The sequence below is a fragment of the Acinetobacter sp. NBRC 100985 genome (assembly GCF_000241225.1).
Classification (GTDB): Bacteria; Pseudomonadota; Gammaproteobacteria; order Pseudomonadales; family Moraxellaceae; genus Acinetobacter; species Acinetobacter venetianus.
The window spans coordinates 1-86779 of the sequence record NZ_BAEB01000013.1; the positions used below are offsets into that span (position 1 = coordinate 1).

Sequence of the window (86779 nt, forward strand, 5' to 3'; positions counted from 1 at the left end):
GATTATAACCTTTTGAAAATATACACTTTAATTGTGTTTTCGACTTTGTGGATTCACTCTAAATTCTAAAATTTGAAAAAACAAGAAATGATAGAATCATAGAGGAGAGTCATCATAACAAAAACAAAGAATCAATGTGAGTGAAATCGCAAGAATGAGTCTGAATGTTTATAAACTTTGTTCAGCAAAAAAACGATAAAAAATGAAGAATAAAGTTTTGTAATTGAAAGGCTTGATAAAATAAACACAAAGTGAATCTAAAGTCTAAATGAATTGATTGGAATCAAGCTGAAAAGAATGATATAAAAAGCCAATTTATGCTAACAAATGATGGCGTAATTGGCACTACATTGGTTCTTTATCATATGTTCTGCACTATTTTGGTTCATAATGTCTTTTTTGGGGACGCGCTAAAATAGAAATGTGTGAATATGGTGCATTTGCGAATATAAACATTATAGTGGACATAGGATATGGAGCTTAAAGCATTTTTTCTGTAAAGAATTTCAATGTTTTAGGTATGCTTTATAATTGTTGGTATGATAATTGCTAATTATATCCCAACAACTAACACGCACTTAACAAGTGCATATAAATTTCATTGGAGCAAATGAGCATGGCGAACAAGGTCCTTCAACTCATCAAAGAAAGTGGCGCAAAATGGGTCGATTTTCGCTTTACTGATACTAAGGGTAAAGAGCAACACGTAACTTACCCAGCTGACACGATTGATGAAGACACATTTGAAGACGGTAAAATGTTTGATGGTTCTTCAATCGCTGGTTGGAAAGGCATTGAAGCTTCTGACATGATCTTACGTCCAGATGCTGAAACAGGTTTTCTTGACCCGTTCTTTGCTGAGCCTACAGTTGTTGTAACTTGTGACGTAATCGAGCCATCTACTGGTCAAGGTTACGAGCGTGACCCACGTTCGATTGCTCGTCGTGCTGAAGAATATTTAAAATCTACAGGTATCGGTGATACTGCATTCTTTGGTCCAGAACCAGAATTCTTCGTATTTGACGAAGTAAAATGGGACATCGATATGTCTGGCGCTCGCCATACATTAATCGCTGAAGAAGCTGCTTGGTCTACTGGTAAAGATTACGAAGCTGGTAACTCTGGTCACCGTCCGCGTGTTAAAGGTGGTTATTTCCCAGTTCCTCCAGTTGATTCTCACCAAGATATGCGTGCTGAAATGTGTGCTCGTATCGAAGACATCATGGGCCCTGGCCGCGTAGAAGTACATCACCATGAAGTTGCTTCTTGCCAATTAGAAATTGGTGTGAGCTTCAATACAATGGTTCGTAAAGCTGACGAAGTACAACAGTTCAAATATGCTGTTTGGAACGTTGCTCACCAATACGGCAAAACTGCGACATTCATGCCTAAGCCAATGGTAGGTGATAACGGTTCAGGTATGCACGTTCACATGTCTATCTCTAAAGATGGCAAGAACTTGTTTGCTGGTGATGAATATGCTGGTTTATCTGAAATGGCATTATTCTTCATTGGTGGTGTGATCAAGCACGCGCGTGCATTAAATGCGATTACGAACCCATCTACGAACTCTTATAAGCGTTTGGTTCCTCACTATGAAGCGCCAATTATGCTTGCTTACTCAGCGCGTAACCGTTCTGCGTCAATCCGTATTCCATATGTTTCTAGCCCTAAAGGCAAGCGTATCGAAGCTCGTTTCCCAGATCCAATGATGAACCCATACTTAGGTTTTGCTGCATTGTTGATGGCTGGTCTTGATGGTATCCAGAACAAGATCCACCCAGGTGAAGCGGCTGACAAGAACTTGTACGATCTTCCTCCTGAAGAAGAAGCAAAAATCCCAACAGTTGCTCACAACTTGGAAATGGCGATTGAAGCACTTCAAGCTGATCATGAGTTCTTGTTAAAAGGTGGCGTGTTCACTAAAGAAATGCTTGAAGCATATATCGAACTTAAAACTGAAGATGTACGTCGTCTTAACACGACTACTCACCCAGTTGAATTCGACATGTACTATAGCTTGTAATACATTGTTATTCAGAAAAGCTCGCTTCGGCGAGCTTTTTTTATGTCATTAATAGATTGGAAGATTGTACATATTTACTGAAAAATTCATGTAAACTAAACGCGATGTTTTTAGTGAGCAACGCATGCGAAATTTACGACCAAACAGAATAAAGGGCAAAGAGATCCCAACTGAATTAAAAAAATGGTTGTATGCGTCAGGTTCATTAACACAGCAACTCACCGATCTGGGTGGTGGTGAGTTTCATGTAGAACGAATAAAAGAACATTATCAACGTCTAACTTTTACCGACAGCCAGTGGATGCGGATGCCTTATCAGCATATCGCATGGGTAAGAGAAACCAATCTTTATGGTAGTGAGTCCGAAGCTTGGGTAAAAGCCAAAAGTATTTTTCCGATTCTAAGTTTGCAAAAAAAAGCGCGTATATTTAAGCATATCGGGAACAAACCGATTGGGTGGTTCTTATTTCAGCGTACAGACCCTAAGTGTGAGCGACGTGTGATCTATCTTGCCGAGGGTTGGACTAGGCAAAGTTGTTATACGTGGCACGGTTGTAAATTCATTGTGCAAGAAACTTTCTTGCCTGCTTTTGAACAGTTTATTCGACAGCATTGACTCTAAGGATTCTTCATGGAAACAGTGCAACATATCTCTTGGCGGCAGCGTTTAGAAGCCTATTACTATTTATGTCGTTTTGATAAACCGATTGGTACAGAACTGGTTTTGTGGCCGACAATGTGGGCATTATGGATTGCTTCAAAGGGTATTCCTGATTTAAAAGTACTTATAATCATGATTTTAGGCTGTTTTTTTATGAGAGCGGCTGGTTGTGCGATTAATGATTTTGCTGACCGAAAAGTTGATGCACATGTTGAACGGACTAAAAATCGCCCTTTAGCAACAGGTGTGATCAAGGCAAGAGAAGCTGTATTCGTATTTTTGGGCTTAGTTATAGCAAGCGCATGCTTATTATTTTTCTTGCCGATTGAAACGTTTTATTGGTCATTTGGGGCGCTATTTTTAGCCTTTATTTATCCTTTTATGAAACGCTATACGCATCTGCCACAGGTGTTTTTAGGTGCGGCATTTTCGTGGTCAATCCCTATGGCTTATGCAGCAGTAGGGAAAACACCTGATTTGACATGTTGGTTATTATATTTTGGTAATTTAGCGTGGACTGTTGCCTACGATACTCAATATGCAATTACTGATCGTGAATACGATTTAAAAATTGGTGTGAAATCTACCGCAATTTTGTTTGGGCGTTTTGATATTCAAATTATAGGATTGCTGCAAATTGTTAGTTTAGGCTTAATAGGTACTGCGCTATATTTAGAAAATCTTTTGCTGCCATTTGGGTTAATCGCATTGGTATTCGTAGGATTAGATTTTATTTATCAAGCAATAAAGACCAAAGAGCGTGATCCGCAAATCTGTTTTTGGGCATTCCGTCACAATCGATGGGTTGGAATGATTATTTTTGCAGGAATTTTTTTAGAATTAATATCTTAATCTGACTGATTAGTTGAAAAGTGTCCTATACAAGGGCACTTTTTTTATGTATTAATAACAGTGCATGTAGTTTCATGCTTAAAAAAAAGACAAAGACTAAAAGGATATTTTATGAAACGGTCAAAAATTGCATTGGCAATGACGTTCTCAATTTCAGCACTGTTTTTATCAGCATGTAATGATAATGGAGATGACAATAAGCGCGCTGACTCTGACAAGACATATTTGTATGAAAGTAACTATGCTAAGGACAGTATAGATAATGCTTCTTCGATCAAAGTCATGACCTACAATATGACGAATGTTCAGGGGAAAACAGCGGAAGCTACGGCAATGGTGATATTTCCAAAAGCGATCCAACCGAAAGATGGCTATAGAGTTGTTATTTGGGAGCATGGAACGGTTGGGGTTGGTGATAGCTGTGCACCAAGTAATAATCTAATTAATCCTAGATTTAGAATCCTAGCAGATAGTTTGTTGGCAGCAGGTTATGTGATCGTTGCTCCAGATTATGAGGGTTTGGGTACATCTGGAGTTCACCCATATTTAAACTTGTCTAGTGAGGCGAAGTCTGCACTTGCTGCGGTTAAAGCTGCAAAAGATCATTATGGCACGCAGTTGAACGGTGAGTGGATGTCGATTGGCCAATCACAAGGTGGTCATGCATCATTGGGTACGGCAGAGTTTGCTAATGCGGATGTAAGTTATAAAGGGGCAGTAGCAGGCGCACCAGCATCAAGTTTAGGGACTATTATCCAAATTTATATTGATCCGCAATTTAATCTTGATACGAATGGTCAACCTAAACCTGTAAGTAAACTCGATGAGAGCTTGTTACAAGTGCGTTATGCAGTTGCAAATAACCTTCTTACACCTGCACAAGGTCAAGCAAAAATTGAAGAAATAGCAGATGGTTATGCTGAATTGTTAGCTTATGCTGCTTTAGCAAGTGCGGGGATCAAAGCAGAGCAACCAAACTATGATTTGAAAACAATCTTTACATCAGGTGCGGCTGATATTGCTGAGTTAGCTTATGGGCGTAATGGTGATGATGGGGCTTGTTTGAGTTATTCTGGTGAAGATGCTGCAAATGGTTTGCATGAGAAATTCAAAGCAGGGATCGTTGCTTACTTAGCAGATACAACACATCAACTGTCAGGATACGGTATTGATCTGACGAAGTTTAAAACAGATCCTGTGGTACAAGAGTTTTTAAAATCAACTCAGCCGGCAACAAATGCCACAGCTGAAAAGGTAATTAAAACCCCTGTATTGATGCTTCAGGGAGAGAAAGATCAAGCTGTACTCCCCGTGGTGACACAAAGTATGTTTGCCAACATGAAAGCGAAGGCTTTACAGTTCTTCCCACAAGCAGGTTATGAAAATGGTTATGAGTTGAAGATTGTTCCGAATGCGACTCATACTCAAGCAATCATTTGTGAAAATGCCAAAGCTGTAGATTTTATTCAAGCCAATATGTCTGCGGGTACAGGTATTGTACTAACTGATGCGCAAAAAGATGCGAGTCAAAGTCCGCACTGTACGGGATTATTTTAACCCCACAAAACTGTGATTTTAATTTTAAGCAAGGAGCCTCTTTATAGAGGCTCTTTTTTTGTTATATTGTTGCATTCTATTAAGGCTTAATTTGAGACAGAATCCTTTATGAGTCAGAACGCTGCTGAAAAGAGACGTATTCCTTGGTTGTTAATGAGTTTGGGTTTACTCATTCCAATTTTTATTGTGGGTATGGCATTTCTGGCTGCAAAGAGTGATGCTGAAACTAAGCGTAAATATGACCAGCAACATGCCGAAATTGCTAAAAAATTTGAACAGCAGAAAAATGCTGAGCAAGTTGCAGAAAATCAACCATAAAGACCAAATTCAGCGAATATCCATCTGTAGCTGTTTTACAGATGGAATTTGCGTATAACGTTGTACGAAATAACCTGCCTCTTTTAGCATTTGATCTCTCTGCTGGTCTTCTAGCTCTTTACCTATATGACTTGGGTCATCTAATTCAACAATCGCAATAACCTTCATCTCTCTATCTAACACTACGAAATCAGTCACTTTCCGATTGAACTTACTTCGTAACTTATAATGATCACTTGTTATGAGTGCGCTAAATGCAACCTGAGCCAATACATGATCATTAGGAAAAGCTTGTTGTAATCGTAGAAACATTTGTGATTCAAATGAGGTAATAACGGGTCGTGCGAAGAATTTTTGTTTTCTAAAGAAAGCGGGTAGGCAGCTATATAAAAGAAGTGCTGTACTGATACATCCAATAAGGATGAAAATAATTTGGCTGGATTGAAACATATTCTTATTGAGCTGTGAATAAAAAAACCCACTCATGAAGAGTGGGTTTTTAGAATCTTGGCTCTCCCACCTGGGCTCGAACCAGGGACCTGCGGATTAACAGTCCGTCGCTCTACCGACTGAGCTATGGGAGAATCTGGATATGCATTCTATGCATGAAGTAGAGGATGGTCAAGTCATTCATAAGAAAAAAATTAAATATTGATTTAATTGTACTTTTTATCATCATTTGTAGGTGTTTTAAAAAATAAAATAATTGGCATTAAAAAAGCCCTTATCAGTGATAAGGGCTTTTAGAATCTTGGCTCTCCCACCTGGGCTCGAACCAGGGACCTGCGGATTAACAGTCCGTCGCTCTACCGACTGAGCTATGGGAGAATCTGAATGCCATTATAGGGGGCTTTTGAAATCGGTCAAGTTAAAAGTGTCATGTTTTCTTCATTTTTATATCGTATGGTTTTTATTTGCTCAATTAGCTTGAAATTTAAAAAATAGCTTGAACTTTGGAAATGCTATTGCTAGATTCGAGTTAGAAAGCGTTTAGATATCTATCTAAGCAGTGTGGATTTAACCCTACTTGCCAGCACTAAAATGGCTAAATCGGAGGTCAAAATGACTATTCTCAGTATTCAATCTATCTTTTCAAATCTTTCTTATTATCAAGAAAATTATTTAGATATCATTCAAAATCCTACACAATATTATCAATCTGTTGAAAATGCCAATATACATTTCGCTGCTTTCAGTGACGAGCGACTGTATTTAGGTGATTTATTACAGCTTTGGTTTGGTGATAAGTGGACTGAACATCAATTACAAATTCTCGAAAAATCCCGAAATTTATTATCAAATAAAAACTTAGAGAATAGGGAAAATGCTTTATTCTTATTTGCATTTGAGAAGCAAGGACTTTTCAAACAAGCGCATGCTTATGCGTGGAATGTACTAGAGCAAAAGATTCAAAAAATAAGTTTGAATGAAAGTTTCCCCTTTTATTGTCATTACTTAAGTTTATCTCGTCCGCAGCGTCTTTCTTGATAATAAAAAAAGCCTGTCGAAACAGGCTTTTTACATCTTTATAAGGTATTAAGCTGTTTTTTCAGCTTCGATAGAGGCAATTGCAGCATCAACGCCTTCAATTGAATCGGCAGCTTTTTTGATACGCGCTAAAGCATCTACTAAAACTTCGTCAGCAGTTGCATAAGAAATGCGCATAAATCCACCTAAACCAAACGCATCACCAGGAACAACAGCAACGCCTGTTTCTTCAAGTAACCATTCAGAAAACTCTGTGCAAGATTTTAAACCTTTTGCACGAATAAGCGGACGAATGTTTGCATATGCGTAAAAAGCACCGTCAGCTGGTAAGCAAGAAATACCATTGATTTCATTTAAGCCATTTACCACTAAATCGTGACGACGTTTAAATGCTTCGATCATTGGCTGTAATACATCTTGCGGACCATTCAATGCAGCTTCAGCAGCGACTTGTGAAATTGAAGTCGGGTTTGAAGTTGATTGCGATTGGATTTTTTTCATTGCACCAATGATTTTTGCAGGACCAGCAGCATAACCGATACGCCAGCCTGTCATTGCATATGCTTTAGAGACACCATTGAGAACGATGGTACGGTCATATAAATCAGGTGCAACAGTTGCGATGTTGTAGAACTCATCTTCCCAACGAATTGGTTCATACATGTCATCAGAAGCAACAAAAACTTGTGGATGGCGACGCAAGACTTCTGCCAAAGCTTCGAGTTCAGCTTTGGTATAGATCATACCTGTTGGGTTTGACGGGCTGTTTAATACCACCAAGCGTGTGTTTGGTGTGATTGCCGCTTCTAATTGTTCTGGTGTGATTTTGAAGCGTTGCTCTTCGCCACATTTCACGATTACTGGTGTACCTTCAGCAATAATCACCATATCTGGATAGCTTACCCAGAATGGAGCAGGGATAATGACCTCGTCACCTTTATTTAACAAAGCAAGTGCTAAGTTAAAGAAACTTTGTTTACCACCACAAGAAACCAAAATTTGATTTGCTTGATAGTCTAAATTGTTATCGCGTTTGAGTTTCGCAATAATTGCTTTTTTTAAACTTGGAGTACCGTCTACAGCTGTGTATTTTGTAAAGCCATTATTAATCGCTTCAATTGCAGCATCTTTGATGTGTTGAGGGGTATCAAAGTCTGGTTCGCCTGCACCTAAACCAATCACGTTCTTACCAGCAGCTTTAAGCTCAGCAGCTTTGTTTGTTACTGCAAGTGTAGGGGACGGTTTGATAGCATTGACACGATCAGAGAGACGTACGTCCACGGCATTATTCCTTCTTATGGGATTAAAAATAAAAGCAAGCTATCTTAGCTTAAATAGACTTAAAAGTGGTCGAAACTTACCGTGTTTGAATAAAAAGTTACCAAATACACAGAGGTGTTTTTTACATTTTTTATTTTTATAAATACCGCAAAAATCTATTACAATAGCGACTAGAAATTTAGATTTCGAGAGAATTTCAATGAGTACCGAAAATCCTAAAGCGAAGAAAGCTTTGGTGAAATTACCATTCCCGATGCCATCTGCTCAAAATGATGCTGATGATGCAACGCATAATCAGGTTCGTCCAAAACCTGAACAATATGCTGATCGTACGTGGATGCCACCTCGTGGGACACGCCGTTCTATGGGTAAACGTTAATAAAAAAGCCAATCGATATGATTGGCTTTTTTATTACTAATGACGATTTAGAGGATGTTGTATTTCTAGTTCACCACGCCAAAGTTTAATAAAATCATATTCATCAATGTCATAGAGTTCCATCAAGGCAATAATCACGCTCACAAAAATCATTGCACCCTCAGAATTGCTCTGGAAATTGAAAATCTTACCATTCAATTTACCGAGAATATCCTTGATCTCATGTTCTCGACCCCGACCATAACGATCACGCGGATAAAGTTCTTCATTTAATACAACAAGAGCAATCGCTTTTTCAGCTGCAGATAATTGAGTTTGGTTTAATGCTTCTTCAAATGATTCATATCCATAATTGAAGTAAAAAATGACTTCATCATTAATAAATGCATGTACTGTTGCTGCTGTTAGGTTTGGAAATTGAGAAACGGCATCTTCTTCGATATATGGTCGGAATGATTCTGGGAAGATCACATTGCTGTGAATGCCTTTAAATAATGGGGCGATTTCTGAAACTTTATAGCCTGCAATACCGCACCCTAAAGCCGTCAAAAAGTATTTCATTTTTGGGTGATTTTTTGCGTAGATTTTAAAATCATCCACATAATGCTCAATTTGAGAGAGTGGCATTTGTTGGATATGTTCATTGAGTGTTGGAATCGCAAAACTTTGTCCAGCCCAACCACGACCGACACCTTTTACCGCAGCAAAATGCTGTGCTGCAACACGAGCCGCACCACTATCGTGTATGCCAGCAAGATTACTGCCAAATACAAAGACCGTATCTTCAGGGAGTTCCGTTACTATGGTTTCATCATGGTATTGGTAAGTCATTCGAATTCATATTTTAGGTTATCGTTCTACTCATGTTGCTATTGATTGGTACTAGGGTCAAGTAAAAAATATTTAATTGTTATGTTAATAATTTCAATTTGTTAAGCATAATTTTAGCTTGAAAAACTACTTGTATCATAGAGAATAAATATAGCTAACACGGAATTCACATCTTGTTGTTTAAGCTCAAACTTTCAAGTGGTGAATATATAGTCTACGCATATGAGTATTGTTATCGCAGGTGCTTCAGGTGGAATAGGACGAGCACTTTTTGAGTTGTTAAATAAGCAGGCTCAGAAGAAAGTATTTTGTATTAGCCGACAACGTCTAAGGGATTGTGATTTACAGGCTGACTTATCTGAATCAAGTCAAATCAAATTGATTCAGGAGTTTTTAAGTCATATTCAACCCACAGAGGTTTATTGTTGTGCTGGTGTTTTACATGAAAATAGCTATATGCCTGAAAAGAGCTTAAGCCAAATTCATGATGAATGGGTTTATAAGTCGTTATCACAAAACGTTATGACACATGTTCATCTAGCGCAAGCCTTAGCACCTATTTTGAACAAAAACTATGATTTAAAATGGCTATCATTATCAGCCAAAGTTGGAAGTATTGAAGATAATGCCTTAGGTGGGTGGTACAGTTATCGAATGACCAAAACAGCATTAAATATGTTTATTAAAAATTTAAGTATCGAATGGTCACGTAAATCATCTAACATTATTGTCGCAAGCGTTCATCCTGGAACGACTGATTCAGCATTATCCAAGCCATTTCAGCGCAATATTTCACCAGAAAAACTGTATAGCGCTGAACAAACAACAGAACGATTGATAACAATTATGCAGAATTTAACAGCACATCAAAATGGAAAGCTTTTAAATTGGGATGGGCAACTGTTACCGTATTAATTAAATGAAACTAATCTTGAAAAGTATCAATTCGCCCAAATTGATTTGTTAAACTATCGTTTAAATTTTATCAAAGAGTGTACTTGTGAGCGAAAATCAACCTTTCGATTTAGTGACAAATTACCAACCTGCGGGTGATCAACCACAGGCAATTGAAAAATTAGTCAAAGGAATTGACCAAGGTTTTCGTAATCAGTTGCTACTTGGGGTAACGGGGTCGGGGAAGACCTATACCATGGCAAACGTGATTGCTCAGACGCAGCGACCAACCATTATCATGGCGCACAATAAAACATTAGCTGCACAACTCTATGGTGAATTTAAAGCATTTTTCCCTAACAATGCGGTTGAGTACTTTGTAAGTTATTACGACTATTATCAACCTGAAGCCTATGTACCTTCTTCAGATACCTTCATCGAAAAAGACTCAGCGATCAATGATCACATTGATCAGATGCGACTTTCTGCAACGCGTGCGTTGTTAGAGCGTCGAGATGCCATTATCGTTGCATCAGTTTCGGCGATTTATGGCTTGGGTGATCCAAATGCCTATATGCAAATGCTGTTGCATATTGTACAAGGTGATCGAGTCAGTCGAGATGAGATCATTCGCCGTCTCGTTGAAATGCAATATACGCGTAATGAATTGGAATTCTTACGTGGTACATATCGTATTCGTGGTGAAATTATTGATATTTTCCCAGCAGAATCGGATAAGGATGCCATTCGGGTAGAGTTATTTGATGACGAAGTTGATTCAATTCGCTGGTTTGATCCATTGACGGGTAAATTAGTAAGGAAAGTTCCGCGTGTAACGATTTACCCGAAAAGTCATTATGTCACGCCGAAAGACCATTTGACTCGTGCGATTGATACCATTAAAGACGAACTCAAAGATCAACTTAAATTTTTTAAAGACAATGACAAATTGCTCGAAGCACAGCGTATTGAGCAACGTACCCGTTATGACTTAGAAATGATGCAGCAATTGGGTTATACCAATGGCATTGAAAACTATTCACGTCATTTATCTGGACGTTCGGCTGGTGAAGCGCCTCCAACCTTATTTGATTATATTCCTGAAGATGCGTTACTGATTATTGATGAATCGCATGTAACCGTTCCTCAAATTGGGGCGATGTACAAAGGTGACCGCTCGCGTAAAGAAAATTTGGTGAATTATGGATTCCGTTTACCAAGTGCATTGGATAACCGTCCAATGAAGTTTGAAGAGTGGGAACGTATTGTCCCAACAACCGTATTTGTCAGTGCAACACCTGCGCAATATGAGTTGGAAAAGTCAGAGCAAGTGGTAGAGCAGGTGGTTCGTCCAACGGGATTGATTGATCCTGAAATTGAAGTAAGGCCTGTACTGACCCAAGTCGATGATGTGCTATCAGAAATTAATATTCGTAAGCAATTAAATGAACGTGTTCTTGTGACGACGTTGACCAAACGTATGGCAGAAGATTTAACTTCATATCTTAAAGAATATGGGGTTAAGGTCGCTTACCTGCACTCGGATATTGATACGGTCGAGCGTGTCAAAATTATTCATGAGTTACGTACAGGTGTACATGATGTTTTGGTAGGGATTAACTTACTGCGTGAAGGTTTGGACATGCCAGAAGTATCTCTAGTTGCAATTTTGGATGCGGATAAAGAAGGTTTCTTGCGTTCTGAGCGGTCATTGATTCAAACGATTGGGCGTGCAGCGCGTAATGTGAAAGGTAAGGCAATTTTATATGCTGATCGCATTACAGACTCTATGCGTAAAGCGATGGATGAGACTGAGCGCCGCCGTAATAAACAAATTGAGTTTAATGAACTTCATGGAATTACACCACGCAGTGCAGTTCGCCAAACGATTAAAGAAATTGATACGGGCGAAGTGCTGACCGATGATGAAATCGATGAAAAAGTGCTTGAGCAAGCTCAGTCAATTAGTGCTGATGAACAACATTTGCTTTCTGATCCAAAGTTATTTGCAAAACATATTTCTAAGTTGGAAAAGGAAATGTTGAAAGCATCGAAAGAGCTACAATTTGAGCAAGCAGCGCGACTTCGTGATGAAATCGTGCGTTTAAAAGCACATATGTTGCAGTCTTAAATAAGTTGAGAAATCCTCAAAAGTGATACATATCGCAACAGTTTTTGTTTATAAATTAGGCTATGTTTCTAAGTTAAGTATATGACTATTTATAACAAATTTCTGCTTTGAGGATTTCTGATGCCCTTTATTAAAAATTTCCCGAAAGCGAGTTGGCGTTTAGCAAAAATTGCAGTGGGTGGAGCTGTTTTAACTGGATTGGCTGTAGCAACAATCTCTTATGCACAAGCCAAACCTTTACCAACCGTTGAGAAAGTCGAGTTAGATAAATATTTGGGTGTTTGGTACGAAGTTGCTCGCAAGCCGATGTATTTCGAACGTAAGTGTGCGTATAACGTTTCAGCAACGTATACCGTAAATGAAAATGGCAATATTGTTGTCGATAATAAATGCTATGACGTTGATGGAAATCTTCAGCAAAGTCTTGGTGAAGCATTTGTCGTGAATGCACCCTTTAATACTAAATTAAGCGTCAGTTTCCTACCTGAAGGTGTTCGTTGGATTCCTGTTGGGCGAGGGGATTACTGGATTTTAAAACTTGATGAAGATTATCAGACAGTATTAGTCGGAGAGCCGAAGCGAAAATATTTATGGGTGCTTTCACGAACACCAAATCCGAAAAAAGAAGTGATTCATGAATATCTAAATTATGCCAAGTCCCTTGGATATGAGATTAATGATATTATTTACCCTGAACATCGCTAGAAACAGCACTTTATTTTTAAACCATGCGCTTGCATGGTTTTTTATTTCTCATATAGTGGATTAATCAAGTTTTTCTTGAACCACTTTTCTATCTAGAGGTCAAAATGTTTAAGGGAATTGCGTATTCAGTTTTGGCTTCTGTGACCTTTGGTGTTCTTTATTTTTATACCCAATTTTTAGGTGCATTGGATAGTGAGCAAACCTTTGGTTGGCGTATCATTGCGACCTTGCCATTTTTAACTCTATTTATGTGGTTGAGTGGTGATTTGGTTCATATTAAAACTATTTTCCAAAGAGTATTAGCAAAGCCTAGTTTACTCCTCTTGTTAATACTAACCTCGGTTCTAACCTCTGCGCAATTATGGCTATTTTTATGGGGACCGATGCATGGTCGAGGATTGCAGGTTTCGCTTGGTTATTTTCTATTACCTCTTGTACTGGTGCTCGCTGGAAGTGTTTTATATGGAGAAAAACTTTCTAAGTTACAGTGTTTGGCTGTGTTACTCGCAGTGTTTGGTGTAGGACACGAAATGTGGCGTTTGGGGAGTATTGCGTGGGAAACGGCTTTGGTCGCAATAGGTTATGCAGCTTATTTTGTGATTCGAAAAAAATCAATACTGATAATTTGGGTGGATTTTGGTGGGATCTTATATTGATTTTACCTATTGCAATTTATTTGACACAAACAGGTATCACACCTTATTTGAAGTTTTTTGACCATCCAAGTTTAACCTTTATCGTCATGGGCTTAGGCGCATTAAGTGCAATTGGTTTGGGATGTTATCTTTTAGCAAGTCGATACTTACCACTGATTATTTTTGGTTTATTGGGATATTTAGAGCCAGTTTTATTAGCATTAGTGTCTTTGATGTTAGGAGAAAAAATAGGTGCAGAAGAGTGGCTTACTTATATACCGATTTGGTTAGCCGTCTTGGTTTTGGTGATCGAAGGGGCGATCCATCTGTATCAACAAAGACTACGTAAACAACATTTGGAATTGAATTTACAACAATATTCAAAACGGCTCAGTGATAATGAGCAAGATTAATATGAGTCTAGTTTTGAACTAAAGGCCTTTAAGCTTCGCATATAAGTAGTACATTAGGTTAATGGTGAGAAACATTAAAATACGTCCATATTCCTTAGGCAGACAGCCAACCTCACCGTTGCAGTTGAAAAAGGGCTCACCAATCCAAGAAATAGGAAAATAGACAATATTTGTGAGTAGCAGTCCAAATAATCCGATAAAGCCCATAGAGATTTCACAAGCAAGAGGAATGCTAATGAGTAATAACCATATTTTAAAATTCATTTTTACCTTGAGTTAGTTAAGTGTTGTAATGAGTTGAAATATAATTTTTATTATTATATTTCATTAGGTTGGTTTTATTCGATTGGTGATTTTAATTTTTGATCCTACTGTTTGTTGTAGTTATTAGGATCGTGTAAAGGATAACTATATTTATCAGTAGCTTCATCATCCGTATGAGTAAAAATCAACTCAAGCGGGTCATGAAAATGAATATTCACCAAAATTCACAAAAATAATTATAGGTATTTTATGAATTTATAGTCAATTAGTACAAAATCTTAGCTCGTTTAGCAGCTTTTGATTCAATCTTGATGATAATTCTATTACAATAATGGCGTTTTAAAAATTCACGCCCAGTATATATAAATTAGAGGACGTAACTGTGAGCAAAGAAACTATCGTTGCCCTACACGCAGAACACCAAGGTCGTTGGAAAAACCGTGAAGAAATCGCGGAACGTATGATTACATTAATTGGTCAATTGTACCGTGAGAAAAACATCGTGGTTTCTGTTTACGGTCGTTCTTTAATTAACCGTTCAGTAATCCAAATTTTAAAAACTCACCGTCGTACTCGCATGCTTGATGTTGAGCTTTCAGTTGTAAATACGTTCCCTATTTTAGAAGCGTTAATGAAAGTTGAAAACATTGGTTCAGCTGAAGTTGATATCGGCAAACTTGCTGTTGAATACAAGAACCAAGGTGGCGATGTTGATGCATTTGTTGCACAAGCTGTTGCTCCAATCCAAGGTAACTCAACTGCTGCTGAGCCTAAAGATGTTGTTCTTTACGGTTTTGGTCGTATCGGTCGTATCTTAGCGCGCTTAATCATCAGCCAATCTGGTTTGGGTCGTGGTTTAAGCCTTAAAGCAATCGTTGTGCGTAAATCATCTGATGGTGACTTAGCTAAGCGTGCTTCGTTATTACGTCGTGACTCTATTCACGGTACTTTTGACGGTACGATTTCTGTTGATGAAGAAAATGAAGCAATCATCGCAAATGGTCAATTCATTAAAGTAATTTATGCTTCTAGCCCAAGCGAAGTAGATTACACAGCATATGGTATTGATAAAGCACTTCTTATCGACAACACAGGTAAATGGCGTGATGTTGATGGTTTAACTCAGCATTTACAATGTGCTGGCGTTGCTCGCGTTGTGTTGACTGCACCTGGTAAGGGTGACATGAAGAACGTTGTATTTGGTGTGAACCAAGCTGACATCTTAGATGAAGACAAGATCATCTCTGCTGCAAGCTGTACAACAAATGCAATTACACCTGTATTAAAAGTTTTAGATGACAAATACAAAGTGTTAAATGGTCATGTTGAAACAGTTCATTCATTTACAAATGACCAGAACTTAATCGACAACTACCACAAAGCAGATCGCCGTGGTCGTGCTGCAACATTGAACATGGTTATTACTGAAACTGGTGCTGCAAAAGCAGTTGCAAAAGCATTACCAGCACTTAAAGGTAAGTTAACTGGTAACTCAGTACGTGTTCCAACACCAAACGTTTCTCTTGCAATTTTGAACTTAACTTTAGACAAAGAAGTTGATCGTGAAGAAGTGAACGAATACATTCGTCAAATTTCGATTAACTCTAAGTTACAAGGTCAAATTGGTTATACCAATTCAACAGAAGTTGTATCGAGCGACTTTATCGGTTCTCGTACAGCGGGTGTATTTGATGCACAAGCAACAATCACTTCTGGTAACCGTTTAACTGCTTATGTTTGGTACGATAACGAAGTTGGTTATAGCTGCCAAGTATTACGTATCGCTGAACAAATGTGTGGCGTAAGCTATGCGAAAGTTCCTGCTGAAACAAATGCATAATATTTGTTAGCAAAGCTATACAATAAAAGCCCAGTTTAAACTGGGCTTTTTTATTGACTGTACAGAATCTATGCAGATTAAAACATAAAAATCGATGAGAATAACCACAAAGGGAAATGATTTGTTAGGAATACTTCATTGTTGCAGTTTAAACGTGTGCTGGCGATTTTTGGCCTAATTATTGTTGCTAACCTGTGTGGTGTTTATATTGCCATGTGGGTATTTAAACATTTTAATATTTATATCCCACTCAAAAATCAAGATGTTGCGATTGATTTACAAGAGCCATTACAAGTTCGTGTAAAAGTGAAAGATGCATTAAATGTCGATGTGGATGGCCGCGTGGATGCAAAAATTCCAATAGATGAGCAACTGAATGTTCCGTTGACACAAGCATTAACACCACGGGTGTATTTTGATAATTTGGTGCCGATCAGCACCACAATTCCTGTCAATGAAACGATTAAGGTTAATCAAAGTCTGCCAATCGATACAAAAGTCCAAGTTAAAATTTTAGGTAAAGATGTCACTTTACCCTTGAAAGGGTCTATTCCTTTGCAACTGGATGTGCCGATTAATATCCAAGTTCCTTTAAATCAAAAAGTTCATTTAAAATTTGATGCGCCAGTTCGTACTGTTTTAAAAGAAAACTTAAATATCCCATTAAAAGCACAACTTAATGCCAATATTCCTATTCAAGGCAAATTAAATGTACCTATTACATCTGAGCTAAATGCATCGGTTGACGTAAAAAATACGCTTCCAGTTAAAATTGCTGAAGGGGAGTTGAAAATTCCACTTTCAACGATGTATTTGGATCGTGTTAAAACTCAACCTGTAGATGAGCCTGCAAAACCACGTGACGTAAAAATAGGTGAATAATGGATATCACCAAATCAATTAAAAGCTTTGTGATCAGTTTTGTCATACTCACAACGTTAGTTGCGATCTTGTTTTGGTTGTATTTGAATATACAAGCATCTTTGATTGTTTCTGCACAACAGGCGGATATCCGCCTGCCTGAATCATTGGCTACACAAATTCAGGTGGGTGATCATTTACGAGTAAAATCACAGGGTCAACTCAATACAACCTTGGATATTGATCGAACTCTACAACTTCCTTTGAAAGGTAAATATTTAGCGGATTTAAGTTTTGAAGTAGAAACACCAATTACTGTAAATATTAACTATGAAACGATGCTCAAAGTTGATCAGGTCATGCCTGTTGAAACGAGTACTGACTTAATTTACCAAAATAAATTATTACCGAAATTTCCATTAAAACTAGATGTACCCGTAAAGCTCGACATTCCATTTCAATTGAAGCGGACGTATACCGTTCCTGTAAAAATCGTATTTAGTGGCCCTGTTCATTTTGGTTTTGATGAATCAGTAAATTTACCTGTGAAACATCAGTTTAAACCGAGCTTTTATATGAATGATGCGGTGAATATGAGTAATATCTCATCTTTTAATGCCACGATGTTTAACTCAGTTCAGCAAACTAAAGCAAATTTAGATATGCAGATGGAGTTGCCATTGAAGAATGTGAAACCTTAATAGAAATAAAAATCTTTTTTAATGTTTGATACGTATTTGCTGATTATTCTATTCGAGAAATTTATTAAAATGTGGCAAAATAGTCCGCTTTTAAGATTTCAGAGGATTGGCACATGCGCTTTGTTGATGAAGCAGTCATAACCGTAGAGGCTGGCGACGGTGGCAATGGCGTAGCCAGTTTTCGCCGTGAAAAATTTGTCCCTTTTGGTGGTCCAGATGGTGGTGATGGTGGACGTGGCGGAAGTATTTATATTCAAGCCGATGATGACACTAGCACGCTCGTAGACTACCGATATACGCGTCGATTCCGCGCTGAACGTGGTAAAAATGGTTCAGGTGCGAATTGTTCTGGTCGTGGCGGTGAAGATGTCATTTTAAAAGTACCTGTAGGTACGACCATTGTTGATACAGAATCAGGCGATATTATTGGTGACTTGGTTGCTGATGGTCAACGTGTGAAAGTTGCTAATGGTGGTGATGGTGGTTTAGGAAACACACACTTTAAATCATCGACTAACCGTGCTCCACGTAAATGTACCCATGGTATCAAAGGTGAATACCGTGAAGTACGTTTAGAACTTAAAGTACTTGCTGATGTCGGCTTACTCGGTATGCCAAATGCGGGTAAATCAACATTTATTCGTGCAGTCAGTGCGGCAAAACCGAAAGTTGCTGATTATCCATTTACGACAATGGTGCCAAACTTAGGTGTGGTCGATGCTGATCGCCATCGCTCATTTGTAATGGCTGATATTCCAGGCTTGATCGAAGGTGCAGCAGAAGGAGCAGGCTTGGGTATTCGCTTCCTGAAGCATTTGGCCCGTACACGTATTCTTTTGCATATTGTTGATGTTCAACCAATTGACGGTTCTGACCCAGCACACAATGCAAGAGCAATTTTAGGTGAGTTATTAAAATTCTCTCCGACATTGGCAAAACTTCCTGTGGTTCTTGTATTAAATAAGCTTGATCAAATTCCTGAAGAGTCAAGAGAAGAGTGGTGTCAGCACATTCTTGATGAGTTGCAATGGACTGGTCCAGTATTCAAAACTTCTGGTCTTATGTCAGAAGGAACCAAGGATGTGGTTTATTACTTAATGGATCAAATCGAACAACAACGTGAACGCGAAGTTGAAGATCCAGAGTACGCAGCAGAAATTAAAGCATTCCGTGAGCAGCTTGAAGCTGAGACACGTGAACAAACCATCGCAGCAAAAGAAGCATATCGTGCAATGCGTAAAGCTCAGCGTGAAGCTGACTTTGACGATGATGAAGACTTTGATGACGATGAAGATGATGGCGGCGTAGAAAGCATCTACGTTCGTGACTAGTAAACCGAGGAAAAAATGATAGAAGTGGTCGATGGGCAACGTCAGCTCAATGCGTGTAAACGGATCGTTGTTAAAATCGGATCATCTTTACTTACTGCAAATGGGCAAGGTTTAGATCTAAATGCAATTTCGCATTGGGCGAAACAAATTGCTGATCTACACAATGCTGGACATGAGATTATTTTAGTGTCTTCAGGCGCAGTAGCAGAAGGGATGGTACGCATGAAGCTTGCGAGTCGACCCACCGATCTACCCAGTTTGCAAGCTTGTGCAGCCATCGGACAGATGGGTTTGATTCATACTTGGTCTAGTGTATTAGAGCAGCATGGTATTCAAACAGCACAAGTCTTATTGACGCACGATGATCTTGCTGATCGTCGTCGTTATCTGAACTCATGTGATGCCTTACAAAATTTGATTGACTGGCGTGTTATTCCAGTCATCAATGAAAATGATACTGTTTCTACAGATGAAATTCGATTTGGTGATAATGATACGTTAGCAGCTATGGTTGCGGGTCAAGTTCATGCAGAGCTGTTGATTATTTTAACTGATCAACAAGGTATGTTTGATTCTGATCCAAGAAGTAATCCAAATGCGAAGTTGTTCTCCGCTGTTCGTGCCTTAGATGACACTCTGTTTGAAATGGCGGGTGGTGGCGGTGTGCTTGGTCGTGGCGGTATGGTAACCAAAGTCCGTGCTGCACGATTGGCTGCAAAGTCTGGCTGTCCGACGCTAATCGCAAGCGGTGAAAGTGATAATGTTTTAGCTCGTTTAATGGCGGGTGAAATGTTAGGCACTTTATTCACCACGGATAATGATCGTGTTACAGCGCATCAGCAATGGTTGGCAGCACATCTACAAACTGCTGGTCGTTTAGTGATTGACGATGGGGCAGTTGAGGCAATTAAGCTCAAACATCGTAGTTTATTGCCTGTCGGTGTGAAAGACATTCAAGGGCATTTTGCGCGTGGTGACGTGGTTGAATGTATTGATCAGCGTGGCAGTCGTGTCGCTGTTGGTCGAGTTAATTTTAGTTCAACTTCAGCCGAGCGAATCAAAGGTTTATCTTCTGAAAAAGTCTATCAAGTTTTAGGTGAAGCACGTTCTTTAGAAATGATCCACCGCGATCATATGGCAATTTATTAGGTTGCTGAAAAGAAAAAAGCTCGCATTCAGCGAGCTTTTTTTATATTTCACTCATGTTTTCGCAAATCTTGAGTGCCTGTGGTTTTAATTTTGGTAAAGCTTTTTCTTCGCCTACCATATATGGATAATCTGCAATCGATAACATTTCTAAATCTTCTTCGCTATTGCCATAGGCATAGATAAATTGATAACCAGATAGTTGATATTGCTGCATAATTCGAAACTTTTTTTGTTCACAGCTACAATCTTCTGATCGATAAGAACCTGTTAGTAGTCCATTTTTATACTCTGTTTCAGTGCAAATTAATTCAATATTTAAATACTTGCAGATATAAGTTAAATACAGATCAATTGAGGCTGAAACTAGCACAACTTGATCCCCACGTTGTTGGTGGAGTTTTAGCTGATGCAGCAAATCAGGATCAAGTTTTTTAATTAATTTTTGCGCATATTCTTGGGCTAGTTTATCCACAAAATCTAAAGGTATATCTTTAAACATGCTTTGATATAAACGTGGTCTCATCGCATGTGCTGGATATAGCTTTAAATAATAGGCTTGAATCCAAGGCAGGATTTTCAGCCCATTTTTTACAATATGACGTTTTGAAAGGGTATAGAAAATAAACCCAGTAAAGCTGTCTTTGGGATAAAGTGTTCCATCGAAATCAAATAAAGCAAGATTTATAGTTTTATTCGTTTCGCTCTTTGCATGCATGATTCATATCTTCCATTTACACGGCTAGCAAACCAATTTGTATTGTAGTCACGGCTTAATTTAGGCCCAGAAATGACGACTTGCGGCATCACCGCATACATTGGTTCTTTATTGGTTTTATTCTGATAAAGTTTTTGTAGAGCTAAATAAGTTTGCGTATCTTCAAATTTCTTTTCCTTTTCTTTTTTCAAGTCAGAGCGAATTTGTCTTGGTGTAACGAGCACGTTGTTTTGTGCAAATGCAGCGATTAGCTCTTTTTCAGTTTGGCTTTGTGTTGCTTTGATACCGCCGTCTTTGTTGTACAGTAATAAGTCACCATCCAAACTAATTTCAGTATCCGTGAGTGCATTTAACATAGACTGAAACGCAGCATTACGGCTGGAATACATGCCTGAGTTATAATCAGCAAAACGATAGATTGCTTTGTCGTAATCTGCTGGGTATTCCATCAGGCGATGAATACCATAATATAAGCCGCCATATTGGGTATAAAGATCATTACGCAATTCAGCAATGTTTCCACTTTGGCGTTTATGTTCTTTTGCGTAGTTAATATGGACTTGCATAGAACCCAGAGTGGTAATTGGATTCATCTTTTCGCCGATGTCTTGACCAACCAGCTTAGCTGCACCTGTGAGTGCACTCACATGATAGTGCTGAGACATGTAGTCAAAAATTTCACGATAAAGTAGATCAAGTTCGCGCTCAGTTTTTACTTTACGCATTTGGCTCATGTAATTATTTTCTGGTGTTGGTTGGTTTTTGAGAACATCTTCAAAATAACCAGCAACAGTTCCCCCAATCATTTCACCTAATTTTGCTTCAAACTTTTCATTTAAGCGTGTGTTGATCTCTTGAACAGCTTTTTCACCTAAACCTGGAACTGTTGGATCAGCAACAAAGTTCGACTCTTGGTCAACCACAGCAACAATACTGCATACATTTTGTTTGGTTTTTGGAATTTTTAGTTGTTCCATAATGTCGAAGATGTCCTGTGACCAAGACTGACGACCATGAACGCGAGGTGGAATGACTTTCTGAATTTGTTCAGCTTCCATTTCAGGTTCTTTATTATTTGACCACCATGAACTATCTCCACAAGCCACTAAACTGATACAAGCAGTAAGCATGCTAAGTGTTTTGATGAATGGACGAGCAGAAGAGGGTTTGTTCATAATCTGGACAGCACCGCATAAAAAGATGAGCTGAATGGGCGAATGAAGTATACTATGTTGATCAGAATTTGTAAGAAAATATATGTATATTGGTTCATATCAACTGTCAAATAATTTGATTGTTGCTCCAATGGCAGGTGTTACTGACCGTCCATTTCGCTCGTTATGTAAATACTTTGGTGCTGGTCATGCGGTTAGTGAAATGATGACTGCGGACAAAACCTTGCGTATGAGTAAAAAGAGCCTATATCGGGCAAATTTTGATGGTGAACTTGCACCTATATCAGCACAAATAGCGGGTTCTGATCCTGAACAACTTGCTGAAGCCGCACGTTATCAAGTTGCAAATGGTGCCCAAATTGTTGATATCAATATGGGATGTCCTGCCAAGAAAGTTTGTAATAAGCTTGCAGGATCTGCGTTGTTACAAGATGAAGATTTAGTCGCTCGAATTTTAGATACGGTTGTTGCTGCTGTTGATGTCCCTGTAACGTTAAAAACGCGGTTAGGTTTTTTAAACGGACATGAAAATATTCTACGAGTCGCAAAGCGTGCAGAACAGGCAGGTATTGCCGCATTAGCTTTGCATGGTCGTACTCGTGAAGACATGTATTTAAATACCGCGCGTTACGAGTTAATCAAACAAGTTAAAGAAACGATTCATATTCCTTTAATTGCGAATGGCGATATTGATAGTCCTGAAAAAGCTAAATATGTTTTAGATTACACGGGTGCAGATGCCATTATGATTGGGCGTGCAGCACAAGGACGACCTTGGATTTTCCGAGAAATTGCACATTATTTGAAAACAGGTGAGCATTTGGCTGCACCAGATATTGCTGAAGTGAAAGATGTTTTGTTAGGCCATTTGGCTGAGTTATATCAGTTTTATGGTGAATATTCAGGATGTCGTATTGCACGTAAACATATTGCTTGGTACACCAAGGGCTTGCGTTCTAGCAATGAGTTTCGCCAAAGTATGTATAAAGTTGAGAGCACAGTCGATCAGGCTAAAGTTGTTGAGGCTTACTTTGATCAGTTGCTTGATCAAGGTCAACGTATGAGTGATGTACAAGTTGAGCAAGTTAACTTATTAGAAATTAAATAATCTATTTTTATTTATCATTAAAAAAGCCTGCAATTTTGATTGCAGGCTTTTTTCTTACTCTAAGTGAGAGGTAATTTTCTGCAAAATTTGCAGGATCACATCAAACTCACTTTGGAGTGGGGTACTTTTCCGTGTTACCAATGCCAATGTACGGCTTGGCGCATCTTCAATCGATTTCACAGCAATATCTTCATTGAAATGAATCATACTGTTTTTTAGTGCAATTTCTGGAAGTAGGGTAAAGCCTAAATCAGAAGACACCATTTCAACGAGTGTTGGAAGCGAACTTGCTTTCAAGCGGTGATCATTTTTACGTTCGCCAACAGGACATGCACTTAACGCGTGATCACGTAAACAATGACCTTCTTCAAGTAACATCAAACGCGTTAAATCAAGATCATCGAGTGAGTTTGCATTTGCTGCATTCGTGTCTTTTTTATTGTAAACAAGAAATAAATGTTCTTTGGCAATTTCTTCAACTTTCAAACTACGTGTATCAAAAGGAAGCGCAAGAACGATCATATCTAAATTACCGTGTTCAAGCTTTTCTACAATCTTTTCACTTTGTGCTTCATGTAGATGTAATTGAATTTTAGGTAACTGTTGATGAACTTCATCAAGAAGCTGAGTCAGAATAAATGGTGCAATCGTTGGAATAATCCCAAGATGCAAATCACCTGTGAGAGGTTCGCTCATCTCTCGACTCAAACGCATTAAGTCTTGAGCATCCGCAAGTAATACGCGTGCTCGAGCTACAACTTGCTCACCGAGTGGGGTTAAGCGGACGTTTTGACGATCACGTTCAACTAGGACGCCACCTAATAGACGCTCTAACTCCATAATGCCGCCCGATAACGTCGATTGGGTGACAAATGAACGGCGCGCTGCTTCAGTAAAATGTAAAGTTTCTGACAACGTAACTAAATATGATAGCTGTCTTAATGAGGGTAATGCAGCCATAGTGTCCTAGTGTGATGATCTAAAATGATGAGCAAACAAACCGCTAAGTTGTGGAATGAAATGAGCAGGAATATCATGCCCCATTCCTTGAATTAATTCAAACTTAGCACCAGAAATCGCTTTTGCAACCGCTTTCCCGTGACTCGGCGGTAATAATCGGTCTTTAGAGCCATGTACCACCAAGGTCGGTTGAATAATATTCTTGTTCAATGGTAATAATGAACCTGTACATAATATTGCTAAAAACTGTTGAAGTACACCCGCTGGATAAAAACTACGGCGATATAATTTGCGAATAGTTTGAATTGCTTCTACTTGGTTCACATAACCAGGAGAGCCAATGATGTGAAATACTTTTAAACTATGATTTACAATTGAATCTTCATCATGCGCTTCAGGCTTACCCAATAAGCTAAATAACTGCTTAGGAAACGGAGGAGGGAGTAAGGGTTGGTTATTGCTTGTAAATAACAGACCTATTTTTTCTACTTTTTCTGGATATTTTGCAGCAACGATTTGAGAAATCATCCCACCCATTGAAGCACCTAGAATATAGGTTTTTTCTAGGCCAAGCTGATCGATTAACATAGCAACATCATCTGCCATGTCATACAGTGTATAAGGTGCTCCCTCATTCGCAAGACCAAACATAAAGCGACTCATTAATTTCATGGTATTGAGCCTTTGACCTTTATGGCGAACTTTTGAAGATAAGCCGATATCACGGTTATCAAAGCGAATAACGCGAAAACCTTGATCAATTAACGATTTACAAAAGAAATCTGGCCAAAACAGCATCTGAGCACCTAAACCCATAATCAATAAGATTGTTGGATGTTCAGGATTTCCACCCATTTCTACATGTAATTCAATGCCATTACCCAAGGTAACTTTAGTTTCTTGCATAAATGGAGCATATGGTGACACGTTGAATTGTAGGGCACTGTTCATGGCATTCATTCCAAGTTGAATTATTTTTATAAACAATATTTAGAGAGTTTATTGGAAGTCATTTTACAATAAACTCTCGTATTTAAACCTTAAATTTGAGCAGGAATCAAGTCAGGTACAAGTTTGGTCAACGTTAAACGTTGTTTCCCTGCCGTTGCCCCTAACAGAACAAAACCTCTCAATGTGCCAGCAGCATCAGCCGCTTTCGCAATCATACCATCATCAAATTCTTCAGTTTCCCAGTTAACATCTACATCTAACGGTGCTGGTAGAACTGTTAATGGAGCAGCTGGTGTTTTCACTGCGACTGGCATAGCAGGGTAGTGTACAGCGGTACTTTGTCCGCTAAGTGTTTTTGCTAATGCTCGTGCTTGTTGCATGATTGGCATCACAAATGGAAGTAATGTTCCATTGACTTCAGCACAGTCACCAACTGCATAGATATCAGGTTGATTGGTTTCTAATAGCGTATTAGTAATGATGCCACGGCTAGTTTGAATATCTGCTGATTTTGCTAATGCTGTATTTGGTTGTAAACCGATGGCTGAAAGTACGATATCTGCAACTAAAGTTTGACCATTGGCCAATGTTACAGCGTAGTCTTCTCCATCATTAATTTTAGTTACTTTTTCAACTGTTGTAGAAAGGGCAAACTTAATACCTGCTTGCTCTAAGTTGGTTTGAAATGCTTCTGCAACGTGATTTGGTAATAAACGACCTAATGGTTGTGGCGCTAGATCAATGACAGTCACATCATAGTCACTATGCAATAAATCATTGGCAAATTCACAACCAATTAAACCAGCACCTAAAATAACAACGCGTTTATCTTTACGTTTTGCAAGATTTTCTCGGAAAGCACGATAGTCAATCAATGAGTTCACAACATGAATATCATCACTGCCATCACCCGCAATAGCAAGACGAATTGGGTTAGCACCTACAGCCAAAACAAGTTTTGAATAGGGTTGAGTGATTGTCTCACCATTTTTTTCTAATATTAGTTCATGGCTTTCAGCTTTGATTTCTTTTACCCACGTTTCTGCTTCGATACGCATATTTAACTGGGTTGCCATTTTTGCTGAGTCACCTAAAGCAATTTGTTCAGGCGCTTTATTTCCGGCAAAAGCATTGGATAATGTTGGTTTTGCATAATTTACCGCATCATCCGCACAGATCATAACAAGTTCTTGTTCAGGGCTGAGTTTGCGAAATTCTCTTGCAACGGTATAACCAGCCATACCTGATCCGATAATGACGATAGGATGCATGATATTCTCCAATATTTTTCCATTAATAAAACAAATGATAAGAAAAAAGACCATGATCATTATCATGGCCTTTTAGAATGATTTAGATTTCGACCATTTCAAAATCAGCTTTTGAAACGCCGCAATCTGGGCAAGTCCAATCATCAGGGATATCTTCCCATTTAGTACCTGCTGCAATGCCGTCTTGTGGCCAACCTTCTGCTTCGTCGTAAATCCACCCACAAACGATACATTGATATTTTTTCATGTGACTCTCCAAACTGATAGGTATGCTCAAGTTGCCTTTCAGTAAAACTATTCCATAATGTCGTTATGATCGCAGCAATAGAACTAACTTGTGTTGATCAGGAGTTAGATTTTTACGCAGAACGACATTTAAGTAAAGCAAATGCAAGAGTTTAATCATTTATGTAAAAAGTGATATGGCAATTTCAGCTGAAACTCTTGTTATTTGAGCAATTACTCTAATTTTTTGTAAAATAATTTTTGTTATATCTTAAAAAAATCAGTAAACGTATAGATATAGTATGAATAAAAAATAAACACTTGAAACTGTATTATCATGGGTAACTAGAATAATTAAGGAGTGTAATACATGGAAACTTTATCTTTTAATATAAAAATTTATGCCTCTAGACAGAAAGTTTGGGATGTTTTATGGACACCTGAAAGTTATCAAACTTGGACAAAATTTTTTGCTTGTAACTCGACGATGAAAACTGACTGGAAAGAAGGTGGAATAACTTATTTCTATAGTGGAGAAGGTGATGGGATGATTTCGACAATAGAAAGCTTAAATGAACCACAAGAAGTGATATTCAAACATTTGGGAATGATCAAAGACGGTAAAGAAGACCTTGAAAGCGATGAGGTTAAAGTTTGGTCAGGAGCTTTGGAAAAGTATTTATTATTCGATTTGGATGGTATTACACAACTTCATGTTGAAGTTGATATACAGCCTGAATATGCAGAATTTATAAATAAAGGCTTTGATCAAGGGCTTGCCATGGTTAAGCATTTGGCTGAAAAATAATAAAGAGTCTGTTAATTTTTGATGGAGTAAAACGAGCCTATCACGCTTGGGAATTGATAATGATTTGTTTTTTTCTCAATTGTCTAGCTGAAACGATACGAAAATCGGTTGTTATCTGCTATCCTATGCGACTTCATTTTTACTTAGCTCGAGGCAGAGATGACGCAACAAAACGCTCAATCGACTTCTGAACAAACTCTTTCCGAAAACGATTTAATCGCACAGCGTCATGCCAAATTAAAGCAAATCCAAGAGACTGCCAAACAAAACGGCAAGAGTCCTTGGCCAAATACATTTAAGCGTGAGCATTATACTGCTGACCTACAAGAACAATTTAAAGATCAAGACAAAGCACAAATCGAAGGTGCTGAAAAAGTTTATGTAAAAGTTGCTGGTCGTGTCATGTTAAACCGCGGGTCATTTATTGTGATCCAAGATATGACAGGTCGTATTCAACTTTATGTAGACCGTAAAGGTTTACCAGTAGATGTTTTAGAAACGATCAAAAGTTTAGACCTTGGTGATATTATTGCTGCTGAGGGTTATATTGGCCGTTCAGGTAAAGGTGACTTATATGTTCACCTTGAAGGCTTTGAACTTTTGACAAAGTCTCTACGTCCTTTACCAGATAAGTTTCATGGTTTAACGGATACTGAAGCGAAGTACCGTAAACGTTATTTAGATTTAATCGTAAACGAAGAAACAAGAAAGACATTTGAAATTCGTGCCCAAGTGGTTGCAGGGATTCGTGCATTTTTAAGTAATGAACGTTTCATGGAAGTTGAAACGCCCATGATGCATGTGATTCCTGGTGGTGCTTCCGCAAAACCATTTGTAACGCATCACAATGCACTAGATATGGAGCTTTACTTACGTATTGCACCTGAGCTTTATTTGAAGCGTTTAGTGGTTGGTGGTTTTGAGCGTGTTTTTGAAATTAACCGTAATTTCCGTAATGAAGGTGTTTCAACACGTCATAACCCTGAATTCACAATGATTGAATTCTACCAAGCGTATGCTGATTATAAAGATTTGATGGCATTGACTGAAAATATGCTTGAGAAACTTGCTGTAGATATCTTAGGTTCAACAGATGTACCTTATGGTGATGAAGTTTATAGCTTCAAAGGTCCATTCAAGAAAATCTCAATGTTTGATGCGATTCTTGAACATAACCCTGACTTCACACCTGAAAATGTAAATGATCGTGAGTTCTTAGCTAAGTTTACTCAAGACGTATTAAAAGAGCAGGTTAAGCCGGGCTTTGGTTTAGGTAAATTACAAACGATCGTGTTTGAAGAAACAGTTGAGACGAAACTTCGTCAACCAACATTCATTACTGAATACCCTGCTGAAACTTCACCACTTGCACGTCGTAATGATGATAATCCGCATATTACGGATCGTTTTGAATTCTTCATTGGTGGCCGTGAGTTGGCAAATGGCTTCTCGGAATTAAATGATCCAATTGATCAAGCTGAACGATTCCAAGCTCAAGTCGCAGAAAAAGATGCAGGTGACGATGAAGCAATGCATTATGATGCTGACTTTATTGAAGCACTTGAATATGGTTTACCACCAACGGCGGGTGAGGGTATTGGTATTGATCGTTTAGTGATGCTTTTTGCCAATGCACCAAGTATTCGTGATGTATTGTTATTCCCTCATATGCGTCGTAAAGACTAATTTGCCGTTGTTTAATGTTGAAAAAGCCACTTTTTAGAAGTGGCTTTTTTGTTTCTTAGGTTAAGAAATGTAATTGTTTGGTTTGAGGATTGAAATTCATGCCCAAAAAAACGATTATGTGCTCATAAATAAACTTGAGAACAGTTTGGATATGTTTCTAAAAAAATCGCTTTGCATCGCATTATTTGCTTCTTTTTCATCGACGATATTTGCGCAAGGTTTAGTGCTCAATGATGAAAATTTACGTACCGATTTAAACTGGTTAAATCAACAAGGTGTGATTCAAATCAGTACTTCGACTTGGCCTTTAAGTGGTGATGAAATCCAAAGAGCATTGTCTCAAGCACAAGTGAGCAATAACACGCAACAAAAGGTTGTGAATTCAGTGCTCAATACCTTGCAAGCGGATAACGCAACTGTGAAAGTAGGGTTACATGCTGGAACTGATCTAAAAACAGTACCTCAAGCATTTGGCGATAATCAAAAATCTCAATACCAAGCAGCAGTTGAATTCAATGCGGGTGGTGAGAATTGGGATGCTAAGATTCGTGTCAATGGTGAAAAAGATCCATTGGTTGACAATGGGCATGATGTCAATGTTGAAGGTTCATATATCGCTGGAAAACTTTGGAATCAGTGGGTTGTTGCTGGTCAAATCCCAACTTACTGGGGTCCTGGGCATGATGGTAGCTTGATTCGTGGTGATGCAAGTCGTCCTGTTTATGGTGTGACAGTTCAGCGTGCTGTACAAAATGCCTTTGAAACAAAGTGGTTGTCTTGGATTGGACCATGGCAGTACCAAGCATTTGCTGGTCAATTAGATGACTACAAAGCTGTTCCAGATACAAAGTTAATAGGTTTACGTTTAACAGCACGTCCGTTCCCAGCATTAGAGTTAGGTGCTTCTCGTGCAATTCAATGGGGTGGTGAGGGGCGTCCTGAAAGCTTAAGCTCGTTATGGGATGCATTTACGGGTACTAAGGATAACGGTGGTACAGGTAAAGCTGATCCATCAAATCAAATTGCAGGATTTGATGGTCGATTATTCTTACAGCCTTTATTTGATGTTCCTGTAAGTTTATATACTCAATTTGTAGGTGAAGATGAAGCAGGTGGATTACCTGCTAAATATATGTATCTTGGTGGTGCAGATTTTTCTTCTAGCTATAAAAATATGCCATATCAACTTTATGCTGAGTGGGCTGATACACGTACTAACGGAAAAGCTCAAGGGATTTCGTATAGCCATACCACTTATAAAGATGGTTATTATCAGCATGGTTTCCCGTTAGGACATGCGATGGGTGGTGATGGTCAGATGTATTCTGTTGGTGGTGATATTCGTTTTGATGTAATGAATCGTCTTAGCGGAAGAGTGATGTATGCAAAAGTAAGTCAGACTCAACGAGTTGAAGATAATAATGCTGCATTCCCACAAGCAGATACGATTAAAGGTTTGGATGTTACGTGGACACATTATTTAAAACCTACGATTCCATTGAAAATTAATGGTTGGGTAAGTGACTCGGATGTAAATGGCAATGATGGCGGTGTTTCTGTCGGTGTTGAAATTCCATTAGAACGTAATATGTTCCGATTCTAAGATATGAATAAAAAAGAAGCCTGAAGGCTTCTTTTTTATTGTCTTAAATCATGTGAAATAAGATGTAAATTTTATCTCATCATAAAGATGCATATCATAATTTTGCATATTTATATGAAAAAACAAGCTAAAGAAGTCCGTCTAAATTATTATAATGAATAACCTTTACTGGATTATTCATTAACTTCTAGTAAGAACCTTGATATCACGAAAAATTGGAGTTGTTATGGCACTCGTTCCTCCACACGGTCTTCCAAGTGGTGGTGTAAGACCACTTATAGATTTTATGGGTAACATGAATAAAGGAGGAAGCCTACATGACTGAAAATAGATTAACTCACCTCAAACAACTTGAGGCGGAAAGTATTCACATCATTCGTGAAGTAGCGGCTGAGTTTGAAAATCCTGTAATGCTTTACTCAATCGGTAAAGATTCTGCGGTTATGTTACATCTTGCATTAAAAGCATTCTATCCAGCAAAACTTCCATTTCCTTTATTGCATGTTGATACAGGTTGGAAGTTCAAAGACATGATTGCATTTCGTGACAACATGGCGAAAACACATGGCTTTGATTTGATCGTACATCAAAATGTTGAAGGTCGCGAAGCGGGTATTAATCCATTTGATCATGGTAGTTCAAAATATACAGATATCATGAAAACACAAGGCTTAAAGCAAGCTTTGGACAAATATCAGTTTGATGCTGCATTTGGTGGTGCGCGTCGTGATGAAGAAAAATCACGTGCTAAAGAACGTGTTTATTCATTCCGTGATAGCAAACACCGTTGGGATCCTAAAAATCAGCGTCCAGAACTTTGGAATCTTTACAACGGTAAAGTAAACAAAGGCGAAAGTATTCGTGTGTTCCCTTTGTCTAACTGGACTGAGTTAGATATTTGGCAGTATATCTATTTAGAAAATATTCAAATTGTTCCTCTTTATTTCTCAGCTGTACGTCCAGTAGTTGAGCGTAGTGGTACGTTGATCATGGTAGATGATGAACGTATGCGTTTGAAAGAGGGTGAAGTTCCACAAATGAAATCAGTACGTTTCCGTACACTTGGTTGCTATCCATTAACAGGTGCAGTTGAGTCTGAAGCGGATACATTGCCTGAAATTATCCAAGAAATGCTTTTAGCAACAAGTTCAGAGCGTCAAGGTCGAATGATTGATCATGATGAGGCTGGCTCAATGGAAAAGAAAAAGCAGGAAGGTTATTTCTAATTTCCTTAAGCGAATCCCTCTTTTAAAAGAGGGAGTTAGGGAGATGAAAACCGATTTCTAAAGAATATGTGGAGTTTTGAGCAATGTCTCATCAATCAGATCTTATTAGCCAAGACATCTTGGCGTATTTAAACCAGCATGAAAATAAAGACTTATTGCGCTTTTTAACATGCGGTAATGTAGATGATGGTAAAAGTACTTTAATTGGTCGTCTTCTTTATGATTCTAAACTGATTTATGAAGATCAGTTGCAAGCGGTTACCCGCGACAGTAAGAAGGTCGGTACCACTGGTGATGCACCTGACCTTGCTTTACTTGTAGATGGTTTACAAGCTGAACGTGAGCAAGGTATTACCATTGATGTTGCTTATCGTTATTTCTCAACTGAAAAACGTAAGTTCATTATTGCTGATACACCAGGGCATGAGCAGTACACGCGTAACATGGCAACAGGCGCATCGACTGCTGATCTTGCGATTATCTTGATTGACGCGCGTTATGGTGTCCAAACACAAACACGTCGTCATTCATTTATTGCAAGCTTGTTAGGTATTAAAAATATCGTTGTTGCGATCAATAAAATGGATTTGGTCGAGTTCTCAGAAGCGCGTTTCAATGAAATTCAAGTTGAATATGATGCATTTGTGAATCAACTTGGCGATCGTCGTCCTGAAAATATTTTATTTGTTCCAATTTCTGCACTGAATGGTGATAACGTCGTTAATCCATCAGCAAGTACGCCGTGGTACAAGGGTGAAACCTTGATGAGCATTCTTGAATCAGTGGAAATTAAGCGTGAATCGAACAAACAGGAATTCCGTTTCCCTGTTCAATATGTGAACCGTCCTAACCTTGATTTCCGTGGTTTTGCTGGAACAATTGCACTAGGCGAAATTCGTGTTGGCGATGAAATCGTTGCATTACCATCGGGCAAGAAATCAACAGTAAAAGAAATTGTTACTTTTGATGGAAATCTTGAACAAGCTGCTGCGGGTCAAGCTGTTACCTTAACGCTCAATGATGAAATTGATATTTCTCGCGGCAACGTACTTGTGCGTGCTGGTGAGCAACCTTTGATTTCACGTAGTGTGCGTGCTTCAGTGGTTTGGATGAATGAGCATCCTTTAGTAAAAGGGAAGTTGTACAACGTAAAAATTGGTACGCAAACAGTTCCTGCCAAAGTCACTGCAATTAATTTCCGTGTAAATGTTAATACACTTGAGCATACTCAGGTTGAAGAGCTTGAGCTGAATGCGATTGCTGATGTAGTGGTTGAGTTCGATGCGCCAGTGGTCTTTGACCAATATCAAGACAGTCGTTACACAGGCTCATTTATCTTTATTGATCGTTTAAGTAACGTGACTGTCGGTGCTGGTATGGTTGAAGCAGCAGTAGAATGGACTGCACACAGTAATCCTGTGACTGCGGAAGATCGTGCTGCTCGTTTAGGGCAAAAGCCTGCGGTGATTGGTGTGTCAGCATCGTTGATCGAGAAAGCTCAAGCTTTAGAAAGCTTATTGATTCAACAAGGTGTGGTTGCGATTGCGAAAGCTAATTTAACGGCTGAGCAAATTGCATTGTTACGTGAAACAGGTGTAGTGATTATTACCACAACTGTTGAAGGTACTGATACAGAAATTACGGCTGACACTGTTGAAGAAGCGGCTGAGAAAATGGTGGAATTGGTCCGTCTTTAATTGATTGAGTCAATTGAAAAAACCCGCTTAGGCGGGTTTTTTATTTTTGAATTAGACATTTTAGAATGCATTTTTAGATAATTTAAAAATATATTCTTGAATATCTTTTGGATAGTTGTGGATTAAAGCGATAAGCATTTGTTTATCTCCTTGATACAAAGCGCGTGTTGCCTCTTCATAATTCGGCATATCGCCTAACATTGCAGACATAAAGCGATCAGTGGCTTGTTTTGCCAGCATCTTATTGCTTTCAGAGTTTGGATCATCCAGTTCTTTATCGATCAGTTTGCGAATAATCGCAGAAGCACTGGCACTCTGCTGGTCTAGCCAATCCCAGTGCTTTTTCTGTAAGGTGATTTCTCGAGAAATTACCCCAAGTTTCGGGCGTCCAACTTTTTTAGTTGGTTCAGGTTCAGCATATCGCTCACGAATTTCTTGTTCAGAGCCAGTGTAATCAAAATCAATTTGCCTGCCATTTTGATCATTAAAAATCAAAATATTTTCAGTCGTTTCTTGAAGTTGTTTAATCTTTAAGATGAGTTCCATCATTTCACCACTTGCAAGATAGCGATCACCTGAAAAAGCGGTATAGGTTGTTGAACTATTCATATTTTAAAAATCTAATTTTATACGGGTAAAATAATATTATCAGGGTAAAACTATTTTTGCAAATCCTACTGTAGGATAGACGCCATTCATATTATTTTTTTTATGATGAATAGAGCAAATGAATAGATTGAAAGTTAGTAAGCGAAAGATGCAATTTTAAATTTTTATTCTGCTTTGATAGGGCTTTTATGAGACAATATCCTTTCATATTTTTTGTATTTGGACTCCCATGACTGATTATTCTCCAGAATCTTTAAGCGATATCGAAGTTTTAGACATTTTACAGTCTATGAAAAAAGATGTGCTTGATAGTGAAGCAAAAGAGATAATTCGTAATGGTGGGAAAGCTGGGCGTCAAGAATCACACAAACAAGCTTTAGTAGCGCTAAATACAAGTTTCGAAGAGAAATTTGTTGAAGCTGTGACCCTTGCTTTGGGGTTAAATGCGGGGCAGGCGAAAAAAATACGTTATAAGAAAGATCGTGTTCGTATCTTGAAAGTACGTGGTATTGATTATCTTGCGATTGATGGTGCGGAAACGGCACAAGTGTTGTCTCAAATTGCACAGGCAATTACGCGTGAAGATGCAATTGTGACAGAAGGCTTACACAATATTTTTCCATTTTGGAAAGAAGGCTGGCCGATGGTACAATTTGATAATGCCTATAAAATTTTGGCTGAAGACATTTCGATCCACTATCAAGCAACCTTAGATCAGCTCATTGCTTTATATGGTGGAAATTAATTTCTATTCAAGTTTAGAATGAAGTAAATCAAATCATTAAAATAACAAGGATGTTGGCTTTATGAATCAACAATTAGAATTACCGCAAGAGGCGTTACAGGCATTGCGATCTGGGCAGTTGATTGAGGCAATAAAAATAACTCGTGAAAAAACAGGACTTGGTTTAAAAGAGTCAAAAGATTTAGTTGATCAATATTTAAATGATCATCCTAATGAACAATCACATTTACAAGAACAGTTGGCACAACGTAGTCGAGGTGGACTTAAGTTCGCTGTGTTTATGTTCTTGTTGATTGCGATTATCGCTTGGATGATATGGAAGTAATAAAAAGCCCAATTTAATTGGGCTTTTTATTTATTCAGATGGGGGTGTTGTTTCGGTTTCTTGACTCGGTAAAATCTGAGTAACAAGCAATTGGTCAATTTTATAATGATCAATATCGACAACCTCAAATTTAAAGCCCGCATATTCTACAGCATCTGCTGGACGGGGAATTTTGCGAAGACGATACATGATAAAACCTGCGATGGTTTCATAGTTTTCATTTTCAGGGAATTCTTCGATTTCTAAAACATGTTTTACATCTTCGATAGGTGTACTACCATCAATTAGCCATGAATGATTATCACGTTTAATGATCTGTTGCTCTTCATCCATTGGTGTGACCCAGTCACCCATCACGGTAATCATGATGTCACTCAGCGTAATTACACCGACAACTAAAGCGTATTCATTGATAACAACAGCGAATTTCTCTTTAGTTGAACGGAAACGATCCAGTAACTCGGATAAAGTCAACGTATCTGGAATAATCAGAACATTGCGAATCGTTGATTCATTTAACTGGGTAAATGATTGATTATTCAAAATACGAACTAAAATATCTTTGGCATCGACATAGCCAATCACTTGATCAATATGTTCGTTACAGACTAAAAACTTTGAATAAGGATATTCGGCAAGCTTTTGACGGATGCTTTCCTCGGGTTCGGTCAAGGTAAAGAACACAACATTTTCGCGTGTTGTCATACTAGATGGAACAGTTCTTTCTTCAAGCTCAAATACATTTTCAATAAAATGATGTTCTTGTTTTTGCAGAACACCAGCTTGAGCACCTGCATCCATCACCGCTGAGATATCATCAAAGGTAATATTATCATCACGAATTGTATTAACTTTAAACAGACGAAATAACAGGTTCGCTATTGCATTAATTCCCCATGCAAGCGGCTTACAAATTTTGATAAAAACTTGAATAGGTTCAATGACACTAATAGCAATTTTTTCAGGGGCGATCATTGCCAAGCGTTTTGGCATGAGATCAGCAAATAAAATGAAGAGTGATGTTACCAATGTAAATGACAGTGCAAAACCAATGGTTTCTAGCCAAGGGCCTGCATAAAACTGTTTGATCATTTCAACGAAAAACGGGCGGAACGCAGCCTCACCGAGGATACCACCCAAGATTGCGACAGCATTTAAACCAATTTGAGATGCCGCAAAAAAATCAGCAGATTGCTCTTGTAGATCTAAAACTTTTTGAGCACGCGTTTCACCAGATTCGGCTAAAATTTTTAATTTAACTTTACGAGCGCCAGCTAATGCAATTTCTGTAAGTGATAAAAAGCCTGCCGCTGAAATCAGCAGAATAATTACTATAATATTTTGGAAGAGACTCACACATCACCTGTGGTTCATCATTATTATGAATATGTTGTAACACAAAAAAGTACGGAGGTAACTAAATCCTTACCGCAGTGTAACAATCTATTCGGAAGGGGGTAGAATTTGCTGATATTTCAACAAATTCTAAGGGTTTTTACAATTGGATATTTTAGTATTGTGAAAATTGAGAATTATTTATAAAAAACTCACGATTCTCTTCTTCGATCATTTGTCTTGCAACAAAGAGGATTAATTGTCTTAACCAACGATGTGCAGGATGATGATGTAGCAACGGACACCATGCCATTTTTAATTCAAATTCTGGAATATAAAATGGAGGATCTTTAATCACAAGTTTTGGATTCTGTGTTTGTAAGCGTGCCATTCGGGTAGGTAATGTTGCAATCAAATCAACATTTTGAGCCAACAGCGCTGGCATTTGATAATGCCGTGTAAATACAGAAATTTTACGACGCTGGCCAATACGTTCTAGTGCTTGATCAATCCAACCTAAACCTGCTTGTTTATCTGGATTTACACCAAATCCAACACCCATACCTGTTTTAGAGACCCAAATGTGTTGAGCATCTAAATAGCTTTTCAAATTTAAGTGAGTGACAGCTGGATGCTTGTCATTCAAAATACAACTAAAGCTATCACGCCAAACTAGAACTTGATGAAAACTTTGCGGAATTTCATTAAAGCGGTTAATGGCTAGGTCTACCTTGCCTTGTTCCATGTCGCGATATGACACATCACTTGGAGTGAGGAAGTCGAGTACAACATTAGGTGCTTCCGAGCGCAATGCTTTGACAAGGCGAGGCACTAAGGTAGCTTCGGCATAATCCGAAGTCATGATACGAAACACACGAGTACTGGTATAAGGTCTAAATTCGGTACGTGGTTCCAAAATCATGGAAAGGTCTGACAATGCATCACGAATACGAGGTTGTAATTCAAGTGCACGTTCAGTTGGCGTCATACCTTCTGATGAGCGAATGAGCAGGGGGTCATTAAACAAATTACGCAAGCGGCGTAAGATATTACTCATCGCGGGTTGAGTAACCCCTAATTGTTCTGCTGCGCGTGTGACATTTTTTTCCCGAAGAAGTACATCAAGATAAATTAATAAATTGAGATCAACCCGCTCCAGATTCATAAAAAAAATACCGAAAATAAAATATTTAAATTGTGTTGAATTATGACATATCTCAAGGCATTTGTATAACTTAAATCCTATTAAATAAGCCCTAAAACACCGACCAATAAAGCTATTCCGTTTTGTGCTAACTCGTTTGGTTTTGAATGCACTTAACCGTAATCTGAACAGCAGTAAACAATAAAAATAATGAGTGAGAATATGGCAAAAAGTGTCAATTTAGATCGTTAACATCGATGCTGACAAAAGAATTTACTGTTTAAAATTAATACAGAATCTTTGATGGATGATTCTGTGTTGTGATTTTATTTTTAATAATAATTTATAAGTAACAATATCTTATGGATATTTATTTTTTATATAACATCATCTTTTTATATGTATTTCAAAAAAAATACTGAAAATTACCTTAGGATATTGGATTAATCTCTTGGCAAAGACTAAGCTGTGCAACATATTGATGAAGTGCTTGAAATCTAGCCTATAAAAAAGCATGGTTTTATTGCGATCGTTCGATGCCAATCCTCAAAAGGAATATATCATGTCTACATATTTAACAGCGATTGATGCAATTCGCGAATTAAAAGCAAAATTCGGCAACACTTGGCGCGATATTAGCCCAGAAGATGCTGCTCGTATGCAAATGCAAAACCGTTTCAAAACTGGTTTAGATATTGCTAAATATACAGCTGCGATTATGCGTCGTGATATGGCTGCTTATGATGCTGACTCTAGCAAATATACTCAATCATTAGGTTGCTGGCACGGTTTCATCGCACAACAAAAAATGATTGCGAACAAAAAATACTTCGGTACTACTGAACGTCGTTATATCTACCTTTCAGGTTGGATGGTTGCTGCACTTCGTTCAGAATTTGGTCCACTTCCTGACCAATCTATGCATGAAAAAACTTCTGTTCCTGCATTAATCGAAGAAATCTATACTTTCTTACGTCAAGCTGACGCGAAAGAATTAAACGATTTATTCCGCGCTCTTAAAAAAGCTCAAGAAGCTGGTGATACTGCTAAAGCTGCTGAAATCACTGCTCAAATCGATGGTTTCCAAACTCACGTTGTGCCAATTATTGCTGACATTGACGCTGGTTTCGGTAACGAAGAAGCGACTTACTTACTTGCTAAGAAAATGATCGAAGCTGGTGCTTGTGCGCTTCAAATCGAAAACCAAGTATCTGACGCGAAACAATGTGGTCACCAAGCTGGTAAAGTAACTGTTCCGCACGAAGACTTCATCGCTAAAATCCATGCATTACGTTATGCATTCTTAGAAATGGGTCTTGACGACGGTATTATCGTTGCACGTACTGACTCTGAAGGCGCTGACTTGACTCAAAAAATCCCAGTGGTTAAAGAGCCAGGTGACATCGCTTCTCAATACATCAGCTACTTAGACACAGTTGAAATTGACATTGCTGATGCTCAAGAAGACGAAATCTTGATCAAACGTAATGGTAAATTACACCGTCCTAAGCGTTTAGCTTCTGGTTTATATCAGTTCCGTCCAGACACTCAAATTGACCGTGTTGTACTTGACTGTGTGTCTAGCCTTCAAAATGGTGCTGATCTTCTTTGGATCGAAACTGCAACTCCAAACGTTGAAGAAATCGCTCACATGGTTAACCGTGTACGTGAAACAGTTCCAAATGCTAAGCTAGTTTACAACAACAGCCCATCATTCAACTGGACGTTAAACTTCCGTCAACAAGCTTACGATCGTTGGGTTGCTGAAGGTAAAGATGTTTCTGCTTATGACCGTGCTAAATTAATGAGCGCTGAGTACGACAACACTGAATTAGCTGCTGATGCTGATGAGAAAGTACGTACATTCCAAGCAGATGCTTCTCGTGAAGCGGGTGTGTTCCATCACTTGATCACACTTCCTACTTACCACACTGCTGCTCTTTCTACTCATGAGCTTGCACAAGGTTACTTCGGTTCTGAAGGTATGTTGGCTTATGTTGCTGGCGTACAACGTAAAGAAATCCGCGGTGGTATCGCTTGTGTTAAACACCAAGCAATGGCTGGTTCTGACATCGGTGATGATCACAAAGAAATCTTCTCTGGTGACAACGCTCTTAAAGCGCACGATGATGCTAAAAACACAATGAACCAATTCGCTGCTCACTAAGCTTCGATTGATTCAAAAAGACCCTGCTTATGCAGGGTTTTTTATTGGCTTAGTAGAAATAAAAAAGCTCACCTTTATTTAGGTGAGCTTTCTATTAAACCTTATTCAGCTTCTTTTTTAAGCTCATATTTATCTGCTAAATCACCCGTAATTTCATTTCCTTCCATATCAAGTGCTTTTAAATAACCTTCAGCAACGAAATATTTGCGGTTATCGCCAGTTTTATCTAGCTCGATAATAGATGTGTTGTTCGCATCAAATTGGAAGCTACCTTTACTTTCAAATGCTTTACCGTCACCTTTGCCAAGGTATGTTTCTTTTAACTCATAGGTTTTATCAGCGTTAAGTTCAAGCTCTGTTTCAATACCTTCACAATCTGCACAAGGTAGAACACCTTTATAAGTGCCATTCCAGTCTAAAGAGTTTTCGGCTGTGTGAGTGCTATCAACGGCAACTACTTCACTTGCTGCGGTTAGAGCTTGCTCTTGATTATTTTTGTTGTCTGCTTTGCTACAAGCTACTAAAAATACAGAAGCAATAGAGAGTGCAATAATTGATTTTTTCATTTTGGATTTAACCTATTAAAAATACTTGTGTCCTAAGTTATGAAGTTTAAAAAGAAAAGGGTAGTGAAGGAATGTAAGTATTATTTAACCTTTGGTAAATCGTGAAAAAATCAATATAAATATTTTCTTAATAATGTTCATTGATTTGTAATTTTTTATTGTTAGTTTCAGGTTGTAAGGGTATTCAACATAAACAAACAAAAGCCACGCATTCAATAAAGAAAATAAAGAAGGTAAATTATGAGCATTAATGTTTTAAATCGACTATTTTTAATAGGTGCACTCTGTGGTTATAGCGTATTTAGCCAAGCCAAGGAAATTGCGGTGATCGGTCATGCAGGTGCGCCTTCATTTGCTATTGCAAATACATTGCCTTCATATCAAAGAGCCATTAATGATGGGGCTGATTTCATCGAAACTGATATTGTTCCCACTAAGGACGGAGCACTGATTTCCATACATGAAAATGAGCTAAGTTTAACAACCAATGTGAGCAGTTTTAGCCAATTTGCAAATAGAAAAACCAGTAAGCTCGTTGGTGCAAAGTATTACACAGGTTGGTTTAGTGAGGATTTTACGCTCAGTGAAATCAAAATGTTAAAAGTACATGAACGTGGCCCAAATACACGGCCTGAAAATACAGCTTATGATGACTTATATAACGTACCTACACTGGATGAAGTGATTAATATAGCCGAGCAAAACTATAATAGAACGGGGAAAATCACCGGGATTTATATTGAAATGAAAACTCCTGCGTATTTTACAGCAGTGGGGCTTCCAGTAGAGAGTAAAGTTTTAAATACTCTTGCAAGGTACAAATATACCAGAGACATTGCACCTATTTATATTGAGGCGTTTGATCCAATCAGTTTGAAATTGGTACGTACTAAACTAAATACAACGCATAGCTCACTCAAGAGAGTGAAGTTATTACAATTACTTAATGATTTAGGCCCGCTGTATGATGCTGTAAATCTTGCAAGTTTGCCTGCCTATGCAGTATATGCTGATGTGGTTGGGCCGAACAAGAATGCTATTTTTAGAGACAATTCAACGAAGGCGAGCAACTTTGTCAGTATAGCGCATGGGGTTGGACTTGAAGTGCAGCCGTGGTCATTTGCACCTGAAAATAATAATTTACCTACTGCATTTAGATGTAGCAGCGTACTTTCAGAGAGATGCCCATCGGGATTGAAAAAACAGCTTAAAATGTTTTTTGATGCTGGTATAGATGGTGTGTTTGTAGATGATCCTGCAACAGCAAAAGAGGCGCTAGCTGAATACTAGAGATCTATAAATATTTGAAAATAAAAAGCCACTTAATTTCTTAAGTGGCTTTTTAAAATTTTGGAGCGGGAAACGAGACTCGAACTCGCGACCCCAACCTTGGCAAGGTTATGCTCTACCAACTGAGCTATTCCCGCAATATGGATGTGCATTATAGAGAGTTTCATAAAACTGTCAACTCTCTAATATGCTAAATGCTGAATTAATCAGCACGTCTCCAAATTGTTCCTTGGCGAGTATCTTCTAAAACCACACCTTGGTCTAACAAAGATTGACGAATACCGTCTGCCTTTGCAAAGTCTTTAGCTTTTTTGGCATCAACACGTTGTTGAATGAAATCTTCAATTTCCGTATCAGAAAGTGTGAGTGCCTCTTGACCAATATCTGATTTGAGAAACTCATCTACATCATGCTGAACCAAACCTAGAATGTTAGTCAGTTGGCGTAAAGTTGAATAGAGAGCAGTTGCCTGCTCAGCTTGTTCTTCTTTTACTGCACGATTTAATTCTTTGTTCAATTCAAATAACACAGCCATTGCTTCAGCCGTATTAAAATCATCGCACATTGCGTTATTGAAACGTTCAACAAAACTCTGCTCTAAAGTTTCAACAGTTTTTTGTCCGTACACTTGCTGATAGGCTTTAAATGAATGATAGAAGCGGCTCAATGCAGTTTTTGCTTCTTTTAATGCGACATCAGAAAAGTTCACTGGACTACGGTAATGCGATGAAACAATAAAGTAGCGGATGACTTCAGGATGGAACTTTTCCATCACATCACGAATAGTGAAGAAGTTGCCTAGTGATTTAGACATTTTCTCACCATCTACATTGATGAAACCAACATGCATCCAGTAATTTACATACTGTTCACCAGTCGATGCCTCACTTTGTGCAATTTCATTTTCATGGTGAGGGAACATAAGATCTGAGCCACCGCCATGAATGTCAAAGTGATTACCTAAGCAGCAAGTTGACATCGCAGAACATTCAATATGCCAACCTGGGCGACCATTACCCCAAGGTGAAGCCCAAGCTGGTTCATTTTCTTTTGCATGTTTCCAAAGTACAAAGTCAAAAGGATGTTTCTTTTCTACTTCGACATCAACACGCTCAGATGCACCTGCTTGCATATCGTCAAGTTTACGACCAGATAAGCGACCATATTTATCAAATTTAGTCACTTCAAAATATACATCGCCATTTGTTGCAGGGTATGCAGCGCCTTTATCAACTAAAGTGCTGATCATATTTTGCATTTGATCAATATATTCAGTTGCTTTTGGGGCTTCATCTGGTGCAACACAGCCTAAATTAGCGGCATCTTCATTCATGGCATCAATGAAGCGTGCGGTGAGTTGTTGAATCGTTTCACCGTTTTCATTTGCGCGTGCGATGATTTTGTCATCAATATCTGTGATGTTGCGGATGTAACGTACTTTCCAGCCTTGGCTACGTAAAAATCGAATAATGTAGTCAAATGCAACCATAACGCGAGCATGTCCAATGTGACAGTAATCGTATACGGTCATACCACAGACATAGATATCGATTTGACCTTCTTTACGTGGGACAAATTCAACTTTTTTTCGTTGCTCAGAGTTATATAGAACAAAAGGTTGCATAAGGGTTTTAAACACTCTACAAAATTAGCGTTATATCATAACGTATGCACCATATTTCATAAAGTTATCAGTAAAAAAAGATGTGAGTAATCGTTGTCTATGAATAATTTCACCTTTCTAATGATGCTCAATGTTCGTCCATTTTCTACGAAATCTTATACATTTAGAAACGTGGATAACGCACACTTATGCTAGAATCTCCGCAATTCTTTTGATTAAAATCATCTACGCTTAAGTAGGTTGAGCATTATTTTGAGTCAAACTCACATGTCACAAGCTATAAATTTTCAGAAAAGTGCATTGGAAACTTTGCGTATTGAGCAACAAGCCATAGAAGTGCTTACAACACAGATTGATGAGCGGTTTGATCGTGCATGTGAAATTTTATTGCAGTGCAAAGGTCGTGTCGTTGTCACAGGCATGGGCAAGTCTGGTCATATTGGTCGTAAAATGGCGGCTACATTTGCTTCAACTGGAACACCATCTTTTTTCATGCATCCTGGTGAAGCAGGGCATGGTGATTTAGGTATGCTGGTGCGTGGTGACGTCCTGATTGCAATTTCAAACTCAGGTAAGAGTGATGAAATCATGATGTTGATGCCACTTATTAAGCATTTAGGTGTGCCATTAATTACGATTAGTCGTGATGATAAAGGGCCAATGCCACAGAATGCGGATGTTGCATTAACATTGGGCTCGGCAGATGAAGCTTGCCCTTTAGGTTTAGCACCGACTTCTAGTACCACAGCTACATTAGTTCTGGGTGATGCACTTGCTGTTTCCTTGTTGGAAGCTCGTGGGTTTACCGCTGATGATTTTGCTCGTTCGCATCCTGCTGGTGCATTAGGGAAACGCTTGCTTTTACATGTGAAGCATTTAATGCATACAGGGGCAGAGTTACCTAAAGTAAAACCTGAAACACCGATGAATAAGGTGTTATATGAAATTTCTGATAAACGTTTAGGTTTAACGACGATTGTGAACGATGAAGATCAGTTATTAGGTATTTTTACTGATGGTGATTTACGTCGAATGATTGATCATCAGCAAGGTTTTGATGTGAACTTGCCTGTTTCTGAGGTGATGACTAAAAATCCATTGACGATTTCTCCTGAAGCCCGTGCGGTTGAAGCATTGGAAAAAATGCATGAGAGAAAAATTAATCAATTCGTTGTTGTTGATGAAACCAATAGAGTCATTGGTGTCATTAGTATGCATGATCTAATTCAGGCAGGAGTAAATTAAGCCATGGCATCATATGCTTTACAAGAACAAGCACGTCATTTACAAGCTTTAGTGCTTGATGTGGATGGAATCTTAAGCGATGGCTTTGTAACACTAACGAACTCTGGTGATGAAATTAAATCATTTGATATTCGTGATGGTTTGGGCATGAAGTTGGCTCAACGAGCTGGTATGAAGGTGATTATTATCACTGGGCGTAAAAGTAATATTGTTGAAAAACGCATGTCGGATTTAGGTGTAGACCTCGTTTTCCAAGGTCGTGAAGACAAAGGTGTCGCTTTGAAAGAAGCATGTGCACAGTTGAATATTTTGCCTGAAGACTGCCTATATATGGGTGATGATTGGCCTGATCTTTCAGCTTTTGCAATTGCGGGTATGAGCATTACCGTACCAAATGGACACGAAGAAGTTCGTCGTCGTGCGCATTTAGTAACTCAAGCAATGGGTGGTCGTGGCGCGGTCCGAGAAGTATGCGATATGTTGTTAATGGCGAAAGGTGTTTACCAAGAGCTACTTGCAAAATACGTTGCTGCACCACATTAATATAGAATGAATTGCCCAAAGGTTAGGTAACCCTGTTTATGGATACCAAAGTTTTATATGTTGTCGCTGTATTAGTCGCTGCTTTGAGTGGCGGCTATTATTATTACAGTGGCAAAGCAAAAAAACTGGATGTAGATTCAGCAAAAAATATGACTTATTCGGCTCAGGGTGTTCATCTTACACAAACTGATGAGCAGGGTAATTTATATATCCGTGCTGAGATAAAACAATTACAGCAAGACATGCAGCAAAAGACTTCGCGTTTAGATCAATTAAATGCTGTGATGTATAAGCAAGGTAAACCAGATGCGACTTTCTATTCTAAGCAAGCAAATGGTTTTGATGACAATTCAAAGATTGTGCTTTTAGGCGATGTGATTGCAACTAAGTTATCTGAACAGGGCAACAAATTAGAGTTTCGTACTGATGAATTAACGGGTTATCCGAAAACTGGTCAACTCGAAACACAGCATCAAGTCACTGTTCAGTCTCCAAACTCTGAGTTTGTGAGCCAAGGTCTCAAAGCAAATTTAAATAATGGTCAATATGAATTTTTCAAAGTTCGAGGAAAGTATGCGCCAAATTCTTAATTCTAAAAATCGTTTAACTTTCCTAAAACAAGCAACATGCCTTGCAGCGATTGCATTATCTTCTGCTTCTAGCTTCGCTTTACCATCTGATCGTAACCAACAGCTTTCTTTAGTTGCAGATCGTGCAACATATAATGATCGCACTGGTATAACGACTTATACGGGTAATGTTGTGATTGAACAAGGGACGATGAAGCTACAGGCTGACTCGATTGTTGCAACGTTGAATAGCAAAAAAGAAATTCAGACGATTACGGCTAAAGGTCAGCTTGCTAAATTCCAGCAACAAGTTGATTCGAATAAAGGTTTAGCGCGTGGCGAGGCCCAAACGATCGTCTATAACGCTGATTCAGGCATTATTACATTGACTGGGAAAGCTTATTTATCCCAAGATGGATCAAGCATTCGTGGTAATAGTTTGAAATACAGTATGAATAAAGGTGATGTAGAAGCTCAAGGTTCTTCATCAAATCGTGTTCAAATCATTATTCCACCATCAAGCTCGAAAAGTTTCCCAGGGGCACGTGATTAATGGATCAATCAGCGCAGCAACCTCAAACGCTATGTATTAAACATTTAGCGAAAAACTATAGTAAACGTTGGGTTGTTAAAGACGTTTCGTTTACGATGCAAAGTGGTCAAATTGTAGGATTACTTGGTCCTAATGGTGCGGGAAAAACGACAAGTTTCTATATGGTCGTTGGACTGGTTCGCATGGACAAGGGCGAGATTCATTTAGATAACTTGGATTTATCTGACCTTGCGATGCATGAGCGTGCACGCAAGGGGATTGGTTATTTACCTCAAGAAGCTTCTATTTTTAGAAAGTTAACGATATCTGAAAATATCATGGCGATTTTGGAAACACGCAAAGATTTAAATAAGCAACAACGTCAAGATCGACTGACTGAATTATTAAATGATTTTAAAATTAATCATATTAAAGATTCATTAGGCATGAGTGTTTCTGGTGGTGAGCGTCGTCGTGCAGAGATTGCACGCGCTTTAGCGGCAGACCCTAAGTTTATGTTGCTTGATGAGCCTTTTGCTGGTGTCGATCCTATTTCAGTCGGCGATATTAAAGATATTATCCAGACCTTAAAAGATCGTGGAATTGGTGTCTTGATTACAGATCACAATGTCCGTGAAACTTTAGCAATCTGTGAAAAGGCTTACATCGTGAGTGAAGGTTCTGTTATTGCAGAAGGGACGCCTCAAGAAATCTTGGATAATGAGCAAGTACGTAAGGTTTATCTTGGTGATGATTTCGTTGTCTAAACTTTGACATGATTTTTAAAAGGACCTTCGGGTTCTTTTTTATTTATACAAATGAAAGGGATATCGTATAGATACATGATTTATAATTCTTTTTAACTGGTGGGTTTTAATCTATCTATTTGATTTTAATTTAATTGATCATGAAAAGTAGTTGAGTTTTGAATAAAAAGAAAACTTGAAAGTGTGAACTATTTTACAAAAAACAAACAGTTAAGTAAGTGGGAATTAGTCCTTAGAGCATAGTGTTTTTCTTTTAAAAATGAGTAGAATGAATGTGCTTTTAAAACATAACAATTTGAAAAGAATATGAGCATTAAAAAAGATTTAGATATAGATGATGGAACACGGAAGTTATGTATAGATTTCAAATGGGTGATATACGCAGTAACGTTTTCAGTCCCGATCACACATGCTGCAACACCGAGTGAAAAATACCATTCCTTAAAAAACAACTTATCTCAGTTGATTGCTCCGAAAAGTAGTGATGATTTTAAAACTGCGAATATGCAGCAATTAAGCAATTTTTCGGTCAATCCATCAACGAATGCTTTACCTGTTGTTGGAAGCGGTCGTCCAGTTGAGGTTGTTCCTGCTGCACTATGGCAGAGTCAGCGTAAGTTATTGAAAGATGCTGTACAAATTGCTGTACAACGCAACCCAGAAATCTCTCAAACACTTGCAACTTTAGCTGCTCAAAATGCCAATATCGATGTTGCCAAAGCAGGGTATTATCCTCAAATAACAGGGGGAGTAAATACTGGCGATCTAACTCAGAAAACCTCACGGGGGCAACAAGTTCTCGCCTTAAATGCCACTCAAATGCTTTATGATTTTGGCAAAGTTAAATCTGGGGTAAATACAGAGCAAGCCAAACTGGCAGTTGAGCAAGCCAATGTTTTAGTCAAGATTGATGATATTTCACTCGATGTTGCTCAGACTATCATTAATATTCAACGTTATAAAAAGCTCATTCAAATTGCAGATCAGCAAATTATTGGGATTAAACGTATTCAAGAAATGGCCAATTTACGAGCCAATGCAGGGATCAGCAGTCAAGCCGATCCAGTACAAGCTCAATCTTATTTACAATCTGCACAATCTGCTTTAATTGCCCAACAATCTTTACTGGGTCAATATCAGCAGCATTTAACGACGTTGCTTGGGTTCGATGCCAGCAATGTGAAATGGACAATTCCTGAGGATTTAGTTCAGCAATCAGATCTTTACGCTGCACCACAATTCAATATCATTCCTCAAATGATCGCAGCACAGGCAGGTATTATTGTTGCACGTTCACAAAAACAACAGACTCAATTAAGCCGATATCCAACATTATCTGTTAAAGGTGAGTTAAGTCAGGCATTGCATGGTGTAAATCCAAACAACAATAAAGATGGCGGATTTGATAGTGCCATTATGCTTGAAGCAAGTAGCCAATTTTATCAAGGAGGAGCAACATCATCCCAAATTCGTGCCGCTAGTTTTGCTGAAGAAGCTGCTAAAGCACAGGTAAATGCGGTGTATTTACAAGTACTCGATCAGATTCGGACTAGTCGGGAACAGATCGAAAATAAACAACGACAAATGCAGGTGCTGATTAGCCGCCAAGCTACAACTGTAAGAACGAGAGAGCTTTATCAGGAACAATATAAATTAGGAACACGCTCACTTGTTGATTTATTAAATGCGGAACAAGCAATTCACGGTGCAAATTCAGAATTAGAATCAGCACGTTATGATATTTACAACAGTATTGCTCAATACATTGCGACCACAGGACGTTCGCGTCAAGCCTACGACTTAAATAATATTTCAATTCAGGGGTTTGAAGTTCAGCCATGATGACAAAAATAAACTATCAGCCGTGGTTACAAGCGGTATTAACTATTGCCAAACATTATCGAATAGAACCTTCAGAAGAACGTGTTCGATTACAGTTGGATTGGAATCAAAATCAAAATTTAGACGACATCTTGCTGCTAATGAGCAAGCAGGTAGGTTTGAATGTTTGTAAGGTTCGGTTTACAAATGACGTGATTAATCCTTGGCGTTTGCCAGTCATTATCGAGCTTAAAGATGGGCAAGTCGGTGTTATTGATAAAGCTGACTCAGATGGAAATGTTAGTGTCCAATTAAGTGGTGATCAGGGTTTATCACAGAAATTTGCGGTTGGTGCACTCAAGCATATTGTTAAAGATGTATATATTCTGCGTCCTGAAAAGTCAGTTCCTGATGCACGTATTGATGAATACATCAAACCGTATGAACCGAGTTGGTTTTGGTCAATTGTGTTACAAGATTGGAAGCGCTATGTCGATATTATGTTTGCCTCATTAATGGCAAATATTTTAGCTCTGGCAACGATTATTTTCTCGATGCAAGTGTATGACCGAGTTGTACCTTCACAATCAGTACCGACGCTTTGGGTACTGGCTGGTGGTGTATTAATTGCAGCTGTATTTGAGTTCGTGTTGCGTGTTGCCCGTGTTTATCTTTCAGACATTATTGGTAAACGTGCTGATCTAAGAATTTCAGATCGGGTTTTTGGTCATGCGTTGAGAATTAAAAATAGTGAACGTTCAAAGTCTACAGGAACCTTTATTTCTCAGATCCGTGAGTTAGAAGGCGTACGTGATCTTGTAACCTCAACTACGATGGGCGCAATTGCAGATTTACCATTCTTCTTTCTGTTCTTAGTCATATTCGCCATTATTGGTGGTAACTTATTTTGGGTAATGTTACTGGTTGTACCACTCATGATTTTGCCGGGTATTTTGGTACAGAAGAAACTAGCAGAACTTGCACAAGAAGGGATGCGCGAATCTTCGATTCGTAATGCGATCTTGGTTGAAGCTGTTCAAGGCATTGAAGACATTAAGTTATTAAGAGCTGAATCTCGTTTCCAAAACCAATGGAATCACATGAATGAAGTCTCAGCTGATATTAGTATGCAGCAACGTAAGATCGTTGGCATATTGACAGCATGGACACAAAAAATTCAAGGTTTGACTTATGCAGCAGTCGTTTTAGTTGGGTGTTTTGCTGTAATGGAAGGTGAAATGACAACGGGTGCTTTAGTTGCTTGTTCGATTTTGTCATCACGTATGTTATCGCCGATTTCTCAAATCACTGGGATTTTAGGACGTTTGCAGCAAGCGAAGGTCGCGAAGAAAAGTCTTGATGAGTTAATGCAAAAGCCAGTTGATCAACCCGATCAAGCACATCTCGTACATAAAGAAGTCCTCAATGGCGACTATGAACTTAAGAATGTGATGTTCCAATATACGGAGGAGGACTCTCGTCCTATCTTGGCAATTCGTCAGCTGAAAATTAAAGCTGGTGAGAAAATAGCAATCTTAGGGCGTAATGGAGCAGGTAAGTCAACCTTGTTGCAGCTCTTGGCAGGTATGCAATCACCAGCAAATGGTTCTGTACATTTAGATAATTTAGATATTAGTTTAATTGATCCTGCTGATGTACGTCGTGATGCGGCATTGTTAAACCAAAATGCCCATATGTTCTACGGCACAATTCGTGAAAACCTAACCTTAGGCGCTCCGCTCGCGCGTGACGAAGATATTTTAAAAGCGTTGAAAGTGACAGGTGCTTTAGGATTTGTACAGGAGAAAAAAGAGGGCTTAGACCACTTGGTACTTGAAGGGGGGGTTGGTTTTTCTGGTGGTCAAAAGCAAGCATTACTTTTAGCACGTCTTTTAATTCGTCAACCAAATATTTTGTTATTGGATGAGCCTACTGCTGCAATTGATGATATTGCCGAAAAACAATTAATTGATCATTTAAAAAGTTGGTTATCTCATCGTACGTTGGTTGTGGCAACACATCGCCGTGCCGTTTTAGAGTTAGTTGATCGCATTATTGTAATGAATGACGGGAAAGTCGTCATGGATGGACCGCGTGAACAAGTATTAAATCAATCAGCAGGTCAACAAAAACAAATTATTAAAGGGGAAGATTCATGAGCGAACAACCAGTCAATAACCGTTCAATGAATGTGACCTATAGAGAACCTGCTTTACCGCGTGCAACACTTGTTATTTGGATTGTGTGTATTGGTTTGGCAATTTTCTTGGCATGGGCATGGTTTTTTAATTTAGAAGAAGTTTCTACGGGTACAGGGAAGGTGATTCCCTCTTCAAAAGAACAGATTATTCAGTCTTTAGAAGGTGGTATTTTAACTAAGCTCGATGTACAAGAAGGTGATATTGTCCAGAAAGGTCAAGTCCTAGCTCAACTCGATCAAACGCGTTTTGCTTCAAATGTCGGTGAGTCGAAATCTTTACTGGTTTCAGCACAAGCTACAGCAGCTCGGTTACGTGCAGAAGTGAATGGAACGCCTTTGGTCTTTCCTGATGATGTATTAAAAGAACCAAAATTGGTTAAAGAAGAAACGGCACTTTATCATTCACGCCGCGAGAATTTAGAGCAATCATTAGAAGGTTATCGACAAGCTTTGCAATTGGTTCAACAAGAGTTAGTGATGACAGAACCTCTTGTTGCTAAAGGTGCTGCGAGTGAAGTTGAAGTTTTACGTTTAAAACGTGAAGCAAATGATTTACAAAATAAAATGAACGACACGCGTAACCAATATTATGTAAAAGCTCGTGAAGAATTGTCCAAGGCGAATACAGATATTCAAACGCAACAACAAGTTGTTATGGGGCGTAGTGACAGTCTACAGCGTGCAGTTTTCAAAGCGCCTGTAAGAGGGGTTATTAAGGAAATTGATGTAACCACTCTTGGTGGTGTAATTCCTCAAAATGGTAAGTTAATGACCATTGTACCGCTAGAAGACAAGTTATTGATTGAAGCTCGAATTTCACCGCGTGATATTGCATTCATTCGTCCGGGTCAAGAAGCCTTAGTGAAAGTAACTGCTTATGACTATTCGATTTATGGTGGTTTAAACGGAAAGGTAACGGTTATATCTCCAGATACGATTAGAGATGAAGTAAAGCAAGATCAGTTCTATTACCGTGTATATATCCGTACGGACTCTGATAAATTGTTTAACAAATCAGGTAAAGCATTCGGTATTACACCGGGTATGGTTGCTACAGTTGATATTCGTACTGGTGAAAAAACCGTGATGGATTATTTACTTAAACCATTTAATAAGGCGAAAGAAGCACTCCGAGAGCGTTAATTTTGCTTATTAAAAAATCCTCGTTTTATACGAGGATTTTTTATTTCAGTCGATAAAGTTATAATTCTCTTTTTATACTTATTTTTAATTTTATGCCTTTCACCATAGCGAACACGGTTATCTTTGAAGAAGAAATTAAAAAGAGTCGTTTTCAGGCAATTGCGGAAATTGTTGAAAATGAACAACAAGTGAAAGCTTTTTTAGAAAAAACCAAAGATATCTCGACTACGCATCAGTGTTGGGCATGGAAGATTGGCCATCATGTTCGTTTTAATGATGATGGTGAACCTTCTGGAACAGCTGGGCGACCAATCTTAGCGACCATAGAAGGTAATGAACTGACTAATGTAATTGTGTTGGTTAATCGGTGGTATGGTGGCGTAAAGCTCGGCACTGGTGGACTGGTTCGTGCCTATGGTGGTTGTGCAGGTCAATGTTTAATGTTGGCTGAAAAAATTGAACTGATTCAGAAAAAGGAAATTGTGTTTAGCTGCTTATTTAATGAGTGGGCGATTATCCATTACGAGCTTACGCAGCAACAAATTGAGTTTCAAGAACATTATACAGAAACAGGTGTTATGGTTGAGGCAAGGGTTCAGGTACATCAGATCGATCCTTTGAAATTGAAACTTCAGGATGTGACCCGTGGACGAGAAGAAATCAAGGTTGTAGATGATCAAACACATGACGCATGATCCACTTTTAAAATATCGTGAACAGCATAAACACCGCTTGAATTATATGCCGTGGTTGTATTGGACCTTAAAACCCAAACATCGTGAATGGGCAGAAGCTTGGCAAGCTGAGTACCAAGCCTATTTAATGGAAATGGAAACAGTAGAGATTGGTCATAACTGTTTTATCTCACCGCTCGCGCATATTTTTGCTGAACGTGGAAGAAAAATAACGATTGGCGATAATACCTTTATTGCTGCCGATTGTACCTTACATGGCCCTTTAGAGATTGGTAATGAAGTTGCAATTAATCATCACTGTATTTTAGATGGTGGACGGACTGGAATTAAGTTACATGATCAAGTTCGTATAGCTGCATATAGTCATTTATATGCATTTGATCATGGTGTGGAACTAGATCGCCCGATTTACCAACAACCCGTCACCTCTAAAGGAATTGAGATTGGGCGTGATGTATGGTTAGGCGCTCATGTGGGAATTAAGGATGGTGTGAAGGTTGGTGATTATGCGGTTGTTGGAATGAATAGTATGGTCACAAAAAATGTTGAAGAATATTCTATTGTTGCTGGAAATCCAGCACGATTCATTCGTTATCGTAAATAGGAATAATCATTAAAAAAGTCTCAAGAGATTCTATACATAAATTTAACCCACCATGCTTTTATCTGTGTTAAGTTAAAAATAAGTAGAAGACCTAAGGTATTAAACCTAAAGAGAGGCGAATATGAACCGCGTAATTGCATGTATTGATTCTTCACCCTGTATTGATGCAGTGGCCGAGGCTGCTGTATGGGTGGCAAGGCAAACTCAAAGAGAATTAGTACTGTTGCAAATTCTGGACTATTACCCTGCAAGTTATCATTTAGGTGAAATTAGTGGTGTGATTGGCTTTGAGAGTAATGCAATGCTACTCAAAGAGTTAGCAGAGCTAGAGCAGAAGCAAAGTGAGTTAGCACTAGATTATAGTAATAATTTACTGAAGCATATTTCAGAGCAAATTGAAAAGCAGTACGGTTTAACAAGTACCAAAATCCAAGAAAAAGGGGATTTTCTTGAACAAAGCTTTAATATTCTAAATGAAAATGATGTTGTGATTATTGGGCGTGTAGGGGAGCGCGCTGCTGAAAAGAATAAACCGATTGGGAGTAATGTAGAAAACTTTATTCGAGGTGCAAACTGTACTGTGATTACGGTTGGTGAGCATTTCTCTCCTCCTAGACGATTTATCTTCGCTTATGAATATTCTCCAACCTGCCAAAAGATGCTGCAACGGATTGCCCAAAGTGATTTGCTAAAACAATTGCAATGTCATTTGCTCTATGTTGGTGATCATCCTGAAATGTTGACTGAACCTGAAAAATACTTAAAAGATGCAGGACTAGAGGTCGTAACGATTTATCGTTACGGTGATGTCGCTCAAAATATTCTTGAATATCAAAGGGAACATGATATTCAGTTGATCGTACTTGGTGCATTTAGTCACAGTAAGATTCATCAATTTTTCTTAGGCAGTATTACGACTACAATCTTCAGGAATGCAAATGTTCCATTATTAGTCGCTAAGTGATTCATTTTATTCCATATAGTTATCCGCAATAACTGTGGATAACTATATGGAAAAGCAATGCAGATATATATAATTATTTGATATTAAAAGACTAAAAATAAAAGATTATTTTTTGATCGCTATTTTACAATGGCAAGTGCAAAGCCATCATGGCCCTTTGAGCCGACTGTTTGCAGTGCAGTACATGACAAAAGTTGTGGATGATCTTTAAGTGCACTGAAAGCATCGCGAATACCTTCAATACTTGGTTTTTTATTATTTTCATCCAAAATTGCACCCGCACGAATCACATTATCAAGGACAATAATGCTGCCTGAGTGTGTAAGTTTTAAACTCAACTCAAAATATTCACGATAACTTTGTTTATCCGCATCAATAAAAATCAGATCGAATGGTTCAGCGCCATCTGAGATCAATTGCTTCATGATATCTGCGCCACGACCTTTTTTAAGCTCGATATTGGTTGGCATATTGGCATAGTCAATATTTTCTTGAGCAATAATCACATGGGTATCACGACCTTCAACTGTCAAAAGATAACCATCTTCAGGAAGTGCTTTGGCCAACCAAATTGTGCTGTAAGCACCAAAAGTTCCAAGTTCCAATACACGTTTGCATTGATTCATCTGAATCAACATTTGTAAGAACATGCCTTGATTAGGCGCAACAGCCAGATGGTTAGAAAAACCTTGGGTATCGGTATTGTCTAACGCATGTTGAAGTCTTGGATCTGTGGGAATTAAATGTGAATTGATATATTCATCAATGTCGGTCCACATTTGTTGCATAATCAAGTTTACCTATGAATCTGTTAGCTGCATTTTAAACATTTATAATCAGAGTGCAATTTGATTGACCAATTATTCGTGTTCATCTAAATAAAAAAGAGATCTTGATGATCTCTTTTTAGATAAGTTTTCTACACGCTACGCTTTAGAAGTTACACATTGAACTGTTACGGGTCAAATCAGGACCCCAAGTACGATAGCCCTGAGTGTCTAGATGAATTTGACCTGAACTATATAAGCCAATACCTAAATCTAAACTTTGACCATGTTGTATCCAGAATTGGCATAGCTTGAATTTTGTTTGTTCGATATATGCATAGTCCTGAGGTTGTGGATATTCAGGCCCAATACGAAAATCAATCGCCGAGTTAAATAAGTGTTTTGACGAACTTGCGCCGCCTGCACATTGATTCAAAGGTAAGTCACGATAAACTGAGGTGACTTCAAAATCAGTCAAAATCTTTGCTGCAATTAGATATTTAAAGACACGTAAAGTAGACAGTGAATTGCCCCATAATTCACGGTTAGGCACCATGTATTCTGACCGACCACATTTTTGCCAATCTCTTGCCGATCTTAAAAGTTCAAAACTTGGGATGATATGTGCAACATTATTGCGCATTAAAAATTGTTCGTATTCGCGGACGCGTGCGTAGTTTTCACCTTGCCCTAACCATTGACGATAAGATGCGGGCTCTACTTTGTTTGGAATAGGGCGGGTAAAGGTTACTTGTTCTTGTGGGATGTAGATTCTTTTACCTTGATTTTGATTCATTTTAGTTGACGAACTGGTACAACCCACCATCATCACAGGGATGATAAATAATGATAATAGACCCTGTAATTTGTTTCGCATCATAAAAAGGCAGTTCTTGATTTGGAGGCGTCTTATTTTAATGCAAAATAACGCACTAATAATGATGCAATTGCAAAGAAATGTGTGATTCAGGTATAAAAAAGACCAGTAAAAACTGGCCTTTTTTACACAATATTATTTTTCTAAATATTGTAATTTGTTTGGCTTGCCGTTCCATTCTTCACGATCAGCAGGTTGTTCGCCAATTTGTGTGATGTTGTTGCCAGCCCATTTTTCAGATAACTCAGCATTGAGTTCGATAAAGACTTCTTGGCCTTCAGGTAACTCATCTTCAGAGAAAATTGCATTTGCTGGGCATTCAGGTTCACACAATGCACAGTCGATACATTCATCTGGATTGATCACAAGGAAATTAGGACCTTCATAGAAACAGTCTACAGGGCAAACTTCAACACAATCTTGATATTTACATTTAATACAATTTTCAGTGACAACGAAGGTCATGGCGACAGCTACCTAAAAATACGGTTTTTTGTTTGGAATGAGCTATTGTAGGCAAAAAAGGGGTAAACAAACAATTGCTTTTATTGATATTGTTTATTTATACATGTGAAAAATAAGTTAATTTCTTGATAATAAAGCAGATGTTGTCTTGCTTAGTTAGATTTTCCCAGAAAAATAAATAAGTTAGATCGTCAATTAGGCAAATAGTTGAAAGTGAATCTTATTTCTATTTTCAGTTAAAACTGTATATTCATATATGTGCTGAAGTTAATACGATGGGTTAGGTTAAATCATCAATGTTTAATTTTTTAGATAGCTAAGCAACTATAAGGTATAGAGCATATGAATATCCTCTGGCTCTAATTCAAATAAATGCTGGTCTGGTTTTTCTAAAAGTGTCGTACCTTGTTTAAGATAAAAATCAACAGTACGTTTACTTGGTGTTGCTGAAATATACAGTTGCTTAGCACCAAGTTGCTTCGCTGAAATGATTGAGGATTGCATCAGCTGTGAGCCAATCCCTAAGTTTTGATGGTCGGCATCCACATAAAAATATTGAAGTAGTTTGGCTTTTGGATAATCAGCAATATATTGGTTTGAGACGACTTGAATCGCAATCAACTGATGTGAACTGTCAAATGCGCCGACACATAAAGCGCCGTGTTGATGCAGCATTTTTAATAATGGCGGATCATTTTCTAAATGATATGCATCCCAATTTTTGACATCATAAAAACAATCAATAAGCTCTAATTGTTGTTTTTGTTGTAGGTACTTTTGTGTGATCAGTTCGCGCCGACTGATGTGTTGCCAAATTAAATCGAGTTCTGTGATTTCTAATTTTTTAAATTGGAGCTTGATGTCTATATTCCTTACATGTGCTGTGTAGTGAGTTTATTGATATTTATTTTCATTAAGAGTTAGTCTAGTGAAATTCAGAACAAGCCGAATATATCGACTTGTCCTAATAAAAATAAGATTTAAGATTTTAGTGCAGCTTTTAACGAGTAAAGCTGTTCTAAGGCTTGGCGTGGTGTTAAATCATCGACATCAATTTGCTGCAATAATTCAAGAGCAGGTGATTGAGCCTCTATTTCAACTATTCGTTCAACAACTTGTGTTTCAATTTCATGTTCAACGGCACTGAATAAATCATTTTGAACACTATTCTGTAAATGCTGGTGTTGCTGCTTTTCTAGAATTTTTAACCGTTTCTGCGCCTCTTTAATGACATTGGCTGGAATACCTGCCAACTTAGCAACTTGCAAGCCATGACTTTGACTTGCAGGCCCATGTTGAACCTTATGTAGCAGAATTAGATTGCCATTTAACTCTTGTGCAGTCACATGATAGTTATCAATTCCGGCTTCACTTCCAAGTTCTGTCAGTTCAAAATAATGCGTCGCAAATAGGCATAAGCACTTCACGCGTTTCGTCAGATCAACCACGCATGCCCAAGCTAAAGATAGACCGTCATAAGTACTAGTGCCACGACCAACTTCATCCATCAGTACTAGAGATTGACTGGTTGCATGATGAAGAATTTGAGAGGTTTCCGTCATCTCCACCATAAAAGTTGATTTACCTGTAGATAAATCATCGGCTGAACCAATACGGGTAAAGATTCGGTCAATTGAACCAAGCTTGGCTGATTTTGCAGGAACAAAGCTTCCGCAATAAGCAAGTAAACTGATCAATGCAGTTTGACGCATAAAGGTTGATTTACCGCCCATATTGGGGCCAGTAATAATCGCCATACGATGCTGAGTATCTAAGAACGTATCATTTGGGGTGAATGGTGCTTTATTCAAAGCTTCAACTACAGGATGGCGACCTGCTTGAATCTTAATCCCTGTCTCTGGGGTGAATTCAGGTCGTGCCCAATTGTTGAGTCGAGCTTGATGTGCGAAGTTGGCTAATATGTCGATATTTGCAATTGCGGCGCTCATCATTTGTAAATGCGCAATATTTTGGCGTAACTCATCTAGAAGTGATTCAAATAAAAGTTTCTCACGGGCGAGGGCACGAGATTCACTTGAAAGCACTTTGTCTTCAAAACTTTTGAGTTCGGGTGTGATATAACGCTCAGCATTTTTAAGCGTTTGACGGCGTATATAGTCGGCAGGAGCTTGTTCAGCCTGTGCGCGAGTGAGTTCGATATAATAGCCACTGACACGGTTGTAACCGATTTTTAAGGTATTAATCCCTGTACGTTCACGCTCTTTAATTTCTAAATCAATCAAGAATTGTCCAGCATGGTCACGAATTTTTCTTAATTCATCTAATTCGTCATCATAGCCTTCTGCAATTACATTGCCATCACGTAATAATACAGGTGGATTTTCAACAATTGCATCCATGAGATGTTGATGCAAACTCTTAAAATCACCTAATTCATGATCTAATTGCATCAATAGCTTAGAGTTTTGCGTTTTTAAGACAGGTGCTAAAGCATGTCTTAAAAATGGAATTTGTGCACAGGCTTGGCGGAGTTGTACTAAATCACGCGGACGGGCACTACCTAATGCAACTCGGCTGAGTACACGTTCTATATCACCGATTTCTTTAAGCACCAGACGGACTGGTGCTTCATGATAACCTTTTAATAATTGTTCTGTAGCATCCAGTCGAGCATCTAAAATTGCGGTATCACGAAGAGGTTGCATTAGTGTGCGACTAAGCAAACGTCCACCCATCGCAGTCTGACAGTCATTAATCAATTGAAATAATGACGTTCCGTGTTCAAATAAAGGCTCGATAATTTCTAAATTACGACGAGTAATCGGATCAAGTGCAATAAAGTCGGTGCTTTGCTCAATCTGAATCGAACGAATATGGGGTAATGCCGTTTTTTGAGTTTCTTTGGCATAATGGATTAAAGCTGCCGCGGCTGCTTTTGCCAAAGGATAAGGGTCTAAACCAAAACCAGATAAAGTTGACACAGAGAGCTGATCACATAAGGTTTTTTGAGCATTATTTAAATTGAAATCAACATTTGGACGCTTAGTTACAGGGCAATCAAGATTTTTCTTAATTTGTTCAATAATATTTTGATCAACTAAATCTTCATCGATCAAGATTTCGCTCGGCATTAAACGAGCCAGTTCAATCGAAAGTTGCTCTGGTTTATAGTTTTGTTGTTGAACTTTAAAAATACCTGCACTGAGATCAAGCAGTGCAAAACCGATTTGATTTTGCTGAATGCAAAGTGCGACTAAGTTTGATGATTGATAACTTGTTAACAGGGCATCATCTGTGAGTGTGCCAGGTGTTAGGATACGAACAACTTTACGTTCAACTGGACCTTTTCCAGTCACTTCACCCACTTGTTCACAAATTGCAACGGTACGACCTGCTTTTACTAAACGAGCTAAGTAGCCTTCGGCGGCATGATAGGGAACACCTGCCATAGGGATAGGCTCACCATTTGCTTTACCACGATGGGTGAGAGTAATGCCTAAAAGTTTTGCTGCTTGGTGTGCATCATCAAAGAATAATTCATAAAAATCACCCATACGGTAGAACAATAGTGCATGTGGATAATCCATTTTGACCGTGGTGTATTGCTGCATCATCGGCGTAAGAGATGAAAGATCAGCCATAACTGTGTCACTTTTCATGCGTGTTAAATCCTTAGGTATTGATGAAACTTGAAAGTATTTGGTTTATCAGAAAGCCAATACAAATAAAACAATGGGAAAGTATAACGATCTTGGTTGTCGTAAGTGAATCAACAAAATGAAAGCAGTTGTAATGCGTTCCCAACTCGTAGCATCTTAACAAAACAAGGTTCATTCACAAAAAGGAATCCTAATAGAGCTGAATAAATAATCAGCAAAGTAATGAGGAAATTTCCCAGTCGTACACTAATGGCTTATGTGGCTAGAGCGATAGGTGCTGACGTTTCTCCAAATATGGGGATTGGTTTTGCTCGTTGGGAAGGTGCAGAAGTTTCTTGGACTTTGCTTTATGACGAAGTGGTTTTTGTAATTGAAGGCTGCTTTGAATTAACTGCAAATGGTCAAAAATATGAAGTTCATCCAGGTCAAATGCTATGGATACCTGAAGGTACAGAACTCATTTATGGCGGTCATGCATTATTTGGTTATGTCGTACATCCTGGTAATTGGAAAGAAATTCACGGTATTTCTTAATTTTTTTAATCATAAATTGATGCAGTGTGCAAGTTTTGCGTTGAATTAAATAGAAATTTGCACATAAACAACAACAAACACGAGTCAAAAATCTGCTGGAAAAGTTTTTGATACAACAGTGCAATAAGAAACAGGGCGAAGTTTCTTAATACTTTTATTTAAACAAGGAATTGTAAATGAATACAAAATTTTATCGTGATGTTGCAACGGGCTTATTTATCTTCAGTTTAGCGGCACCTTCATTTGCTGGAATTACATTTGGGAATCCAAAAGCAGATACAGGAGCATTAACCGTTTCGGCAACTTTACGTGCTAAATATAATTATAAAGATTATGGAAAAGATATCGATCCAGATAATAGTATTAAGTTTGATGCTGCTATTTTAAATTTTGGGTATGAGTCACCTAAAGTTTTTGGTAGTGCTCAATGGCGCTGTTATCAATGGTCAGACCTTTGTGATTTTTCAACCTTGGTTTCGGCTTATGCAGGCTATCGCTTAAATGAAACAGACAATATCACGCTAGGTTTACAACCCGTTCCATTTGGTCCCAGCCGTTTTTGGGATAGTAGTTTCTATGCAGGTATGAATTACACACTAGGTTTGCAAGATACGCTTAATCTTGGTGTTAATTATCATGCAGAATTACCATCGGCTACCAAGTTTGACTTAGCCTATTTTGCACGAGATGGCGGTAACTATACTGGGACAGCAGATAACGATACAGCGCGTTATTCAGCAAATGCTGTGAAAACAGATGATCCAACGATGACGAGCCTTAAAGAAAAAAATATGTTTGTAGCGCGAGTAATACAAGATCTCGATTTTATAAACAATGATGATTTAAAAATGGCAGTTGGGGGAAGCTATTGGTATTCATCTATTGATAACAAGCGGAACAATCAAGATGGTAGTCGAAAAGCATGGTCTTTATTCAATACCATTAATTATCAGAATTTAGGGATTACACTTACTGGTGGGCAGCTCAAGATTGATAATAAAGATCCAATTTCGAACTACTCAACCTTTGGTTCATTTGATACTGAATACAATATTGCCAATAAAGGTCTGTTTTACTCAGTTGATGTCAATTATGCCTTTAAAAATGTGAGAGACAACTTGAACATTACGCCTTATCTCGTGCTAAGTGGTTTCAATAAAGACCAAAAAGGATATAAAGATTCACAACGTAATATCATAGGTGCGGCTTGGAACTATAAGAATATTGCTGTTTATACAGAATATGTCATGAGTAAAAATGATGTATTTATTGGCGGTAATGCTGATTCATTTGCAGCAGGTGATGACAATAAATGGAATAAGCTAGCGAATGTCATTTTTACCTATACGTTTTAAAGGGCGCTTTTAATTTTTTAACCTTGTTCCGTCAACAATTTTCAAGAGGTTTGACTGCCTCTTGAAAAATTTTAGGTAATGAAAGCAGTGACTTCTCCATATATTCATACTTTTATTTTATTTTTCTCATTATTGAATCCTTTTCTCATGAGTGTCTACATGATTGGTCTTATTCGCCATACGGAGACAAAGAGCTTCAATAAAGGGTTAATACAAGGTGCTTTGATTGCTTATCTTGCTTTCATTCTTTTTGCTTGGGGTGGGGAGGCAATCTTTAATAAATATTTGAATGTACGATTTGAATCATTTCAAATTTTTGGTGGACTCATCTTTTTAGTGATTGGTTACCGATTCGTATTTCAAGGTGCGGACACGATTGGTGAAATGAGAGGAGCACCTGAACATTTAGCTGGCACAATTGCGATGCCGTTTATGATTGGTCCAGGAACGATTAGTGCAGCCGTTGTCGCTGGTATGAAAATGAATCTTTTAGAGGCGGCAGCAGTCATTGGGCTTACGCTATTTGTGTCATGCAGTATATTAATTTTAATGTAGTTTTCGCATGATCATTTGAGATATAAACATGCAAAGCATATTGATCGCTATTTTGATATTGCTGGTCGATTGGCAGCTTTGCTGATCGGCACAATTGCCATAGATATGATTGTTACAGGGGGTGTCAGGTTAATCGAGCAGCAATGAGACAATTCAAAATTAGTTGATGATATTTTTGAAGATGAAATAGTTGTGCTTTATTTGCTATGAGACTTATGCTTTTTTAACGAACAATTGACTGTGATCAAATTAAAATGCCGCACACAAGTTGAACTCATATGCGGCACCATAGTAGGTGTATCAAACCGTGCGCTAACTTTATCAATAAATTGAGTGCTTGATGAGTCTACCAAGACTAATGGCTAATATGTAGTGGTTAAAGATTGGGCATTTTTCTCTTGATGTATGGATTTCCCTGTCAAACTGGTGCGGTTTGCATGTGCTCAATTTTATACAAGTTGCTGAAATTTAATTTTTACTTTAACTGATCACTATTGAAATATTTTAATTTTTACAAATTAATTGTAACTAGGAGGTAAGTTAAAAAACACTTTGCTTGGCTAATTTCAATGTGTTAGCAGCATAATTAATAAAAGTATAATACTTATAACTCTTGTTACAACGATTTGGTCGACAATCTTCATAAATTTTCCCATAGTCTTATAAAAGGCACTTTGTGAGGGTATTATGGAAAGAGTCACGGTAATTATTAAGGATCAAGAAGAGAATGAATCTATTGTAATGGCACAGCTAAATGATTTTGAGGATCATGATCTGCCATTTTTCAAAAGAGTAGAGCATATTGAAGTTGAAGGTGAAGTTCTTTTCCCGAATATGGATTTACTTTTTGAAAATGAAGAAGATGGTAAGGTTTATCGTTTGGTCTCAGCTGTGGATGATAAAAGGTTTATTTAAAAAATGTTGAATTTGAAAATAAAATCCACCTATTGTTTAATAGGTGGATTTTTTATAACTGAATATAATTATTATTTTAAAGGTATTGTTCAGTATTTTTATCAAGATTTTCTTGATTTATTTTAATGGAAGATAAAATAATCTGAATCCTTACAGAATTAAAACCAGTGCTTTTACTAGAGCAATAAATTAAATTTTGACTAACTAATCAGATTAAGTCCTTTAACAATATCGTTAAATTCTGAACCATTTAACCAAAAGGATTTTTTTAAGAAGAGCGTCGTCATAATACTTTCTGCTGCTTCACTATTTGGACTTTCACAAAATAAACCATAGCTATTACCAAGAACATTGTTGTCTTCGATCAGACGGATAAAGTAAGCATGTTGTTCATCAGCATAGCCAAGAATAGCATCACGTCGATTGTTCATTTTTCATGTCTCCACATCAAAAATATTTTAATAAAACCTAACTGCTGAGAGACCAGATATATTACTTTTTAGATCAATTACTTAGCAGAATTAATGTTGAGTTAAACTCTGTAAGTAATTAATTTTAAAGCATTAATTTTAGTTTGTTTACATCCTTGTTTAAATCAAACAAGCTAAAATCTGATCTATGAAATTTATTCTTATGCAAAAAATATTATTCGTCAACTTGAATTTGTAACTTTTTCAAGTTAAATTATTTTCAAGCAATTAAAACTTGGGTAAGGGGGATTTATGGCTAAAAAAACTGAATCAGAGCATGGTGGTGCCAGAGCAAATGCGGGACGTAAAGCGCAATTCAGTGAACCCACCAAAGTGATTCGTGTTCCCGAATCTCAAGTTGATTTCATCAAAAGTTGGTTACTGAATAATGTCAAAACAGGTGCACGCAGCGATCTAAGTACTTCACTAAAAATTCAAACTGTTCAAGCGAAGAATGATCGAATTTACCATATTCCACTCGCAACGGAACGTGTTGCTGCTGGTTTTCCGTCGCCAGCACAGGACCACGTTGAACAAGCTTTGGATTTAAATGAATTTTTAATTCGTAATGAAAATTCAACTTTTATCGTAAAAGCAAATTCACTTTCGATGTTGGATGTAGGAATTGATATTGATGATCCACTCGTGGTTGATCGAAGTATCCCTGCTAAGTCAGGTGATATTGTGATTGCCTTGATTGATAATGATTTTACTGTCAAACGTTTAATGATTGATCACCATTTCAGCCCCCCGAAAGTATGGCTCAAAGCCGAAAACCCTGATTATCAAAATATTTATATCACTGAGGGGCAGGAACTGCTAATTTGGGGTGTTGTCACTTATAACCTAAAACCGATGAGGTGAACTAGATGAGTTTGCCACAACGAATTTTTGCTTTGATCGATGTGAATAACTGCTATGTCAGTTGTGAGCGTGTGTTTAATCCAAAGCTAGAACATCGTCCTGTGGTGGTTTTGTCGAATAACGATGGCTGTGTGGTTTCTCGTTCTTATGAAGCGAAAAAGCTCGGCATAAAAATGGCAGTGCCATTTTTTCAGATCGAAGATTTGGTTCGACAGCATCAAGTACAAGTCTTTTCCAGTAATTATGCGTTGTATGCGGAAATGTCTCGCCGTTTTATGAACATTTTAGGGAGTTTTGTTGATCCATGTGAGCAAGAAGTATATTCGATAGACGAATGCTTTTTAGAGTTCACCGCTTATCACGATCAATATGATTTAACCAGTTATGCGCAGCAGATTTTATCGACTGTGAAGAATTGGTTAGGTTTACCATGTTGTATTGGAATAGGGTATTCCAAGACTCAAGCAAAACTTGCGAATCATTTAGCAAAAAATAATTCATGTTTCCAAAGTGTTTGTAACATGGTGGATGAGGATCCTTGTATCATCGAGGATTTATTAACACATTTGCCTGTAGGTGAGGTTTGGGGCGATGGACGAAAGATTCGACAGCGTTTAGAAAAAATGAATATCCATTCGGTGATGGATTTGGTCGAAGCTGACCCAAAGATGATTGGACAGCACTTTTCGGTTGTACTGGAAAATACAGTCAAAGAATTAAGAGGAATTGCTTGTTTAGAAATAGAGGATGTAATTCCAGATCGTCGCCAAGTACTGAGTAGCCGATCCTTTGGGCAACCAATTGAAGATAAGAATAGTCTAAGTGGTGCTTTAACTGAATTTACCTTGCGAGCAGTCGAGCGTTTGCGACAACAAAAATTATTGTGCAAAGCTGTTGGGATAAGTATTCGCACCAATCGCTTTAATAAAAATGAATATTATCGTCCTTATACAACCGTTTATTTATCAGACTATAGTGATGATCGCCTAGAAATTATCAAGGCAGTTCAGCAAGGACTTGATCGTATTTATCAAGCAGGACATCGTTATAAGAAAGCGGAGGTAATTTTGCTTGATATTATTCCACAACACGCTCATGCCGTTGATTTGTTTCATAACACTGAGGAAATGATCGAGCGACAAAATCTTTCAGTGACATTTGATTATATCAATCAAAAATTTGGACGTGATGTGATGACGCTCGGAAGACTGATTACACCGCATGGGCGCACATGGGCGATGACGCAAAGCTTTAAATCTCCAAGTTATCTTACGAAATGGAGTGATATTTTAAAAGTTTCTTAGCATGTATGAATTGCTCTCAATAAAAAGACAGGTTTTATCCTGTCTTTTTTATATTTTGGGATATCGTGATTTAGAGCTTTTGAGCATAGGCTTCTAATTGATCTACGACAGTACCCCAACCATGAAAGAAACCCATGTCTTCATGTTGTTGTCTTGCCTCAGGAGTACGATGGCGTGCAATCGCCGTATATTTTGTAGATCCATCATCAAGGTCTTCAAAAATAATCATCGCTGTCATAAATGGATTTTCACTCGGTTTCCAATCTTCAGTATAGGCATCGGTGAAAACTAATTTTTCACCCTCAATAATTTCTAAAAATACGCCGTGATTTGGAATAAGATTGCCATCAACATTAAATAAGGTGTTAAATTTTCCACCCACTTTTAAATCAATTTCACATGATTCAATTGAGTGCGGTTTAGGGATAAAGAAATGTTTAATATGTTCTGGAGTCGTCCAACATTCCCAAAGTAATGCACGGGGTACAGCAACAGTTCTTTCTAGTTTTAGATCTGTTTGGGGATCAAGATTCATTTTTTCTTTTCCTTTGTAAATTGAGTGCATAGTCTTCTAATTGATTTAAGCGCGTTTCCCACATGGCTTGTTGTTCATGTAACCAGTGTTGCACAGGGTTTAACGCATTGGGGCTAAGTGCATATGTTCTGACTCGGCCATTTTTTAGGGTTGTAATGAGCCCAGCTTCTTCTAGTTTTCTTAAATGTTTAAGAAAAGAAGGAAGAGCCATTGCATGTTCTTCTGCCAATGATGTTGTGGTTGCATCGCCATGCGACAGACGAGTCAATATTGCTCTGCGTGTTGGATCACTTAAAGCATTAAATAACAGATCGAGTTGTGAATCATACTTAGCCATAAGGGTAAGTATTGTGCTAAAAAATATTCAAGTCAAGAAAAACTTATCCAAATAGCTAAGTTTTGTTTGGCGTATTTTAGATTAAAAAATTAAGATGTTGATTCTGATCTAAATTGTTTAGATAAATGTTTGACTAAGTGATCAATAGCCAAGCGTGTTTTTAACGGCATAAATGATTGTGATGACCAAACTACATGTATAGGAAAGTTGATGGTTGTAACATCAGACAGTGTTTGTATCAGCTTTCCTTGTTGCAGTTCATCTTTAATGAGCCAGTCTGGTAGCCATGCAACACCAGCGCCCAATAAAACTGTATTTTTGATTGCTTGCATGTCATTCAGCATAAATTTGGCTTTCGGTTTAATCGAAATAAGTTGCTGATCTTCTGTCTGCAAATGCCATTTTTGTAAATAACCCGTGTGTGGATAGGTGATCGTGGTGTGATTTTTCAGATCATCTAAATGCTTAATTTCACCATGTTTTGCAAGATAATCAGGGGTAGCACACAGCAGCATACGATGATCACCTAACTTTCTAGCGATCAGTTTGTGGGTATCAGCTAAGTTACCAATCCGTATGGCGAGGTCAAAACCATCCTCAATAAGATCGATAGTTCGATCATTGAAGGAAAGTTCAATTTGAAGGTCAGGATGTTGTTGAGCAAATTCAACCATTAACGGCGTAATAAATAGCTGGCCGACTAAAACGGGTGCAGAAATTCGTAATAAACCTGTGGCTGAGATTTTGCCTTGATCCAGTAAATGTTCAGCAGTATGAATTTCAGCGATAGCTTTACGGCTATGTTCATAAAAAAGTGCACCTTCATCAGTCAAGCTCAGTAATCGTGTTGTACGTTTAAATAAGGTCACACCTAACCGTTCTTCTAAACGAGCAATACTTTTGCTAATCGCAGATCGAGTGAGATGCAATTGTTCAGCAGCATTTGTAAAACTACCCGCCTCAACAACAGTGACAAAAATCGCAATAGTATTCAGTTCAGCATGCATAATTGTAGAGTTTTTGGAATCAATTTTAGGAAATAATATCACTTTTGTTGAAAATATTGTGATCGTAATATGGTGCTATCCACTTAATAGGGCATAGATATGACAAAGGTGTTAGTACTTAAATCAAGCATGATGGGTGAGCAATCTCAGACGAATCAGCTCATTGAGCAGCTTTTAAAGCAAAGAGCTGAACATGGCTTTCAAGATGATGTGATTACACATGACTTAACAACGCTGAATTTACCTGTATTAAATGCTGATATTTTTCATGCGCTACGTGGTGCCGAAAATGATTCACAGCAAATCCAAAAGATTGTGCAATTGTCTGATCAATTGATTGCAGAATTAAAGCAGGCTGACTTGTTGTTGATCGGTGCGCCGATGTATAACTTGAATGTACCCACGCAATTGAAAAACTGGTTTGATTTGGTTGTACGTGCACGTCATACCTTCAGATATACCGAAACTTATCCGCAAGGGTTGGTAGACGGCGTAAATGCAATTGTGGTCAGTAGCCGTGGCGGAGTACATTTAGGACAGCCGACAGATGCTGTAAGTCCTTATTTAACATCAGTGTTAGGTTTGATTGGTATTCATAATGTTGAGTTTGTTTATGCTGAGGGTATGGATATTCCACCATTACGTGAAAATGCTTTAAAAGCCGCACATACGCAGATACTAAAACTCGCAGTCTGATTTTTTGAACAAATATTTCAAGTATTAAAAGAATTAGAGCATTTATCTAATTCTTTTAATGTGAATAAAAGTCTTTCTAATGGATGTTAGAACAAGGTTAGTGAATATTTTTCCACCATTGTTTGAAGTTTTGTTGATCATTATCGAGCTCAACTAACTCCCCAATCATTGGGGTGGCAAGTCGATAATTTCTTCTTTGTGAGTATTGAACGATACGTGTGATTGGCTCTTTCCAAGGATGTTTGGCTAAGCTAAATTTAGAGTGATGTACTGGAATCATATTACGTGCTTTGAGTTCTTCAGTTGCTTGAGCAACCTCATCGGGATGACAGTGTACTGAGCGCCAAGCAGCATCATATTGACCATTTTCCATTAATGCCCAATCGAAAGGCCCATATTTTTTTCCGATCTCTACAAAATGTTTGTCATAGCCCCCATCACCTGTATAGAAAACTTTTCTTTCAGGGGATTGAATAATAAATGACACCCAAAGATTTTTGCCACCATTGAACGCACGTCGAGAATCATGATGTGTGGTTTCGGTAATAATGGTAATCCCGTCATCAAACTCGATTCGGTCGCCCCAGTCTTTTTCAATCAGTTTATCTTTGGGATAACCCCAATATTCAAAATGCTCACCGACTCCCAATCCTGTAATGACATATCGAACTTTGTCTTTAAGCTTGAGTGCTGTTTCATAATCTAAATGGTCGTAGTGATCATGTGAGATGAGTAAGTAATCAATAGAGGGTAAATCCTCAACGCTATAAATATCTGTGCCTTTATATGCTCGAGTTCCCCATGGGAAAGGTGTTGCTTTACCGCTCATGACAGGATCGATTAGAAAGGTTTTGCCATGTAATTGCATAAACACAGAAGAGTGCCCAAACCATACAATCACATCTTGTTTGGGATTTAATGTTTTGAGATTGGTTTGAATAGAGGGGATGGGGTCTTTGGGATTACGGTGTGGGATGGTTTTAATGAAAGTTCTATACAGTTCAACGAAAATACTTGTATCTTCAGCGATACCAGATTTCTCCATTAAATTTCTAAATTGACCTTGGCGATAGTTGGGAGAGTTTTCAATCAATTGTAATCGTTCACCTGTTGGATTTTTACCAAACAATGGATGCTGTGTGTACAAAATGCTGCTACCTAGTAGCAAGACAACAACGATAGCAAAAAGAATTAGCATAGATAGAATTAACCTTTTCATTTGAGCATTCGATTAACAACATTAATAAAAAGTCAAAGCGACAAAATGATGAAATATTGTCTAAAAATCGACGAATGAAAGATTGCCTATTCTTATTTAATATTTGCCTAATCTAACGAGATATGAGAAATGGCTTTTAGGATTTTTGGTGGGTGTTGTGATTGAACAAAACGAAGCCATTTAGAGGTGATCGGTTTATGTTAGACTATTCGACATTACAGTCATTCAAAATACTGTAAGTTAACGAAATGAGTAGGCGAGATGATTGGGCAGCAAAGAAATGTATTGGCAGCTTTGGGAATAGATGTTTGGATTCCTAGAGATGTAGTGTGCCAAAAAAATACTGCCTCAAGCATTTGGCGAGATCAAGCAGTTGAAGAAACTCCGCAAATACCACAAATGAGTTTTGAGACTGAAACACTCAAACCAGAAATTCAAACAAATGAAGTACAGCCACAAAAAATAAAACAAGCTGAATCTCCTCAAGTTGAAATTACAGAACAAGCATCTGTTCAAAAGGCGATTTCTGAAAAAGAACAGGTTGTCGTTAGTGCATCTGTGCAAGCATTTGAGTTGCAGATGTATGTGCTAGAAAATACTGCCATTTTGGTAGAAAGTAGCCAGTTAAATGATGAACAACGACAACTTTGGCGTAATATTCAAAAAGCAAAACTTGGACAATATGCTGAGCTGAAATGGCCATTTCCATTGGCTGGTTTCCAAGAGAGTAGAGGCTTATCTTCTTACATCCAAGGGTTCTTAGATGCATCGGCAAATAACAAAAAAATACTCTGCCTAGGCCAACTTGATTTTCTACAACATTCAAATCTCTTATATTTAGCGAGTTTAGAAGAAATGATCGCACAACCATTATTGAAAAAACGGTTGTGGCAACTTATGCAATAAGGTTCGGAAATCCAATCATGAAGAAAGTCGTTGTATTTAGCCAAATTGATCGAGAAGTATTAGCAAAACTACAGCAGAACTATCAAGTTGTTGTATTAAATCCCAAGCTTGGTGACATCAATGAACAGATTCGTAACGAAGTCGTGGATGCTGATGCGATGATTGGAGCAGGACGTTTACTCAATGAAAGTAATTTAGCGCCTGCACAAAAACTCAAAATCATTTCAACGGTTTCTGTTGGATATGACAATTATGATGTGAACTATCTAAATCAAAAGAAAATTTGGCTTGCAAATACACCTCATGTTCTTACGGAAACGACTGCTGATTTAGCTTTTAGCTTATTACTCAGCGCTGCGCGTAAAATTCCGCAACTTGATGCTTGGACCAAACAGGGGGAATGGAAACGTACCGTTTCTACTGAGCAATTTGGTGTAGATGTTTTTGGTAAAACCCTTGGGATCATTGGTTTAGGTCATATTGGTGCTGCAATAGCACGACGCGGATTTCATGGGTTCAATATGAACATTTTGTATCATAACCGCCGTGAAAAAATCGAAATTGCGCAGGCATTTAATGCAGAGTACCGAGAGTTAGATCAATTGCTACAACAATCTGATTTTGTCGTGGTTGCTGTTGATTTAAATGCCGAATCAAAAGCCTTGATCGGTGCTGAACAGTTTAACCTCATGCAGAAACACGCGGTATTTATCAACATTGCTCGTGGTTCAGTGGTTGATGAAAATGCTTTGATTGAAGCTTTGCAACAACAGAAAATCTTTGCAGCTGGTTTAGATGTTTATGCCAAAGAACCATTACAAACATCACCATTATTTGAATTAGCAAACGTTGTCACCGCTCCGCATATTGGCTCAGCGACAGCTGAAACACGTCAGAAAATGGTAAATCTCGCTTATCAAAATTTAGTAGATGCCTTAGAGGATCGAACACCTCGTTACCTAGTGAATCCTCAGTTCTGATAAAACCGATTTAATTGCTGAATTAATCAGCGATGCTATCTATTTAAAAAAATCAATATTGATACACTTGCGCCCTTTGATGACTTTATCTTGGGGCGTCTGTGTTTGAGAAATTAGCTGAACAAAGTTTAGGATTAATGGGATGGGAAATCGACAATCATTGGGATTTAAATATCGACCAATGTGTCATGATCGCAGCTCCTCATACAAGCAATTGGGATGCACTGTATGCACGTTTGGCGCTAAAAGCTTTAGGTGTAAATGTTCGTTTAACGATTAAAGACAGTTATATGAAGTTTCCATTTGGTCCTTTTGTACGTGCAATGGGCGGAATTGGAATCGATCGAAGCGTCAAACAACAAGGCCAAGAACGACCAAGTATGGTTCAGTTGATGAGTGATCTTTTCAAGACTCATCCAAAGCTTGTCATGTTAGTTACGCCAGAGGGAACTCGTGCGAAACAGGAACAATGGAAAACAGGTTTTTATCATGTTGCGATGACAGCAGGTGTGCCGATTGCATTGGCTTATATGGATTATGCTAAGAAAAAAACGGGCGTAGGAAAAATCATTTATCCTACAGGGGATTATGAAAAAGACATGACCGAAATTATGGCTTTTTACGCTGAAATCCATGCTAAATTTCCTGAAAAATTCAGCGTAGATCAGCGCTATACTTCGGCTAAATAATTACGCCGATTTCAAAACTCATAAAATAAGGCGGGATTTTCCTGCCTTTTATAACACATTGTTGCAAATTTCTCCTTTTTTCAATGCTATATTGAATTTCTTTATTAAAATCATAGAGAAACCCTTTGAGATCGTTGCTGCTTGCATGTGGCTTATTCGCCACGACTCAACTTAGTCATACTCAGGTCTTTTTGCCAACGGTGACGGCTGCGCAAACAGAAGTACCTGAGATTGGAAGCGGTATAGGTTTACTCGATCAACAAAAAGAAAAATATATCGGTGAAAAAGTTTATCGTGAAGTTCATCGTCAAATGCCAACTGTGCAAGATGAATGGTTAGAAGATCAATTTTTACAAGTATTTTCAGGTATTTTAAGCCAAACGCAATTGGGGCAACCCATTGGTCTCGTCATTATTAAAGACCCTCAAATTAATGCCTTTGCTGTCCCAGGTGGTTTATTTGCATTGAATACAGGTTTAATTACTTCAGCAAAAAATCTTGATGAGATTGCGGGCGTAATGGCACATGAGATCGCACACGTTGCACAAAGACACTATAGCCGCTCGCAAGAAGCATTTAAGGGGCAAGGTTTACTTGCATTGGCTGGAATTCTTGTCGGTGCTGCTATTGCATCTCAGGCCGATGGTAATGCGGGTGCAGCTGTAATGATGGGGACTCAAGCGGCACTAATGGATAAGCAGTTGAGTTATAGCCGTAATCAAGAGCGTGAAGCAGATCGTATCGGGATGCAATTTATGTATGCCGCAGGTTATAACCCTCAGAGTATGGCGGATTATTTTGAAACCATGCATCGAGCCACTAGTCGTGTCAGTTTCTTACCTGACTTTTGGTTTACTCATCCTTTAACGACTGAGCGAATGAGCGAAGCTCGTTTACGCGCTAATCAACTACCTAAAGTCAGATCTAAAATTTATGATCTCGATTTTGAAATCCTAAAACTCTATACCTTGGTGGTTTCAAATCAGGCTACTGAAATTCAATTACAGTCGCTGGCGAATCAGAAAAATACCGCAGCACAATTAGCGCTTAGTAAGTTCTATCTTGAGCAAGGTGACTATACTCAAGCACAAGCGAATTTGGATTTAGTAAAGGTTAAACTTAAGAATCATGTGCTTGTACCTTTGATTCAAACTGATATTTATCTTGGGCAAAATAAATTAAGTCAGGCATTTAACAGTATTAATTCTGTTCAAAAAACAATGCCTGAAAATAGAGCGTTGTCTTATAAATTGGCTGAGGTTCTGATTAGACAAGGGCAAATTATGGAAGCTCAAACACTAGTACAGCGCTTTATCCATAAAAATCAAAGAGACATACAAGGTTGGCAGCTATTACAACAAGCTGCGAATTTAGATAAAAGTTCATCGTTACAAGCTATTAATGTTTTGGGATATCGTGCTGAAGCAGAATATTGGTCTGGTTATGAAGAAAATGCGATTAAGTCGATGCTACATGCACAACGGTTAGCAAAAGGTAATATCGCGATGTCAGCAAAGATTGAATCTCGTTTAAAACAGATGCAAGATGAACGTCGGATGAGACTTTAAACGAAAATATTAAATTGAGTTATTTCATTCAGAATATACTCGGGTCAGAGAACAGAACAGCTTTATGAATATCAAATTAGAAAAGTTTCACGCTCAAGATTTTGATGATTATTTTCAACTGGTTGGTAATGAAGAAGTGATGGCTATGATCACTGAAAGAGCGATACCTACGGAAGAGGCGGAGCGCGATTTTCAATTACTTTTAGCGAATAACCAATTACATCCAAACTTTGGTCATTTTAAGATTTTAGATGCTAGTACTAATGAATATATAGGCTTAGCTAAATTAGAAATTAAGAGTTTGTGTGACAGAGAAGCTGAGCTGGGATATATGCTTTTACCAAGTTTTTGGGGAAAAGGTATCGCTCGTAAAGTTAGTCAGCATTTACTTGAAGATGCCAAAAGCCAAAATTTGATTAATAAAATATTTGCGATTATTGATCCTAAAAATATAGCCTCACGTAAAATATTAACTAGTCAGGGCTTTATTCATAAAGAGTTTAAAGATTATGATGGGCTTCCAGGTGAAATACTTGAACTAAAGCAATGCCTTATTTGACTTACATTAAATTATAAAGCTTAAAGATAACTTATAGTTATAAAATTGAGGAGGAAATTATTATGATCAAAGGGCAGTGTTTGTGTGGGGCTGTACAATATCAATATCAGGGAGAGATTGAAAATAGTATCCTATGCTATTGCACGGATTGCCAACAGGCTCAAGGTGCATTAGGCGGATGGAATAGTCCACTTGATCAAACTCAGTTTGAGTTCATTTCTGGACAGGAGCAATTGAAAGAATATTTTCATACACCGAATAAAGCACGAGTATTCTGTCAAAACTGTGCTAGTCCAATTTATTCATATCGTAAGGATTTACCCAATATCATTCGCTTACGTTTAGGTACGGTGACAGTAGGAAATATCCCTGCGCCAACTGAAGAATTTTTTACCGAGCATAAGCCAAATTTTATTGAATTAAGCTAAGATATTTGGCGTAAAGAAAAGCTGAGAAGTTACAATATTTATGAAGAAATTTTTTTGTTTTATTTTCGCATTCAGTGCGGCGGGGATGAGTATTGCAGCATCAGTTGAGCAATATGTAAATTCAGTTGAGAAAATTCGCGGGGTCTACGCACAGGATATTCGGGGTTTTTTACGAAGTTTAAATCCTCAAACAGCACAATTTACACCTGAGCAGCAGGCTAAATATTGCCAGATTAATCAGCGCTATATTCAAGACATGTCAGATGCGATTGAAAAAAATCGATCATCACTACCACAACAATACGCGAGTATGACTAAGCAAGATTTAATCAAGCAAGTGGTTGAGTCAAAAGAGATGCAAATGCTTGCGAAATATAATGTTCAGTGTGATTTTAAATAATAAAAAGACCTTGGGTTCATTGTTGAAATGAATCCAATTTTAAGAATAAGAGAATAAAAAATGGTAGGATTTGTTGCAGGGACATTGGTACATACCGAAAGAGGTTTGGTTCCAATTCAGGAGATTAAAGTGGGAGATAGAGTTTTATCTCGTCCTGAGTGTGGAGGTAAGGATGTAGTAACCGAATATAAACGAGTGACTAGAGCTTTTTGTTCAGGGAAAGATACAATTGTTCAAATACCTCATATTAGAGAATCAAATCCCGATTTAATCAATATTCTATATATGACAGATCATTATCCAGTTTGGCTCGAGAATAAAAAAGAATGGAGCGCTGCAATTGATTTAGTTACATCAGATAAATTAGCTTTAATAAATAGTGATGATTTCTCTTATGTTTGGAAGCCATCTGATAATATTGATGATTATGGATATTGTGATCAGAAATATGTAGATGGTTTTGCAAAAAGTAAAATTTTAAAAAATAATATTTTAGAAAATAAGTTTGAACGTCTTGTGATTGGAAGATTTAAGCTTCCTGTATATAATATTGAAGTAGAAGATTATCAGACGTTTTTTGTTAGCAAAGCAGGGTTATGGGTTCATTGTTAAAATGAATCCAATTTAAAAAATAGGTGAATATAAAGGAGTTAAGCAGATTAGCTTAATTTTGCTTTGATTTTAGTAGATACTTGTGCAGGATCGGCACGCCCGGCTATGATCGGACGTAGAGAATTCATCACCTTACCCATATCTTTCATGCTAGTAGCTTCTTGAGCAGCAATCGTTTGCTCAATGATAGAATCAAGCTCTTCCTCAGTCATAGCTTCTGGTAGAAATTGAGAAATAACCTCAACTTCGGCTTGTTCTTTACTAGCTAAATCTTCTCGACCAGCACCTTGAAAGGCTTTAATCGATTCTTTACGTTGTTTAATTTGCTTTTCAATGACCGCAAGAACCTGAGCATCGTCAAGCTCAATGCGCTCATCGACTTCGATTTGCTTAATTGCTGCCTGTAGACCGCGAATAACCGTTACTGTTGCCATATCTTTGGCACGCATTGAAGTTTTTAACACGTCAGTAATTTGGTTTTTTAAAGTCGTCATAGTCTTTTCAGCAGTCAATCACAAATTAATTAGTAAAGGCGAGTAGTGCGTACAGATTCGCGAGTCAATTTCTTTTGATAACGCTTAACTGCAGCAGCTTTTTTACGCTTACGTTCTTGAGTTGGTTTCTCATAGAATTCGCGCTTACGAACGTCTGCTAAAACACCAGCTTTTTCGCATGAACGCTTGAAACGACGGATAGCTACGTCTACTGGTTCGCCTTCTTTCAACTTAACTTGTGGCATGTAAAATCCTCTAAGATTATGGATAAGATCTAACGCACTATTGCACTAGATCGCAAGTGAAGGTCAGTATTTTACTCATTTACAACTCAGATCACAAGTCTATAATAGCTTCGATATTATTTTTGATCGTTGTAAAGGCAGTTTAATGATTGTTTTGGGCTTAGAAACTTCGTGTGATGAAACTGGGTTAGCACTCTATGATAGCGAGCTCGGCTTACGTGGACAGGTTCTCTATAGCCAGATCAAACTGCATGCGGAATATGGCGGTGTTGTGCCTGAATTAGCTTCACGTGACCATGTTCGTAAAATGATTCCATTGATAAATCAATTGCTTGAGCAAAGTGGTGTTAAGAAACAAGAGATAGATGCTGTTGCTTATACGCGTGGCCCTGGACTCATGGGCGCATTGATGACAGGTGCTTTATTTGGTCGCACTTTAGCTTTTGCGTTTAATAAACCTGCGATCGGTGTACATCATATGGAAGGTCATATGCTTGCACCATTACTTTCAGAAACTCCACCGGAATTTCCGTTTGTCGCATTATTGGTTTCAGGCGGTCACACTCAACTCATGGCTGCATATGGTATTGGTCAATATGAGTTGCTTGGTGAATCTATTGATGATGCAGCAGGTGAAGCTTTTGATAAAGTCGCTAAAATGATGAAGCTACCTTATCCAGGTGGGCCAAATATTGCAAAATTAGCTTTACAAGGTGATGCACAAGCTTTTGAGTTTCCACGTCCGATCTTACACCAGGGCTTAGATTTTTCTTTCAGTGGCTTAAAAACAGCTGTTTCTGTTCAATTGAAAAAATTGGGTGAGGAAAATCGTGATGCTGATGTTGCAGCATCTTTCCAAGAAGCAATTGTGGATACTTTAGTTAAAAAATCTGTCAAAGCGCTTAAGCAAACAGGTCTAAAAAGATTAGTGATTGCGGGTGGTGTGAGTGCGAATGTTCGCTTACGTGAGCAATTAGAAACCTCTTTGAAAAAGATCAAAGCGCAAGTTTATTATGCTGAACCTGCATTATGTACAGATAATGGGGCAATGATTGCCTTTGCAGGCTATCAGCGTTTGAAAGCTGGTCAGCATGATGGTTTAGCTGTAACAACGACACCAAGATGGCCGATGACTGAGTTAAAGCCAACCTAAGATATATTTCGTCATTTTTATGTGTTGTTAGTGAGTCGGTAAATCTGGATTATTTCTAGATTTACTTGATGATTCTTATCTTTAAAACTAAATCGTTAATTTATATCGATAGCAAGTTTGTTATCTACGTTATCGTATTAAAGTATTGGATAAATTATTTATTTCAATGCGTTCAAACGCATTGTGGAGTACGAAAGTTGAAAATTTCTTATATTTTTACATGTGGTCGATTAGAGTCTTTATATAAGATTCTATGCCTCACTCAACAAGGTGAGGAGACGGCATCAAAAGAAAAAGTCATTGAACAATATAAAAAAGATCTTTCTGTGGGACGGTCATTTGAGGAAACTGAACTTTATCAATTGATTGAACAAAGTGAAGAAAAAATCGTGATCAATCGTTTGAATAATATTCTTCGAGAAAAACCTGTTCAACAGAAGAAAGATTTTGATTTTCAAGAATATAAGACAGGTGCATGGTCTGAATTCAATGATTATAAGTTAGCAGTTCGATTCTCTAATGCAAAAACACTTTTGAGTGAAAAGCATTTTGAGAAAACTGGTGAATACATGACGAGTCGAGGTGTTGCAAAACTGACAGGTTTCAACCCAGCGAATATCAAGAATATGTTGCAACATAAAAGAGCAATCGTGAAAAAAATGCTCATAACATTGGAAAAATTAGCTGAAGAATATTGATATTAGTACGTTAGTACGCATAAAAGTGAGATGCAGAAAATCTGATTTTTCTGCATCAACTATTTGATAGGTGAGCTTGTTTTAAAGAAAGTGGCTGACACAAATTTTAATGTTTTTAAGTGCCAAATTTTAAAATCCATAATGAACACATTAAAATCATCTGGGCAAGCAAAAAAAAGATTTTATTTTTCGACATTCACACATTTTAATGGCTCTTATAAGTCGATTAATTACTGTGTCTTGTCTGCTTTAGACAACACGGCTAAACAAACAAAAATCAAAGCCATACCTAACCAACCAATCGGTGCCAGTTGCTCGCCAACTAATAACACAGCAAATAAAGCTGCAACCAGTGGTTCGAATAAAGTAAGTGTCGTTGCTGTGCTAGCAGAAATTGTCTTAAGGGCATAACCGAAAAGTAAATAGCCTAAGAACATTGGGATCAGCATCATATAACCAACAACATAAAGATTAACTGGCTCATCAAATAAATTTGAGCCTGTAAAAAATAGAGTTGGTAATAAGATTAATGCGCCAAAACCAAAAATAAGACCCATTGATGCTCTAGAGTCGACTCCACGATCAATCATTTTTTTAGCTGCCCACGAATATAAAGAATAAGTGAGCGCGGCAATTAGCCCAAGAACGATGCCTATAGTTTTCTGATCCGTTGCAATCGTTTGCGTTGTTCCGTGTGAGTGAGATTCTCCAAGCGATAATAAAAGTACGCCAGCAACGCCAAAGACAAAGCTTATGAACCATTTTCCAGAAAGTGCTTTTTTATCGAAAAATTTTTCTAATAATGCTGTAAATAAAGGGGCTGATCCAATCGAAATAACAGTACCAATGGTAATACCTGCCATTCGCATAGATGTATAAAAGGCGAGTGGATAAATCGCAACTGAAATCATTCCAATCAGTAGCAAAGGATAATATGAGCGAATTTGTGGTAAATGATTCAGAATTGTTTTACGGGCTAATAGTGCTTGCAGTAAACCACCGCCACCCATGGCAATTGCCCCAATAGCTAGAGGACTGAGATTGGGAGCATAAGATGCAGCTGTTCCAGTCGTTCCCCATAAAATTGAAGCAACTAAAACAGCAATAAATCCATAATATGAGTTGAGGTTAAGGGCGTTATTCAATTTGAAATCTCTTGTTCTAACATGGTTTGAACCATTTTCTTCGCTGCAAATACTTTAGTGCTGGTACTTTCTAGACCAGCACGAGCAATTGAACCTTCTAAGATAAATGAAATAAGCAAAGCCAATTCCTGTACTCGTTGTGGATCAGTAATCATTTGATTTAAATGATTCGCAACGATGCTTTCGATTTCATCTTTATGATTTTTTACTGCTAAGCGCTCAGGACTGTGTGCTGGAAATTCGGCTGCTGCATTTAATAAACCACAACCACGAAAGCCTTTTTCATAGGCAAATTCGGCATGGTCTTGATAAGCATCAAAAATTGCCAGAACTCCATCAATAGGTGTTTTGATCTGATGCTTTCTTTGTTCGTATAAATCTAGCCACTCTTGATGACGAGCTTCGATATAACAACTAATCAAATCAGCTTTGGTGGGGAAGTTGTTATATAGCGACATTTTTTGCCACTTGAGCTTTGTCTGTAATGCTGTTGATACCTGTGTTTGAGATTCCATCGTTATAAAACAATGTTGCTGCTGCATCCAAGATTTTTTGTTTTGCTGATTTCGTGCTCATAATAAAATTTTATTAGGTATACCGATCTACCTAATATTATGGAAAAGTAAATGAATTAGCAAGATAAAATTCAATTGATGGAAAGAAAGGGAATAAAAGTGATTAAGAAAACGTGTATCTTCTTAATCAACTCAAAAATTTATTTATGATTGTTTTTTACTGTGAATGATTGCTAACCCATAAATTGGCCATTTCTTTTCAGCTTTGATGTTATTGACTAGCCATGCGACCAGTACCAAAGCAATTGAACCTAAAAGAACTGGGAAAAATAGGAAGCTCCATTCGTATTGAATGGTATTTGCAGTGAGTAATATCACCAGTGGATTCGCACCAGCAGGTGGATGCACGCAGCGAAGAATTTGCATGGCAGAAATTGCACAACCAACTGATAATGCAATGCTTAATGCGGAAACACCGAAGGTTTTTAAAAATAATAAGCCAATAAAAGCCGAGACAAAATGCCCCAAAATAACGTTACGTGGTTGAGCTAATGGAGATTGAGAGACTGCATATAAGATGACACAAGTCGCGCCAAACGGTGCCATGATAAATAAGTTATTTGTTAATTTGCTGAGCAGAATTAAGATCAAAATACTTAATGTCCCGCCGATTAAACTTCTAATGATATCAATATATTGGGGTAGTGGTGCTAGATGTTCTTTACCTTTGAATAAAGCCAACATGGTTTTCTCACTGATGTCTTGATTTCCAGTGATAATAAAACTAAAATTAAAAATAGTACAGATCTGTACTATTTTTAATTAGGTAAAATTTTATGTCTAAATCAGCAACTAAAATTTTAAATACTGCGGAAAAATTATTTTATGAAAATAATTTCGTCGGGGTTGGTGTTGACTTAATTCGAGATGAATCAGGCTGTTCTAAAACAACGATGTACACCTATTTTAAAAATAAGAATCAGTTGGTGAAATCTGTTCTTGAAGCTAGAGACGAAAAATTTCGACAAAGTTTGCTTAGTTATGTGGCTGATGCAAAAGGACGAGAGGCTTTGAATAAATTAATTGATTGGCATTTGTCGTGGTTTCAAGAGGATAACTTTAAAGGTTGCTTATTTGTTCGAGCAGTAGCAGAGTCACATCATAGTGACCAAGATATTATTGGTGTGTCTAAAGCTCATAAGATTTGGATTCGAAATCTTATCACCAGTTATCTTCAAAGTGATCCAAAAACTGACAGTTTAGTTGAGATGATTTATACCTTAATTGAAGGTTTAATCAGTCGCTTTTTGGTTGAAGGGTATGATGCAAAAATTGCTGAGAATATAAAGAATTCAATTAACCAAATGATTGATATTTATAGTTCTTAATCTAGTGATGCTTTGAATGATCGTCTCGTTTAGAACAAGACGATCTTATTGCAAAATTTGGATGAATTTATTCCTTAAACACTTTTTGGTTTTCTACATCAATATATTCAATATAACCGCGACCTTCAATCGGATTGTTGCGGTATTTACCTGTAAAAGTATAAGCACTTGCATAGCCAATGCCATGTCCATAACGGTATGGACTATCAATCTCCGCAGTAATTTCTAAGACTTTTTCATTTGAAGCATCTTTTACAGACCAAGAGAATAGCTGTGGTAGACGCATCTTTTTACCGCTTGGCGAAACATAGTCATCTACTTGATGAGCAATGACTTTAAATTCAACATTGGTATAGATTTCAGCAGCTTTATCCGTATGACGAACATGTAAACTATAAGCAGCGGGTTGACCTAGGATATCTGCTTTGGTGAGGAGTAGTTGCGTTGTCTCGTTTAAGTTGATGATTTGATAAGTAAAGAAATCTAACGGCAATTTATATGCTACAGGTAGCAGCTTCTTCACGACACCATGAGCACCAGTAGCTCTTGCATACTCATAGGTGCATAAGCCTTCAGCTGGAGTCACTTGTCCTTTGTATTCAAGTTGACCTTTGAAATTGGCCAATAAACTAAAATGATCGTAAATAGGTGTTTTAATAAACCATGAGATTTGCTTACTGACATCAAGTTCAAAATCAAAACTCAAACTATGATAAGCACCTTGTAGATGAATATTTGGTAATGTTCCACTGATTGAAACTTCTTCACCGAGTTCAATCAAATTACCATTTTCTTGAATATTGGTCTGTTCTGGAATGATATAGGCTCTTAATAGATGTTCATCGACAGCAGCGGTACTGGAAAATAATGTTGCTGTTTGTCTCGGATCTCCAGGCGTGATGTCATCATGATCAAAAGCGAGTGCGCCAGGTGTGCCCAATAAAATCATGATATTTAAGTAACGATGTGGCTCAGGCAGTAAAGGAAAGAAAATGCCGTAGTGTGTCCAAGTGTAGAATTTTTCTTGAGTTCTTGGGCGAATAATATCGGGTTCTGAAAATGGAATGGTAGAGAACTTTACGGCTTGATCTAAAGCTCCCTGTGCCAACAACAGGCTTTTACCTAAAAATTTGCTGGTCAGGGAAGTCGGTGGCAATTGTTTTTTCATCTTTGTTTCCTTAATTCTTTCCTTATCGAAAAGTAGGGTATGAGAAACAATTGCCTTTGCTAAGCGGAAATAAGGACAACGCTACGGCTTTTCAGGACATTATCCTTTTTGATTGTTAGACAATTTTTCTAACTTTTGCGAACCAATCCAATGCTTTGAAAACTGATAGGCTGCACGACCCGAACGTTGCCCGCGTGCTTGACACCATCTCAAGGCTTCAGCACGAACTTCGTCGTTATATTCTAAATGTGCTTTATGAATATAGTGCTCGACGATGGTGAGGTAAAGCTGTTGATCCATTGGATAGAATGAAAGCCACATCCCAAAACGATCTGAAAGCGAAATTTTCTCTTCAATCGCTTCTTGAGGGTGTAACTCTGTATATTGCGGTACATCTACTTTACGCACAGGGGTATTTTCATGCATAAATTCAGGCAGTAAGTGACGACGGTTACTGGTCGCATAAATAATAAAATTGCTTGAACCAGATTGTAGCGAACCATCTAAGACACTTTTGAGGCTACGATAGTTTTCATCTTCAGCGTTAAAGGCCAAATCATCACAATAGACAATAAATTTCTCAGGACGATGTTCAATGAGTTTTTGAATTTTAGGAAGGTCGGATAAATCATCACGCTCGATCTCAATCAAGCGTAAACCTTGAGCTGAATATTCGGTCAGCAGGGCACGAACGATAGAAGATTTTCCTGTTCCACGTGATCCAGTCAATAAAATGTCATTTGCAGGTAAGCCATTCAGGAATTGTAATGTATTTTGAATAATCTTTTCTTTTTGGCGTTCAATCCCTTTTAAGTCTTCCAAATGCATTTTTTTAGGTTGTTGTACTGCGAGCAATTGCTGATTTTCCCAGCGAAATGCAATCGCTGAAAAATCTGTCGCTTGTTTGGGTGCTGGGAGGACTTGCTGTAACTGTGTTAAAACACTGGATAACGATTGGAGAATAGATTCAGGTAATTCCAATATAGCCATAAATACAAACCAAACTCAGTGATCAATGAATATGGATACTATCACTGCTATCACTAAAATAAAGGAAATATCATCAAAAGAATGCAATAAATAGATTTTATACTTGATTGTTGTCCGAGCTTTTTGCATTGTATAGGTGCAAGAATATAAAAAATATGAAGACAAATTAGGATCAATCATGTTAGTTAAAGTTCAAGAGAAAAAGAATACATATCAAAAACATAGAATTGATGTCCTACATGAAAGCTTAAAGCATGCAAGCAGTTATGCAGAATGGAAAGAGATCGCACTTAAATTAGATGAAGAGTCAGGTAAAGAAGAGTGGAAGTACGATAATCAGTCGCCTTATTTTGATGCGGAAGTCCTTTCAAAACGCTATAACTTATTAAAAAAATACCGCACACAACGCCGTATATTGGATCTGATTTATGTTCTGCGTGAAGGTTTGTCTTACGACTTTGCTAACATTGGTCATCCGATGTTGTTTGCAGAAACCTATATTGGTACAAAAAAAATCATTGAAAACTATGTAGAAGAAGTCAGTAATTGTCTGCAATACCTCGCATCGAGTGAATGTATTACCTTCCAATTGAAAGAAAAAATCCAGTTCTTTGATGAATGCCATAAAGCCTATGGTCAGCCAGCACTGATGTTTTCAGGTGGGGCAACACTTGGTTTGTTCCATACTGGCGTTTGCAAGGCATTACTCGAACAAGATTTGATGCCAAGAGTACTCTCTGGTTCAAGTGCTGGGGCAATTATGACGGGTATGTTAGGTGTATCCGCTAGTGATAAAGTCCCTGATTTATTGGATGGAGAGCATTTTTTTAGTGATGCTTTTAAGTTCAGAAAAATCTCAGATTTGATCAAAGGACATGGCGGAATTGCAGATGTGATGTTTCTAAAAAAGTTTTTGATGCAAAACTTGGGTGATCTGACATTTGCTGAAGCTTATGAACAATCTAAACGCCATATTAATATTGTAGTCGCGCCTTATAACACAGCCCAAAACCCACGTATTATGAATGCCTTAACAGCACCGAATGTTTTGGTGTGGAGTGCGGTTTTGGCTTCGTGTGCTGTGCCTGTTTTATTTCCACCAGTGCATCTGACGAGCAAGCGCTATGATGGTCAGCATACACCTTATATGGCAAATACCAAATGGGTAGATGGCAGTATGCGTAGTGATTTCCCTCAGGAAAAAATGGCTCGGTTGTATAATATCAATTACACGATTGCGAGTCAGGTCAATCCGCATATCGTGCCATTTATGCAAAGTGATACAGAGCGATTCCGTCGAGATGTCTTGATCTGGCCTGAAAGAATTATCCGCCATCAAGGTAAAGCAATCGCAATGGATATGATGGATTTAACTCGGAATTATATGGGGAGTTTTTTCCCAATCCGTCGTGTTTTAGATCATGGTTACGGTATCTTAGGGCAACGCTATTATGGTGATGTGAATATTATTGCGCGTTATGGTTTGCGCCATTATAGCTATATGCTTAAAAATCCTCGTCCGAAACTATTTAAAATATTGCAGCAGGAAGGTGAACGGGCGACATGGCCTAAGATTGCCTCAATCGAAACGCACGCACGTATTGGTAAAACCATTGAACATTGTTTAGCATCACTACGTAAGCAGGAAGAAAAGCAGCACAATGAGTATTATTACGTCGATCTTTGATCATAATTTTCAACCCACTGAATTAACTTTAAAAACAAAAAAGCAAAGTTATGAGTCTGGTCGACGTTTATATACATTTAAAAATGTTGAACAGCGATACTGGCTGAAATATCATCATGCAGACACTCACTCAGTTTTGGAGCAATCCTTTCAAAATGAATTGAGTTTTTACAAACAGTTTGAAAATAGAGAAATATCATTTTTATTGCCACATCACATAATTCACTTTCAAGAGCACATTATTTTTCAAGATTTAATAGAACATGGGGAAGGGCTACTATTACCTGATTCCGGGGATTTCTTTGCTGATCTTTCTACATATCAAGAGATAGATGAGATTCAACAAAAAATTCTTTCTGCTTTGTCTGCATTACAATCCTTTCATAAGTTGGGATGGGTGCATGGAGATTTAAAAACTGAACATTTTCGATGCTTTGAGAATACCTGCCGACTAATTGATTTAGAGCAAAGTTTTGTTCAGGAAAGCAATAAGCAAACATCATTGAATGCCACACCACACTATATGGCACCTGAGCTGTTTCATGGTATTTCTAAAACTGTGCAAAGTGATTTATATGCCTTTGGAATCATTCTTTATGAATGGCTGACACAATCACGATTAACCGCCAAGACCTATCAAGACTGGGCAGTATTGCACTGTCAGCAATTGCAGATACAGTTACCTGATCGGTTTAAGCAGTTTCTACCTCTGCTCAATGGTCTTTTACAGAAGCATGTGACATTGCGTGTTCCATCCGCGCAAGATGCCATAGATGTTCTAAAAATCGCTTAACTTGTTGTAAAAATAAACATAAATGCTTGATTTGAATATTATATGTTCATTTAACTCAATTTTTACGGATAAAGGCTTGTCATAAAGTACGTTTCTCACTAATATGCATACCCATCGGGGGCGTGGCGAAATTGGTAGACGCACTGGATTTAGGTTCCAGCGCCGCAAGGTGTAAGAGTTCGAGTCTCTTCGCCCCCACCAAATTTAAAAA

General features: G+C 38.0%; 84 protein-coding genes, 4 tRNA genes and 4 pseudogenes. 58 read left to right on the top strand and 34 right to left on the bottom strand.

Translation table 11 applies throughout. The features are described 5' to 3' along the window. Nucleotides 1–610 precede the first annotated feature (610 nt). From glnA to ACT4_RS03615, 5 genes are all read left to right on the top strand, one after another. Complete coding sequence (gene glnA, locus ACT4_RS03595; RefSeq protein WP_171054769.1) at nucleotides 611–2026, top strand: type I glutamate--ammonia ligase; 1416 nt, start codon at nucleotides 611–613, stop codon at nucleotides 2024–2026. 124 nt (nucleotides 2027–2150) lie between these two features. Beyond that, nucleotides 2151–2642 (top strand): chorismate lyase, encoded by a 492-nt coding sequence (locus ACT4_RS03600; RefSeq protein WP_007479912.1) that lies wholly within the window; start codon nucleotides 2151–2153, stop codon nucleotides 2640–2642. A 15-nt stretch (nucleotides 2643–2657) separates the two neighbouring features. Then, complete coding sequence (gene ubiA, locus ACT4_RS03605) at nucleotides 2658–3539, top strand: 4-hydroxybenzoate octaprenyltransferase (protein ID WP_007479913.1); 882 nt, start codon at nucleotides 2658–2660, stop codon at nucleotides 3537–3539. Between the two features lie 111 nt (nucleotides 3540–3650). Beyond that, nucleotides 3651–5096 (top strand): S9 family peptidase, encoded by a 1446-nt coding sequence (locus ACT4_RS03610; protein ID WP_007479916.1) that lies wholly within the window; start codon nucleotides 3651–3653, stop codon nucleotides 5094–5096. A gap of 108 nt (nucleotides 5097–5204) precedes the next feature. Beyond that, the gene (locus ACT4_RS03615) at nucleotides 5205–5414 is read left to right on the top strand and encodes a hypothetical protein (RefSeq protein ID WP_007479918.1); all 210 of its coding nucleotides are present in this window, start codon (nucleotides 5205–5207) and stop codon (nucleotides 5412–5414) included. A 9-nt stretch (nucleotides 5415–5423) separates the two neighbouring features. Here ACT4_RS03615 and ACT4_RS03620 read toward each other — a convergent pair whose 3' ends face one another. The 3 genes from ACT4_RS03620 to ACT4_RS03630 all read right to left on the bottom strand — a co-directional run bounded on the left by ACT4_RS03620 (nucleotide 5424) and on the right by ACT4_RS03630 (nucleotide 6242). After that, nucleotides 5424–5864 (bottom strand): DUF2726 domain-containing protein, encoded by a 441-nt coding sequence (locus ACT4_RS03620; RefSeq protein WP_034604589.1) that lies wholly within the window; start codon nucleotides 5862–5864, stop codon nucleotides 5424–5426. Nucleotides 5865–5922: 58 nt separating this feature from the next. Next, nucleotides 5923–5998 (bottom strand) — tRNA-Asn (locus tag ACT4_RS03625). Nucleotides 5999–6166: 168 nt separating this feature from the next. Beyond that, a tRNA-Asn gene (locus ACT4_RS03630) sits at nucleotides 6167–6242 on the bottom strand. 234 nt (nucleotides 6243–6476) lie between these two features. On the opposite strand from ACT4_RS03630, the gene ACT4_RS03635 reads away from it, so the two are divergent. Further along, nucleotides 6477–6902 carry a hypothetical protein gene (locus tag ACT4_RS03635; RefSeq protein ID WP_004880740.1) on the top strand — a complete coding sequence of 142 codons (426 nt, stop codon included), beginning with the start codon at nucleotides 6477–6479 and terminating at the stop codon, nucleotides 6900–6902. Nucleotides 6903–6950: 48 nt separating this feature from the next. Here ACT4_RS03635 and ACT4_RS03640 read toward each other — a convergent pair whose 3' ends face one another. Next, the gene (locus ACT4_RS03640) at nucleotides 6951–8183 is read right to left on the bottom strand and encodes a pyridoxal phosphate-dependent aminotransferase (RefSeq protein ID WP_007479924.1); all 1233 of its coding nucleotides are present in this window, start codon (nucleotides 8181–8183) and stop codon (nucleotides 6951–6953) included. 199 nt (nucleotides 8184–8382) lie between these two features. Here ACT4_RS03640 and ACT4_RS03645 point away from each other — a divergent pair, with 199 nt between their 5' ends. Continuing rightward, nucleotides 8383–8562 (top strand): hypothetical protein, encoded by a 180-nt coding sequence (locus ACT4_RS03645; RefSeq protein ID WP_007479925.1) that lies wholly within the window; start codon nucleotides 8383–8385, stop codon nucleotides 8560–8562. 36 nt (nucleotides 8563–8598) lie between these two features. Here ACT4_RS03645 and ACT4_RS03650 read toward each other — a convergent pair whose 3' ends face one another. Continuing rightward, nucleotides 8599–9393: a hypothetical protein gene (locus ACT4_RS03650; RefSeq protein ID WP_007479927.1), complete on the bottom strand. Its 795-nt coding sequence runs from the start codon at nucleotides 9391–9393 to the stop codon at nucleotides 8599–8601. A gap of 222 nt (nucleotides 9394–9615) precedes the next feature. On the opposite strand from ACT4_RS03650, the gene ACT4_RS03655 reads away from it, so the two are divergent. From ACT4_RS03655 to proB, 9 genes and pseudogenes are all read left to right on the top strand, one after another. Next, entirely contained in the window at nucleotides 9616–10308 is a 693-nt protein-coding gene (locus ACT4_RS03655; protein ID WP_007479928.1) for an SDR family NAD(P)-dependent oxidoreductase, read from the top strand. A gap of 85 nt (nucleotides 10309–10393) precedes the next feature. Next, nucleotides 10394–12418, top strand: coding sequence for an excinuclease ABC subunit UvrB (gene uvrB / locus ACT4_RS03660; RefSeq protein WP_007479931.1), 2025 nt, complete (start codon nucleotides 10394–10396; stop codon nucleotides 12416–12418). A gap of 120 nt (nucleotides 12419–12538) precedes the next feature. Beyond that, complete coding sequence (locus tag ACT4_RS03665; protein ID WP_007479933.1) at nucleotides 12539–13123, top strand: lipocalin family protein; 585 nt, start codon at nucleotides 12539–12541, stop codon at nucleotides 13121–13123. A gap of 104 nt (nucleotides 13124–13227) precedes the next feature. Continuing rightward, nucleotides 13228–14171: pseudogene (rarD, locus tag ACT4_RS03670) on the top strand (EamA family transporter RarD). 646 nt (nucleotides 14172–14817) lie between these two features. After that, entirely contained in the window at nucleotides 14818–16275 is a 1458-nt protein-coding gene (locus tag ACT4_RS03680; RefSeq protein ID WP_007479940.1) for a glyceraldehyde-3-phosphate dehydrogenase, read from the top strand. A 138-nt stretch (nucleotides 16276–16413) separates the two neighbouring features. Further along, entirely contained in the window at nucleotides 16414–17157 is a 744-nt protein-coding gene (locus ACT4_RS03685) for a hypothetical protein (protein WP_007479942.1), read from the top strand. Then, the gene (locus tag ACT4_RS03690) at nucleotides 17157–17837 is read left to right on the top strand and encodes a hypothetical protein (RefSeq protein WP_007479944.1); all 681 of its coding nucleotides are present in this window, start codon (nucleotides 17157–17159) and stop codon (nucleotides 17835–17837) included. The genes ACT4_RS03685 and ACT4_RS03690 overlap by 1 nt, the downstream gene beginning before the upstream one ends. Before the next feature lie 113 nt (nucleotides 17838–17950). After that, entirely contained in the window at nucleotides 17951–19168 is a 1218-nt protein-coding gene (cgtA, locus tag ACT4_RS03695; RefSeq protein ID WP_007479946.1) for an Obg family GTPase CgtA, read from the top strand. Between the two features lie 15 nt (nucleotides 19169–19183). Next, a complete protein-coding gene (proB, locus tag ACT4_RS03700) occupies nucleotides 19184–20317 on the top strand; it encodes a glutamate 5-kinase (RefSeq protein WP_004880712.1) in 1134 nt (377 codons plus the stop codon). Between the two features lie 40 nt (nucleotides 20318–20357). On the opposite strand, the gene ACT4_RS03705 is transcribed toward proB, so the two are convergent. Next, complete coding sequence (locus ACT4_RS03705) at nucleotides 20358–21032, bottom strand: HAD family hydrolase (protein WP_007479949.1); 675 nt, start codon at nucleotides 21030–21032, stop codon at nucleotides 20358–20360. After that, entirely contained in the window at nucleotides 20999–22207 is a 1209-nt protein-coding gene (locus tag ACT4_RS03710) for a DUF1615 domain-containing protein (RefSeq protein WP_004880705.1), read from the bottom strand. The genes ACT4_RS03705 and ACT4_RS03710 overlap by 34 nt, the downstream gene beginning before the upstream one ends. 82 nt (nucleotides 22208–22289) lie before the next feature. Between ACT4_RS03710 and dusB the strand changes: the two genes are divergently transcribed. Further along, nucleotides 22290–23315 (top strand): tRNA dihydrouridine synthase DusB, encoded by a 1026-nt coding sequence (gene dusB, locus ACT4_RS03715; RefSeq protein ID WP_004880703.1) that lies wholly within the window; start codon nucleotides 22290–22292, stop codon nucleotides 23313–23315. A 54-nt stretch (nucleotides 23316–23369) separates the two neighbouring features. Here the strand turns inward: dusB and oxyR are convergent, their stop codons facing one another. The 4 genes from oxyR to rubA form a co-directional block, all read right to left on the bottom strand. Further along, complete coding sequence (gene oxyR / locus ACT4_RS03720) at nucleotides 23370–24275, bottom strand: LysR family transcriptional regulator OxyR (RefSeq protein WP_004880701.1); 906 nt, start codon at nucleotides 24273–24275, stop codon at nucleotides 23370–23372. A 6-nt stretch (nucleotides 24276–24281) separates the two neighbouring features. Further along, nucleotides 24282–25226 carry an esterase EstB gene (gene estB / locus ACT4_RS03725; RefSeq protein ID WP_007479951.1) on the bottom strand — a complete coding sequence of 315 codons (945 nt, stop codon included), beginning with the start codon at nucleotides 25224–25226 and terminating at the stop codon, nucleotides 24282–24284. 89 nt (nucleotides 25227–25315) lie between these two features. Further along, nucleotides 25316–26497 carry a rubredoxin reductase RubB gene (gene rubB, locus ACT4_RS03730; protein WP_004880696.1) on the bottom strand — a complete coding sequence of 394 codons (1182 nt, stop codon included), beginning with the start codon at nucleotides 26495–26497 and terminating at the stop codon, nucleotides 25316–25318. Nucleotides 26498–26579: 82 nt separating this feature from the next. Then, the gene (rubA, locus tag ACT4_RS03735) at nucleotides 26580–26744 is read right to left on the bottom strand and encodes a rubredoxin RubA (protein WP_004678010.1); all 165 of its coding nucleotides are present in this window, start codon (nucleotides 26742–26744) and stop codon (nucleotides 26580–26582) included. 348 nt (nucleotides 26745–27092) lie between these two features. On the opposite strand from rubA, the gene ACT4_RS03740 reads away from it, so the two are divergent. The 5 genes from ACT4_RS03740 to cysN all read left to right on the top strand — a co-directional run bounded on the left by ACT4_RS03740 (nucleotide 27093) and on the right by cysN (nucleotide 33742). Then, complete coding sequence (locus ACT4_RS03740) at nucleotides 27093–27530, top strand: SRPBCC domain-containing protein (protein ID WP_007479975.1); 438 nt, start codon at nucleotides 27093–27095, stop codon at nucleotides 27528–27530. A gap of 159 nt (nucleotides 27531–27689) precedes the next feature. Further along, complete coding sequence (gene lysS, locus ACT4_RS03745; RefSeq protein WP_004880692.1) at nucleotides 27690–29216, top strand: lysine--tRNA ligase; 1527 nt, start codon at nucleotides 27690–27692, stop codon at nucleotides 29214–29216. A 151-nt stretch (nucleotides 29217–29367) separates the two neighbouring features. After that, nucleotides 29368–30819, top strand: coding sequence for a capsule assembly Wzi family protein (locus ACT4_RS03750; RefSeq protein WP_007479976.1), 1452 nt, complete (start codon nucleotides 29368–29370; stop codon nucleotides 30817–30819). Between the two features lie 317 nt (nucleotides 30820–31136). Continuing rightward, nucleotides 31137–32045: a sulfate adenylyltransferase subunit CysD gene (cysD, locus tag ACT4_RS03755; RefSeq protein WP_004880687.1), complete on the top strand. Its 909-nt coding sequence runs from the start codon at nucleotides 31137–31139 to the stop codon at nucleotides 32043–32045. Between the two features lie 83 nt (nucleotides 32046–32128). Continuing rightward, on the top strand, nucleotides 32129–33742 hold the full coding sequence (gene cysN, locus ACT4_RS03760) for a sulfate adenylyltransferase subunit CysN (RefSeq protein WP_007479978.1): 1614 nt from the start codon (nucleotides 32129–32131) through the stop codon (nucleotides 33740–33742). A gap of 60 nt (nucleotides 33743–33802) precedes the next feature. Here the strand turns inward: cysN and ACT4_RS03765 are convergent, their stop codons facing one another. Then, nucleotides 33803–34351 (bottom strand): DUF2239 family protein, encoded by a 549-nt coding sequence (locus ACT4_RS03765; RefSeq protein WP_004880683.1) that lies wholly within the window; start codon nucleotides 34349–34351, stop codon nucleotides 33803–33805. A gap of 229 nt (nucleotides 34352–34580) precedes the next feature. Here ACT4_RS03765 and ACT4_RS03770 point away from each other — a divergent pair, with 229 nt between their 5' ends. Further along, nucleotides 34581–35096: a hypothetical protein gene (locus ACT4_RS03770; RefSeq protein ID WP_004880681.1), complete on the top strand. Its 516-nt coding sequence runs from the start codon at nucleotides 34581–34583 to the stop codon at nucleotides 35094–35096. Nucleotides 35097–35157: 61 nt separating this feature from the next. After that, nucleotides 35158–35421 (top strand): ribosomal protein L7/L12, encoded by a 264-nt coding sequence (locus tag ACT4_RS03775; RefSeq protein WP_004880678.1) that lies wholly within the window; start codon nucleotides 35158–35160, stop codon nucleotides 35419–35421. 30 nt (nucleotides 35422–35451) lie between these two features. Here ACT4_RS03775 and ACT4_RS03780 read toward each other — a convergent pair whose 3' ends face one another. Continuing rightward, on the bottom strand, nucleotides 35452–36777 hold the full coding sequence (locus ACT4_RS03780; RefSeq protein WP_007479981.1) for a hemolysin family protein: 1326 nt from the start codon (nucleotides 36775–36777) through the stop codon (nucleotides 35452–35454). Nucleotides 36778–36931: 154 nt separating this feature from the next. Beyond that, complete coding sequence (locus ACT4_RS03785; RefSeq protein WP_004880674.1) at nucleotides 36932–37921, bottom strand: LysR family transcriptional regulator; 990 nt, start codon at nucleotides 37919–37921, stop codon at nucleotides 36932–36934. Between the two features lie 541 nt (nucleotides 37922–38462). Here ACT4_RS03785 and ACT4_RS03790 point away from each other — a divergent pair. Beyond that, nucleotides 38463–40067 carry an isocitrate lyase gene (locus ACT4_RS03790; protein WP_004880670.1) on the top strand — a complete coding sequence of 535 codons (1605 nt, stop codon included), beginning with the start codon at nucleotides 38463–38465 and terminating at the stop codon, nucleotides 40065–40067. 101 nt (nucleotides 40068–40168) lie between these two features. Here ACT4_RS03790 and ACT4_RS03795 read toward each other — a convergent pair whose 3' ends face one another. After that, entirely contained in the window at nucleotides 40169–40633 is a 465-nt protein-coding gene (locus ACT4_RS03795) for a copper resistance protein NlpE (protein WP_007479982.1), read from the bottom strand. Nucleotides 40634–40873: 240 nt separating this feature from the next. Here ACT4_RS03795 and ACT4_RS03800 point away from each other — a divergent pair, with 240 nt between their 5' ends. Next, nucleotides 40874–41923, top strand: coding sequence for a glycerophosphodiester phosphodiesterase family protein (locus ACT4_RS03800; protein WP_007479983.1), 1050 nt, complete (start codon nucleotides 40874–40876; stop codon nucleotides 41921–41923). Between the two features lie 61 nt (nucleotides 41924–41984). Here ACT4_RS03800 and ACT4_RS03805 read toward each other — a convergent pair. Beyond that, a tRNA-Gly gene (locus ACT4_RS03805) sits at nucleotides 41985–42060 on the bottom strand. A gap of 65 nt (nucleotides 42061–42125) precedes the next feature. Next, nucleotides 42126–43547: a cysteine--tRNA ligase gene (gene cysS / locus ACT4_RS03810; protein WP_007479985.1), complete on the bottom strand. Its 1422-nt coding sequence runs from the start codon at nucleotides 43545–43547 to the stop codon at nucleotides 42126–42128. Between the two features lie 267 nt (nucleotides 43548–43814). On the opposite strand from cysS, the gene ACT4_RS03815 reads away from it, so the two are divergent. From ACT4_RS03815 to ACT4_RS03865, 11 genes are all read left to right on the top strand, one after another. Next, nucleotides 43815–44792 (top strand): KpsF/GutQ family sugar-phosphate isomerase, encoded by a 978-nt coding sequence (locus tag ACT4_RS03815; protein WP_007479987.1) that lies wholly within the window; start codon nucleotides 43815–43817, stop codon nucleotides 44790–44792. Between the two features lie 3 nt (nucleotides 44793–44795). Continuing rightward, nucleotides 44796–45335, top strand: coding sequence for an HAD family hydrolase (locus ACT4_RS03820; protein ID WP_004880658.1), 540 nt, complete (start codon nucleotides 44796–44798; stop codon nucleotides 45333–45335). Between the two features lie 38 nt (nucleotides 45336–45373). Then, entirely contained in the window at nucleotides 45374–45925 is a 552-nt protein-coding gene (gene lptC / locus ACT4_RS03825; RefSeq protein WP_007479989.1) for an LPS export ABC transporter periplasmic protein LptC, read from the top strand. Next, nucleotides 45909–46457 (top strand): lipopolysaccharide transport periplasmic protein LptA, encoded by a 549-nt coding sequence (gene lptA, locus ACT4_RS03830; RefSeq protein WP_007479990.1) that lies wholly within the window; start codon nucleotides 45909–45911, stop codon nucleotides 46455–46457. The genes lptC and lptA overlap by 17 nt, the downstream gene beginning before the upstream one ends. Beyond that, nucleotides 46457–47203 carry an LPS export ABC transporter ATP-binding protein gene (lptB, locus tag ACT4_RS03835; protein WP_004880651.1) on the top strand — a complete coding sequence of 249 codons (747 nt, stop codon included), beginning with the start codon at nucleotides 46457–46459 and terminating at the stop codon, nucleotides 47201–47203. Before lptA ends, lptB begins: the two co-directional genes overlap by 1 nt. Nucleotides 47204–47509: 306 nt before the next feature. Then, nucleotides 47510–49045 (top strand): TolC family protein, encoded by a 1536-nt coding sequence (locus ACT4_RS03840; protein ID WP_007479991.1) that lies wholly within the window; start codon nucleotides 47510–47512, stop codon nucleotides 49043–49045. After that, nucleotides 49042–51183, top strand: a complete 2142-nt coding sequence (locus tag ACT4_RS03845) for a type I secretion system permease/ATPase (RefSeq protein WP_007479992.1) — start codon at nucleotides 49042–49044, stop codon at nucleotides 51181–51183. The genes ACT4_RS03840 and ACT4_RS03845 overlap by 4 nt, the downstream gene beginning before the upstream one ends. Next, nucleotides 51180–52367, top strand: a complete 1188-nt coding sequence (locus ACT4_RS03850; RefSeq protein WP_007479993.1) for an HlyD family type I secretion periplasmic adaptor subunit — start codon at nucleotides 51180–51182, stop codon at nucleotides 52365–52367. Before ACT4_RS03845 ends, ACT4_RS03850 begins: the two co-directional genes overlap by 4 nt. 92 nt (nucleotides 52368–52459) lie before the next feature. Next, nucleotides 52460–53062: a YigZ family protein gene (locus tag ACT4_RS03855; protein ID WP_007479994.1), complete on the top strand. Its 603-nt coding sequence runs from the start codon at nucleotides 52460–52462 to the stop codon at nucleotides 53060–53062. Next, nucleotides 53052–53666 carry a chloramphenicol acetyltransferase CAT gene (locus tag ACT4_RS03860; protein WP_007479995.1) on the top strand — a complete coding sequence of 205 codons (615 nt, stop codon included), beginning with the start codon at nucleotides 53052–53054 and terminating at the stop codon, nucleotides 53664–53666. Before ACT4_RS03855 ends, ACT4_RS03860 begins: the two co-directional genes overlap by 11 nt. 121 nt (nucleotides 53667–53787) lie before the next feature. Further along, nucleotides 53788–54630 carry a universal stress protein gene (locus ACT4_RS03865; RefSeq protein ID WP_004880638.1) on the top strand — a complete coding sequence of 281 codons (843 nt, stop codon included), beginning with the start codon at nucleotides 53788–53790 and terminating at the stop codon, nucleotides 54628–54630. 119 nt (nucleotides 54631–54749) lie between these two features. Here the strand turns inward: ACT4_RS03865 and ACT4_RS03870 are convergent, their stop codons facing one another. The 5 genes from ACT4_RS03870 to mutS form a co-directional block, all read right to left on the bottom strand. After that, on the bottom strand, nucleotides 54750–55418 hold the full coding sequence (locus ACT4_RS03870; RefSeq protein WP_007479997.1) for an O-methyltransferase: 669 nt from the start codon (nucleotides 55416–55418) through the stop codon (nucleotides 54750–54752). Nucleotides 55419–55563: 145 nt separating this feature from the next. Then, nucleotides 55564–56277, bottom strand: a complete 714-nt coding sequence (locus ACT4_RS03875; RefSeq protein WP_007479999.1) for a D-Ala-D-Ala carboxypeptidase family metallohydrolase — start codon at nucleotides 56275–56277, stop codon at nucleotides 55564–55566. 132 nt (nucleotides 56278–56409) lie between these two features. Continuing rightward, nucleotides 56410–56739, bottom strand: a complete 330-nt coding sequence (fdxA, locus tag ACT4_RS03880; protein WP_004639922.1) for a ferredoxin FdxA — start codon at nucleotides 56737–56739, stop codon at nucleotides 56410–56412. 324 nt (nucleotides 56740–57063) lie between these two features. After that, nucleotides 57064–57606, bottom strand: a complete 543-nt coding sequence (locus tag ACT4_RS03885; protein WP_034604584.1) for a GNAT family N-acetyltransferase — start codon at nucleotides 57604–57606, stop codon at nucleotides 57064–57066. A 113-nt stretch (nucleotides 57607–57719) separates the two neighbouring features. Continuing rightward, nucleotides 57720–60359 (bottom strand): DNA mismatch repair protein MutS, encoded by a 2640-nt coding sequence (gene mutS, locus ACT4_RS03890; protein WP_007480011.1) that lies wholly within the window; start codon nucleotides 60357–60359, stop codon nucleotides 57720–57722. A gap of 222 nt (nucleotides 60360–60581) precedes the next feature. On the opposite strand from mutS, the gene ACT4_RS03895 reads away from it, so the two are divergent. The 4 genes and pseudogenes from ACT4_RS03895 (at nucleotide 60582) to ACT4_RS03910 (ending at nucleotide 63718) form a co-directional block, all read left to right on the top strand. Continuing rightward, nucleotides 60582–60893 carry an ethanolamine utilization protein EutQ gene (locus tag ACT4_RS03895; RefSeq protein WP_050934463.1) on the top strand — a complete coding sequence of 104 codons (312 nt, stop codon included), beginning with the start codon at nucleotides 60582–60584 and terminating at the stop codon, nucleotides 60891–60893. A gap of 176 nt (nucleotides 60894–61069) precedes the next feature. Then, on the top strand, nucleotides 61070–62248 hold the full coding sequence (locus ACT4_RS03900) for a hypothetical protein (protein WP_004880622.1): 1179 nt from the start codon (nucleotides 61070–61072) through the stop codon (nucleotides 62246–62248). 87 nt (nucleotides 62249–62335) lie between these two features. After that, nucleotides 62336–62950, top strand: a pseudogene (locus ACT4_RS03905) (MarC family protein). Between the two features lie 540 nt (nucleotides 62951–63490). Next, nucleotides 63491–63718 carry a hypothetical protein gene (locus tag ACT4_RS03910; protein ID WP_004880620.1) on the top strand — a complete coding sequence of 76 codons (228 nt, stop codon included), beginning with the start codon at nucleotides 63491–63493 and terminating at the stop codon, nucleotides 63716–63718. Nucleotides 63719–63918: 200 nt separating this feature from the next. Here the strand turns inward: ACT4_RS03910 and ACT4_RS03915 are convergent, their stop codons facing one another. Further along, nucleotides 63919–64149, bottom strand: coding sequence for a hypothetical protein (locus ACT4_RS03915; RefSeq protein ID WP_004880619.1), 231 nt, complete (start codon nucleotides 64147–64149; stop codon nucleotides 63919–63921). Between the two features lie 291 nt (nucleotides 64150–64440). On the opposite strand from ACT4_RS03915, the gene ACT4_RS03920 reads away from it, so the two are divergent. Further along, nucleotides 64441–65052, top strand: a complete 612-nt coding sequence (locus ACT4_RS03920) for a LexA family transcriptional regulator (protein WP_007480019.1) — start codon at nucleotides 64441–64443, stop codon at nucleotides 65050–65052. A gap of 5 nt (nucleotides 65053–65057) precedes the next feature. Continuing rightward, nucleotides 65058–66356, top strand: coding sequence for a Y-family DNA polymerase (locus ACT4_RS03925; protein ID WP_007480021.1), 1299 nt, complete (start codon nucleotides 65058–65060; stop codon nucleotides 66354–66356). A gap of 70 nt (nucleotides 66357–66426) precedes the next feature. Here the strand turns inward: ACT4_RS03925 and ACT4_RS03930 are convergent, their stop codons facing one another. The 3 genes from ACT4_RS03930 to ACT4_RS03940 all read right to left on the bottom strand — a co-directional run bounded on the left by ACT4_RS03930 (nucleotide 66427) and on the right by ACT4_RS03940 (nucleotide 68235). After that, nucleotides 66427–66891, bottom strand: a complete 465-nt coding sequence (locus ACT4_RS03930; protein WP_007480023.1) for an SRPBCC family protein — start codon at nucleotides 66889–66891, stop codon at nucleotides 66427–66429. Further along, the gene (locus ACT4_RS03935) at nucleotides 66881–67228 is read right to left on the bottom strand and encodes a helix-turn-helix transcriptional regulator (protein WP_004880614.1); all 348 of its coding nucleotides are present in this window, start codon (nucleotides 67226–67228) and stop codon (nucleotides 66881–66883) included. Before ACT4_RS03935 ends, ACT4_RS03930 begins: the two co-directional genes overlap by 11 nt. 89 nt (nucleotides 67229–67317) lie before the next feature. Further along, nucleotides 67318–68235, bottom strand: a complete 918-nt coding sequence (locus ACT4_RS03940) for a LysR family transcriptional regulator (RefSeq protein WP_007480026.1) — start codon at nucleotides 68233–68235, stop codon at nucleotides 67318–67320. Nucleotides 68236–68334: 99 nt separating this feature from the next. Here ACT4_RS03940 and ACT4_RS03945 point away from each other — a divergent pair, with 99 nt between their 5' ends. Then, nucleotides 68335–68931, top strand: a complete 597-nt coding sequence (locus ACT4_RS03945) for an FMN-dependent NADH-azoreductase (RefSeq protein ID WP_007480028.1) — start codon at nucleotides 68335–68337, stop codon at nucleotides 68929–68931. A 97-nt stretch (nucleotides 68932–69028) separates the two neighbouring features. Here ACT4_RS03945 and ACT4_RS03950 read toward each other — a convergent pair whose 3' ends face one another. Continuing rightward, on the bottom strand, nucleotides 69029–70129 hold the full coding sequence (locus ACT4_RS03950) for an MBL fold metallo-hydrolase (RefSeq protein ID WP_007480030.1): 1101 nt from the start codon (nucleotides 70127–70129) through the stop codon (nucleotides 69029–69031). 540 nt (nucleotides 70130–70669) lie between these two features. On the opposite strand from ACT4_RS03950, the pseudogene ACT4_RS17680 reads away from it, so the two are divergent. The 8 genes and pseudogenes from ACT4_RS17680 to ACT4_RS03990 all read left to right on the top strand — a co-directional run. Further along, nucleotides 70670–71056: pseudogene (locus ACT4_RS17680) on the top strand (hypothetical protein); the annotation flags it as partial. A gap of 17 nt (nucleotides 71057–71073) precedes the next feature. Continuing rightward, entirely contained in the window at nucleotides 71074–72036 is a 963-nt protein-coding gene (locus tag ACT4_RS03960) for a D-glycerate dehydrogenase (protein ID WP_007480032.1), read from the top strand. A gap of 101 nt (nucleotides 72037–72137) precedes the next feature. Then, nucleotides 72138–72725 carry a 1-acyl-sn-glycerol-3-phosphate acyltransferase gene (locus ACT4_RS03965; RefSeq protein WP_007480034.1) on the top strand — a complete coding sequence of 196 codons (588 nt, stop codon included), beginning with the start codon at nucleotides 72138–72140 and terminating at the stop codon, nucleotides 72723–72725. 191 nt (nucleotides 72726–72916) lie between these two features. After that, complete coding sequence (locus ACT4_RS03970) at nucleotides 72917–74293, top strand: M48 family metalloprotease (protein ID WP_374750063.1); 1377 nt, start codon at nucleotides 72917–72919, stop codon at nucleotides 74291–74293. A 64-nt stretch (nucleotides 74294–74357) separates the two neighbouring features. Further along, entirely contained in the window at nucleotides 74358–74852 is a 495-nt protein-coding gene (locus ACT4_RS03975) for a GNAT family N-acetyltransferase (protein ID WP_007480038.1), read from the top strand. Nucleotides 74853–74914: 62 nt separating this feature from the next. Beyond that, complete coding sequence (locus ACT4_RS03980) at nucleotides 74915–75280, top strand: GFA family protein (RefSeq protein ID WP_007480040.1); 366 nt, start codon at nucleotides 74915–74917, stop codon at nucleotides 75278–75280. Nucleotides 75281–75320: 40 nt separating this feature from the next. After that, nucleotides 75321–75680, top strand: a complete 360-nt coding sequence (locus tag ACT4_RS03985) for a hypothetical protein (protein ID WP_007480042.1) — start codon at nucleotides 75321–75323, stop codon at nucleotides 75678–75680. A gap of 60 nt (nucleotides 75681–75740) precedes the next feature. Then, nucleotides 75741–76292 (top strand): hypothetical protein, encoded by a 552-nt coding sequence (locus ACT4_RS03990; protein ID WP_007480044.1) that lies wholly within the window; start codon nucleotides 75741–75743, stop codon nucleotides 76290–76292. A 47-nt stretch (nucleotides 76293–76339) separates the two neighbouring features. On the opposite strand, the gene ACT4_RS03995 is transcribed toward ACT4_RS03990, so the two are convergent. Beyond that, nucleotides 76340–76786: a GatB/YqeY domain-containing protein gene (locus tag ACT4_RS03995; protein ID WP_034604586.1), complete on the bottom strand. Its 447-nt coding sequence runs from the start codon at nucleotides 76784–76786 to the stop codon at nucleotides 76340–76342. Nucleotides 76787–76815: 29 nt separating this feature from the next. Beyond that, nucleotides 76816–77031, bottom strand: coding sequence for a 30S ribosomal protein S21 (gene rpsU / locus ACT4_RS04000; protein WP_004652785.1), 216 nt, complete (start codon nucleotides 77029–77031; stop codon nucleotides 76816–76818). Between the two features lie 145 nt (nucleotides 77032–77176). Here rpsU and tsaD point away from each other — a divergent pair, with 145 nt between their 5' ends. Both tsaD and ACT4_RS04010 read left to right on the top strand, forming a co-directional pair. Next, nucleotides 77177–78184, top strand: coding sequence for a tRNA (adenosine(37)-N6)-threonylcarbamoyltransferase complex transferase subunit TsaD (gene tsaD / locus ACT4_RS04005; protein WP_007480046.1), 1008 nt, complete (start codon nucleotides 77177–77179; stop codon nucleotides 78182–78184). Nucleotides 78185–78381: 197 nt separating this feature from the next. Further along, nucleotides 78382–78882: a hypothetical protein gene (locus tag ACT4_RS04010; protein WP_007480047.1), complete on the top strand. Its 501-nt coding sequence runs from the start codon at nucleotides 78382–78384 to the stop codon at nucleotides 78880–78882. Nucleotides 78883–79112: 230 nt separating this feature from the next. Here ACT4_RS04010 and ACT4_RS04015 read toward each other — a convergent pair whose 3' ends face one another. The 3 genes and pseudogenes from ACT4_RS04015 to ACT4_RS04025 form a co-directional block, all read right to left on the bottom strand. Further along, nucleotides 79113–80027: a DMT family transporter gene (locus tag ACT4_RS04015; protein ID WP_007480048.1), complete on the bottom strand. Its 915-nt coding sequence runs from the start codon at nucleotides 80025–80027 to the stop codon at nucleotides 79113–79115. Beyond that, nucleotides 80024–80603: pseudogene (locus ACT4_RS04020) on the bottom strand (TetR/AcrR family transcriptional regulator). The gene ACT4_RS04015 and the pseudogene ACT4_RS04020 overlap by 4 nt, the downstream one beginning before the upstream one ends. 143 nt (nucleotides 80604–80746) lie before the next feature. Then, nucleotides 80747–81286 (bottom strand): HPP family protein, encoded by a 540-nt coding sequence (locus tag ACT4_RS04025; RefSeq protein WP_007480050.1) that lies wholly within the window; start codon nucleotides 81284–81286, stop codon nucleotides 80747–80749. Nucleotides 81287–81378: 92 nt separating this feature from the next. Between ACT4_RS04025 and ACT4_RS04030 the strand changes: the two genes are divergently transcribed. Next, nucleotides 81379–81930 (top strand): TetR/AcrR family transcriptional regulator, encoded by a 552-nt coding sequence (locus tag ACT4_RS04030; RefSeq protein ID WP_007480051.1) that lies wholly within the window; start codon nucleotides 81379–81381, stop codon nucleotides 81928–81930. A 67-nt stretch (nucleotides 81931–81997) separates the two neighbouring features. On the opposite strand, the gene ACT4_RS04035 is transcribed toward ACT4_RS04030, so the two are convergent. Beyond that, nucleotides 81998–83098, bottom strand: coding sequence for a DUF6670 family protein (locus tag ACT4_RS04035; protein ID WP_007480052.1), 1101 nt, complete (start codon nucleotides 83096–83098; stop codon nucleotides 81998–82000). A 99-nt stretch (nucleotides 83099–83197) separates the two neighbouring features. After that, nucleotides 83198–84088, bottom strand: coding sequence for an ATP-binding protein (locus ACT4_RS04040; protein WP_004880580.1), 891 nt, complete (start codon nucleotides 84086–84088; stop codon nucleotides 83198–83200). Between the two features lie 178 nt (nucleotides 84089–84266). On the opposite strand from ACT4_RS04040, the gene ACT4_RS04045 reads away from it, so the two are divergent. The 3 genes from ACT4_RS04045 to ACT4_RS04055 all read left to right on the top strand — a co-directional run bounded on the left by ACT4_RS04045 (nucleotide 84267) and on the right by ACT4_RS04055 (nucleotide 86769). Beyond that, on the top strand, nucleotides 84267–85775 hold the full coding sequence (locus ACT4_RS04045; RefSeq protein ID WP_007480053.1) for a DUF3336 domain-containing protein: 1509 nt from the start codon (nucleotides 84267–84269) through the stop codon (nucleotides 85773–85775). Beyond that, nucleotides 85750–86568: a protein kinase gene (locus ACT4_RS04050; RefSeq protein ID WP_007480054.1), complete on the top strand. Its 819-nt coding sequence runs from the start codon at nucleotides 85750–85752 to the stop codon at nucleotides 86566–86568. The genes ACT4_RS04045 and ACT4_RS04050 overlap by 26 nt, the downstream gene beginning before the upstream one ends. 116 nt (nucleotides 86569–86684) lie before the next feature. Beyond that, nucleotides 86685–86769 (top strand) — tRNA-Leu (locus tag ACT4_RS04055). Nucleotides 86770–86779: the final 10 nt, after the last annotated feature.

Coding starts and splice junctions, on each gene's coding strand:
- glnA (WP_171054769.1), top strand. CDS start 611: ATGAGCATGGCGAACAAGGTCCTTCAACTCATCAAAGAAAGTGGCGCA.
- ACT4_RS03600 (WP_007479912.1), top strand. CDS start 2,151: ATGCGAAATTTACGACCAAACAGAATAAAGGGCAAAGAGATCCCAACT.
- ubiA (WP_007479913.1), top strand. CDS start 2,658: ATGGAAACAGTGCAACATATCTCTTGGCGGCAGCGTTTAGAAGCCTAT.
- ACT4_RS03610 (WP_007479916.1), top strand. CDS start 3,651: ATGAAACGGTCAAAAATTGCATTGGCAATGACGTTCTCAATTTCAGCA.
- ACT4_RS03615 (WP_007479918.1), top strand. CDS start 5,205: ATGAGTCAGAACGCTGCTGAAAAGAGACGTATTCCTTGGTTGTTAATG.
- ACT4_RS03620 (WP_034604589.1), bottom strand. CDS start 5,864: ATGTTTCAATCCAGCCAAATTATTTTCATCCTTATTGGATGTATCAGT.
- ACT4_RS03635 (WP_004880740.1), top strand. CDS start 6,477: ATGACTATTCTCAGTATTCAATCTATCTTTTCAAATCTTTCTTATTAT.
- ACT4_RS03645 (WP_007479925.1), top strand. CDS start 8,383: ATGAGTACCGAAAATCCTAAAGCGAAGAAAGCTTTGGTGAAATTACCA.
- ACT4_RS03650 (WP_007479927.1), bottom strand. CDS start 9,393: ATGACTTACCAATACCATGATGAAACCATAGTAACGGAACTCCCTGAA.
- ACT4_RS03655 (WP_007479928.1), top strand. CDS start 9,616: ATGAGTATTGTTATCGCAGGTGCTTCAGGTGGAATAGGACGAGCACTT.
- ACT4_RS03665 (WP_007479933.1), top strand. CDS start 12,539: ATGCCCTTTATTAAAAATTTCCCGAAAGCGAGTTGGCGTTTAGCAAAA.
- ACT4_RS03690 (WP_007479944.1), top strand. CDS start 17,157: ATGGATATCACCAAATCAATTAAAAGCTTTGTGATCAGTTTTGTCATA.
- cgtA (WP_007479946.1), top strand. CDS start 17,951: ATGCGCTTTGTTGATGAAGCAGTCATAACCGTAGAGGCTGGCGACGGT.
- proB (WP_004880712.1), top strand. CDS start 19,184: ATGATAGAAGTGGTCGATGGGCAACGTCAGCTCAATGCGTGTAAACGG.
- ACT4_RS03705 (WP_007479949.1), bottom strand. CDS start 21,032: ATGCATGCAAAGAGCGAAACGAATAAAACTATAAATCTTGCTTTATTT.
- ACT4_RS03710 (WP_004880705.1), bottom strand. CDS start 22,207: ATGAACAAACCCTCTTCTGCTCGTCCATTCATCAAAACACTTAGCATG.
- dusB (WP_004880703.1), top strand. CDS start 22,290: ATGTATATTGGTTCATATCAACTGTCAAATAATTTGATTGTTGCTCCA.
- oxyR (WP_004880701.1), bottom strand. CDS start 24,275: ATGGCTGCATTACCCTCATTAAGACAGCTATCATATTTAGTTACGTTG.
- estB (WP_007479951.1), bottom strand. CDS start 25,226: ATGAACAGTGCCCTACAATTCAACGTGTCACCATATGCTCCATTTATG.
- rubB (WP_004880696.1), bottom strand. CDS start 26,497: ATGCATCCTATCGTCATTATCGGATCAGGTATGGCTGGTTATACCGTT.
- rubA (WP_004678010.1), bottom strand. CDS start 26,744: ATGAAAAAATATCAATGTATCGTTTGTGGGTGGATTTACGACGAAGCA.
- ACT4_RS03740 (WP_007479975.1), top strand. CDS start 27,093: ATGGAAACTTTATCTTTTAATATAAAAATTTATGCCTCTAGACAGAAA.
- lysS (WP_004880692.1), top strand. CDS start 27,690: ATGACGCAACAAAACGCTCAATCGACTTCTGAACAAACTCTTTCCGAA.
- ACT4_RS03750 (WP_007479976.1), top strand. CDS start 29,368: ATGTTTCTAAAAAAATCGCTTTGCATCGCATTATTTGCTTCTTTTTCA.
- cysD (WP_004880687.1), top strand. CDS start 31,137: ATGACTGAAAATAGATTAACTCACCTCAAACAACTTGAGGCGGAAAGT.
- cysN (WP_007479978.1), top strand. CDS start 32,129: ATGTCTCATCAATCAGATCTTATTAGCCAAGACATCTTGGCGTATTTA.
- ACT4_RS03765 (WP_004880683.1), bottom strand. CDS start 34,351: ATGAATAGTTCAACAACCTATACCGCTTTTTCAGGTGATCGCTATCTT.
- ACT4_RS03770 (WP_004880681.1), top strand. CDS start 34,581: ATGACTGATTATTCTCCAGAATCTTTAAGCGATATCGAAGTTTTAGAC.
- ACT4_RS03775 (WP_004880678.1), top strand. CDS start 35,158: ATGAATCAACAATTAGAATTACCGCAAGAGGCGTTACAGGCATTGCGA.
- ACT4_RS03785 (WP_004880674.1), bottom strand. CDS start 37,921: ATGAATCTGGAGCGGGTTGATCTCAATTTATTAATTTATCTTGATGTA.
- ACT4_RS03790 (WP_004880670.1), top strand. CDS start 38,463: ATGTCTACATATTTAACAGCGATTGATGCAATTCGCGAATTAAAAGCA.
- ACT4_RS03795 (WP_007479982.1), bottom strand. CDS start 40,633: ATGAAAAAATCAATTATTGCACTCTCTATTGCTTCTGTATTTTTAGTA.
- ACT4_RS03800 (WP_007479983.1), top strand. CDS start 40,874: ATGAGCATTAATGTTTTAAATCGACTATTTTTAATAGGTGCACTCTGT.
- cysS (WP_007479985.1), bottom strand. CDS start 43,547: ATGCAACCTTTTGTTCTATATAACTCTGAGCAACGAAAAAAAGTTGAA.
- ACT4_RS03815 (WP_007479987.1), top strand. CDS start 43,815: ATGTCACAAGCTATAAATTTTCAGAAAAGTGCATTGGAAACTTTGCGT.
- ACT4_RS03820 (WP_004880658.1), top strand. CDS start 44,796: ATGGCATCATATGCTTTACAAGAACAAGCACGTCATTTACAAGCTTTA.
- lptC (WP_007479989.1), top strand. CDS start 45,374: ATGGATACCAAAGTTTTATATGTTGTCGCTGTATTAGTCGCTGCTTTG.
- lptA (WP_007479990.1), top strand. CDS start 45,909: ATGCGCCAAATTCTTAATTCTAAAAATCGTTTAACTTTCCTAAAACAA.
- lptB (WP_004880651.1), top strand. CDS start 46,457: ATGGATCAATCAGCGCAGCAACCTCAAACGCTATGTATTAAACATTTA.
- ACT4_RS03840 (WP_007479991.1), top strand. CDS start 47,510: ATGAGCATTAAAAAAGATTTAGATATAGATGATGGAACACGGAAGTTA.
- ACT4_RS03845 (WP_007479992.1), top strand. CDS start 49,042: ATGATGACAAAAATAAACTATCAGCCGTGGTTACAAGCGGTATTAACT.
- ACT4_RS03850 (WP_007479993.1), top strand. CDS start 51,180: ATGAGCGAACAACCAGTCAATAACCGTTCAATGAATGTGACCTATAGA.
- ACT4_RS03855 (WP_007479994.1), top strand. CDS start 52,460: ATGCCTTTCACCATAGCGAACACGGTTATCTTTGAAGAAGAAATTAAA.
- ACT4_RS03860 (WP_007479995.1), top strand. CDS start 53,052: ATGACGCATGATCCACTTTTAAAATATCGTGAACAGCATAAACACCGC.
- ACT4_RS03865 (WP_004880638.1), top strand. CDS start 53,788: ATGAACCGCGTAATTGCATGTATTGATTCTTCACCCTGTATTGATGCA.
- ACT4_RS03870 (WP_007479997.1), bottom strand. CDS start 55,418: ATGCAACAAATGTGGACCGACATTGATGAATATATCAATTCACATTTA.
- ACT4_RS03875 (WP_007479999.1), bottom strand. CDS start 56,277: ATGATGCGAAACAAATTACAGGGTCTATTATCATTATTTATCATCCCT.
- fdxA (WP_004639922.1), bottom strand. CDS start 56,739: ATGACCTTCGTTGTCACTGAAAATTGTATTAAATGTAAATATCAAGAT.
- mutS (WP_007480011.1), bottom strand. CDS start 60,359: ATGAAAAGTGACACAGTTATGGCTGATCTTTCATCTCTTACGCCGATG.
- ACT4_RS03895 (WP_050934463.1), top strand. CDS start 60,582: ATGAGGAAATTTCCCAGTCGTACACTAATGGCTTATGTGGCTAGAGCG.
- ACT4_RS03900 (WP_004880622.1), top strand. CDS start 61,070: ATGAATACAAAATTTTATCGTGATGTTGCAACGGGCTTATTTATCTTC.
- ACT4_RS03910 (WP_004880620.1), top strand. CDS start 63,491: ATGGAAAGAGTCACGGTAATTATTAAGGATCAAGAAGAGAATGAATCT.
- ACT4_RS03915 (WP_004880619.1), bottom strand. CDS start 64,149: ATGAACAATCGACGTGATGCTATTCTTGGCTATGCTGATGAACAACAT.
- ACT4_RS03920 (WP_007480019.1), top strand. CDS start 64,441: ATGGCTAAAAAAACTGAATCAGAGCATGGTGGTGCCAGAGCAAATGCG.
- ACT4_RS03925 (WP_007480021.1), top strand. CDS start 65,058: ATGAGTTTGCCACAACGAATTTTTGCTTTGATCGATGTGAATAACTGC.
- ACT4_RS03930 (WP_007480023.1), bottom strand. CDS start 66,891: ATGAATCTTGATCCCCAAACAGATCTAAAACTAGAAAGAACTGTTGCT.
- ACT4_RS03935 (WP_004880614.1), bottom strand. CDS start 67,228: ATGGCTAAGTATGATTCACAACTCGATCTGTTATTTAATGCTTTAAGT.
- ACT4_RS03940 (WP_007480026.1), bottom strand. CDS start 68,235: ATGCATGCTGAACTGAATACTATTGCGATTTTTGTCACTGTTGTTGAG.
- ACT4_RS03945 (WP_007480028.1), top strand. CDS start 68,335: ATGACAAAGGTGTTAGTACTTAAATCAAGCATGATGGGTGAGCAATCT.
- ACT4_RS03950 (WP_007480030.1), bottom strand. CDS start 70,129: ATGCTAATTCTTTTTGCTATCGTTGTTGTCTTGCTACTAGGTAGCAGC.
- ACT4_RS03960 (WP_007480032.1), top strand. CDS start 71,074: ATGAAGAAAGTCGTTGTATTTAGCCAAATTGATCGAGAAGTATTAGCA.
- ACT4_RS03975 (WP_007480038.1), top strand. CDS start 74,358: ATGAATATCAAATTAGAAAAGTTTCACGCTCAAGATTTTGATGATTAT.
- ACT4_RS03980 (WP_007480040.1), top strand. CDS start 74,915: ATGATCAAAGGGCAGTGTTTGTGTGGGGCTGTACAATATCAATATCAG.
- ACT4_RS03985 (WP_007480042.1), top strand. CDS start 75,321: ATGAAGAAATTTTTTTGTTTTATTTTCGCATTCAGTGCGGCGGGGATG.
- ACT4_RS03990 (WP_007480044.1), top strand. CDS start 75,741: ATGGTAGGATTTGTTGCAGGGACATTGGTACATACCGAAAGAGGTTTG.
- ACT4_RS03995 (WP_034604586.1), bottom strand. CDS start 76,786: ATGACGACTTTAAAAAACCAAATTACTGACGTGTTAAAAACTTCAATG.
- rpsU (WP_004652785.1), bottom strand. CDS start 77,031: ATGCCACAAGTTAAGTTGAAAGAAGGCGAACCAGTAGACGTAGCTATC.
- tsaD (WP_007480046.1), top strand. CDS start 77,177: ATGATTGTTTTGGGCTTAGAAACTTCGTGTGATGAAACTGGGTTAGCA.
- ACT4_RS04025 (WP_007480050.1), bottom strand. CDS start 81,286: ATGTTGGCTTTATTCAAAGGTAAAGAACATCTAGCACCACTACCCCAA.
- ACT4_RS04030 (WP_007480051.1), top strand. CDS start 81,379: ATGTCTAAATCAGCAACTAAAATTTTAAATACTGCGGAAAAATTATTT.
- ACT4_RS04035 (WP_007480052.1), bottom strand. CDS start 83,098: ATGAAAAAACAATTGCCACCGACTTCCCTGACCAGCAAATTTTTAGGT.
- ACT4_RS04040 (WP_004880580.1), bottom strand. CDS start 84,088: ATGGCTATATTGGAATTACCTGAATCTATTCTCCAATCGTTATCCAGT.
- ACT4_RS04045 (WP_007480053.1), top strand. CDS start 84,267: ATGTTAGTTAAAGTTCAAGAGAAAAAGAATACATATCAAAAACATAGA.
- ACT4_RS04050 (WP_007480054.1), top strand. CDS start 85,750: ATGAGTATTATTACGTCGATCTTTGATCATAATTTTCAACCCACTGAA.